The sequence below is a fragment of the Rhodococcus sp. RS1C4 genome (assembly GCF_002258225.1).
GTDB lineage: Bacteria > Actinomycetota > Actinomycetes > Mycobacteriales > Mycobacteriaceae > Rhodococcoides > Rhodococcoides fascians_E.
Genome location: NZ_NOXZ01000021.1, coordinates 115,344 through 230,686 on the forward strand (window position 1 = coordinate 115,344; position 115,343 = coordinate 230,686).

General features: G+C 65.2%; 107 protein-coding genes and 1 tRNA gene (2 of these 108 cut by a window edge). 52 read left to right on the forward strand and 56 right to left on the reverse strand.

The features are described from left to right. A protein-coding gene (locus CH289_RS09190) for an alpha/beta hydrolase (protein WP_094727805.1) crosses the window boundary here: on the forward strand, positions 1-1,052 show its 3' portion. Its footprint begins 568 nt before the window's first position; the window shows 1,052 of its 1,620 coding nt (coding positions 569-1,620); the start codon falls outside the window, past its left edge; the stop codon is at positions 1,050-1,052. Positions 1,053-1,055: 3 nt separating this feature from the next. On the opposite strand, the gene CH289_RS09195 is transcribed toward CH289_RS09190, so the two are convergent. After that, on the reverse strand, positions 1,056-1,508 hold the full coding sequence (locus CH289_RS09195; protein ID WP_037160634.1) for a hypothetical protein: 453 nt from the start codon (positions 1,506-1,508) through the stop codon (positions 1,056-1,058). 81 nt (positions 1,509-1,589) lie between these two features. Between CH289_RS09195 and CH289_RS09200 the strand changes: the two genes are divergently transcribed. Both CH289_RS09200 and CH289_RS09205 read left to right on the forward strand, forming a co-directional pair. Next, positions 1,590-2,117: a peptidylprolyl isomerase gene (locus CH289_RS09200; protein ID WP_019665041.1), complete on the forward strand. Its 528-nt coding sequence runs from the start codon at positions 1,590-1,592 to the stop codon at positions 2,115-2,117. Positions 2,118-2,161: 44 nt separating this feature from the next. After that, positions 2,162-3,073 carry a rhomboid family intramembrane serine protease gene (locus tag CH289_RS09205; RefSeq protein ID WP_094628015.1) on the forward strand — a complete coding sequence of 304 codons (912 nt, stop codon included), beginning with the start codon at positions 2,162-2,164 and terminating at the stop codon, positions 3,071-3,073. Positions 3,074-3,113: 40 nt separating this feature from the next. On the opposite strand, the gene CH289_RS09210 is transcribed toward CH289_RS09205, so the two are convergent. After that, positions 3,114-3,596 (reverse strand): PH domain-containing protein, encoded by a 483-nt coding sequence (locus CH289_RS09210; RefSeq protein WP_179276778.1) that lies wholly within the window; start codon positions 3,594-3,596, stop codon positions 3,114-3,116. Positions 3,597-3,653: 57 nt separating this feature from the next. Beyond that, a complete protein-coding gene (crgA, locus tag CH289_RS09215) occupies positions 3,654-3,917 on the reverse strand; it encodes a cell division protein CrgA (RefSeq protein ID WP_019665038.1) in 264 nt (87 codons plus the stop codon). A 275-nt stretch (positions 3,918-4,192) separates the two neighbouring features. On the opposite strand from crgA, the gene CH289_RS09220 reads away from it, so the two are divergent. The 4 genes from CH289_RS09220 to CH289_RS09235 all read left to right on the forward strand — a co-directional run bounded on the left by CH289_RS09220 (position 4,193) and on the right by CH289_RS09235 (position 6,814). Next, positions 4,193-4,948, forward strand: a complete 756-nt coding sequence (locus CH289_RS09220) for a DUF881 domain-containing protein (protein ID WP_094727807.1) — start codon at positions 4,193-4,195, stop codon at positions 4,946-4,948. 29 nt (positions 4,949-4,977) lie between these two features. Next, a complete protein-coding gene (locus tag CH289_RS09225; RefSeq protein ID WP_019665036.1) occupies positions 4,978-5,619 on the forward strand; it encodes an aminodeoxychorismate/anthranilate synthase component II in 642 nt (213 codons plus the stop codon). 92 nt (positions 5,620-5,711) lie between these two features. Continuing rightward, positions 5,712-6,335: a DinB family protein gene (locus tag CH289_RS09230; protein WP_094727808.1), complete on the forward strand. Its 624-nt coding sequence runs from the start codon at positions 5,712-5,714 to the stop codon at positions 6,333-6,335. Between the two features lie 59 nt (positions 6,336-6,394). Continuing rightward, positions 6,395-6,814, forward strand: a complete 420-nt coding sequence (locus CH289_RS09235) for an SgcJ/EcaC family oxidoreductase (protein ID WP_094727809.1) — start codon at positions 6,395-6,397, stop codon at positions 6,812-6,814. Positions 6,815-6,954: 140 nt separating this feature from the next. On the opposite strand, the gene pknB is transcribed toward CH289_RS09235, so the two are convergent. The 7 genes from pknB to CH289_RS09270 all read right to left on the reverse strand — a co-directional run bounded on the left by pknB (position 6,955) and on the right by CH289_RS09270 (position 16,816). Further along, positions 6,955-8,889, reverse strand: coding sequence for a Stk1 family PASTA domain-containing Ser/Thr kinase (gene pknB, locus CH289_RS09240; RefSeq protein ID WP_019665035.1), 1,935 nt, complete (start codon positions 8,887-8,889; stop codon positions 6,955-6,957). Beyond that, complete coding sequence (locus CH289_RS09245) at positions 8,886-10,358, reverse strand: serine/threonine-protein kinase (protein WP_179276779.1); 1,473 nt, start codon at positions 10,356-10,358, stop codon at positions 8,886-8,888. Before CH289_RS09245 ends, pknB begins: the two co-directional genes overlap by 4 nt. Positions 10,359-10,365: 7 nt before the next feature. Beyond that, on the reverse strand, positions 10,366-11,853 hold the full coding sequence (locus CH289_RS09250; RefSeq protein ID WP_094727810.1) for a peptidoglycan D,D-transpeptidase FtsI family protein: 1,488 nt from the start codon (positions 11,851-11,853) through the stop codon (positions 10,366-10,368). Further along, positions 11,850-13,307 carry an FtsW/RodA/SpoVE family cell cycle protein gene (locus tag CH289_RS09255; protein ID WP_026347777.1) on the reverse strand — a complete coding sequence of 486 codons (1,458 nt, stop codon included), beginning with the start codon at positions 13,305-13,307 and terminating at the stop codon, positions 11,850-11,852. Before CH289_RS09255 ends, CH289_RS09250 begins: the two co-directional genes overlap by 4 nt. Next, the gene (locus CH289_RS09260) at positions 13,307-14,761 is read right to left on the reverse strand and encodes a PP2C family protein-serine/threonine phosphatase (RefSeq protein WP_094727811.1); all 1,455 of its coding nucleotides are present in this window, start codon (positions 14,759-14,761) and stop codon (positions 13,307-13,309) included. Before CH289_RS09260 ends, CH289_RS09255 begins: the two co-directional genes overlap by 1 nt. Further along, positions 14,758-15,222, reverse strand: coding sequence for an FHA domain-containing protein FhaB/FipA (locus tag CH289_RS09265; RefSeq protein ID WP_020112263.1), 465 nt, complete (start codon positions 15,220-15,222; stop codon positions 14,758-14,760). The genes CH289_RS09260 and CH289_RS09265 overlap by 4 nt, the downstream gene beginning before the upstream one ends. Before the next feature lie 154 nt (positions 15,223-15,376). Next, entirely contained in the window at positions 15,377-16,816 is a 1,440-nt protein-coding gene (locus tag CH289_RS09270; protein ID WP_094727812.1) for a DUF3662 and FHA domain-containing protein, read from the reverse strand. A gap of 179 nt (positions 16,817-16,995) precedes the next feature. On the opposite strand from CH289_RS09270, the gene CH289_RS09275 reads away from it, so the two are divergent. The 4 genes from CH289_RS09275 to CH289_RS09290 all read left to right on the forward strand — a co-directional run bounded on the left by CH289_RS09275 (position 16,996) and on the right by CH289_RS09290 (position 24,785). After that, positions 16,996-17,078, forward strand: a tRNA-Leu gene (locus tag CH289_RS09275). Between the two features lie 503 nt (positions 17,079-17,581). Continuing rightward, entirely contained in the window at positions 17,582-22,171 is a 4,590-nt protein-coding gene (gltB, locus tag CH289_RS09280) for a glutamate synthase large subunit (RefSeq protein WP_037140843.1), read from the forward strand. Further along, positions 22,164-23,615, forward strand: a complete 1,452-nt coding sequence (locus tag CH289_RS09285) for a glutamate synthase subunit beta (RefSeq protein ID WP_019665027.1) — start codon at positions 22,164-22,166, stop codon at positions 23,613-23,615. Before gltB ends, CH289_RS09285 begins: the two co-directional genes overlap by 8 nt. A 243-nt stretch (positions 23,616-23,858) precedes the next feature. Continuing rightward, positions 23,859-24,785, forward strand: a complete 927-nt coding sequence (locus CH289_RS09290) for a cutinase family protein (protein WP_020112266.1) — start codon at positions 23,859-23,861, stop codon at positions 24,783-24,785. On the opposite strand, the gene CH289_RS09295 is transcribed toward CH289_RS09290, so the two are convergent. Continuing rightward, positions 24,758-25,450 carry a TetR/AcrR family transcriptional regulator gene (locus tag CH289_RS09295; RefSeq protein ID WP_019665025.1) on the reverse strand — a complete coding sequence of 231 codons (693 nt, stop codon included), beginning with the start codon at positions 25,448-25,450 and terminating at the stop codon, positions 24,758-24,760. The two genes, CH289_RS09290 and CH289_RS09295, sit on opposite strands and share 28 nt — an antisense overlap. A gap of 201 nt (positions 25,451-25,651) precedes the next feature. On the opposite strand from CH289_RS09295, the gene CH289_RS09300 reads away from it, so the two are divergent. The 5 genes from CH289_RS09300 to atzF are packed head-to-tail and all read left to right on the forward strand — an operon-like array spanning position 25,652 to position 32,387. Further along, positions 25,652-27,193 (forward strand): amino acid permease, encoded by a 1,542-nt coding sequence (locus tag CH289_RS09300; RefSeq protein WP_020112267.1) that lies wholly within the window; start codon positions 25,652-25,654, stop codon positions 27,191-27,193. 5 nt (positions 27,194-27,198) lie between these two features. Beyond that, positions 27,199-27,990, forward strand: a complete 792-nt coding sequence (locus CH289_RS09305) for an urea amidolyase associated protein UAAP1 (RefSeq protein WP_094727813.1) — start codon at positions 27,199-27,201, stop codon at positions 27,988-27,990. Next, positions 27,990-28,610, forward strand: coding sequence for an urea amidolyase associated protein UAAP2 (locus CH289_RS09310; protein ID WP_027498899.1), 621 nt, complete (start codon positions 27,990-27,992; stop codon positions 28,608-28,610). Before CH289_RS09305 ends, CH289_RS09310 begins: the two co-directional genes overlap by 1 nt. Further along, the gene (locus tag CH289_RS09315; protein WP_094727814.1) at positions 28,607-30,715 is read left to right on the forward strand and encodes a 5-oxoprolinase/urea amidolyase family protein; all 2,109 of its coding nucleotides are present in this window, start codon (positions 28,607-28,609) and stop codon (positions 30,713-30,715) included. The genes CH289_RS09310 and CH289_RS09315 overlap by 4 nt, the downstream gene beginning before the upstream one ends. Next, the gene (gene atzF / locus CH289_RS09320; RefSeq protein ID WP_256977096.1) at positions 30,702-32,387 is read left to right on the forward strand and encodes an allophanate hydrolase; all 1,686 of its coding nucleotides are present in this window, start codon (positions 30,702-30,704) and stop codon (positions 32,385-32,387) included. Before CH289_RS09315 ends, atzF begins: the two co-directional genes overlap by 14 nt. Before the next feature lies 1 nt (position 32,388). Here the strand turns inward: atzF and CH289_RS09325 are convergent, their stop codons facing one another. Continuing rightward, a complete protein-coding gene (locus CH289_RS09325) occupies positions 32,389-33,894 on the reverse strand; it encodes an MFS transporter (RefSeq protein ID WP_019665019.1) in 1,506 nt (501 codons plus the stop codon). 101 nt (positions 33,895-33,995) lie between these two features. On the opposite strand from CH289_RS09325, the gene CH289_RS09330 reads away from it, so the two are divergent. Continuing rightward, entirely contained in the window at positions 33,996-34,292 is a 297-nt protein-coding gene (locus tag CH289_RS09330; protein ID WP_019665018.1) for a putative quinol monooxygenase, read from the forward strand. Here the strand turns inward: CH289_RS09330 and CH289_RS09335 are convergent. The 3 genes from CH289_RS09335 to CH289_RS09345 form a co-directional block, all read right to left on the reverse strand. Then, positions 34,275-35,789 carry a phage infection protein gene (locus tag CH289_RS09335; protein WP_094727816.1) on the reverse strand — a complete coding sequence of 505 codons (1,515 nt, stop codon included), beginning with the start codon at positions 35,787-35,789 and terminating at the stop codon, positions 34,275-34,277. The genes CH289_RS09330 and CH289_RS09335 overlap by 18 nt on opposite strands. 115 nt (positions 35,790-35,904) lie before the next feature. Further along, complete coding sequence (locus CH289_RS09340; protein WP_037140827.1) at positions 35,905-36,501, reverse strand: histidine phosphatase family protein; 597 nt, start codon at positions 36,499-36,501, stop codon at positions 35,905-35,907. Between the two features lie 4 nt (positions 36,502-36,505). Next, the gene (locus CH289_RS09345) at positions 36,506-37,408 is read right to left on the reverse strand and encodes a LysR family transcriptional regulator (RefSeq protein WP_230595594.1); all 903 of its coding nucleotides are present in this window, start codon (positions 37,406-37,408) and stop codon (positions 36,506-36,508) included. A gap of 82 nt (positions 37,409-37,490) precedes the next feature. Between CH289_RS09345 and CH289_RS09350 the strand changes: the two genes are divergently transcribed. After that, positions 37,491-38,759 (forward strand): MFS transporter, encoded by a 1,269-nt coding sequence (locus CH289_RS09350; RefSeq protein ID WP_094727817.1) that lies wholly within the window; start codon positions 37,491-37,493, stop codon positions 38,757-38,759. Here CH289_RS09350 and CH289_RS09355 read toward each other — a convergent pair. The 6 genes from CH289_RS09355 to CH289_RS09380 form a co-directional block, all read right to left on the reverse strand. Beyond that, positions 38,684-38,983, reverse strand: coding sequence for a DUF4190 domain-containing protein (locus CH289_RS09355; protein ID WP_019665013.1), 300 nt, complete (start codon positions 38,981-38,983; stop codon positions 38,684-38,686). The genes CH289_RS09350 and CH289_RS09355 overlap by 76 nt on opposite strands. Before the next feature lie 47 nt (positions 38,984-39,030). Next, positions 39,031-39,432 carry a PPOX class F420-dependent oxidoreductase gene (locus CH289_RS09360; RefSeq protein WP_019665012.1) on the reverse strand — a complete coding sequence of 134 codons (402 nt, stop codon included), beginning with the start codon at positions 39,430-39,432 and terminating at the stop codon, positions 39,031-39,033. Between the two features lie 97 nt (positions 39,433-39,529). Beyond that, positions 39,530-40,534: a beta-ketoacyl-ACP synthase III gene (locus CH289_RS09365; RefSeq protein WP_026347775.1), complete on the reverse strand. Its 1,005-nt coding sequence runs from the start codon at positions 40,532-40,534 to the stop codon at positions 39,530-39,532. A 78-nt stretch (positions 40,535-40,612) separates the two neighbouring features. Next, positions 40,613-41,527 (reverse strand): alpha/beta fold hydrolase, encoded by a 915-nt coding sequence (locus CH289_RS09370; protein WP_094709408.1) that lies wholly within the window; start codon positions 41,525-41,527, stop codon positions 40,613-40,615. Further along, a complete protein-coding gene (gene lysX / locus CH289_RS09375; RefSeq protein ID WP_462052399.1) occupies positions 41,528-44,767 on the reverse strand; it encodes a bifunctional lysylphosphatidylglycerol synthetase/lysine--tRNA ligase LysX in 3,240 nt (1,079 codons plus the stop codon). It abuts the gene before it with no gap. A gap of 221 nt (positions 44,768-44,988) precedes the next feature. Beyond that, positions 44,989-46,230, reverse strand: coding sequence for a fatty acid desaturase family protein (locus tag CH289_RS09380; protein WP_037141007.1), 1,242 nt, complete (start codon positions 46,228-46,230; stop codon positions 44,989-44,991). A 308-nt stretch (positions 46,231-46,538) separates the two neighbouring features. Here CH289_RS09380 and CH289_RS09385 point away from each other — a divergent pair, with 308 nt between their 5' ends. The 3 genes from CH289_RS09385 to CH289_RS09395 all read left to right on the forward strand — a co-directional run bounded on the left by CH289_RS09385 (position 46,539) and on the right by CH289_RS09395 (position 50,426). Beyond that, positions 46,539-47,225 carry an ATP-binding cassette domain-containing protein gene (locus CH289_RS09385; protein WP_020112275.1) on the forward strand — a complete coding sequence of 229 codons (687 nt, stop codon included), beginning with the start codon at positions 46,539-46,541 and terminating at the stop codon, positions 47,223-47,225. A gap of 4 nt (positions 47,226-47,229) precedes the next feature. Then, complete coding sequence (locus CH289_RS09390; protein WP_027498901.1) at positions 47,230-49,236, forward strand: YhgE/Pip domain-containing protein; 2,007 nt, start codon at positions 47,230-47,232, stop codon at positions 49,234-49,236. A gap of 212 nt (positions 49,237-49,448) precedes the next feature. Next, complete coding sequence (locus CH289_RS09395; protein WP_020112278.1) at positions 49,449-50,426, forward strand: hypothetical protein; 978 nt, start codon at positions 49,449-49,451, stop codon at positions 50,424-50,426. On the opposite strand, the gene CH289_RS09400 is transcribed toward CH289_RS09395, so the two are convergent. From CH289_RS09400 to CH289_RS09415, 4 genes are all read right to left on the reverse strand, one after another. Beyond that, on the reverse strand, positions 50,411-50,947 hold the full coding sequence (locus tag CH289_RS09400; RefSeq protein ID WP_020112279.1) for a GNAT family N-acetyltransferase: 537 nt from the start codon (positions 50,945-50,947) through the stop codon (positions 50,411-50,413). The genes CH289_RS09395 and CH289_RS09400 overlap by 16 nt on opposite strands. A gap of 200 nt (positions 50,948-51,147) precedes the next feature. Then, a complete protein-coding gene (locus CH289_RS09405; protein ID WP_019665002.1) occupies positions 51,148-51,561 on the reverse strand; it encodes a TIGR03668 family PPOX class F420-dependent oxidoreductase in 414 nt (137 codons plus the stop codon). Positions 51,562-51,580: 19 nt separating this feature from the next. Beyond that, entirely contained in the window at positions 51,581-53,632 is a 2,052-nt protein-coding gene (locus tag CH289_RS09410) for a putative bifunctional diguanylate cyclase/phosphodiesterase (RefSeq protein ID WP_020112280.1), read from the reverse strand. A 112-nt stretch (positions 53,633-53,744) separates the two neighbouring features. Next, positions 53,745-54,794 (reverse strand): LacI family DNA-binding transcriptional regulator, encoded by a 1,050-nt coding sequence (locus CH289_RS09415; RefSeq protein ID WP_094727819.1) that lies wholly within the window; start codon positions 54,792-54,794, stop codon positions 53,745-53,747. Positions 54,795-54,840: 46 nt separating this feature from the next. On the opposite strand from CH289_RS09415, the gene CH289_RS09420 reads away from it, so the two are divergent. The 4 genes from CH289_RS09420 (at position 54,841) to CH289_RS09435 (ending at position 59,198) form a co-directional block, all read left to right on the forward strand. Continuing rightward, the gene (locus CH289_RS09420; protein ID WP_094727820.1) at positions 54,841-56,052 is read left to right on the forward strand and encodes an MFS transporter; all 1,212 of its coding nucleotides are present in this window, start codon (positions 54,841-54,843) and stop codon (positions 56,050-56,052) included. A 277-nt stretch (positions 56,053-56,329) separates the two neighbouring features. Beyond that, positions 56,330-57,361: an ABC transporter substrate-binding protein gene (locus CH289_RS09425; protein ID WP_179276780.1), complete on the forward strand. Its 1,032-nt coding sequence runs from the start codon at positions 56,330-56,332 to the stop codon at positions 57,359-57,361. A 23-nt stretch (positions 57,362-57,384) separates the two neighbouring features. After that, the gene (locus tag CH289_RS09430) at positions 57,385-58,419 is read left to right on the forward strand and encodes a FecCD family ABC transporter permease (protein WP_094727844.1); all 1,035 of its coding nucleotides are present in this window, start codon (positions 57,385-57,387) and stop codon (positions 58,417-58,419) included. Further along, entirely contained in the window at positions 58,416-59,198 is a 783-nt protein-coding gene (locus tag CH289_RS09435; RefSeq protein WP_020112286.1) for an ABC transporter ATP-binding protein, read from the forward strand. Before CH289_RS09430 ends, CH289_RS09435 begins: the two co-directional genes overlap by 4 nt. Before the next feature lie 9 nt (positions 59,199-59,207). Here the strand turns inward: CH289_RS09435 and CH289_RS09440 are convergent, their stop codons facing one another. Genes CH289_RS09440 through CH289_RS09455 form a run of 4 tightly spaced genes read right to left on the reverse strand, consistent with a single transcriptional unit; the run spans position 59,208 to position 63,707 of the window. Next, complete coding sequence (locus tag CH289_RS09440; RefSeq protein ID WP_019664995.1) at positions 59,208-59,567, reverse strand: PLD nuclease N-terminal domain-containing protein; 360 nt, start codon at positions 59,565-59,567, stop codon at positions 59,208-59,210. Between the two features lie 59 nt (positions 59,568-59,626). Then, on the reverse strand, positions 59,627-60,880 hold the full coding sequence (locus CH289_RS09445; RefSeq protein WP_094725493.1) for a lipase family protein: 1,254 nt from the start codon (positions 60,878-60,880) through the stop codon (positions 59,627-59,629). An 8-nt stretch (positions 60,881-60,888) separates the two neighbouring features. Further along, entirely contained in the window at positions 60,889-62,346 is a 1,458-nt protein-coding gene (locus CH289_RS09450) for a pyridoxal phosphate-dependent decarboxylase family protein (RefSeq protein ID WP_037183466.1), read from the reverse strand. Next, complete coding sequence (locus CH289_RS09455) at positions 62,343-63,707, reverse strand: MFS transporter (RefSeq protein WP_037183465.1); 1,365 nt, start codon at positions 63,705-63,707, stop codon at positions 62,343-62,345. Before CH289_RS09455 ends, CH289_RS09450 begins: the two co-directional genes overlap by 4 nt. Before the next feature lie 167 nt (positions 63,708-63,874). Between CH289_RS09455 and CH289_RS09460 the strand changes: the two genes are divergently transcribed. Further along, on the forward strand, positions 63,875-64,525 hold the full coding sequence (locus tag CH289_RS09460; protein ID WP_019664991.1) for a class I SAM-dependent methyltransferase: 651 nt from the start codon (positions 63,875-63,877) through the stop codon (positions 64,523-64,525). Here the strand turns inward: CH289_RS09460 and lat are convergent. Beyond that, positions 64,522-65,910 carry an L-lysine 6-transaminase gene (gene lat, locus CH289_RS09465; RefSeq protein ID WP_179276781.1) on the reverse strand — a complete coding sequence of 463 codons (1,389 nt, stop codon included), beginning with the start codon at positions 65,908-65,910 and terminating at the stop codon, positions 64,522-64,524. The genes CH289_RS09460 and lat overlap by 4 nt on opposite strands. Before the next feature lie 121 nt (positions 65,911-66,031). Here lat and amaB point away from each other — a divergent pair, with 121 nt between their 5' ends. Further along, the gene (gene amaB, locus CH289_RS09470; protein WP_094727823.1) at positions 66,032-67,567 is read left to right on the forward strand and encodes an L-piperidine-6-carboxylate dehydrogenase; all 1,536 of its coding nucleotides are present in this window, start codon (positions 66,032-66,034) and stop codon (positions 67,565-67,567) included. Here amaB and CH289_RS09475 read toward each other — a convergent pair. Next, a complete protein-coding gene (locus tag CH289_RS09475) occupies positions 67,560-68,126 on the reverse strand; it encodes a TetR/AcrR family transcriptional regulator (protein WP_019664988.1) in 567 nt (188 codons plus the stop codon). The two genes, amaB and CH289_RS09475, sit on opposite strands and share 8 nt — an antisense overlap. A gap of 79 nt (positions 68,127-68,205) precedes the next feature. Here CH289_RS09475 and CH289_RS09480 point away from each other — a divergent pair, with 79 nt between their 5' ends. After that, on the forward strand, positions 68,206-68,790 hold the full coding sequence (locus tag CH289_RS09480) for a dihydrofolate reductase family protein (protein WP_037185217.1): 585 nt from the start codon (positions 68,206-68,208) through the stop codon (positions 68,788-68,790). Position 68,791: 1 nt separating this feature from the next. Here CH289_RS09480 and CH289_RS09485 read toward each other — a convergent pair whose 3' ends face one another. The 6 genes from CH289_RS09485 to CH289_RS09510 all read right to left on the reverse strand — a co-directional run bounded on the left by CH289_RS09485 (position 68,792) and on the right by CH289_RS09510 (position 77,206). After that, positions 68,792-69,949: a DUF1444 domain-containing protein gene (locus CH289_RS09485; RefSeq protein WP_037183462.1), complete on the reverse strand. Its 1,158-nt coding sequence runs from the start codon at positions 69,947-69,949 to the stop codon at positions 68,792-68,794. A gap of 199 nt (positions 69,950-70,148) precedes the next feature. Continuing rightward, positions 70,149-71,936, reverse strand: a complete 1,788-nt coding sequence (locus CH289_RS09490; protein WP_179276782.1) for an HNH endonuclease signature motif containing protein — start codon at positions 71,934-71,936, stop codon at positions 70,149-70,151. 48 nt (positions 71,937-71,984) lie between these two features. Further along, entirely contained in the window at positions 71,985-72,476 is a 492-nt protein-coding gene (locus tag CH289_RS09495; protein WP_094727824.1) for an alpha/beta fold hydrolase, read from the reverse strand. Positions 72,477-72,509: 33 nt separating this feature from the next. Beyond that, complete coding sequence (locus CH289_RS09500; protein ID WP_037160579.1) at positions 72,510-74,888, reverse strand: ATP-binding cassette domain-containing protein; 2,379 nt, start codon at positions 74,886-74,888, stop codon at positions 72,510-72,512. 60 nt (positions 74,889-74,948) lie between these two features. Beyond that, on the reverse strand, positions 74,949-75,362 hold the full coding sequence (locus CH289_RS09505; RefSeq protein WP_019667013.1) for a VOC family protein: 414 nt from the start codon (positions 75,360-75,362) through the stop codon (positions 74,949-74,951). 155 nt (positions 75,363-75,517) lie between these two features. Continuing rightward, entirely contained in the window at positions 75,518-77,206 is a 1,689-nt protein-coding gene (locus CH289_RS09510; protein WP_020112298.1) for a cutinase family protein, read from the reverse strand. A 168-nt stretch (positions 77,207-77,374) separates the two neighbouring features. Between CH289_RS09510 and CH289_RS28280 the strand changes: the two genes are divergently transcribed. From CH289_RS28280 to CH289_RS09530, 5 genes are read left to right on the forward strand one after another with little or no spacing between them, the layout of a single operon-like run. Further along, positions 77,375-77,515, forward strand: a complete 141-nt coding sequence (locus tag CH289_RS28280) for a hypothetical protein (protein WP_167336905.1) — start codon at positions 77,375-77,377, stop codon at positions 77,513-77,515. Then, complete coding sequence (locus CH289_RS09515; protein ID WP_094727825.1) at positions 77,508-79,688, forward strand: heavy metal translocating P-type ATPase; 2,181 nt, start codon at positions 77,508-77,510, stop codon at positions 79,686-79,688. The genes CH289_RS28280 and CH289_RS09515 overlap by 8 nt, the downstream gene beginning before the upstream one ends. A 14-nt stretch (positions 79,689-79,702) precedes the next feature. Continuing rightward, on the forward strand, positions 79,703-79,936 hold the full coding sequence (locus CH289_RS09520; RefSeq protein ID WP_019667017.1) for an RNA-binding S4 domain-containing protein: 234 nt from the start codon (positions 79,703-79,705) through the stop codon (positions 79,934-79,936). Then, entirely contained in the window at positions 79,933-80,661 is a 729-nt protein-coding gene (locus tag CH289_RS09525) for a class I SAM-dependent methyltransferase (protein WP_019667018.1), read from the forward strand. The genes CH289_RS09520 and CH289_RS09525 overlap by 4 nt, the downstream gene beginning before the upstream one ends. Beyond that, positions 80,654-82,135, forward strand: a complete 1,482-nt coding sequence (locus tag CH289_RS09530; RefSeq protein ID WP_094727826.1) for a hydroxysqualene dehydroxylase — start codon at positions 80,654-80,656, stop codon at positions 82,133-82,135. The genes CH289_RS09525 and CH289_RS09530 overlap by 8 nt, the downstream gene beginning before the upstream one ends. 7 nt (positions 82,136-82,142) lie before the next feature. Here the strand turns inward: CH289_RS09530 and CH289_RS09535 are convergent, their stop codons facing one another. Continuing rightward, positions 82,143-82,655, reverse strand: a complete 513-nt coding sequence (locus CH289_RS09535) for a DUF1990 family protein (RefSeq protein ID WP_179276784.1) — start codon at positions 82,653-82,655, stop codon at positions 82,143-82,145. Beyond that, positions 82,612-83,616, reverse strand: a complete 1,005-nt coding sequence (locus CH289_RS09540; RefSeq protein WP_019667021.1) for a DUF5914 domain-containing protein — start codon at positions 83,614-83,616, stop codon at positions 82,612-82,614. The genes CH289_RS09535 and CH289_RS09540 overlap by 44 nt, the downstream gene beginning before the upstream one ends. 118 nt (positions 83,617-83,734) lie before the next feature. Between CH289_RS09540 and CH289_RS09545 the strand changes: the two genes are divergently transcribed. Together CH289_RS09545 and CH289_RS09550 are read left to right on the forward strand one after the other, a co-directional pair. Further along, positions 83,735-84,343, forward strand: a complete 609-nt coding sequence (locus tag CH289_RS09545) for a DJ-1/PfpI family protein (RefSeq protein ID WP_019667022.1) — start codon at positions 83,735-83,737, stop codon at positions 84,341-84,343. Further along, complete coding sequence (locus CH289_RS09550; protein ID WP_033189393.1) at positions 84,340-84,804, forward strand: MarR family winged helix-turn-helix transcriptional regulator; 465 nt, start codon at positions 84,340-84,342, stop codon at positions 84,802-84,804. The genes CH289_RS09545 and CH289_RS09550 overlap by 4 nt, the downstream gene beginning before the upstream one ends. Here CH289_RS09550 and CH289_RS09555 read toward each other — a convergent pair. Genes CH289_RS09555 through CH289_RS09565 form a run of 3 tightly spaced genes read right to left on the reverse strand, consistent with a single transcriptional unit; the run spans position 84,780 to position 86,250 of the window. After that, complete coding sequence (locus tag CH289_RS09555) at positions 84,780-85,262, reverse strand: SRPBCC domain-containing protein (protein ID WP_306427519.1); 483 nt, start codon at positions 85,260-85,262, stop codon at positions 84,780-84,782. The two genes, CH289_RS09550 and CH289_RS09555, sit on opposite strands and share 25 nt — an antisense overlap. Positions 85,263-85,273: 11 nt before the next feature. Beyond that, a complete protein-coding gene (locus CH289_RS09560) occupies positions 85,274-85,585 on the reverse strand; it encodes an AzlD domain-containing protein (protein ID WP_019667025.1) in 312 nt (103 codons plus the stop codon). Then, positions 85,582-86,250, reverse strand: a complete 669-nt coding sequence (locus CH289_RS09565) for an AzlC family ABC transporter permease (protein WP_020112304.1) — start codon at positions 86,248-86,250, stop codon at positions 85,582-85,584. Before CH289_RS09565 ends, CH289_RS09560 begins: the two co-directional genes overlap by 4 nt. 69 nt (positions 86,251-86,319) lie before the next feature. Between CH289_RS09565 and CH289_RS09570 the strand changes: the two genes are divergently transcribed. Next, positions 86,320-86,868: a helix-turn-helix domain-containing protein gene (locus tag CH289_RS09570; protein ID WP_094727827.1), complete on the forward strand. Its 549-nt coding sequence runs from the start codon at positions 86,320-86,322 to the stop codon at positions 86,866-86,868. Between the two features lie 54 nt (positions 86,869-86,922). Here CH289_RS09570 and CH289_RS09575 read toward each other — a convergent pair whose 3' ends face one another. Continuing rightward, entirely contained in the window at positions 86,923-88,293 is a 1,371-nt protein-coding gene (locus tag CH289_RS09575) for an MFS transporter (protein ID WP_019667028.1), read from the reverse strand. A gap of 178 nt (positions 88,294-88,471) precedes the next feature. On the opposite strand from CH289_RS09575, the gene CH289_RS09580 reads away from it, so the two are divergent. After that, the gene (locus CH289_RS09580) at positions 88,472-89,683 is read left to right on the forward strand and encodes a PucR family transcriptional regulator (protein ID WP_019667029.1); all 1,212 of its coding nucleotides are present in this window, start codon (positions 88,472-88,474) and stop codon (positions 89,681-89,683) included. Here CH289_RS09580 and CH289_RS09585 read toward each other — a convergent pair. After that, positions 89,670-90,752 carry a zinc-dependent alcohol dehydrogenase gene (locus CH289_RS09585; RefSeq protein WP_020112305.1) on the reverse strand — a complete coding sequence of 361 codons (1,083 nt, stop codon included), beginning with the start codon at positions 90,750-90,752 and terminating at the stop codon, positions 89,670-89,672. The two genes, CH289_RS09580 and CH289_RS09585, sit on opposite strands and share 14 nt — an antisense overlap. Before the next feature lie 257 nt (positions 90,753-91,009). Here CH289_RS09585 and CH289_RS09595 point away from each other — a divergent pair, with 257 nt between their 5' ends. From CH289_RS09595 to CH289_RS09620, 6 genes are all read left to right on the forward strand, one after another. Then, complete coding sequence (locus CH289_RS09595) at positions 91,010-92,179, forward strand: thiolase domain-containing protein (RefSeq protein WP_019667031.1); 1,170 nt, start codon at positions 91,010-91,012, stop codon at positions 92,177-92,179. Next, on the forward strand, positions 92,176-93,765 hold the full coding sequence (locus CH289_RS09600) for an acyl-CoA synthetase (protein WP_081631876.1): 1,590 nt from the start codon (positions 92,176-92,178) through the stop codon (positions 93,763-93,765). Before CH289_RS09595 ends, CH289_RS09600 begins: the two co-directional genes overlap by 4 nt. After that, positions 93,762-94,643 (forward strand): PCC domain-containing protein, encoded by an 882-nt coding sequence (locus CH289_RS09605; RefSeq protein WP_020112307.1) that lies wholly within the window; start codon positions 93,762-93,764, stop codon positions 94,641-94,643. Before CH289_RS09600 ends, CH289_RS09605 begins: the two co-directional genes overlap by 4 nt. After that, a complete protein-coding gene (locus tag CH289_RS09610; RefSeq protein WP_020112308.1) occupies positions 94,640-95,422 on the forward strand; it encodes an SDR family NAD(P)-dependent oxidoreductase in 783 nt (260 codons plus the stop codon). The genes CH289_RS09605 and CH289_RS09610 overlap by 4 nt, the downstream gene beginning before the upstream one ends. Before the next feature lie 2 nt (positions 95,423-95,424). Further along, entirely contained in the window at positions 95,425-96,786 is a 1,362-nt protein-coding gene (locus tag CH289_RS09615; protein ID WP_212669384.1) for an FAD-binding oxidoreductase, read from the forward strand. A 204-nt stretch (positions 96,787-96,990) separates the two neighbouring features. Continuing rightward, the gene (locus CH289_RS09620; RefSeq protein ID WP_255182904.1) at positions 96,991-98,238 is read left to right on the forward strand and encodes a reverse transcriptase family protein; all 1,248 of its coding nucleotides are present in this window, start codon (positions 96,991-96,993) and stop codon (positions 98,236-98,238) included. 19 nt (positions 98,239-98,257) lie between these two features. Here CH289_RS09620 and CH289_RS09625 read toward each other — a convergent pair whose 3' ends face one another. From CH289_RS09625 to CH289_RS09635, 3 genes are all read right to left on the reverse strand, one after another. Continuing rightward, positions 98,258-99,634 (reverse strand): serine hydrolase domain-containing protein, encoded by a 1,377-nt coding sequence (locus tag CH289_RS09625; RefSeq protein WP_020112311.1) that lies wholly within the window; start codon positions 99,632-99,634, stop codon positions 98,258-98,260. Between the two features lie 74 nt (positions 99,635-99,708). Beyond that, positions 99,709-99,891, reverse strand: a complete 183-nt coding sequence (locus CH289_RS09630; RefSeq protein WP_051104983.1) for a hypothetical protein — start codon at positions 99,889-99,891, stop codon at positions 99,709-99,711. 101 nt (positions 99,892-99,992) lie between these two features. Further along, entirely contained in the window at positions 99,993-100,955 is a 963-nt protein-coding gene (locus tag CH289_RS09635) for an aldo/keto reductase (RefSeq protein ID WP_094727828.1), read from the reverse strand. A 64-nt stretch (positions 100,956-101,019) separates the two neighbouring features. On the opposite strand from CH289_RS09635, the gene CH289_RS09640 reads away from it, so the two are divergent. Next, positions 101,020-101,934: an aminotransferase class IV gene (locus CH289_RS09640; protein WP_179276783.1), complete on the forward strand. Its 915-nt coding sequence runs from the start codon at positions 101,020-101,022 to the stop codon at positions 101,932-101,934. 3 nt (positions 101,935-101,937) lie between these two features. Here the strand turns inward: CH289_RS09640 and CH289_RS09645 are convergent, their stop codons facing one another. The 3 genes from CH289_RS09645 to CH289_RS09655 all read right to left on the reverse strand — a co-directional run bounded on the left by CH289_RS09645 (position 101,938) and on the right by CH289_RS09655 (position 104,428). Next, a complete protein-coding gene (locus CH289_RS09645; RefSeq protein WP_230594118.1) occupies positions 101,938-103,068 on the reverse strand; it encodes a serine hydrolase domain-containing protein in 1,131 nt (376 codons plus the stop codon). A gap of 26 nt (positions 103,069-103,094) precedes the next feature. After that, positions 103,095-103,793 carry a 3-keto-5-aminohexanoate cleavage protein gene (locus CH289_RS09650; protein WP_037183427.1) on the reverse strand — a complete coding sequence of 233 codons (699 nt, stop codon included), beginning with the start codon at positions 103,791-103,793 and terminating at the stop codon, positions 103,095-103,097. 68 nt (positions 103,794-103,861) lie between these two features. Next, complete coding sequence (locus tag CH289_RS09655; RefSeq protein WP_019667043.1) at positions 103,862-104,428, reverse strand: TetR/AcrR family transcriptional regulator; 567 nt, start codon at positions 104,426-104,428, stop codon at positions 103,862-103,864. A 93-nt stretch (positions 104,429-104,521) separates the two neighbouring features. Here CH289_RS09655 and CH289_RS09660 point away from each other — a divergent pair, with 93 nt between their 5' ends. From CH289_RS09660 to CH289_RS09675, 4 genes are all read left to right on the forward strand, one after another. After that, positions 104,522-105,361 carry an alpha/beta fold hydrolase gene (locus CH289_RS09660; RefSeq protein WP_026348123.1) on the forward strand — a complete coding sequence of 280 codons (840 nt, stop codon included), beginning with the start codon at positions 104,522-104,524 and terminating at the stop codon, positions 105,359-105,361. 66 nt (positions 105,362-105,427) lie between these two features. Next, positions 105,428-106,126, forward strand: a complete 699-nt coding sequence (locus tag CH289_RS09665; protein ID WP_020112316.1) for a YoaK family protein — start codon at positions 105,428-105,430, stop codon at positions 106,124-106,126. Between the two features lie 36 nt (positions 106,127-106,162). After that, a complete protein-coding gene (locus CH289_RS09670) occupies positions 106,163-106,759 on the forward strand; it encodes a TetR/AcrR family transcriptional regulator (protein ID WP_094727830.1) in 597 nt (198 codons plus the stop codon). Then, positions 106,756-107,103: a DoxX family protein gene (locus CH289_RS09675; protein WP_094727831.1), complete on the forward strand. Its 348-nt coding sequence runs from the start codon at positions 106,756-106,758 to the stop codon at positions 107,101-107,103. The genes CH289_RS09670 and CH289_RS09675 overlap by 4 nt, the downstream gene beginning before the upstream one ends. An 82-nt stretch (positions 107,104-107,185) precedes the next feature. On the opposite strand, the gene rraA is transcribed toward CH289_RS09675, so the two are convergent. From rraA to CH289_RS09690, 3 genes are all read right to left on the reverse strand, one after another. Beyond that, positions 107,186-107,662 carry a ribonuclease E activity regulator RraA gene (rraA, locus tag CH289_RS09680; protein WP_026348124.1) on the reverse strand — a complete coding sequence of 159 codons (477 nt, stop codon included), beginning with the start codon at positions 107,660-107,662 and terminating at the stop codon, positions 107,186-107,188. Between the two features lie 112 nt (positions 107,663-107,774). Continuing rightward, positions 107,775-108,146 (reverse strand): DUF5313 family protein, encoded by a 372-nt coding sequence (locus CH289_RS09685; RefSeq protein WP_033189378.1) that lies wholly within the window; start codon positions 108,144-108,146, stop codon positions 107,775-107,777. A gap of 10 nt (positions 108,147-108,156) precedes the next feature. Next, complete coding sequence (locus tag CH289_RS09690) at positions 108,157-108,606, reverse strand: hypothetical protein (RefSeq protein ID WP_231383869.1); 450 nt, start codon at positions 108,604-108,606, stop codon at positions 108,157-108,159. Between the two features lie 69 nt (positions 108,607-108,675). Between CH289_RS09690 and CH289_RS28710 the strand changes: the two genes are divergently transcribed. From CH289_RS28710 to CH289_RS09710, 3 genes are read left to right on the forward strand one after another with little or no spacing between them, the layout of a single operon-like run. Continuing rightward, complete coding sequence (locus tag CH289_RS28710) at positions 108,676-109,449, forward strand: hypothetical protein (protein WP_256977099.1); 774 nt, start codon at positions 108,676-108,678, stop codon at positions 109,447-109,449. Positions 109,450-109,464: 15 nt separating this feature from the next. Continuing rightward, positions 109,465-110,673 carry a hypothetical protein gene (locus tag CH289_RS09705; RefSeq protein WP_019667053.1) on the forward strand — a complete coding sequence of 403 codons (1,209 nt, stop codon included), beginning with the start codon at positions 109,465-109,467 and terminating at the stop codon, positions 110,671-110,673. Further along, complete coding sequence (locus CH289_RS09710) at positions 110,670-111,035, forward strand: hypothetical protein (protein ID WP_019667054.1); 366 nt, start codon at positions 110,670-110,672, stop codon at positions 111,033-111,035. The genes CH289_RS09705 and CH289_RS09710 overlap by 4 nt, the downstream gene beginning before the upstream one ends. Positions 111,036-111,101: 66 nt before the next feature. On the opposite strand, the gene CH289_RS09715 is transcribed toward CH289_RS09710, so the two are convergent. Both CH289_RS09715 and CH289_RS09720 read right to left on the reverse strand, forming a co-directional pair. Continuing rightward, a complete protein-coding gene (locus CH289_RS09715; protein WP_019667055.1) occupies positions 111,102-111,851 on the reverse strand; it encodes a MerR family transcriptional regulator in 750 nt (249 codons plus the stop codon). Between the two features lie 59 nt (positions 111,852-111,910). After that, positions 111,911-113,128: a lipase family protein gene (locus tag CH289_RS09720; protein ID WP_019667056.1), complete on the reverse strand. Its 1,218-nt coding sequence runs from the start codon at positions 113,126-113,128 to the stop codon at positions 111,911-111,913. A 179-nt stretch (positions 113,129-113,307) separates the two neighbouring features. Between CH289_RS09720 and CH289_RS09725 the strand changes: the two genes are divergently transcribed. Continuing rightward, the gene (locus tag CH289_RS09725) at positions 113,308-114,861 is read left to right on the forward strand and encodes a succinic semialdehyde dehydrogenase (RefSeq protein WP_019667057.1); all 1,554 of its coding nucleotides are present in this window, start codon (positions 113,308-113,310) and stop codon (positions 114,859-114,861) included. A gap of 143 nt (positions 114,862-115,004) precedes the next feature. Here CH289_RS09725 and CH289_RS09730 read toward each other — a convergent pair whose 3' ends face one another. Continuing rightward, positions 115,005-115,343: the final stretch of an MDR family MFS transporter gene (locus tag CH289_RS09730; protein ID WP_019667058.1), read on the reverse strand. 1,620 nt of this gene lie beyond the right edge of the window; only the last 339 of its 1,959 coding nucleotides appear in the window; its start codon lies beyond the right edge, outside the window; it ends in the stop codon at positions 115,005-115,007.

A 115,343-nucleotide genomic window follows, 5' to 3' on the forward strand; every position in this document is an offset into this window, starting at 1 on the left:
ACGTCTTACCCACGCCGACAGCGGCAGCAGCGGCGAACAACGTGTCCTGGCAGATGGCGAGTCCGGCGGAGCGAACGGCACTGCTCGTCCGTGATCCCGGCGCTGTCGGGAATCTCGACGGCGTTCCGGCCGAGGTACGCGACGCCGCGAATCGGAGGCTCCTGATCTCCGAGCGAGCGCGTCTGGAATCGGTTGCCGACGACCTCGCTCGGACGTTGGACGGCAACGTCTTCGGCGGGCTGTTCGACGACGCGGACGCCGGTCTCGCTCAGACCGAGAAGCGGTTGAAAGCACTCGACGAGATCGAAGCCGTTCTGGCACAGGGTAATCGCCAATTGCTGGTGCTGGACAACACCAGCGGTGAGGACACGTTGGCGGCTGTTTCGGTGGGTAACGTGTCGACAGCCACTCACGTCGCCGTGTTCGTCCCTGGACTGGATTCCGATATCGGCGGCGATGTCGGGCGCTACGACTCCGACATGGACGCGCTGGCTGCGACTGTGCGAAGCGCGCTGCCCCCGGACGAATCGGTGGCGTGCGTGACGTGGATGAACTACGAGGCGCCGCATCTCGGCTGGAACCTGCTCGATCCGACGCGCACAGTCGTCTCGCCGATGGCGGCCGCGGTCGGCGCTCCCCGCTTGGCTGCGTTCCTGGATGGTCTCGACGCCTCACGCACCGACGATCCGCATCTGACGCTGCTGGGGCACTCGTACGGCTCTCTCACTGCCGCGCTCGCCCTACGAGGGGTGTCCGGCGTGGACGATCTCGTGGCGCTGGGCTCACCCGGTCTCGGCTTCGACGACATCTCGGCACTCTCGGTACCGCCGGGACACACGTTCGTGGCGGAGGCGCGCGAGGACATCGTCGCCGATACGGGGTTCTTCGGATCGGATCCGAGTGAGCTCGACGGTGTCAGGCCACTGGCGACGCGGTCCGACGGAGGTCTCTCGGACAGCCGAGGCCACAGTGAGTATCTGACGGACGGCACCGTCACACAGCGAAACGTCGGCCTGGTGATCGCGGGTCGAGCCGGTGAGGTGAGCGGCTAGACGCTACGTCTGCTGCGGGGTGTCCGCGCGCGTTGCGGCCTGTGCGGAGGATCCGTTCACCGGGGACTCGCTGCTGTAGTCCTCGAGGCTCGGCGGAGCGTCCGCCGGCGGGTCGAACGCGTTTCGCCGCTTGGACACGAGCACCGCAATGCCTCCGGCCGCACCCAGAACTGCGCCGACCGCGACGATCTTGCGTGTCGGAGTACCGAGCAGCGACGGGCCCGAGGAGGTCTTCGACGCACGGGTCTTCACCGTCTGGATCTTCGACGATGCCGAGGTCACTCGACGGACTCGGCGACGGGCGGCTTCGCGTCGGGCCAGCGCGTACGCCCGGTTCGCCAGCTGTAGTCCGACGCCTGCGGATCCGGTTCCGAAAATTTTCGCTGCCTTGACGAGGGTGCCCCCGGTGCTCACGGCGACATCCCGGAACTGCGCAGACTTCGTTGTGCTCGTCATGCCCCCACTGTTCCACATCCTGTGTGGCCACATCCGACCGTCCGCGACCGGCCGACGAGCGCGGGGTGGCACGATGGTGGGGTGAGCACACCAAACAAGACATCAACGGCAACGCTGCACACCAACCGCGGCGACATCGTCATCGAGCTGTTCGGCAACCACGCGCCGAAGACCGTCGAGAACTTCACCGGCCTCGCGGACGGTTCCAAGGAGTACACGACGTCCAACGCGTCGGGCTCCGATTCCGGTCCGTTCTACGACGGCGCGATCTTCCACCGCGTCATCGACGGCTTCATGATCCAGGGCGGAGACCCCACCGGCACCGGTGCAGGTGGCCCCGGCTACAAGTTCGCCGACGAGTTCCACCCGGAACTCCAGTTCGACCGCCCCTACCTGCTGGCCATGGCGAACGCCGGACCGGGAACCAACGGATCGCAGTTCTTCATCACCACGACGAAGACGCCGCACCTCAACCGCAAGCACACCATCTTCGGTGAGGTCACCGACGAGGCGTCGAAGAAGGTCGTCGACGCCATCTCCGGCACTCCCGTCGGACGCGGTGACCGTCCCGTCGACGAGGTCGTCATCACCAGCGTCACGCTGGCCTGATACCTCGAGTTTCAACTCTCTTTCTCGAAGAGGAGCATCGATAGATGACGAACCCCGGCTGGGGTGGCGCGTACGGCGATCAGCCCACTCCACCTCAGTCGAGGTGCGTCCGACACCCGGACCGACCCACGGGCCTTGCGTGCTCGCGGTGCGGTCGTCCCGCGTGTCCACAGTGCCTGCAGGCAGCGGCCGTCGGGCAGCACTGCGTCGACTGCGTACGTGCAGGCAACGCGCAGGTCCGTCGTGCGCGCACCGTCGCCGGCGGGTCTGCGGACTCGTCGTACGGTCTGGTCACGTACGTCATCATGGCGCTGAACGTTCTGGCGTTCGCGGCGACGGCCCTGCAGTCCCGCAGTGTCATGGACAACACCGGCGCGTCGTCGCTGTACGAGTCCTGGGCCTTGTTTCCGCCTGCCGTCGCGCTCGGAGACTACGAGCGGCTGATCGGTAGCGGATTTCTCCACTACGGCTTGATTCACCTGCTCGTCAACATGTTCGCGCTGTACATCATCGGTCGCGACGTGGAAGCGATCCTCGGAAAGACCCGCTACATCGCGGTGTACGTGGTTTCTCTCGTCGGCGGTAGTGCGTCGGTGATGCTGCTCGAGGACCCGTTCACCGCGACGGTCGGCGCATCCGGTGCCATCTTCGGCCTACTGGGCGCACAGGCGATCATCCTGCTCAAACTCCGCCGGAGCCCGACGCCTGCGCTGGTCGTGATCGGCCTCAACATCGTCATCAGCATCACCATCCCCGGCATCTCACTGTGGGGACACATGGGTGGCCTGGTCGCCGGTGCGCTCGCGACGGCGGGCATTCTGTTCGTTCCCGCGCGGGTGCAGAACCGTCGGACCCGCAGCTACCTTGGATGGGCGGCCGTAGCCGCGGTCGCAGTGGTGGCGCTCGCGGTCATCGCCTTCCGGGTGCTCGACCTCCGGTCCCGAATGGGCCTCTGACGCTCTGCCTGTCTCCGGGGGCCGGTGTCCGGAGTAGCTGTCAGCGCTCCTCGACGAATCCGCGTTGCTCGAGGGCGTCGTACACGTTCTGGGGGCTCGTCCCCAGATCCCACCGGCCGAAGATCACGAGTCGATCGTCGCCCTCGCCCGGGTGGCGGACGTTCAGCTCCAGCATCGGAACACGACGTCCCAGCCGGGGGTACGGCACCAGCGTGATCCGGGAGATCTCGTCGCGCGTGTACGTGTGAATGCCGGACAACCGCTTCACGGACAGCCGTCCCGCCGAATCTATCCACAGGCGCGGTCGCTGATACGCAGCGAGGCCGGCGATTATCCACAGGCCCAGGGCGCCGATCGAGATCAGCACGCGGCCCGCTGGATCGTTGTCGGTGAGAAATGCGGCCACGAGCAGGGCGAACCCTCCGACGGTCAGTGCGATCACCGCAGGCAGGGGCGTCGCCCACGACAAGTTGTCCACATTCTGTGGATGGCCGCCCGATTCATCCACAGGCTTTATCCACATTGGGGATGAATAACATGTGTGTAAGTAGATCGGCCGGACGACGGTAGGGCGACGCCGTCATCGCCACTTCATCGTCATGACGAGACCGACCACCATGAACCCGAAGCCGATCAGGAAGTTCCATGCTCCGAGGCTGTTCATCCACGAGATGTCCTCGGCGGCCAAGTAGTAGACGAGCAGCCACAGGAGCCCGACCAGCATGAATCCGAGCATCACGGCAACGTAGAACGGGCTGGACGGGCCCGACGCCACCGAACCGGGCGTACGCGTCCCGGGAGCGATCACATAGTCCTTCTTCTTGCGTACCTTCGATTTCGGCATTCCTCGCCCTTTCGTCGTCGCGGTCTTCGTCTGGGTGTGCACGGAAGCGGTGCCTGTGGATACCGGACTGTGAACAGCTGTGGACAATCGCGGACCGGCCTGTGGATGAACACGGCCGAGCCGTCACTGCGTGACCTTGCGGCCCGCGGAGATCCCCCGAGCAGGTAGCGTTCGGTGCTGTCACATGATCACGGCAGCCTGAAGGCCCAACTGCGTGCACATGTCCTGTACACGCTAGCTCAGCGGAAACGCTGGGGAGAGCACCGGAGGATTTCATGGCTTCGGACAACGACCGCTCGGGCGTGCTCGCGTCGCGCGCGTGGCAGGTGATGGTGGTCGTCGTGTGCCTTCTCGTCGGTGTGCTGTTGTCCACCACGCGGCAGTTCTCCAGCGGTGACGAGATCCGTCGGACCGACACCACACGCCTGTCGACGCTGGTCAGATCAGCTCAGGATGATGCGGACCAGGCCGAGAACACGCGGGACGAGCTGGCGGCGCAGGTCGAGCAACTCCAGCGGGAAGCCGGTGCTGGAGACTCCGACGTCGCCGACGCGCTCGCCGGCGTCGGCCCACTGTTGGCGCCTGCCGGGCTCGAGGCGGAGTCGGGCCCGGGAGTCGTGGTGACACTGACCGATGCACCGAGGGGAAGCGACGGGCGGTACGCCTCGGACGCATCCCCGGACGATCTCGTGGTCCATCAACAGGATGTGCAGAGCGTTCTCAACGCGTTGTGGTCCGGCGGCGCTACCGCGATCGCGATGCAGGACCAGCGGGTCGCCAGCAATGTCGCACCCCGGTGCATCGGAAACACGCTGCTGTTGGGCGGGCGGACGTACAGCCCGCCGTACATCGTCACCGCGCTGGGCGACGCGGCCGCACTGAACGCCGCTCTCGACGCCGAGCCGGGTGTGCAACTCTTTCGCCAGTACTCGGTCCGATACGGCCTGGGTCTCACCGTCGGAGCCTCCGACGATCTGACGGTGCCCGCATACCAGGGGTCTCTCCGGCTGCAGTTCGCCCAGCCAGGATGACCGACAGGCCGTGACCTATTCTGGGGCGCATGCGCATCCTCGTCGTCGACAACTACGACAGCTTCGTCTTCAACCTCGTCCAGTACCTGGGCCAGCTCGGAGTCGACGCAACGGTGTGGCGCAACGACGATCCGCGCTTGGACGACCGCGATGCCGTGGCCCGCGACTTCGACGGCATTCTGCTCAGCCCGGGACCAGGCACTCCTCAGCGTGCGGGAGCGACGATGGATCTCGTCACCGCCGCCGCGAAGGAAAGGACCCCTCTGTTGGGGGTGTGCCTCGGGCACCAGGCGATCGGGGCCGCGTTCGGTGCGACGGTCGACCGCGCGCCGGAACTACTGCACGGCAAGACCAGCTCGGTGAATCACGATGGCATCGGAGTCCTCGAAGGGCTGCCGCAACCGTTCACCGCTACTCGGTACCACTCGCTGACGGTGCTTGCCGACACCATTCCCGACGAGCTCGAGGTGACGGGCCGAACCGACTCGGGTCTCGTGATGGCCATGCGGCACAAAGACTTTCCGATCCACGGTGTCCAGTTCCACCCGGAATCGATCATGACCGAGGGCGGGCACCGAATGTTGGCGAACTGGTTGAAGGTATGCGGGGCGGAAGCCGACGACGCGTTGGTGGATCGGCTCGAGGCCGAGGTAGCGCTGGCGTTTCGGTAGCAGCGTCGCAAGAACTGCAGCGTCTCGAGCAGGAGAATTCGATCGCGACCCGATTCTGAACCACGGGAGCCACTGTTGACAGCATCCGGAACATGACGGAACGAGGACAGTCGTTTGCCGGTGACGTCCGACTACTCGTATCGAGCCTGCTCGACGGAATCGCCGCCTTGGAACCGGGGCTGTGGGACCAGCCGGCTGGTTCGCTGTCGTGGACGCGCTGGGAGACAGCAGAGCACTTTGCCGACGATTTGATGGTGTACGCGGCAACCGTGGCCGCGCCGACCTTCATTGGCGATATCCCGTTCGAGACCACGCAGCGTCGCCCCGGATCGCCCGACGAGTTGATCCACTGCGACCGCGAAGCCGGCCCCGGTGGCCTGGCTGCAATGATCGAGGCCGCCTCGAATATTCTGCTCGCGGTGGTGGCGGTGAGCCCGCCGGATATCAGCGTTGCTCATGTGTTCGGCCAGACCAACGGCGAAGGGTTCGCGGCGATGGCCGCCGTCGAATTGATCGTGCATGGTCACGACCTGTTCGACGGTACCGACATCGGGTGGAATCCGGACGGCCTGCTGTGCCGACGGGTGCTGGTCAGACTGTTCCCCGATGTCGACGCCCCATCGAATGTGGATCCGTTTACGCGACTCCTGTGGGCGACGGGCCGTAGCGAGCTGCCGGACCGGGCAATGCGCAGCGAATGGCGTTGGTACAACTAGCACCGGCTCGGACGTGCGGCGCTTGACCCGAAGTCAACTCGAGGTTTTAGCCTCCACCCATGAATTCTTCAACTGGCTTCGGAACCGTGAACGGCCTTGACCGTAGGGCTATTCGAACAATCATCGACGACGTCGAGCTCGGCTTCAACAACAAAGATTCTTCGCTCATGAATGCGCACCTAGCCGACGATGCCGTGGTGGTGACCGCCCGTGGCGCGGTATTGGAAGGTCGACTCGCGATCGAGAACGCCACGCGGGAAGCTCTTGCCTCGGACTTTCTGCGGGACGCCACCGCCTACTATCAGCTGACTGACGTTGTGGCATTGTCCAAGGACGCCATTTCCGCCCGGAAAGATGCTTGGTCGACCCCCGAGAGCGCCGAGGACGGCCGAGCGCCGGAGATGAACGCTCTCTACATCTTCGTTCGCCGTTCTGGTCGCTGGCTCATTTGGCGTCGGCAGAACACCATGATTGCGTAACGATTTTTTGTGCCGACCCAGCTGACCTCGACGGCCGGCCGAACTTCCGTGCCCCGTCGTGCCTGATCGGGATACGTCCGCGGCATCCGTGGATACACGATGCGAGTATGTAAGCGCGCGATACGGACAGAAAGCGGACGTCAGCGCCCCGGAATTCCCAGGGCGCCGACCGTGACGTTGACGGTCTGGGTCTTGGTGATCTCCGACCCGGCTGGTTCGGCCTGATTGACGATGCGGTTCACGACGGTCGGGTCGAGCTGGACCTCGGTCGTGGTGCTGATGTTGGACGTCGTGCCCGTCCAGCCTGCGGACTCGAGGGCGGACAGTGCCTGGGACACCGTCAGACCGAGCAGGTCCGGCATCGGGATCTTGTCGCCGTTGGACACTCGCAGGGTGACGGTGTCACCTTCGACTGCGTTGGACCCACCTGCCGGGCTGGTCGAGACGACCTCTCCCACGGGTTGGCTCGAGTCGATGTTCTCGACCTGAACTCTGAATCCGGCGCCTTCGACGTTCGGCTGCGCCACGGCGACCTGCTGGCCGACGACGTCCGGCACACGGATCTGCGCAGGACCGGAGCCGAGGGTGATCTTCACGGACGATCCGACGGTGATGCCGACCCCCGACGACGGATTCTGCTCGACGACCTTGTCGAGGTTCTCCGGCGTCGACGGTGCACGTGCGCGGGTGCCGTCGAGTTCGAGGCCCAGCGCGGACAGGGCCTGTGCGGCCTGCTGTTCGGTCTTGCCGGTCAACTGCGGCACCTGAACCTGCTCGGGTCCGGTCGACACCTCGAGGTTGACGGTGCTCTTGGAGTCCACTTCGGCGCCTGCGCCCGGTCTGGTGGTGATGACGTCGCCGGATGCGACGGTGGCGTCGGGCTTCTCCTGGATCGCGACCCGCAGGTCGGCCTCCTGGAGGCGTGCTTCGGCGTCGGACGCGGACAGGTTGGACACGTCGGGGATCGCGACGCGGTCCGGTGAGGAGCCGGGGCCCAGAGACCACAGGAACGCACCCACGATCCCCACGATCACCAGTGCCGCGACGGACAGAAGGGCGATCCTGACGCCGCGGTGCCGCGGCTCGGAGTCATCGGAGTCCGCGTGGCGCCCGGTGCTCGTGCTGTCGGCGGAGTCGGCGGTCGCTTTCGCTCGTGGTTGCGGTGCGCGTGCGTCCATGGCGCCGAGGATCGTGGTGCGATCCTCGTCGTTCATGACGGTCGGTGCGCTGGGGCGTTGCCCACCGAGGACGCGGACCAGATCGGTACGCATCTCCGCGGCGGACTGGTAGCGGTTGGCGGGGTTCTTGGCCATCGCCTTGAGGATGATCGAGTCGAGTTCGCGCGGAACGTCGGGGTTGACGCGTGACGGTAGCTCGGGATCCTCACGGACGTGCTGGTAGGCGACGGCGACGGGCGAGTCACCCTTGAACGGCGGTTCCCCGGTGAGGATCTCGAACAGGACGCAGCCCAGCGAGTACACGTCCGACCGTGCGTCGACCTGCTCGCCCCTGGCCTGTTCCGGCGACAGGTACTGCGCGGTTCCGATGACGGCGGCGGTCTGCGTCATCGGGCTCGAGCTGTCGGCGATGGCGCGGGCGATGCCGAAGTCCATGACCTTGACGGCGCCGGCGTTGTTGATCATCACGTTCGCCGGTTTGACGTCGCGGTGGACGATTCCGTTGCGGTGCGAGAAATCCAGCGCAGCGCAGACGTCGGCGATGACTTCCATCGCGCGCCTGGCGGGCATCGGACCTTCGGCGCGCACGATGTCCCGCAGTGTGCTGCCGTCGACGTACTCCATGACGATGAACGGAAGCGGTCCTGCTTCCGTCTCGGCTTCACCGGTGTCGTAGACCGCGACGATCGCGGGATGGTTGAGTGCGGCCGCGTTCTGGGCTTCGCGACGGAAACGCAGGTAGAACGTGGGGTCGCGGGCGAGGTCGGCACGCAGGACCTTGATGGCGACGTCGCGGTCGAGGCGGTTGTCGCGCGCGAGATGAACCTCGGACATGCCACCGAATCCGAGAATCTCGCCCAGCTCGTAGCGGGACGAGAGGTTGCGGGGAGTCGTCATGGCTGTCCTAGTCGATCAAAGAAGGGTCGATCGGTGGGGGGTCGATCCGAGAATTCGTCCGCTGCGGCGGCGCCGTCCGTGGTGCCCGACGCCTGAGGTTCTTCCTCCTGGCCGCCGCCGATTCCGGGGATGGACGGCAACGTGAACGACGGGATGGTGATCCCGCCGCGGCTCGTCGTCGTGGTCTCCGAGGTGGTGGTCGGTTCGGTCGTCGTCGGTTCCGTCGTGGTCGTCGTGGTGGTGGTGGTCGTCGGTTCCGTGGTGGTCGTCGTCGGCTCGGTCGTGGTGGTGGACGGCTCCGTGGTGGTCGTCGTGGTCGTGACCGGCTGCTGAGACGTCGTCGGCGGAACGAACGGCGCGGGAGTTTCGTCCTCCCGATTCAGCAGCACGAACCCTCCGATGACGATCGCGAGGAGCAGCAGACCTCCGCCGCCCCAGGCGAGGGCCTTCTGCGCCGAGGACATGCCGGTCTGTTCGGGTACCGCAGGCGCAGCGGCACCTGTTGGTGGGCCGGTGTAGCGGTTCTGCGACGTCGGCATCATCTGCGTGCTGGTCGGCGTCGGCGCCGGTACGACGCCCGGCATCATCACTCGACCCGTGCCGGGTCCCCGGCTGGTACCGGGAGCGGGCGGCCTTCGGCCCGCGCGGACAGCGGCGACGGCGTCGGCGAATTCACCGCCGTTGGCGTAACGCTGTGCCGGGTCCTTCGCCATCGTGATCTCGATGAGCTCTCGGACGCCTGCAGGGAGGTCGGCGGGCAGCGGGGCAGGTGTCTCGCGCACGTGCTTCATCGCGACCGTCAAAGCCCCGTCGCCGACGAACGGGCGTGTCCCCGACAACGCCTCGTACCCGACGACTCCGAGCGAGTAGACGTCGGATGCCGAGGTGGCTTCCTCACCCAGGGCCTGTTCCGGCGCGATGTACTGCGCGGTGCCCATCACCATGCCGGTCTTGGTGACCGGGGAGGCGTCGACGGCCTTCGCGATTCCGAAGTCGGTGATCTTCACCTGGCCGGCCGGGGTGATCAGGATGTTTCCCGGCTTGACGTCGCGGTGTACCACTCCCGCGGTGTGGGCGACCTGCAGTGAACGCCCGGTCTGCTCGAGCATGTCGAGGGCATGACCGAGGGGGAGCCGGCCGATGCGTCCGAGGACGGCGTTGAGGGGCTCGCCGTTGACGAGTTCCATCACCAGGTACGCGAGGGACTCGCCTGCTTCGTCGCGGGTCTCGCCGTAGTCGTAGACACCCGCGATGCCGGGGTGGTTGAGCTGGGCGGTGGTCCGGGCTTCGAAACGGAAGCGCTGCAGGAACTCCGGGTCCTCGGAGAACTCGGCCTTGAGCACCTTGACGGCGACCTTGCGATCGAGGCGGTTGTCCATCGCCTCCCACACCTGGCCCATTCCGCCTGTCGCGATCAGTCGTAGCAGGCGGTAGCGCTGTGCAATGACTGCACCGTTCTTCAGTGGCACGAGATGGTCACCTCCCCTGCAATCCGGCAGCGATGACGGCGCGACCGACCGGAGCTGCGACCGACCCACCGGTTGCGGCGAGGGCGCGGTCGCCGCCGTCCTCGACGATTACTGCGATTGCGATCTTCGGATTGTCGGCGGGCGCGAACCCGATGTACCAGGCGTGCGGCGGTGTGTTCCGCGGATCGGTGCCGTGCTCGGCGGTTCCGGTCTTCGACGCGATCTGCACGCCCGGGATCTTGCCTTCGCCGCCGGTGTTGTTCTCCGACCCGATCATCAGGTCGGTGAGCGTCTTCGCGGTTTCGGGACTGATCGCCTCGCCTGCGGACTGCGGGACCGTAGTCGACAGGTTGGACAGGTCAGGGGACTGCAGCTGGCTGACCAGGTGCGGGTCCATCCGTACACCGGAGTTGGCGACGGTCGCCGCGATTACCGCGTCCTGCAACGGCGTCAGCGCGACGTCGCGCTGTCCGATGCTGGACTGACCCAGGGCGGCATCGTCGGGGATCTGGCCGATGGTGCTGTCCGCGACGGGCAGCGGCAGCGACGTCGTCTCGCTGCCGATTCCGAATGCGCTCGCCGTGTCCTTCAGTGCGTCGGCGCCGGTTGCGATACCGAGCTCGACGAAGGCGGTGTTGCACGAGCGCGCGAAAGCCTCGCGCAGCGTCGCCGTCGGGCCGCCGCCGCAGGTGCTGCCGTTGTAGTTCTCGAGGGTGGTCTCGGTGCCGGGCAGCGTGATGGTCGGGGCCGCCGTCAACTGGTCGTCGGGTGTTACGCCGTTCTCGAGGGCCGCGGCGGTGACGAGCACCTTGAACGTCGACCCGGGCGGGTACGTCGCCGAGATGGCGCGGTTCAGAAGCGGTTTCGCGGGGTCGGCGTTCAGTGCGTCCCAGGCCTCGGTGGTCTGCGCGCCGTCGTGGCTGGCCAGCAGGTTCGGGTCGTAGCTCGGCGAGCTGGCCATCGCGAGGATGTTGCCGGTCGACGGTTCGATCGCCACGACCGATCCGGTGTATCCCCGGGAGAACAGCTGATCGTAGGCGACCTGCTGGACAACGGGATCGATTGTCGTGACGACGTTGCCGCCGCGTGGGTCGCGTCCGGAGATCAGGTCGAACAGGCGGCGACCGAACAGGCGGTCGTCGGAGCCGTTGAGTACTTGATCCTCGGTCCGCTCGAGGCCGGTGCTCGAGTACAGCATCGAGTAGAACCCGGTGATCGGGGCGTTGGCCATCGGGCTGTTGGGCGCCAACTGGTTCGGTGGATAAGTACGCAGGTACTTGTACCGATCGTCGGTGGCGATCGACGCGGCGAGGACCTGGCCGCCGGCCGAGATCTGACCGCGCTGGCGGGAGTACTCGTCGAGCAGGACTCGGGAGTTGCGCGGATCGGACCGTAGGTCGTCGGCCTTGATGACCTGCAGATATGTGGCGTTGAGGAGCAACGCGACGACCATCACCATGACGGCGACGGAGACGCGACGGAGCGGAGTGTTCATGAGCGCTTCACCATCTCGGTCGGTGCCTCGGCGATGGGGGCGGCCGGTGCCGGCTTCTTCTTCGGCGTCGCGGGTTCACGTGCGGCGTCGGAGATCTTGATCAGCAGGGCGACGAGCAGGTAGTTGGCTAGAAGCGACGATCCTCCGTAGGACAGGTACGGCGTGGTGAGGCCGGTGAGCGGGATGAGCTTGGTGACGCCGCCGACGACGACGAACAACTGGATCGCGACGGTGAAGGACAGGCCTGCGGCGAGGAGTTTGCCGAAGCTGTCACGCACCGCCAACGCCGTCCGCAGACCACGGATGATGAAGACCAGGTACAGGACCAGCACCGCGGTGAGTCCGATGAGGCCGAGTTCCTCACCGATGGCCGCGATGATGAAGTCGGTCTTCGCGAACGGCACCTGCGACGGACGTCCGCTGCCGAGGCCCGTTCCTGCGAGACCACCGGTGGCGAAACTGAACATCGACTGGACGATCTGGTAGCCGGTGTCGTTGTAGTCGTCGAACGGGTGCAGCCACGTGTCGGTACGGATCTTGACGTGGCCGAACACCTGGTATGCGAACAGGAACCCGACGAGCAGCAGGCCGAAACCGATGATGAGCCATCCGACGCGTTCGGTCGCGATGTAGATCATGACCAGCACGGTGCCGAAGATCAGCAGCGACGAACCGAGGTCCTTCTCGAACACGAGAACACCGACGGAGACGATCCACACCAGAAGGATGGGCCCCAGGTCGCGGGCGCGGGGGAAGTCCATGCCGAGGAAGTGCTTACCGGCGGTGGTGAACAGTTCACGCTTGGCGACCAGCAGCGACGCGAAGAAGATGAGCAGCAGGATCTTCGCGAACTCGCCCGGCTGAATGCTGAACCCCGGCAGCCGGATCCAGATCTTGGAACCGTTGACCTCGGAGAACGCCGATGGCAGGACTGCGGGGATGGCGAGCAGCACCAAACCGCACAATCCGACGGTGTAGCTGTACCGAGCGAGGGTGCGGTAGTCGCGGAGGAGAACGAGGAGCGCGATGAAACCGGCGATGGCCAGGGTTGTCCACAGGACTTGCTGGTTGGCGTCGGGAGACGGAATCTCCTGTCCCAGATACGCAGCCGACTGCTGGTCCGCGAGATCCAGTCGATGGATCAACACCAATCCGAGCCCGTTGAGCAGCGCCACGATCGGCAGCAGCAGCGGGTCGGCGTACGGAGCGAACCGACGTACGGCCAGATGAGCGACTGTGACCAGCGCGAGGTACGCCAGACCGTACTTCGCCAGATCCCACGTGATCGCCTGTTCCTGGCTCGCTTCCACCAGAACGAGCGACAGCGTCGTGATGAGCACTGCGATACCGAGCAGAAGCAACTCGATGTTGCGGCGATTGGACTGGACCGGAGCAGGCGCGAATCCGCCCGGTGGGCTCGGAAAGGACGCCCCCACAGATGGATTGGAGCTCATCAAGTACCGGTCCTGCAGTTCTGACCCGGCAACTGGGTGACCGTGGGTGCCGGAGTGGTCGTGGTCGGCGGCGCAGCAGGATCGGCAGGCGGCGCGGCCGGGTCGGCGGGCGGTGCGGGAGGTGCCGCCGGATCCGCGGGCGGCGCGGCGGGCGTCGGCGACGGAGTGGTCTGGCTCGTCGTCGAGGCGACCTCGTCGCACGGCGGGAGAAGATCTCCCGAGGCGAGGCGGTTCATCTGACTGTCGACGTCGTCCAGCTTGCCCGACGGCAGCCCCGCGCGCACCTGCTCACGGGCGGCAGGAGCGAGGTCGTCGACCTGGAAGACGGTGCAGTCGGCGGGAACGGTGTCGGGTGCGCTCAACGTGAGTGCCCCCTCGTTGCCGAGGCATCCGATGCTGTGCACGGATTGCAAGGAGTATCCGAGGATCGAACCGGGCACACCGCGCATCACGGCGACGCGGCCGTTGTCCTCGCCTACGTAGTAGTTGCCACGGATGGCCGCATTGGCGACGAAGGCGCCACCGACGAGCAAAGCGACGACGGCGAGAGCAACGAGCGTCCACCGCAGCTTGTGCGACTTCTTCTCCGGCACCGGTGCAGGCGTCGTCACCCGCTTCGGTGTGGTCCGGGGTGGGCGCATGGCCGCGGCGCGTCCGGCTGCCGTGTTCGGCGGCGGAGCGTCTTCCTCGTCCTCGGTGCTGGCTGCGCCGCCGAGAATGGGCGAGCTCTGCCCGTAGTCGATGTCCACGACGTCGGCGACGACGACGGTCACGTTGTCCGGACCGCCACTGCGCAGCGCCAATTCGATGAGGCGGTCCGCGCACGACGCGCAATCGCCCTCGTTCATCGTGTTCTCGATGGTCTCGTCGCTCACGACGTCGGACAATCCGTCGGAGCACAGGAGATAACGGTCTCCGGCTTTCGCTTCCCGCACGGTCAGCGTCGGCTCGATCTCGTTGCCGGTCAACGCGCGCATGATCAACGAACGCTGCGGGTGCGTATGTGCCTGTTCGGCGGTGATCCTGCCCTCGTCGACGAGGGACTGGACGAACGTGTCGTCGCGGGTGATCTGGGTCAGCTTGGTGTCGCGGAGCATGTAGGCGCGGGAGTCGCCGATGTGGCAGAGCCCGATCTTCCTGCCTGCGAACAGAATTGCGGTCAGGGTTGTGCCCATGCCGTCGAGCTCGGGCTCGTCCTCGACCTGATCGGCGATGGACGCGTTGCCTTCGCGCGTCGCGGCTTCGAGCTTGCCGAGGAGGTCGTCACCCGGTTCGTCGTCGTCGAGGTGCGCGAGCGCGGCGATCATCAACTGCGACGCCACCTCGCCTGCCGCGTGGCCGCCCATGCCGTCGGCGAGGGCGAGAAGACGCGCACCGGCGTAGACGGAATCCTCGTTGTTCGAGCGCACCAAGCCGCGATCACTGCGGGCGGCGTATCGCAGTACCAGTGTCACGGGCGCAGCTCGATCACGGTCTTACCGACACGCACCGGCGTGCCGAGCGGAACTCGAACTGCCGTCGTCACCTTCGCGCGATCGAGGTAGGTCCCGTTGGTCGAACCCAGATCCTCGACGTACCAATCGCCGCCGCGTGGCGAGATTCGAGCGTGGCGAGTGGACGCGTAATCGTCGGTCAGCACGAGCGTGGAGTCGTCCGCGCGGCCGATGAGAACAGGCTGGGTACCGAGTGAAATTCGTGTTCCGGCGAGACCGCCCTGTGTCACCACTAGATTCTTGGCAACCTTCTGTTTGTTGAACGACGGGAGAACTTTCGACCCGCCCGAGTACCGCGCAGGCATCCGCATTCCCGACGCCGCGTAGATGTCGCTGCGAAGCGTGCGAAGTACGGCCCAGACGAAGAACCACAACAACAGCAGAAAGCCTGCCCTGGTCAACTGCAGAATCAAGCCCTGCACAGCCGTCCACCTCCTTCGCAGGTCGTACTTGGTCGGCGTCGCGGGCGCACGCCGGGATCTCCCCCCGAGCCGCCAGCGATCGTAATGACACGACGTCTCACGCAGCATCCTAAGGGGAAGCTGCGCGTGTCGATCACCATACGGGTGAGGTGCGTCAGACGATGCGGACGAGGATCTCCGAGTGACCAGCGCGAATGACGTCGCCGTCGGCGAGTTGCCAATCCTGGACCGGTGATCCGTTGACCGTCGTTCCGTTGGTGGATCCGAGGTCGGAGAGCATCGCCACCCGGCCGTCCCAGCGGATCTCGACGTGCCGGCGGGACACGCCGGTGTCCGGGAGACGGAACTGAGCGTCCTGGCCACGGCCGATGATGTTCTGGCCGTCGCGGAGCTGGAAGTACCGTCCGCTGCCGTCCTCGAGTTGCAGCGTTGCCGTCAGGCCCTGGCTGTCGGAGTACGCGGGCTCGTCGTAACCGTAGGCAGGCTGCTGATACCCCGCGGTGGGGTACTGGCCCTGGGGGTACCCGTTCTGCTGCGGCGGGTAGTCGTACGCGGGCTGCTGGTAGCCGGCGGGTTCGGCGTACGCCTGCTGGTCGTAGCCCTGGTCCGCGTATGCCTGCTGGCCGTAGTTCTGCTGGCCGTATGCCTGCTGGTCGTAACCCTGGCGTCCGTACGACGGATCGGAGTAGGCCTGGCCGCCCTGATCACGTGCAGCCTGCTCATGCCCTGCCTGCTCGTACCCGTTCTGATCCGAGTACGCCTGCTGGCCGTATGCCTGCTGGTCGTATCCCTGATCCGGATACTGCTGGTCGTAGCCCTGATCTGCGTACTGCTGGTCGCCGTACGCCTGGTCGTCGTGGCCCTGGCCGTAGGACTGAGGGTCGTACTGACCCTCCTGGACGGGTGCCTGTGCTGCCGGGGCGCCGTAGCCGCCTCCGTACGGCGCACCATTGCGGTAGCCCTGGTCTGCTGCTGCGCGCGGATCGCGTCCGTTCTGCTGTGCGTACCGAGGATCCTGACCCGGCGCCGGGTATCCGCCGCGTGCGCGAGGGTCGGGGCGAGAGCCGTCGGCCGGGTCGCGTTGCGGGTCGTAACCTGGGTTCTGCGTCATGTGGCCGGCTCCTGATGTCGACTTAGGTGGGGCGGACGGGCGCGGGGGTCGCGGACCGGGTGCTGCAGGTTTCTGTAGCGCGGCACCGGCTGCAGTCGGTGATCGTCCCACATCGGGGTCGACCGAACCACTGGCCCGGAACTGGCCGGTGTGCAAAGTAGGGGACGGCTCGAAGCGAACCACGATCTCTCCGTACGTCTGCCAGCCCTGATCGCGTATGTAGTCGCCCAGGTGGCGGGAGAATGCCTTCATGGTCAGGTCCTGGTCCGCGGCCAGTTCCTCGTGATCGGAGCTGTTGATGGTGATCACATAGCTGTTGGGGGCGAGATAATGACCACCGTCGAGTGGTCGGACTCTGTCCGACGCCTCCTGCTGAAGTGCCGCCTCGACCTCTTGGGGAACGACACCGCCGCCGAACACTCGGGCGAAGACGTCGCCCACTGCGCCCTGGAGCTTTCGCTCGAAACGCTGGACAATGCCCATGGTGACCTCACTTCCCGGTCGTGCTTCGTTGGATTGCGCCTCAGGCGCGTGTCGCCTACAGGTCGTCGTCTCAGCATGATATACGTTGCCGCTCGGAGCCTGTCGGTGCTGCAGTCGGCCGACGAACGGGCACGATTTTCATGCAGCGATATCTGCGTGTTAATGTTCACCGGTCGCCCGGGCGGGTGGCGGAATGGCAGACGCGCTGGCTTCAGGTGCCAGTGTCCTTCGGGACGTGGGGGTTCAAGTCCCCCTCCGCCCACAACACTGGCTGCAGCTGATTCACTCGCTGCGGCCAGTAGTCATTTTCGGGGTAGTGCGTCCAGGACGCGTCCGGTCGGATCGAAATTTCCTCCGTGTAATTACCGGATCCTCTTCCAGTACCGCAGAACTCGCCGCGAACGCGGGCCGATGAGGGTATTTTTCGAGTTCGAACGATCATCGAGCGAGCCAGGGGGGCGCAATGCGGGGGTCAGGGAATTGTAAAAGCCCAGGTAGAGAGCCTGAATAGGCTTACCTTATTTGCAGGTTGGCCTAGGTGCTGACTTATCGTTTGTTGTTGGACCGACGTACCCAATTGTCGATCCGCCCGAAAGGCACCTTCGTTTCACCGTTTCGAGCGCACCCGCTCGACGTTATCCGAAGATCGCCTCCGGTGGTGCTGCTTCAACGGCGAACGGCACCGAATAGCCGTCCGCGACGGCCGGTTATCTGTGCCGCGCCGATCCGACGTACTTGAAGGCTGGACTTATCCGAAGGCTAGGTATGAAGCACACTCCGGGCCCCCAAGGCCTCTACGACCCCCGCAACGAACACGACTCCTGTGGTGTCGCGTTCGTGGTGGACATGCATGGTCGTCGTAGTCGAGACATCGTCGAGAAGGCCATCACCGCGCTGGTCAACCTCGAGCACCGGGGCGCCGCCGGCTCCGAACCCAACACCGGTGACGGCGCCGGAATCCTGATCCAGGTACCGGACGCGTTCTTCCGTGCCGTGGTCGATTTCGAGCTGCCCGCCGCTGGTTCGTACGCCACCGGAATCGCATTCCTGCCGCAGGGCAAGAAGGACGCCGCCCGCGCGAGCGACGACGTCGTCCGCATCGTCGAAGAAGAGGGCATGAAGGTCCTCGGATGGCGTGAAGTTCCCACCGACGACTCCTCCCTCGGGGCGCTCGCGCGTGACGCGATGCCGACGTTCCGTCAATTGTTCTTCGCCTCGCCGGCCGGCTCCGTTACCGATCTGGCTCTCGAGCGCGCCGCGTTCGTCATCCGTAAGCGCGTCGAGCACGAGCTCGGCGAAGAGGGTGCAGGCAAGGACGGGCCCGGCCGCGAGACCGTGTACTTCCCGTCGCTGTCCTCGCAGACCTTCGTCTACAAGGGCATGCTGACGACGCCTCAGCTCAAGGGCTTCTACCTCGACCTGCAGGACGAGCGCGTGGAAAGCGCTCTTGGCCTTGTGCATTCGCGCTTCTCCACGAACACGTTCCCGTCGTGGCCGCTGGCGCACCCGTTCCGCCGCGTCGCGCACAACGGTGAGATCAACACCGCCACCGGTAACGAGAACTGGATGCGCGCCCGCGAGGCACTGATCACCTCCGACGTGTTCGGTGGATCCGAGGCCCTCGAGAAGATCTTCCCGGTCGTTACCGAAGGCGCAAGCGACACTGCACGTTTCGACGAGGTGCTCGAGCTTCTGCACCTCGGCGGCCGCAGCCTTCCGCACGCCGTCCTCATGATGATCCCCGAAGCCTGGGAGCGTCACGAGTCGATGGACCCCGCTCGCCGGGCGTTCTACAAGTACCACTCCTCGCTGATGGAGCCGTGGGATGGACCGGCGTCGGTGTGCTTCACCGACGGCACCGTCATCGGCGCGGTCCTGGACCGAAACGGTCTGCGCCCCAGCCGACTCTGGGTCACCGACGACGGATTGGTCGTCATGGCCTCCGAGGTCGGCGTCCTGGACATCGATCCGGCGAAGGTGGTCCGCAAGGTTCGTCTGCAGCCCGGCCGTATGTTCCTGGTGGACACCGCGCAGGGCCGCATCGTCTCCGACGACGAGATCAAGGACGAGCTCGCCGCCGAGCACCCGTACCAGCAGTGGCTCGACGAAGGTCTGACCTCGATCGACGACCTGCCGGACCGCCCGCACGTGCACATGCCGCACGACCGCGTTCTCATCCGTCAGCAGATCTTCGGCTACACCACCGAGGAGCTGAACGTTCTGGTCTCGCCGATGGCGAAGACCGGCGCCGAGGCCATCGGTTCGATGGGTACCGACACTCCGATCGCCGTGCTGTCGGTTCGTCCTCGGATGCTGTTCGACTACTTCTCGCAGCTGTTCGCCCAGGTCACCAACCCGCCGCTCGACGCGATCCGCGAGGAGATCGTCACCAGCCTCGGCGGAACGATCGGACCCGAGGGCGACCTGCTCAACCCCGGCCCCGACGCGTGCAAGCAGATCGTGCTCCCGCAGCCGATCCTGCACAACGACGACCTGGCCAAGCTCGTCCACATCAACGACGAGGGCACGCAGGAAGGCCTGCGCTCGGTCGTCGTGCGCGGCCTCTACCCCGTCGCCGAAGGTGGCGAAGGTCTGCAGAAGTCGTTGGAGGCCATCCGCGCTCAGGTGTCCGCCGCCATCTCCGGTGGCGCACGGATCATCGTGCTGTCGGACCGTGAGTCGAGCGAGAAGCTGGCCCCGATCCCGTCGCTGCTGCTGACCTCGGCGGTGCACCACCACCTCGTTCGCGAGAAGACGCGTACCAAGGTCGGCCTGATCGTGGAGTCCGGTGACGCCCGCGAGGTGCACCACATGGCTCTGCTCATCGGCTTCGGTGCCGCTGCGGTCAACCCGTACATGGCGTTCGAGTCCATCGAGGACATGATCGAGCGCGGCGCACTGACGGGCATCGAGTTCGACAAGGCCGTCTCCAATTACATCAAGGCCGCAGGCAAGGGCGTGCTGAAGGTGATGTCCAAGATGGGCATCTCCACCCTCGCCTCGTACACCGGCGCACAGCTGTTCCAGGTCATCGGCCTGTCGCAGGGCCTCGTCGACGAGTACTTCACCGGTTTGAACAGTCACCTCGGCGGTATCGAGCTCGAGCAGATCGCACAGGATGTGGCCACCCGCCACGGCATGGCGTACCTCGAGAACCGTCAGGAACGTGCACATCGTGAACTCGAGGTCGGCGGTGAGTACCAGTGGCGTCGTGAAGGGGAGTACCACCTCTTCAACCCCGACACCGTGTTCAAGCTGCAGCACTCGACTCGCACCGGTCAGTACGACATCTTCAAGGAATACACGAAGATGGTCGACGATCAGTCCGAGCGCCTCGCGTCGCTTCGCGGTCTGTTCCGCTTCAAGACCGAAGAGCGCCAAGCGATTTCCATCGACGAGGTGGAGCCCGCATCGGAGATCGTCAAGCGATTCTCGACGGGTGCGATGAGCTACGGATCCATCTCCGCCGAGGCTCACGAGACTCTCGCGATCGCCATGAACCGCCTCGGCGGACGCTCCAACTCCGGTGAGGGCGGCGAGAGCGTCGACCGCTTCGAGCCCGACGAGAACGGCGACTGGCGTCGTAGCGCGATCAAGCAGGTGGCGTCGGGACGTTTCGGCGTCACCTCGCACTACCTGACCAACTGCACCGACATCCAGATCAAGATGGCGCAGGGCGCCAAGCCCGGTGAGGGCGGCCAGCTTCCGGCGCACAAGGTGTACCCGTGGGTCGCCGAGGTTCGCCACTCGACGCCCGGTGTCGGCCTCATCTCGCCGCCGCCGCACCACGACATCTACTCGATCGAGGATCTCGCTCAGCTGATCCACGACCTGAAGAACGCCAACCCGCAGGCACGCATCCACGTGAAGCTGGTCTCCGAGGTCGGTGTCGGCACGGTCGCGGCCGGTGTCTCGAAGGCACACGCCGACGTGGTGCTCATCTCCGGCCACGACGGCGGTACCGGCGCAACGCCGCTGACGTCGGTCAAGCACGCAGGTGGACCGTGGGAGCTCGGCCTCGCCGAGACCCAGCAGACGTTGCTGCTCAACGGTCTTCGTGACCGCATCGTCGTGCAGGTCGACGGCCAGCTCAAGACCGGCCGCGACGTCATGGTCGCCGCACTGCTCGGCGGCGAGGAGTTCGGTTTCGCGACCGCGCCTCTCGTCGTGTCGGGCTGCATCATGATGCGCGTCTGCCACCTCGACACCTGCCCCGTCGGTGTCGCGACGCAGAACCCGGTGCTGCGCAAGCGTTTCGCAGGCAAGCCCGAGTTCGTCGAGAACTTCTTCATGTTCATCGCAGAAGAGGTTCGCGAGCTTCTGGCCGAGCTGGGCTTCCGCACGCTCAACGAAGCCGTCGGCCAGGTCGCTCTGTTGGACACCACCGCTGCGAAGGAAGCGTGGAAGGCGTCCAAGCTGGATCTGTCGCCCATCCTCGACGAGGTCGAGTCGGCGTTCATGAACCAGGACCTCTACAACACGGGCGTCCAGGATCACGGACTCGACAAGGCGCTGGACCAGCAGCTCATCGTGCAGAGCCGCAATGCTCTGGACAGGGGCGAGAAGGTCACGTTCGAGTCCAAGATCACCAACGTCAACCGCACCGTCGGCACCATGCTCGGACACGAGTTGACCAAGGCGTACGGCGGAGTCGGCTTGCCGGACAACACCATCGACATCACGTTCACCGGTTCGGCCGGTAACAGCTTCGGCGCGTTCGTGCCGTCGGGCATGACCCTGCGCCTCAACGGCGACGCCAACGACTTCGTCGGTAAGGGCCTGTCCGGCGGACGCATCATCGTGCGGCCGTCGCTGAACGCTCCTGCAGGATTCGTCGCCGAGGACAACATCATCGGTGGCAACGTCTTCCTGTTCGGCGCGACGCAGGGTGAGGCTCTCATCCGCGGTGTAGTCGGCGAGCGTTTCGCGGTCCGTAACTCCGGTGCCGTAGCCGTCGTCGAAGGCGTCGGTGACCACGGCTGCGAGTACATGACCGGTGGAAAGGTCGTCATCCTCGGCGAGACCGGCCGCAACTTCGGTGCCGGTATGTCCGGCGGCGTGGCGTTCGTCTTCGATCCGAACAAGACGTTCGAGGCGAACCTCAACACCGAGCTGGTCGACATCGAGAGCATCGAGGGCGACGAGTTCACCTGGCTCAAGGAAATCGTCACTCGTCACCACGAGGAAACGGGATCCGATGTCGCGGAGCGCATCCTGGCGGACTGGTCACAGCAGGTGAACCACTTCGTGAAGGTCATGCCTCGCGATTACAAGAAGGTACTGCTTGCCATCTCCGAGGCCGAGAAGAACGGCGCGGACGTGGACGAGGCGATCATGGAGGCAGCTCGTGGGTGACCCACAGGGATTTCTGAAGAACACCGTCCGCGAACTGCCGAAGCGTCGGCCGGTCGACCTGCGACTGATGGACTGGAAAGAGGTCTACGAAGACTTCCCGAAGGACACTCTGCAGACCCAGGCCAGCCGGTGCATGGACTGCGGAATTCCGTTCTGCCACAACGGCTGCCCGCTCGGGAACCTGATTCCCGAGTGGAACGACCTGGTCTTCAAGGACCGCTGGCGTGAGGGAATCGACCGTCTGCACGCCACCAACAACTTCCCGGAGTTCACCGGGCGGCTGTGCCCGGCGCCGTGCGAGGCGTCGTGCGTTCTGGGCATCAACCAGGATCCGGTGACGATCAAGCAGGTCGAGGTCGAGATCATCGACAAGGCCTTCGAGGAAGGCTGGGTCACCCCGGTCTACCCGACGCACCTGACCGGCAAGACGGTCGCCGTCGTCGGCTCCGGTCCTGCGGGTCTCGCTGCAGCGCAGCAGCTGACGCGTGCCGGCCACACCGTGACGGTGTTCGAGCGTGCCGACCGCATCGGCGGACTGCTGCGCTACGGCATCCCCGAGTTCAAGATGGAGAAGCGCCACATCGACCGCCGTCTGGCGCAGATGGAGGCCGAGGGCACGGTGTTCCGCACCGGCGTCAACGTCGGCGTCGACATCACGGCCGACGAACTGCGCGCGGAATTCGACGCTGTCGTTCTCTCCGGTGGCGCCACCGCGTGGCGCGACCTGCCGATCGAAGGCCGCGAGAACGAGGGCATCTACCAGGCCATGGAGTTCCTGCCCCACGCCAACCGCGTGCAGCAGGGAGACTTCGCCGAGCCTCCGGTCAGCGCCGAGGGCAAGAAGGTCGTCATCATCGGCGGCGGCGACACCGGTGCGGACTGCCTCGGTACCTCGCACCGTCAGGGCGCGGCAAGCGTTCACCAGTTCGAGATCATGGCGCGTCCGCCGGAAGAGCGTGCAACGTCCACTCCGTGGCCGCTGTACCCGCTGATGTTCCGCGTGGCGTCGGCGCACGAAGAGGGCGGCGAGCGCGTGTTCTCCGTCAACACCGAGCGTTTCCTCGGCAAGGACGGCAAGGTCACCGGACTCGAAGCTCACGAGGTCGAGTTCAAGGCAGGCAAGTTCGAGAAGGTCGAGGGCAGCGAGTTCACCCTCGAGGCCGATCTCGTCCTCCTCGCCATGGGCTTCGTCGGGCCGGAGAAGCCAGGCCTGCTCACCGATCTCGGCGTGGACCTGAACGAGCGCGGCAACGTCAAGCGCTCGAACGAGTGGGTCACCAACGTTCCCGGCGTCTTCGTCGCCGGTGACATGGGCCGCGGCCAGTCGCTCATCGTGTGGGCCATCGCCGAGGGTCGCTCCTGCGCAGCCGCTGTCGACACCTTCCTGCAGGGTGCCACCGCACTGCCCGCGCCGATCGTCCCGACCCAGGCGCCGCAGAGGTAGTTTCTTCTCGCTTCGGCATGAATGCGCCACCGCAACCGTCAGACGGCTGCGGTGGCGCATTCATGCGTTTGGGGGCCGGTCGAAAAGCACGTTTCACGCGCTGAAACCTCGTTTTCGTTCCCGTATGTGAACCTTCATGAATTTAGGTAACCTGCGTTTACCGATTGGGCATCGATTCGACATCAGGCACTGGAATTCTCACAGTGAGTAGTCGAATGTCCGCTGACGCAGTGAGGCCGCACCATGCGCGTGAAGAAGCTTGTCGCCACCATCGGATCCGTGTTGACGATCGCTGCCGGGTCGGCGGCGATGTCCACCGTCACTGCCAGCACGGCGTCGGCGGATCCGGCATCGTGCCCCAGCATGTACGTAGTCGCGATTCCGGGCACGTGGGAGACCAGTTCGGGCGCTGCGCCGCGGCCGGGGATGCTCACTGCCGTCACCGACCGCATCGCGAGCAGCGATATCCGAACCGACTACGTGTCCTACCCGGCGACGGCGTTTCCGTGGGAAGGCGGCATCTACGGCGAGTCGCGTGCAATCGCCACCGCCAACGCGGGCGGCATGCTGAAGTCCGTGGCCGACCGTTGTGGCGCAACGAAATTCGGCATCATCGGATACAGCCAGGGCGCGGATGCCGCAGGCGACCTCGCGGCGTCGATCGGTACCGGCCTCGGCGTGGTTCCGGCGGACAAGGTCGTCGCGGTGGGGCTGATCTCCGATCCCAAGCGGTCCGACGCCGATGCGCTGGTCGGGCCCGAGGTCGTCGGCACCGGTGTCGGTGGGCCTCGGGTGGGCGGGTTCGGATACGTCAGCCCGGTCGTCCGAACGTTCTGTGCGGTCGGTGACCTGTACTGCTCGACACCGAAGGACGACTACGTGGCGCGGCTCGCGGGTTTCCTTGCGGTGTCGTCGGATCCGAGCCCGGACGTCGCAGCGAAGGCACAGCAGGATGCACAGATCCTGCTCGGTGACATCGCGTCGGCCGGCGGGCTCCCGGTTCTGCAGGGGCAATTGTCGGACCAGGCGAACGAGCAGCGGCGCCGTGAGATCGAGGCGTTCTACCGCTCCGGAATTCACCAGGAATACGCGTCGTACGCGGTGGATTCGAGCGGTGTGAGCGTGACGACGTGGCTGGCGAACTACCTCGTGGGTGCGTCGGGCACGTGATCGGCCGCATACTCCAGTAGCGGCCTGGCCTGGGTGTGCAGCTCGTCCACCGAGCCGGTCCAGCCGAGTACCCGGACCGCTGCTTCCGCGACGACGCGGGCGTAGTCCTCTCCTGACGCGTCGCGGCCACTCTCGGCGTCGGCGCGACCGTTGACGACGGTCTCGACGAGCCGGAACGGCAACTCCTCGGTGCCGGGCAGTGCAGCCGTCGTTCCGTGGAGAACCTCGGCTGCTATCGAGGCGTAGCGGTCCATCAGTGCGTGCCGGTGTGCACGGAAGGTATCGAAGCGAGGTTCGCGGATCTCCGGGAGTAGATACAGCGCACCGAGGTTCCACCGGGATCGGCAGAGCTGGTCGGCGTCGAACAGTGCGAGCGCGTACATCTTGACCGCAGCGGCCGCGTCGGAATCGGCGATGCGCTGTGCGACGGCCAGTGGACCGTCGACGGTTCCGCTCAGCAACAGACTCAGCAACTCGTCCTTGTTGGCGAAGTGGTGGTACAGCGACGCCTGACGCATGCCCACGGCGTCGGCGATCATGCGCGTGGACGTGTTGGTGAAGCCGCGGGTGGTGAACAGCTCCGCCGCGGCGTCGAGGATTTCTTCGAGAGCCGTGTCTCCTGGCCGCTTCTTGGTACTGAGCCTCGGTCGGCCTGCGGTGGTCATGGGTCCATCCTGGCATCGACGACGCGGCAGTGAAGTTTCTGTCATTCGATAGAAACCTGCGAAACGTAGTTGTTTCATCGCTGTCACTCGTGGGGCACCTCGGGCCGGAAAACTATCGACTGACAGAAAAGCCCGCACCGGCAGCGCAGACGGGCGGTCAGGCACCTTCCCGCAGTCACTCTTTCTCTCGAGGAGACATCCATGAGCTCGACTACTCTGCCCGCACCCGAAGGGTCCTCGCCACCGCGCAGTGACCACTCCGATCTCGCGGAGCTCGGATACGAACAGCAACTGCACCGTTCGCTCGGTAAATTCGCCTCGTTCGCGGCGGGGTTCTCGTTCGTCTCGATTCTCACCACGATCTTCCAGCTGTTCGCACTCGGCTTCAGTTTCGGCGGCCCCGCGTTCTTCTTCACCTGGCCGCTGGTGTTCCTCGGCCAGTTCATGGTTGCGCTGAACTTCGCGGAACTTGCTGCCCGGTATCCCATTTCAGGCGCCATCTACCAGTGGGCGCGCAGGATGGGCGGTGAGATCGTCGGCTGGTTCGCCGGCTGGTTCATGATCATCGCGCAGATCGTCACGGCGTCGGCCGCGGCGATCGCGCTGCAGGTGGTTCTGCCGAGCATATGGAGCGGGTTCCAGATCGTCGGCGACGATCCGGCACTGACGTCCCCCAGCGGTGCCACCAACGCAGTGGTCCTCGGGTCCGTGTTGCTCGTCCTGACGACGACCATCAACTCGATCGGCGTGAACTGGATGTCACGCATCAACTCGATCGGTGTGACGTGCGAGATCGTCGGAGTCATCGCCCTGGTACTCGTGTTCTTCACCCACGCACAGCGCGGACCCCAGGTCGTCCTCGACACCGGTGCCGCGGGAGCCGAACCCGGTTACATCTGGGCGTGGATCGTCTCGGGACTCATGGCCGCCTACGTGATGGTCGGATTCGGTTCTGCCGGTGAGCTTGCCGAGGAAACCCACAACCCGCGTCGGGTCGCGCCGCGTACGATCAGGCTTGCGTTGTCCGCGTCGGCCCTCGGCGGTGGGCTGATGATCGTCGGCGCACTGATGGCGGCACCGTCGCTCACCGACGGCAATCTCGCGACGCTCGGCCTGCCTTACGTCATCGACTCCATCCTGACGTCGCCGTGGGGCACGGTCCTCCTGATCGACGTCGCCATCGCGGTGTTCATCTGCACGTTGGCCATCCAGACCGCTGCCTCGCGACTGATGTTCTCCATGGCCCGTGACGGACGACTGCCCGCGTCGGACATCCTGTCCAAGGTGAACTCCAAGACCGGAACGCCCATTGCCCCTTCGGTTCTCATCGGACTGGCCTGTGTCGCGGTCCTCGCGGTCAACGTCGGCAACGCCGCCCTGTTCACGACCCTCACCAGTGTCTGCATCGTCCTGATCTACCTCGCCTACATGATGGTCACCGTCCCACTGCTGGTCCAGCGACTGAAAGGCTGGCCCCGCGGCGGAGTGCAGGTGGATGCCGAAGGAAAGAAACTCTTCACCCTCGGCTGGCTCGGTATCCCTGTGAACATCGCAGCAGTTCTGTACGGCGGGCTGATGGTGGTCAACCTGTCCTGGCCGCGTGCCGAAATCTTCAATCCCACCGGGGAATACCCGATTCTGCAGTGGGCCGCCCCGCTGACCGTCCTGGCCGTCGTGGTGGTGGGCATCGCCTGCTTTCCCCGCGCCAAAGCACACCCACGACCCGTCACGATCGGAGCGTAGAACACATGAGCACAGCAACCACCCACGCCGCCAAGGAACACGCTCGCTCGCAGGCCGCTGAGGTCGACGCCCCCACCGGCCCCGACGGTGTGGCGCTCACCTGGGCCGAGACGATTCCCGGCGGCCGGTATTCCACCAAGGTCCTGGCCCGCGGTACACGGCTGCGTTTGCGCGACGTCGACGGCGCCGCCTGCGCCCACCTGCTGCTCTACCGCGCCGATGCTCCGTGGGAGAGACTCAATGCGGCCGACACGGTCAAGGTCCCGTGGCAGGCATACGTCACGACGGGACATCCGCTGCTGTCGGACCAGGGCAGAGTCCTCGCCACCGTCGTCGCGGACAGTTCGGGTCGTCACGACGCGCTGTGCGGAACCACCTCGGCGGCAACGAATGCGGCGAAGTACGGGACCGGGGCGCTGCATTCCTCGTCGCCGGCGGGCCGCGAGATATTCACCGTCGGCGCTGCCAAGAACGGTCTGGAGCCGCGCGATCTGCCCCCGTCGATCTCGTTCTTCCACGGGGTACGTGTCGAGGCCGACGGCGCACTCACCAGCACCGGCTCGGCCGGCCCCGGCACCGAAGTCGATCTGCTGATGCACCTGCCGGTCGTCGTGCTCCTCGCGAACACCGCGCACCCACTCGACCCCGCGGACACGTTCGGTACGACGGCGCTCGACGTCACCGCCTGGGATGCGTCGGAGGAGTTGCTCGCACTGGCGAACACCGAACCGGAGTACGAACGCGCGGTATGTAACACCGACAGCGCCTGGAACGCGCTGAACCCGAAAGGTGCATGATGACAACGACACTCGGATCAGTGGTACTGGACCAGGTCGCCGACGCCCGGGGCCCCTGGTCGGCCGTCGTGAAGGCAGGCGATGTCCTGACGATGATCGACCTGCACGGCAACCAGGCCGTAGACACGTTGCTCTATGCCGCCGACGATCACGCCGTCCGGTACTCCGCCGCGGCGACGGTCACCTCCCAGCGCAACCTGTTCCTCACCACCGGAACCGTGCTGCGCAGCGATGATTCGACACCGCTGATGACGATCGTCGCCGACGAGGTCGGTAACCACGACACCGTCGGCGGCGCCTGCTCGCAGGAGTCGAACACCCTGCGGTACGGCCACCACACTCGGCACCAGCACGCGTGCGTGGAGAATTTCCTGATCGAGGGCGCCAAGTGGGGACTCGGCAAGCGAGACATGGTGTCCAACATCAACTTCTTCATGAACGTTCCCGTCGACGCGGACGGCACGCTCGGCATCGTCGACGGTTTGTCTGCGCCCGGAAAGTCACTGTCCTTGCGCGCCGAGGTGGACACCCTGGTTCTGGTCTCGAACTGCCCGCAGATCAACAACCCGTGCAACGGGTTCGACCCGACGTCGGTTCGTCTGGTGGTGACCAGGCCATGAGCACCACCAAGATGACCGTCGTGCGGCCGGGCATGCTGACGACGGTGCAGGACTGGCCGGGACGCGTCGGCTACTGGAAGGTGGGGGTTCCTCCGTCCGGACCGATGGACGATCTGTCGTTCCGACTGGGCAATGTGGCCCTGGGCAATCCCGAGGGCGCCCCGGGTCTCGAGTCCGCGATGGCCGGCCCGGCGCTGACGTTCGACGCCGATACCTACGTGTGCGTCACCGGCGCGGACGCTCGTGTGCGGATCGACGGGACCGACGTGCCTCAGTGGCGGCCCGTCCTGGTCTCGGCCGGTGCGGTGCTGGACGTCGGACCCACCACCGGCGCAGGCCTGCGTGTGTACGTGACGGTGCAGGGAAGGATCGAGGTGGACGACTACCTCGGCAGCGTAGCCACATTCACGCTCGGCAAATTCGGGGGCCACCGCGGCGGCACTCTTGCCGAAGGAGATGTCCTCGAGGTCGCCGGGGGCGCCGGTCGAGACGGCATTCGATCCGTTCCGATGGAACATCGTCCAGTCCTGACGACGACGTGGGACATCGCGGTGACCGAGGGGCCGCACGGCGCGCCCGAGTTCTTCACCCGCGCGGACATGGACACCCTGTACGCGACGCGGTACGAGGTCCACTTCAACTCCGACCGCACCGGTGTGCGCCTCATCGGTCCCAAACCGGAATGGGCGCGCGAGGACGGCGGTGAGGCCGGGCTTCACCCGTCGAACATCCATGACAACGCGTACTCGGTAGGAGCGCTCGATTTCACCGGTGACACCCCGATCCTCCTGGGGCCCGACGGCCCGAGCCTCGGCGGCTTCGTCTGCCCGGTCACCGTGGTGGCTGCCGAGCGCTGGAAGCTCGGGCAGTTGAAGCCGGGGGACACCATCAGGTTCGTACCGGTGAAGGCAGCGCATGCCGCCGCGCTCGGCGCACTGGGACTCGAACGCAGGGCATCGCTTCCGGTTGTCTTCTCCGCCGGCGGAGACGGGGACGACGGCGTCATCGCGCGCCGCGACGGTGAGACCGCGGTGACGTATCGGCGCTCCGGCGACGACAACGTGCTCGTCGAGTACGGCGACATGAAGCTGGACCTGGCACTGCGCGCACGGGCACATGCGCTGCACCAGCGCATCGAGGCGATCGCCCCGAAGGGACTGCTGGACCTGACACCCGGAATCCGGTCGCTGCAGGTCAAGGTCGACCCGGACGTACTGCCGATCACGACGCTGATGGGGTTGCTCGACGAGGTCGAATCCGACCTCCCCGCCGCATCGGAGCTCGTCGTTCCGTCCCGGAAGGTCCGCATGCCCTTGTCCTGGGACGACCCGTCGACCCGCGAAGCCATCGCCCGCTACATGCACGGCGTCCGGTCCGATGCACCGTGGTGCCCGTGGAACATCGAATTCATCCGGCGCATGAATGGATTGGATTCCGTCGCAGACGTGTTCGACACCGTCTTCGCAGCCGACTACATGGTCCTCGGCCTCGGTGACGTCTACCTCGGCGCACCCGTCGCCACCCCACTCGACCCGCGGCACAGGCTGGTCACCACCAAATACAATCCCGCACGTACCTGGACCCCGGAGAACGCTGTCGGAATCGGCGGGGCATACCTCTGCATCTACGGAATGGAAGGCCCCGGTGGTTACCAGTTCGTCGGCCGCACAACTCAGGTCTGGAACCACCGCTATTCTGCCGAAACAAAGTCCACAGGCTCCGGTCCTGCCCAACCGGGTCACTCCGCAGGCTCCGCTCCTGCCCAACCGGGTCACTCCGCAGGCTCCGCTCCTGCCTCCTCGAGCCAGTTCCAACCCGAAAGCCCCTGGCTTCTCAGGTTTTTCGACCGGATTTCGTGGTATCCGGTCGAGCCCGAGGAACTGATGGATCTGCGCGCGGACACGGCGGCCGGGAGGGGCAACGGCGGAGTGGAGATCACCGACGGTGAATTCTCGCTGGCGGAGCACGACGAGTTCCTCGCCGCCGAACACGAGTCGATCGAGCAGTTCCGCACGATTCAGGCGGCAGCGTTCGATGCCGAGCGTGCTGCATGGTCGGCAGCGGGCGAGTTCAGCAAGAAGGAGGGGTCCGATGCAGCTGCATGACAGGATTCGGCAGGCGTACGCGCGAATTGCCGAGGTCGATCGTCCCGAGGTGTGGATCACGCTGCGCAGTGAGGCCGACGTGCTTGCCGATGCGGACCTCGTCGACGCGTCGTTGCCCCTCGCGGGGATGCTCGTCGCGGTGAAGGACAACGTCGACGTAGCCGGGCTGCCGACGACGGCTGCGTGCCCCGAGTTCTCGTACGTGCCCGAGGTGTCCGCGACGGCGGTGGCCCGGCTCGTCGAGCAGGGTGCACTGATTCTCGGCAAGACCAACCTCGACCAGTTCGCCACCGGTCTCGTCGGGACGCGAAGCCCGTACGGGGCAGTGCGATGTGCGTGGGATCCCGAGCGAGTGTCGGGCGGTTCCAGTTCCGGATCGGCCGTGGCGGTCGCGCTGGGAATCGCGGATATCGGAATCGGCACGGACACTGCAGGTTCGGGACGCGTGCCGGCGTCGTTCCACGGTCTCGTCGGGATCAAGACGACTCTCGGGGTCGTTCCGACGACCGGTGTGGTGCCGGCGTGCGTCGACTACGACTGCGTGACGGTGATGGCCGCCGACCTCGACACGGCGACCCTCGCCACCCGCGTCATGGCCGGGTTCGACGAGGGCGATCCACGCAGCCGGTCGTGGCCGGTGGACGTGAGGCTCGCTGCGTTGCCGACGCCGAGGGTGGCGGTGCCCCGAGCCGAGGACCTCGCCGCACTGAGTCCCGAGTACCGCGATGCGTTCGACAGAACGGTGGCCGGCCTGCGGGTACGGGGGATCGAGTACGACACGGTGGACATCTCGCCACTTCTGGACATCGCGACGTTGCTGTACGACGGAGCGATTGTCGCGCAGAGGTATTCGGCGGTGGGAGAGTTCCTGGCCTCGAGTCCTGCGTCAGCGGACCCTACGGTGGCGCGCATCGTCTCCGGGGCCGCCGAGCCGTCGGCGCACCGGTACGTCGACGATCTGTCGACGATTGCCGCAGGCAAGCGCATTGCCGTGGCCCTGCTGGACGGGTACGACGCGCTAGTGCTTCCGACGACGACCGAGCACCCGACGATCGCTGCGGTACAGGCGGATCCGCTTGCCGTCAATCGGCGAATGGGGACGTTCACCAACTTCTGCAACCTACTGGACATGGCGGCCGTCGCGGTTCCGGGAGAGCCGACCGGTGCCGGTGACCCGTTCGGTGTCATGGTCGTCGTACCGGGCTTCCACGATCAGGTCGCCGTGGACATCGCTGCTGCGCTCACCTCGGCCCCGGCACCTGTCCTCGTCGCCGACGGCATCGATGTTCTCGTCGTGGGAGCGCATCTGAAGGGCTTTCCGGTGCACCACCAGCTGACCGATCGAGGTGCACGTTTCCTCGGCGACGTCCTGACGTCCGACGCATATCGCCTGGTCGATCTGGGGACGACGCCGCCGAAACCCGGTCTGGTGCGGCACGCGTCCGGCACCGGGGCTGCGATTGCCGGGGAGCTGTATCGGATGTCCGCGGCGGGTGTGGGCACGTTCCTGGCCGGTCTTCCGGTGCCGATGGGTCTGACGTCGGTGGAACTGTCCGACGCCCGGTGGGTCACGGGTTTCTGCTGCTCGTACGAGGCGGCCGACGCGGCTGTGGACATCACGAAGTTCGGTGGCTGGCGCGCGTACCGCGAGCGCACCCCCGCACCGGTATGAATCAGGTACGACGCAGGAGGCCGTAGACCACGACGGCGGAGACGGCCATGAGCCCTGCGCTCCACACGGCAGCCAGGTTCAAGCCGTCGACGAAGCTCTGTGCGGCGAGTTCGCGCAGCATGTCGTTCAGTGGGGGTGGCAGTAGCTCGGCCACTGCCATTCCGCCGCCGACGGTTTCGGTGGCGGGTCCGGCGATGTCCGCGGGGGTGTTCGGCGGTACCTGGGCGGAGACGCCGTTGCGGTAGACGGTGGATCCGATGGTGCCGAGGATGGCGATGCCGACGGCACCGCCGAGCTCGGCGCCGGTCTCGGAGAGTGCCGATGCGGCACCGGCCTTTTCGGGTGCGGCGGCGGTCAGGACGATGTCGGAGTTGAGGGTGGACGCGGCACCGACGCCGAGGGTGATCAGGGACATTCCGGTGATCAGAAGCGGGATGCCGGAGTTCGAGCCGACGAAGTGCAGCGCCAGCGAACCCACGGCGATGAGCACCAGTCCGCCGGCGATGATGGTGCCCGTCGGGACGATCTTGCTCAGCGTCGGGGAGAAGACGGCACCGACTGCCGCTGCCGCAGCGGGGATCAGCAACCACAGTCCGGCAGCCAACGGGCCGAGGCCGACGAGGAGTTGGAGGTACTGCGAGGCGAACAGGCTGAAGCCGGTCAGTGCGAAGATCACCAGGAACTGGACCAGGACGGCTGCGCTGAATGCGCGTTCGCCGAAGAGTGTCACGTCGATCAGCGGGTCCTTGGCCTTGCGTTGCCGGAGGACGAACAGGAATCCGAGTACCAGCCCGCCTGCCGCGGTGGAGACGGTGGCGACGTCGAAACCTTCCTGTGCACCGTGTTTGATCGCGTAGACGATGCCGAGCATCGCGACGATGGACAGGGCGACGCTGATGGGGTCGAACTTGCCGGGCTCGGGGTCCTTGAACTCGGGAACCAGCAGGGGCGCCGCGACCAGGATCACGATCATCACCGGAATGTTGACGAGGAAGACCGATCCCCACCAGAAATGCTCCAGCAGGAAACCGCCGATGACGGGTCCGATCGCCCCGCCGCCGGCGAAACCTGCCGTCCACAACCCGATTGCTTCCTTGCGTTGCGCGGGGTCGCGAAACATGTTGCGAATCAGAGACAGTGTGCTCGGCGCGATGGTGGCACCGCCGACACCGAGAAGAGCGCGGGCGATCAGGAGCATCTCCGGCGAGGTGGAGAACGCGGCCAGTACCGAGGCGGCACCGAACACGAGGGCGCCGACCATCAGCAGTCGCCGTCGGCCGATCCGGTCACCTACCGACCCCATCGTGATCAGAAGTCCGGCGAGGAAGAACCCGTAGAGGTCCAGAATCCAGAGGGTCTGGTTGCTGCTCGGCTCGAGGTCGGCGGTCACCGCGGGCAACGCGAGGTAGAGCACCGAGATGTCCATCGAGACGAGCAGAATGGGTACGACGAGGACAGCGAGCCCCAGCCAGTCCTTCCGCGTCGCCTTCTCGTGCACGTCGCTCACGATTCCCCTTTGATCTGTTTCAGCCGATGCGGATGCGCTCATGACGGTACCGTCGGACTCGGTGGTTGCCGTACACCCCACCACTGGCGAAAGGGAGAATTGTGCTCAGTGATCTGAAGGTCGTCGCAACGATCACCGCGAAACCCGAATCGGTGGACGTCGTTCGCGCAGGCTTGGCCGAACTCGCGGCGGAGTCACTGCACGAGGACGGCAACGTGTCCTACGAACTGTTCGAATCCGCCGCCGAACGGGGAACGTTCGTGACCATCGAAGTATGGCGGTCCGAGGACGATCTGGACGCGCACATGAAGACCCCGCACCTACAGAAGGCGCTGAGCGAATTCGGCGAGCACTTGGCAGCCCCGCCTGCCATTCACCCGCTACGCGTGGTTCGGTAGCTCCGCGGCTCTTCCCTCGGTTCGCGAGGACGTCCGGTACACGACTCCGGAGACGACGAGCAGAGCGGCGGTCAGCACCAACGCCAGCCAACCGGTCGACGTCATCGACGAGTAGCCGATCTCGCGAGCACCCGCCGCGGTGTACGCCATCGGCATGAAGGCCGACAGGTGTCCCCAGATGGCCGCGCTACTGGCCGAGGCGGCGCCGCAGACGACGACCTGGACCACGAGAAGCACCACGTTCACCGCCTGTCCGACGGTCGATCCCAGTACCCGTTGGATGGCACCCGCGGCTGCGAGGTAGGCGCCTGCCGAGACGACGAGGAACGCTCCTGCTCCGATCAGGGCACCGATCGAGGCGTCGGGTGCGGTGAAGGCGAACGCGAGAGCTGCGCACGCTCCGACGGCTGCCACTGCGACGGCGGCGGCAACCCACCGCAGACGGGAGTCACGGCTCAGGACTCGTACGAGGCTGACGGCACCGACCGCGCCGACGGCGACGAGTGCTGCGATGAGGTACGGGGCGACCGAGGTCGTGGAGCCGGATGTGCCGGAGGCTGCTGCCACGTCGGTCGAATCGTCGGAGGCGGCAGCGTTCCCGCTGTTCAGTTCCCCGCTGTTCAGTTGCCCGCTGTTCAGTTCCTTGGCCGTTGGGAGGCCGGCTGTTGCTTCCTGGACGTTGGTCTGGATGCCGCTGACGATGCCGGAGACCGGTTCCACCGCGGTCACGAGTTGGTCGGTGCCGGCACGCAGCTGGCCACCGCCGTCGTCGAGCTGTCCCAGCCCGTCCCGGAGCTGAACGGTGGCGTCGCCGATTTGGCTTGTGGCCGAGAGGAATTGGCTCGACGGGTCGTTGAGTTCCCCGGAGAGCTGGCGGGCTCCCGCCTTGAGTGTCTGCAACTGATCCAGAGTGTCGGGGCCGAAGCCCTGGGTGTTCAGAGTGTCGATGACCCCGCGAATCTGGCCGGAGATACCGTCGGATCCGGGGTGGGGGAACGCGTCGACCTGCTGCGCCGCGGCTTCGAGCGACGCGGTGAACTGAGCCTGCTGGGCACCGAATCCGGCGAGGGTGTCCACGACCTCGTCGACGCCTCCGCTGATCTGCGAGGCGCCGTCACCGAGTTGGCCGATGCCTGCGCGGTACTCCACGAACCCGTCGGCGAGTTGGACGGTGCCGTCGTGTGCCTGGGTGATGCCGTCGGTGAGCTGCACGACTCCGTCGTTGAGCTGGTTGCCGCCGTCGGTGAGTTGGCTGACGCCTGCAGACAGGAAGCTCACGGGCAGTCCGGCTTCCTGCAGGTTCTTCCGCGAGGTGGCCAGCGGATCACCGGTGGGGGTTTCGGTCGGAGCCTCGGCCGTGGACGCGACCGTGGTCGGCTGGGTGTCCGCAGTCAGGTCGACGCCGGCGCCGAGCGCGAACGAACCAGCAGCCACCAGCGGAAAAGCGATGGCGAGAAGTGCGACGGACGGCCGACGAGTGAGACTGAATTTACCCATAGTGATCCTGAGGCTAACTGCCTCTCGCGAGCCGGTTGACCAGCCGATGAGCGGAAACGGCGTCGAAACCGTCTCTGAACTGCCTGTTTAAGAGGTCTATGAGGATTCCAGCTCGCTACCGGTTGCGTGGAAGCAGGTCCCAGACGTGATGGGTTTCGTTGACCGACGACACGGATCTGGTGCCGTTGCGCGAGAACAGCACTCGGGTGATGGAGCAGTAGTCGATGGGGAAACCGAGAGCTTTCGGAGTGCCGAGGATGTCCTGGAGGAAGATGTTGATGACCCCGCCGTGCGCGAACAGGGCGACGGTGTCGGTGTGTTCGATTCCGTCGACCGCGGCCGCAATACCGCCGAGGACTCGGGCGCGGAAGGCGGCCTCGTCGACCTGCTCGGGCAGATGGCCAGCCTTGATGCGGTCGAACGCGTCGCGGAGTTCGGTGCGTGCATCTTCGATGGGGATGTAGCCGCCGAAGTCGCGGTCGTATTCGGTGATTCTGTCGTCGGTGCCCAGGTCGAGTCCCAGTTGGGCCGCCACCGGGGTGCCGGTCTGCACTGCCCGGAGCTGAGTGCTCGCGATCGTCCGGGTGATGGGGAAGCGGGACAGTGCGTCGGGGAGGCGACCGGCCTGCTCGTGTCCGAGTTCGGCGAGGGGCGGATCGGCGGATTCGTCGGATCGCAGGGGGAGCGCATGTCGAATCAGGATCAGCTGCACACGATCACCTAACCACGAGCGATCTGCCGCTGCGGATCACCATCGTCCGGAAAGCGTGCACCTGCCCGGCTGCCGTCCTGCCGGACCACACCATGCCGATTCTTCGTCGAGCCGCGGGATCGGAGATCTTCACCTCGACGACCTCGGGACCCAGGCCACGGGATCGAGGCAGGATCGAGATGCCCAGGCCCGCGCCGACCAGGCCCCGCACGGTGTGAATGTCTCGGCCTTCGAATTCGATGTCCGGTGCTATCCCGGCGTCGGCCCACAGGTCTTCGCAGATCGACCGCATCCCGTAACCGTGACCCATCGCGATGTAGCTGTCGCCTGCGGTGTCCCGGACGTGGACCGAACGCGCACGCGCCAGACGGTGGTCGGCGGGTACGACGAGGACGAGCCGCTCGTCGTAGAGCTGGAACGAGTTGGCCTCGGTGTGTTCGGCGCTGAGCGAGACGAAGGCGAGATCGGCCAGCCCGTCGTCGAGACGGTCCAGGCACCGTGCCCGCGCGCCTTGATCCAGGTCGAACGTCACCGCCGGGTGGTCCCCGCGAAATTGCCGGATCAACGCCGGAACGATGTCCTCACCGAGGGTGTTCTGGAAGCTGATGGCGATGCGGCCCCGAGCGTTCGCGTCGTGTTCCCCCGCGGCGTCGAGGCCGGCTTCGAGGTCGACGGCGACGCGTTGCAGGTACGGGACGAGTATTCGGCCCGCGGTGGTGAGCGCGATACCGCGTCCGCTGCGTTCGACGAGCTGTACCCCGAGGATGCTCGACGCCCGGGCGATCTGCCGGCTGACGGTCGGTTGGGGGACGCCGAGAAGCTCGGATGCTTCGGTCATGTGCTCGGTCTCCGCGACCGCGAGGATCGCCGGTATCAGAGGAAGTAGGTGACGGGCCTCGTCGCGCATGAGCAAATCATAACGCTGATGCATGAATTCGAACCCGATCATGCATTGGACCGTGATAGTTTCCCGGCCTAACGTTGTCGTCATGACTGCGACGACCGACGTGACACTGGAGTGGGAAGGCCACCCTCGTGGATCGCGCGAGTACAAGCGCCTGGTGGCGGCCCTGCTGTTCGCGGGTATCGCCACGTTTGCTCAGCTCTACTCGGTCCAGGGCATCCTGCCTCTGATCGCCTCCGGCCTCGAGATCACACCGTCCCAGTCCTCCCTGGCTGTGGGGTTCGCCACCGTCGGTGTCGCGGTGTCGGTGCTGCCGTGGTCCGTCGTGGCCGACCGCATCGGTCGCGTCAAGGCCATGAGCATCTCGATCGTCGTCGCTACGATCCTCGGCCTGGTGGTGCCGTTGTCGTCGTCGCTGCCGGTGCTGCTGTCCGTACGATTCTTCGAAGGTGCAGCGCTCGGCGGACTCCCGGCCATCGCGATCGCCTACTTGAGCGAGGAAGTCCATCGCAACCACACGGCACTCGCCGCTGCCACCTACGTCTCGGGCACGACACTCGGGGGTCTGCTCGGTCGCATCGTCGCCGGACCGGTCGCGGAGGTGACCAACTGGCGCATCGGCACCCTCACGGTGTCGATCCTCGCCGCCGTCGCCGCGACGTTGTTCCTGGTTCTCGCACCGGCGCCACGACGCTTTCGAGCCGGTGACTCGGCCGGTCCGTCGCTCGGCACCCGCCTGTGGGCCAACCTGAAAGAACCGGGAATGCTGGTGCTGTACGCGCAGGCGTTTCTGTTGATGGGCGGATTCGTCGCGATCTACAACTTCCTCGGATTCCGCCTCGAAGGATCCGGGTTCGGTCTGCCGCAGTCGCTGATCAGCCTGATCTTCCTCGCCTACCTCAGCGGCACGGTGTCCTCACGTGTCGCCGGTCAGCTTGCCGTCCGACACGGTCGAGCCGGCGTTCTGGCCGGGTCCACGCTGCTGATGATCGCGGGCGTCGGCCTGACGATCAGCAGCAACCTGATCGTCATCCTCGTCGGCCTGGTGATCCTGACCGTCGGGTTCTTCGCGGCCCACGCCATCGCGTCGGGCTGGACCGGTCAACGCGCAACCGTCGGGCGTGCGCAGGCGACGTCGTTGTACAACCTCTTCTACTACGGCGGCTCGTCCGTCGTCGGATGGCTCGGCGGCGTGGTGTACCAGCAGTTCGGGTGGACCGCGATGGCACTGTTCGTCATGGGCCTCGCGCTACTGGCCCTGATTGCGGCAGCCTCGCATCATGCGTTGACGAACAGGACCGCGATCCAGAAGAAGACGGCGATCACGACGAACAGAAGCACCACGCTGACGTAACCGAGGATCAGCCCGGCGAGCGCGATTCCGGCGCCGTCCTCGCCCGTCCGCTTGATCTGACTCCGAGCGATGTGGCCGAGAACGATGGCGACGAAGCCGACGAGCCCGGTGAACAACCCCACCACGCCGCAGATCAGTGCCGCGACAGCGGTGGAGTTGGTCCGGGGCGGGCCGGGGACAGGCCCTGCGTAGTGCCCGTACGGGGTGCCCTGCGGATAGGTCATGCCCGAGTGTTGCACTCTCGGACAAATCGGGCAATCGGCACCGGAAGCTAGGAACCGATCTTGCCCCAGCCGACGTAGGCGTCGACCTCGAGCAGCCCGGTGACGCGCTCCTTGTCCCGCACGGGGTACGGCTCACCGGTGTAATGCGTGGAGATCCGGTCGATGTCGACCTGACCCGGATCGTCCTGCAGCGTGATGGTGCCGTGAATGGTGACGTGGGTGTACCAACTCGCCTCGTCGAGCACCGAGATCGACACCTTCGGGTTCGCCCGAATGTGCTCGAGACGCTTGCGATCGGCCTGGAAGTTCAGAACGATCTTGTCGTCCTCCCAGAGGTACCACGTCGGCGCCGTGATGGGCGTTCCGTCGGCACGAACAACCGCCATGACAGCGGGATTGGGCTTCTTCAGAAGTTCGATGGCATCTGCAGGCAACGGTGGCTTCGGCATGACGCCCAGCCTAACCGCCGACGAGTCCGAGGTTGTGGACGAAAATCATCGGATTGTCGTCCACAACCTCGACCAGATCAGATCAAGTCAGAACCGGTTACAGCTTGGGGAGTTTGACGACCTGCCCGGCGTAGGAGAGGCCTGCACCGAATGCGAGCAGCAGCGCGGTGTCGCCTTCCTTGGCCTTGCCGGTGCGGAGTAGTTCCTCCATGGCCAGTGGGATCGACGCGGCCGACGTGTTGCCGGTCTCGGCGATGTCGTTGGCGACCGGGGTCTCCTCGTTCAGGTTCAGGCTCTTGGCGAGGAGTTCGGTGATGCGGCTGTTGGCCTGGTGCGGGACGAAGGCATGCAGTTCGTCGGCTTTGATGCCGGCGACGTCGAGGACCTTCTGTGCTGCCTTGCCCATCTCGAACGCGGCCCAACGGAACACGGAGATGCCGTTCATCTTGATCCACGGACGTTCGGCGTCCTCGCCGGTGATGTAGTCGTACCAGTCGATGGTCTGGACGATGGCGTCGGACTGCGATCCGTCCGATCCCCAGACGACGGGGCCGATCTCGGTCTCGTCGCTCTGTCCGACGACTACTGCGCCTGCGCCGTCGGCGAAGATGAAGCGAGTGGTGCGGTCGTACGGGTCGGTGGTCAGGCTGAGCTGCTCGGCACCGATGACGAGGACGTACTGTGCCGTTCCGGCCTTCACCAGGTCCGATGCGACAGCGAGCGCGTAGCAGAAGCCGGCGCAGCCTGCGCAGATGTCGAACGCGGCGGGGCCCTTGGTGCCGAGGCCGTGTGCGACCTTCGCGGCAGCCTGGGGCGTCAACTCGAGGTGCGTCGACGTCGCGACGATGACGGTGTCGATCTGCTCGGCGGCGATGCCGCTGGCTTCGAGCGCCTTCTTGCCTGCGGAGATCGACATCTGGACGACGTTCTCTTCGGGTTCTGCGAACCGGCGGTTCTTGATGCCCGATCGAGTCTGGATCCACTCGTCGCTCGAGTCGATGAACTCGCAGATCTCGTCGTTGGTCACCACCCGCTCGGGTCGGTGGACTCCCAAGCCGAGGAGCTTGGTCTGCCGGCCTTGCGTTGTGCTGATCGCACCCATCTTCAGTTCCTCTCGGTGGCTACCGTGCCATCGCCGGGCTTCGGCTCGGGTCTTGGGCAACGGGCTCGACAGAACACGTTACGTGTCGATGCTCCTGTGATGTGACACCAACCTCACGATGAGAGCGGAGACGTCCGCGGGTTGATCGATCATCGCGTGATGATGGGCGTGGTCCACCACGGCGAACTCGGCTCCCAGGTATCCGGCGAGCCGCGCCTGCTTGCGCAGCCACCAGCGACCCCACGGCGTTTGCCTGCCGGTGTGCGCGGCCGCGACGATCGCCGCGGACTCGAATCGTGTTCGGCGCCGGATCTCGTTCAACTCCGCGGCCATGTCCGGGTAGACGAAGTCCTCGATCAGGGCGGCTTTCAGATACGACCGTCTCCGGTAGATCCGCCGGGTCCAGTCCAGCGTCTCGAGCGGAATGCCGTCGGGTGGGATGGAGTGGTTCAGAATCCTGCGGACCGTCGGTCCCAGAACGAACTGAAGACCGCTGCCCGACGCCACCGCCGCGAGCAGGTGGGCCCCGGCAACTCGCCACGGTTTCGGAAGAACGACCCACGGGTCGCGTTCGGCACTGGAGTCGAGCAGCAGCACACCGGCGGTCCGCTGCGGATACAGCCTCGCGAAGGCCTCGGCGTAGAAACCGGCGATCGAGTGCCCGACGATCACCGCCGGGCTCGTCAGCTCCAAGGAGTCGAGGACGGCGAGAATGCGGGCGGCCTCGTCGGCAACCGTCGGGACCCGGTCGTCGGGAAGCGGTTCGCTCAGCCCGAAGCCCGGCCGATCGAACACCACGACGGTGTGGAACGGGGACAGAATTCGTACGCAGTCGTCCCAGTCGAACCAATTGCTCGCGAGGCCGCCGCACAGCACCACCGTCGGCGCGGCACCGAATCCGTCCTCACCCTGCGCATGAGACAGGACGACGTGAGTTGTCAGGTCGTCGACGGTCACGAACTGCCCGGGCGCAAATTGTTTCACGTTGAACAATTACTGCCGGGGTTTGGCGAGCGGGAACGCGAGGGTCTCGCGGATGGAGCCACCGGTGATGAGCATGACGACACGGTCGACGCCCATGCCGAGTCCACCGGTGGGCGGCATGCCGTACTCGAGGGCCTGCAGGAAGTCCTCGTCGAGACTCATCGCCTCCTCGTCGCCGCCTGCTGCAAGCAACGACTGCTCGGTCAGACGCTGACGTTGATCGACCGGGTCGGTCAGTTCGCTGTACGCCGTACCCAACTCCACGCCCCAGGCGACGAGGTCCCACTTCTCCGCGACGCCCGGTATGGACCGGTGCGGCCGAGTCAGCGGCGACATCGACGTCGGGAAGTCCTTGTAGAACGTCGGGAACTCGGTGTAGTCCTCGACCAGGTGCTCGTACATTCCCTGCGCGACGGCCCCTGCGTCCCATTCCTTCTCGTAGGGAATGTCGTTCTCGTCGCAGAGTCGCTGCAGTTCCGCGAGCGGTGTACTGGGCGCGACGTCGACGCCGAGTTTCTCCGCGACGGCTCCGTGCAGTGTCTTGACGGGCCACTCCCCGGAGATGTCGATCTCGATCATCTCGCCGTTCGGTCCGTCGGGACGCAGGATGATCTCGCGCCCGTGTGCCGCGACGGCTGCTTTCTGAATCAGTTCGCGGCACAGCACCATTGCGCGCTCGTAGTCGCTGTGTGCCTCGTACGCCTCGAGGATCGTGAACTCCGGATTGTGCTTGAAGTCCGCGCCTTCGTTGCGGAAGACCCGACCGATTTCGAACACCTTGTCCATGCCGCCGACGCACAGACGCTTCAGGTACAGCTCCGGAGCGATACGGAGATAGAGGTCGAGGTTGTACGCGTTGATGTGAGTGATGAACGGCGCTGCGTTGGCACCTCCGTGCACCTGCTGCAGGATCGGCGTCTCGACTTCCATGTAGCCGCGGTCGGACAGTGAATCACGCAGAGACTTCACGACGTTGCTGCGCGCGATCATCAGGTCACGGGCACTGCGGTTGATCGCGAGGTCGACGTAGCGCTGACGCACGCGGGACTCCGGGTCCTGCAGTCCTTTCCACTTGTCCGGCAGCGGGTGCAGGCACTTGGCGTTCATCCGCCACTCCGCGGCCAGCAGCGAGAGCTCACCCTTCTTGCTGCGGCCGATGGTGCCACTGACCTCGATGAGGTCGCCGAGGTCGAAGTCGGAGTCGAAACTGTCCAACCTGTCGCCGACGCGTTCCCGGTCGAACAGCACCTGGATGTCGTCCGTCCAGTCCCGCACGACCGCGAACGCGACGCCGCCGTAATCGCGGTTGCGCAGGATACGGCCGGCGATGCGGACCGTCGTTCCCTGCGGGGCGGCCAGTGCTTCGGCGACGGAATGCGTCGGGGGATAGGCGACGGGATAACCCTCGGTGCCCTCGTCGTTCAACCGCTGGAGCTTCGCGAGCCGCACCCGCACCTGGTCGGGACGCTTGGGGCCCCGCTGGGGCTCGTCGTCCTCGTCGATCTGATCGGGGCCGCTGCCGTCGGCGTGGATGTCGGCGGTGTCCGCCAGGGCCGCCGGGACCGCCGTGTGAGAACCGGTGTGCTTGTGGGCGCGCCGGAAGCTCGGAAGCGTCAGGAACCCTTCGGCGATGGCCGACGCGATGCCGACCTTGGGAAGCTCACGGTTGTCCGCGAAGCACAGGTACCGGGGCTCCCAGTCCGGCAGGTACTTCAGGTTGGAGCGATACAGAGCCTCCAGCTGCCACCATCGGGAGAAGAACACCAGCACCGACCGCCAGATCCGCAGGACAGGGCCTGCGCCGATGCGGCTGCCCTCCTCGAAGACCGCACGGAACACCGCGAAGTTCAACGAGATCCTACTGATTCCGAATTGATCTCCGCCGGTTGCCAATTCGGTGACCAGAAGCTCGATCACACCGTTCGGTGCCTGCGGGTCGCGGCGCATCAGATCGAGCGACACTCCGGTGCGGCCCCACGGAGCGAGCGAGAGCACCGCGACGGTCTTCTCGCCCTCGCGGGCCTGAACCAGTAGGCAGTCACCGTCGAGAGGATCGCCGAGGCGGCCCAACGCCATCGAGAACCCACGCTCGGTCTCGGTGTCACGCCACTCGTCGGCGCATCGGATGATGTCGGCCATCTCCTGAGCCGGAATGTCGCGGTGGCGTCGTATCTGCACTGTGACGCCTGCCTTGCGGGCGCGGTTGACCGCCTGTCTGACCGGCCTCATCTCCCGGCCGGCGAGGTTGAACTTCTTGGTGTCGAGGATGGCCTCGTCGCCGAGTTCGAGAACGTTCAACCCCGCCCGCTTGAACGCCGTGGCGCCCGTCTCGCTCGCGCCCATGACCGCGGGCGTCCACCCGTACTTCTCCGCCAGGTCCAGCCAGGCATCGATTGCGTGCGGCCATGCCTCCGGGTTGCCGATGGGATCGCCGCTGGCGAGACACACCCCGATTTCGACACGGTAGGTGACGGCGGCTTTGCCACTCGGTGCGAACACGACGGCCTTGTCGCGGCGGGTCGCGAAGTATCCGAGCGAGTCGTCGGCGCCCCACTTGTCCAGCAGGCCGCGAAGCGCGGACTCGTCGCTACCGGTCAGTGCGTTGGACGAGCGCTGCGACCGGAACAACGTGACGACGGCCGCCAACAGTGCGAGCGCCCCGAACAAGCCCAAGAGCGTGTTGACGAAAACGTGTGTGCGGCCGTCGAACTGCTCGTTGTCGACGGTTGCGAGGGCGGTGACTCGGTTGAATGCCCACAGGAACGTCTGGTTCTCCGGGAGTGTGCCGGGGAACAGAGCGACCAGCGCCCAGCCGACCAGCGTTCCGACGACCGCGCCGAGGATCAGTACACCCAGAGCCTTCCACGCCGCACCGCGTCGAACACGGGTGTAGAACTCCTTGCGAGCGGCGATGAGCACACCGACGATCACGATGTGCACGCCCAGCGCGATCCACGCACTGATGTTGTTGCCGTCGATCGCATCCGCCAGGTTGCTGACCGCGACGAGCACGAGATACAGCGTCAGAAACCACCAGGCGATGCGTTTGCGGCTCGCGAGGGCGGCTGCGGTGAGCCCGAGCACCAGAGCCCACGCGAGCGAAGTGTCCGGTGCGTCGATGTAGTAGTTGTCGATGTACTCGCGTGGCACACGGATGACGGCGCGCAGCGCCGGAGACAGGCTCCAGAGAAACACCAGTACCGCGAACACCCCGAGGACGAGCCCGGAGATGTGCGGCACCTCGCGCAGACGCCCGTGCTCCGGCGGCGTGAATGCCCGCGGAGTGCGGTGTTCTGGATTCTTCGTCGACTCCGATGTCACCGGTGTGCTCGTCACGATCCGCTCCTGCCCTCGGCGCTTGCCGTTCCCTTCGTCGGCTGCTTCAAAAACAGCCGAGGTAACGGTAGCGCCGAGGACCGACTTCGAGTGATCATTCGGCGCCTCGCGGCGCGGTAATCACCCGCCGCGGATCAGGCGGGATGGACCGGTGTGTGCTGCTTCAGCATTCCCAATGCAGTTTTCAGGCCGCGGCGCCGGCCCGTCGCCGGATCCACACCGAACACTTCCTTGATTCCACCGCGAATGCGGAACTTCAGCTCGGACGACGTTTCCGGCGCATTGTCCGAGGTCGCGGAGAGCAGTCGATTCGGCAAGGACAGTTTCAGAATGGTGCGCAGCGTCTGTCCGTACTGGTGCGCAAGCGAACCCGTCGTGTACGGAAGGTCGTACTTGTCGCACAACTGCCGAATTCTGGGAGCGATCTCCGCGTAGCGATTGCTCGGTAGGTCCGGAAACAGGTGATGCTCGATCTGATAGCAGAGGTTGCCGCTCATGAACGCCAACGTGTTGCCTGCCTCGAAATTGGCGCTCCCCAGCATCTGTCGCAGATACCATTCCGGCTGCGTCTCGGTCTCGTATTCCTCGAGCGTGAACTTCTCCGCGCCGTCGGGAAAATGACCGCAGAAAATGACCGCGTACGACCAGTAATTCCGAATGAGATTGGCGACGACATTCGCCGTGAGCGTCGACTTCCACGCAGGGCCGGTCAGCAACGGGAAAAGAACGTAATCCTTGCCCACCTGCTTTCCGATCTTGCGGACGACGTCGACCGCCATCTCCTTCTTGTCCTCCCACTTCACCTCGCCGGTCTTAAGCTTGTCGGTCTCGAGGTGATGCAGCGCCACGCCCCACTCGAAGAACGTCGCCAGCAACGCGTTCACCAGCGGCTGCGCGACATACTTCGGATGCCACTCCTGATCGCGCGTGATGCGCAGAATGCCGTAACCGACATCGTTGTCCAAACCGACGATATTGGTGTACTTGTGATGCGTGAAGTTGTGCGAATGCTTCCACCCCGACGACGGGCACGTGTTGTCCCACTCCCAGTTACTGGAATGGATCTCAGGATCGTTCATCCAATCCCACTGACCGTGAATGACGTTGTGCCCCAACTCCATGTTCTCGATGATCTTCCCCGCACCGAGCAACGCAGTACCGAGCAACCACGCAGGCCTCTTCTTGCTCGCGAACAACACCGCCCGGCCCGCAACCATCAACGACCGCTGAAACGTGATGGTTCGCTGGACATACCTGGCATCCCGCTCACCACGAGAATCCTCGACATCACGCCGGATCGCATCCAACTCCGCACCGAGCGCCTCGATATCCGCCTCGGTCAAATGGGCATATTCCTGAATATCCGATATCGCCATGATTCCCCTCCACATGCGAACCCGAGTGTCCCCGGTCACCACCTCGACCCTACGTACCCCCGGCCCCGCCGTCGACCGGTGTCCGCTACCCCCTAGTTTTTGCGGACCGAACGTGACGTTCGGTCACTCCAAGTGACCGAACGCCACGTTCGGTCCGAGGTAGGGGCGAAAGACGTGCGCGGAACGGGCGACATCGGGGGTGCAACGGCACGTCGGAACCCAAGACCGGTCGACGGTTCACATGGTTAGCTGGCCGCAAGAACCAGCCAGCCGACCTGTGAGGCCGGCTCGTCCGATGGAGAGTGCCGGTGACGGAGCAATCGGTAGCGGTCAGTGCACGAGGTATCGCCGTCCGGCGCTCGCCGGGGATGGCCTACGGCCCACTCGACCTGGAGGTGGAGGCCGGCGGGGTGACGGTGCTCGTCGGGCCTGCGGGGGAGGGTCGTACCGCGTTGTTGCTGACGCTGGCGGGCCGGATGTCACCGTCGGAGGGAACCCTGACGGTGTTCGGTCGAGGACGCACCCGTGACATCTTCGCCGACGCGGCCGTCGCCGGCATCGACGAGCTCGATTCCCCACCGGACGGGGTGACGGTGGGCGATCTGGTCACCGAACGGATTCGCTGGGATGCGCCCTGGTATCGACTCGTCCGCAAGGCCGGGTCGTCGGAGTTGGATCGAGTGTGTGCGCCGGTGTTCGGGCCGCGCACCCCGCCGTCGGCGACGGATGTCGTCGGCGAACTCGGTGAACTCGACGAATTGCTGCTTCGCATCGCGCTGGCTGATTCCTCGGCGCCGCGTGTGCTCGTCGTGGGCGATCTCGATCGATTGGGGAGCGCCTACGACCGGGACGTGCTCCTCGACAGACTCGTCGCGCTCGGCGAGCAACGCACGGTGATCACGGCCAGTTCGGACGCCGTCGACCCGTCGTCGGGCATCGTCGCGCAGATCTCCGTAGTGCCATCAGGCCGTCACGAGCAGAAAGACGTGGGGTGAGACGGTGCTCGCTGGACTGTCCTTCGGGACCGATATCAAGCGTTACGGACGCGGAACCCTCCCACGGGTGGCGCTCCTGACCATCGTCGTCCTTCCCCTGTTGTACGGAGCGATGTATCTGTGGGCGTTCTGGAATCCGTTCGCCGCTGTCGACAAGGTGCCTGCTGCGCTCGTCAACTCCGATCGAGGGGCTGTTGTCTCCGGCGAGGAGCTCGATGCAGGCCAGCAGGTGGCGTCGGCCCTGATGGACTCGGGTGAACTGGACCTGACCCTGGTATCGGAAGAAGAAGCCGCGCAGGGTGTCTCGGACGGAGACTACTACTTCTCGATCACGCTTCCCGAGAACTTCAGTGCCGCAGTCGGATCCCCGACGGGTTCGGACCCGCAGAAGGCCGAGCTGGCCTTCGCGTTCAACGACGCGAACAACTATCTCGCGACGGTCATCGGCCAGAACGCTGCGCAGCAGGTACTGAATCAGGTCGGCTCGACCATCGGCGAGCAGGCGGTCGACAAGGTTCTCGTCGGTCTCACCGATGCAGGAGCCGGACTGTCGAAGGCCGCCGACGGCGCCGAACAGCTGTCCGACGGCCTCGTGACCGCCGACGCGGGGGCTGCGCGTCTGGCAGAAGGGTCGAAGACTCTGGCGGACAACATGGTCACCGCACAGGACGGCTCGGCGCAGCTGGCGGCAGGAGCAAGCGAGCTGTCGACGGGCATCACCACGGCCACCGATCCGTTGCTCGCGATCATCGGTGACGTCGGTCGGATCGGCGTCGACCCCGCCCAGCTCGGAGCGGGCGCCACACAACTGAGCACCGGAATCGACGCCGTCGTGTCCCGGCTGGGCGAGGTCGGTGCAGTGCAGTCCCAGGCGGCGGTGGCCGTCGAGCAGGCGGTGACGATGTTGCGGGCCAATCCGGATCCGTTGTCCGGGCAGGTCGCGTCGGCGTTGACACCAGTGCTGGACACACTGCGCACGCAGGGGATCGACCCCGGTACCACCGCGGAATTGAACAGGTTGTCCTCCGACGCGCAGCAACTGTCCTACCAACTCGACGACCCGAGCAGTCCGCTGCGCACCGGTTTCACACTGCTCCAGGACGGTGGGCTGCAATCCGACGTCCTGCGGCTTCGAGACGGTGCCCAGCAGCTCGCGACGGGATCGGCAACCCTCGCCGACGGGCTGGTTCAGCTGACCGACGGAAGCAACAAACTCGCCTCGGGCGCAGGTGAGCTGGCCGACGGGACCACGAGGCTCGACGCAGGCGCGAAGGAACTGTCCACAGCCCTGCGCGACGGCGTGTCCCAGGTGCCGAGTTGGACCGAGAACCAGAGAACGTCGGTGGCACAGACATTGTCGGCGCCGGTTGCGTTGTCCCTCGAGTACGAGAATCGTGCGGCGACATTCGGCACCGGATTCGCACCGTTCTTCCTCCCGCTCGCGCTGTTCATCGGTGCTCTCATCATCTGGATGTTGTTGACGCCGTTGCAGTCCCGCGCCGTCGCAGCCGGTCTCGGTTCGATCCGAGTAGTTCTCGCATCGTACTGGCCCGCCTTGGTGGTCGCAGTGTGCCAGGTCCTGGTGATGTACACGGTGGTTCACTTCGGGGTCGGGCTGCACGCGCGGTACGTTGCAGGAACGATCGCGTTCCTCGTGCTTGCGTCCGCGGCGTTCCTCGCACTGATCCAAGCATTCAACTCGGTGTTCGGAGTGGCCGTCGGCCGCGTTGTGACCTTGGCATTCCTGATGTTGCAACTGGTCTCGGCCGGTGGCATCTACCCCGTCGAGACCACCGCCAAGCCGTTCCAGATCCTGCATCCCTTCGACCCGATGACCTACGCCGTCAACGGACTGAGACAGCTGACCGTCGGCGGCATCGACTCACGATTGTGGAGCGCCATCGCCGTGCTCTCCGGCGTACTCGTCGCCTCCCTGGCCGCAAGCTCCCTGGCAGCACGACGAAACCGGCAATACACCATGCAACGCCTATACCCACCCATCGAAGTCTGAGCGGTCGTCTGCCCCCTTTTTTCCGGACCGAACGTGACGTTCGGTCACTTCAAGTGACCGAACGCCACGTTCGCTCCGACGGAATGGGGTCCGGAAGCCGATGTGCCGTTCGGTCTCGACCGAAACGGACGTTGTCCACAGGGTGAGAGTTATCCACAGGCGGGTCGAGCCGAGGGCCGAAATTGTCGGTCCGGTGGTATTCGATGCGCAGCATGAAACGGGGCGACTGGGCACAAGACCGAGAACTGCTGATGAGGCATGCGAGAAACGGTGTGATCGGATCCGCGAAGCTGCGCAGGTTGGGGGTGGGGGCCAAGACGATCGTCGACAGAACTGCCGGTGGACCGTGGCAGCGAATCCTGCCTGGGCTGGTTTTGCTGCACAATGGCCAGCCGACCAGGCACGAACGCAACACCGCGGCGGTGATGTACGGCGGAACCGATGTGATGTTGTCGGGTCGCGCGGGGCTGGCACTGCACGGCTTCGGAGCGTCGACGCAGACAACGGACACGCTGCTTCTGATTCCGGACGAACGAAATCGGAAGGATTCGAAATTCGTGGTGGTCGAGCGTACGACGAGGTTGCCGGAGGCGACGACGAAGCGGGGGTTGCCTGTCGCGCCAATCGATCGATGCCTGCTCGACGCGTCCCGTCGGATATCCGATCTGCGACAGTGCACGGCGTTGATTGCCGAAGTGGTGCAGCGAGGCGGCGCCGAGATCAGGGCATTGATGAGGGAACTCGACGAGGGTTCCTCGCGCGGAAGTGCGGTACCGCGGCGTGCGCTGCACGACCTCGGCGACGGCGCCCACTCGGTCGCCGAGGTGGATGCGCGGGCGTTGTGCGCAAGGAGCGGCCTGCCCCCATCGATGGCCAACTGCGTCATTCTGAGTGAAGCCGGTGAGTTCATCGCGATCATGGACAACTGGTGGGACGACGTCGCCATGGGCGAAGAAATCGAATCCTTCCAGCACCATGCGTCGCCTGCAGCGTTCGAGAAGACGTACGAACGACGCACGGGTATTCAGAATCACGGCATCGTCCTGACCGCGCACACTCCGAAAGCCATCAGAACGCAACCGAATTCGGTCATCGCGGATCTACGTCGTGCCTACGATGAAGCGAGTGCCCGCCCGCGACCGAACGTACGGGCGATACCGTTGTCGGAGTGGCGTCAGGACGCGTCGTAGATCCAGATCATCTGGCGGCCGGTCTGATGCGACGTCGTGATCGGGTGATCGATCACGCGGTCGAGGCGGTATCCGAGGCGCTCGGGTACCGCCCGACTGCGGTCGTTCGCAGCATCGCAATGGATTTCGACTCGAACGATGCCGTCGAGCTCCGCGGCGAGGGCCGTCAGAGCTCGCGCGACACGAGTGACGATTCCTCGTCCCTCCGCATCTTCGGTGACCCAATAACCGATCGTCGCGTGATCCGGTCCCGCTAATCGAATCCCCGCTTTGCCGAGGAATTCATCGCCCGAACCGTCGGCGATCATGTAGTCGAACATCGAACCCGAATCCCATTGTGCAAGAGAGTCGGCAATTCGACTTTCCTGGGTTGCGACGGGTGTGGCGTCCTCGACGGCCCACTCCATCCACGGCGCAAGCCGCGGGATGTTCGACGCTATCGCCTCGGCGACGACAGGTGCATCGGCCAAGTTCTCCCGGCGAAGAACAATTTCGTCCAGGTCGATCCGAAGTGGGGGCATGCAGTGCAGTGTGCATCGATCATGGTTCGCAATGCGAGCGATTTTCGTCGCACCCACGTGGAGCGAACGTGGCGTTCAGTCACTTGGAGTGACCGAACGTCACGTTCGGTCCCGAAGTGGGGAACTGAAAGTGGGGAACTGAAAGTGGGGAACTGAAGCGGGGGCTGACGGTGGAGTATCGAGAAACGAGCCGCTGAATTCTAGGACGCTTGCCAGGATCGCCAGGTGAGCTTGCTGATGACGATCACGGGGCCGTCGGGGGGTGTGGGGGTGTAGTGCTCGTATTTCTTCACCAGCGCGGCGATGGCGGTGCGGCCGCGGTCGGTGTCGGCGTCGATGACTTCGGCCGAGCCGCCGGCGCGGATCCACCAGAGGTCTTTCCAGTTCTCGGAGTAGTTGTCGACGATGAGGCTGACGGCCGGGTCGGCGCGGATGTTCTCGAGTCGCTTGAGTTTCTGGGTGCTTTTGGGTTTCCAGTCGATGGCGGTGACGAGGGTGTCGTCCACGCGGGCGAAGACGATCGGCACGAGGTGCGGGGTGCCGTCGGCGTTGACGCTGGAGAGGATGGCGCGTCGGGCTTCGCTGAAGCGTCCTATTTCGTCGTCGATCTTCACGGTGCGTCGTGTCCTCGTGTCAGGCCGACGCGCTGTGTGCGTCGTTCGGCAGCAGGATCGTTTCGAGCTGTGGTGCGGTCATGGGCTTGCCCAGTAGATGACCTTGCCCGAATGTGACGCCCATGTCGACGCAGCTGGCGAGTTGGTCTTTGGTTTCGATGCCTTCGACGACGGTGTCGCGTCCGAGATCGTGCGTGACGTCGACGACGGCTTTGCAGAGCGAGGTCATGGCTCGTCTGCGCTGTAGGTCGCGACTGTCGAGGTGTTGGGTGAGTGATTTGTCGATTTTGAGGATGTCGACGGGCAGGGTGGCGAGGCGTTCGAGGGAGGAGAAGCCGGAGCCGAAATCGTCGATGGCGATGAGGGATCCGTGGCGTCGGACATCCATGAGTTGGTAGTGCACTGCGTCGATGTCGTGCAGCGATTTCGACTCGGCGAGTTCGAGGACCAGCCGGCCCGGTTCGATTCCGAGGGAGTCGATGATGCTGTTGACGTCGGTGGCGAGTGTGCCTGCGGCGAAGTGGAGTGGGCTGACGTTGACGCCGACCTGAATGTTCAGGTCTTTGCACTGCCAGGCGGCGAGGGTGCGGCAGACCTGCGAGAGGATCCAGTTGCTGAGCGGAATGATCAGGTCTGCGTCTTCGGCGAGACCGATGAAGCTGTCCGGCATCAGCAGGCCCAGTTCAGGGTGGTCCCACCGGATCAGTGCTTCGGCGCCGATGACTGCGCCGGACGCGAGTTCGACGATGGGTTGGTAGACCATCTGCAGCTCGTGTTCGGCCATCGCGACTCCGCGGAGGCGTTCGACGAGTTCGAGGCGTGTGCGGTTGCTGTCGCGCAGATCCGCCGAGAACACCTGGTGGCTGCTGCGGCCGAGGTTCTTGGCTGCGTGCATGGCGGTGGTGGCGTCGTGGATGAGCTGGACCGGGTCGTCGGAATCCGGTCCCGAGGTGGCGACGCCGACGCTCGCGGTCACCGTCAGCTGACGGTCGTCGACGGTGAAGGACGGTTCGAGGACACTGGAGAAGCCGGCGGCGAGGGCTCGAGCAGCGATCGACTGGCAGCCTCGGGCGATGACGACGAACTCGTCGCCGGTGAGCCTGCCGAGGGTGTCGTTGGGCCGGGTGGAGGCGGCGATTCTTTCCGCGACCTGCTGGAGAAGTTCGTCGCCGTGTACGGGGCCGAGTGCGTCGTTGAATTCACGGAAGCCGTCGATGTCGACGAGCAGGATGCTCACTTCGTTCTCGTCGGAGCGCACCGCGAGTTCGGTGGCGAGGAGCGCTTCGATCTCGTCGCGGTTCGGCAGACCGGTCAGGGGATCCTGGCGGACGGGCGCCTCCGCGGCCTGCGCGGTGATGTCGGTGTGGGTGAGGTAGATGCCGCCGTCGGCGAGGCGGGTGGCTCGGATTCGGTAGACCACGGACCCGAATCTGTGGTTGGAGGAGAAGACCTGCCCGGATCCGGAGATCAGGGCGCGCAGGCCGTCGACCAGTGAGATTGCGGTGTCGTTCCCTCGGGCGATCGCCGGTGCCCACAGGTCGAAGTAATTGGTTCCGGGGAGGCACCCGTCGGTCTGTGGTCGATCCGCCCAGAACGTGGACCACACGCTGTTGACCAGGACGACCACCCCGTCGACGTCCAGGACGACGACGCCGGACGGAACGGCGTCGAGCATGGTGCGCGCGAGGTCGTCGGTCCATTCGACGCGGGTGTCTCCGAGCCGCTCGCTGGTGATGTCCGTTGCCCAGATCGCGTGCCCGGAACTGCCCTTGACGGTGCGGTAGGACAGCCATTTCTGCAGGGTGTACGAGAAGTCCTCGTACACTCCTGGGCCGTTGCAGGAGGAGACGAACGCGGTCCAGGCGGGATCGGTGAACCAGGCGTCGATGCATCGTCCGACAAGGGTGTCGATCGGCGCCGTGAGCAGCGCCGCGGCAGCGGGATTTGCGTAGGTGACGACGAAATCTCGATCGACCAGCACGAGGGGGTCGGACAGCAGGTCCAGCTCGGCCTGAGGAACGGCAAATGGATTCTCGACGGCAGGGCGGGGCATGGGTGTCTCTCGGTTCATACTTCCCCCCCGTGGCCGGTCGGCCGCGTTCACCATAACCCGAAGTTTGCTTATGCGCTACAAACAGGTCGCCTTCCCCGTTTTGAGGCGACTTCGAGTGTGAATTACCCGGTTACTGGGGGCGCGCGGGTCTCGTCGAATTCCGGACCTGCACCGACCATGGGCTCTCAGGGATGCGGTCGAGGGAGCCGAGCACCCAGCGCGCTGCGTCGCAGCCCTGATCGAACAGTGATTGCGCGACGGTGGTCAGACCGGCGGCTCGGGCCGCATCGGAATCGTCCCAGCCGGTGATCGCAACGCCGTCGCAGCCGTCGAGCGGGCCGACGACATCGAGTGCCCCGAGCGCGAGGTCGTCACTGCAACACAGAAGTGCGTCGGCGCCGACTAGTCGCCGTGCCGCGTCGGCGCCGTCGGGGGACGCGTTCGTCCCGGCGAAGGCGACGGGAGTGGACTCCCACTTGAAACCCGCGTCGACGACGGCTCGGCGGAAGCCGGCGAGGCGTGCGGCGGTGACCGGGAAGGTGGCGTCGGCCGGGTCGGGGCCGTGCACGATTTCGACGACGCGGTCGCGATTGCGCGGAAAGCTGATCACTGCAGGCTTTGTCGACTGTCGCAGTCCTACTTGCCCGACTGCGAGTGCTGCTGCCGAATCGTCGATCCCGATCATTGCTGCGCCCGGGACGACGGGTCCGCCCTGGATGCAGACCGGCTTGCCGGTGCCGATCACGACGTCCAGCATCGGGTCGTCGGACACCGTGGTCCACAACACGTACCCGTCGACCTGAGCGCCGCGAATGCGCTCCAGATCGGCCTTCGCCGGCGAATTCGGCTGAGACTGGCCTCCATTGGGCAGCAGGACGAGTCCGGAGTCGGTGTCGAGGCAGGCCTCGGCGATTCCGGTCAGGAACACGCGGGCCTGGGGGTTCTCGAACGAATACGTCAGTTTCTCGCTGAGGACGACGCCCACGTTGTTGGTCTTGCCGCTGCGCAGCGATCGTGCGCCCGTGTGCGGGCCGGTGTATCCGAGGCGCTCCGCTGCAGCGAGGACTCGCGTCCTGGTGGCGTCGGAGACGCGTGTCGGTTGGTTGTAGGTGTAGGAGACGCTCATCGTGGACACGCCCGCGGCGGCGGCGACGTCGGCCATGGTCGGGCGGGGGTGCATGCGTTCACACTAGCGTTCCTCGTCGACATGTGTAACGATACACAACATGGGTGACGGTAGATCTCTCGCCAAGCTTCTCGTTCTTGCGGCCGCGGCCTTCGTCTACGTGACCGCCGAGACGCTGCCCGTCGGGCTGCTGCCGGAGATCTCGTCGGACATGGGGGTCAGTGAATCGAGCGTCGGCCTGCTGTTGACGTTCTATGCCTACGGAGTCGCGGTGATGACGATGCCGCTCATGACGTTCGTGCGCAGGTGGCCGCGTCGAACAGTGGTCGTGGTGACCGTGGGCGCACTCGCGGTGTCGCAATTGCTGTCCGCGGTAGCTATCGGATATCCGATGCTGGTCGTCGCTCGAATGATCTGTGCTGCAACGCACGGCGTGTTCTGGGCAGTGGTCGCACCGGTCGCAGCATCGCTCGTCGCCCCGGAACGCAAAGGCAAGGCCATCGCGACGGTCTACGCCGGAACGTCGTTGGCGCTGGTGGCAGGCAATCCGTTGACCGCTGCCCTCGGCCAGTGGCTCGGCTGGCGCACAGCGGCCGTGTGCATCGGTGCCGTCGCGGGGATCATCGCGGTGACGCTGTTCGCGGTGCTGCCGACGATGAAGGTCGCCGACGCCGGCTCGGGCCCCGGATCACGGGTTCGCGTCCTCGACCGATCGCTGGTGATGATCTGTGTTGCAACGTTTCTCGCAGTGCTCGGCCACTTCGTCGCGTACACGTACTTCTCGTTGATCGTGGACCGCGGCCTCGGGTCCGTCGGAACGACCCTGACCGCGATGCTGCTGCTGTACGGGCTGTGCGGAGTCGTCGGTATCTGGATCGTCGGCAGGACCTTCGATCGCTGGCCGAGGCGATCCACCATCGGTGCACTGTCCGTCGTTGTCGCCGCACTCACCCTGCTGTGGACGACCATGCTCTCCGCCCCGGGTTCCCTTGCAGCACTGAGTGTCCTGGGCATCGGACTGTGGGGTCTGGCCTTCACCACCGTCCCGGTATGCCTGCAGTCGACCGTCCTGAACACCGCGCGCTCCGACCCTGACCGCGCCTCGGCCGTCTACGTCGTCGCATTCCAGCTCGCCATCGCCTCGGGCGCCCTCGTGGGCGGAATCGTCGTCGACAGGGCATCCATCGCCGACGTCATCGCCCTCGCCGGCCTACTCGTCATCGGAGCCCTCGTCACCGTCACCGCCGGGCGCAACACCTTCCCGGGCGAGCGTCCCACCGAACCGAACGTGACGTTCAGTCACTCCAAGTGACCGAACGCCACGTTCGGTTCACGAACAGGGGCCACGTTCGGTCCGTGAACAGGGGCGAGAGCTGAACGACCGGGTCGAGGGGAAACGTCAAGAGGGGTTAAAGTAAGCCCAGGATTACCGGTGTGGTGGTCTGTGTGATGGGCGAGGGAATCCGGTGTGAATCCGGGACTGACGCGCAACGGTGACCACGAGTGTGGGAGTCCGATCGCTTGCCTGTTGCAGCGTATGTCCCGCGGCTCCGCGAACAGGGCCCCTAGTAGGAAGTTTGCGCCACCTCATGGCTATTCGTGTCCCCTTCGGTGTTGCTGTGCTGTCAGTAGCTCTTGTTCTGTCTGCCTGTTCTTCCGGTTCCGAGTCGGAGGCGGTGCAGGAATCGTCCGGCAATTTTCCGTTGACTATCTTCAACTGTGGTCAGGAGGTGGTGATCGATGCGCCTCCGCAGCGAGCGGTGTCGCTGAATCAGGGGTCGACGGAGATTCTGTTGAGTCTCGGTTTGGCGGATCGGATGGTCGGGTCGGCGACGTGGACGGATCCGGTGCGGGAGAACCTGGCGGCGGACAACGAGCGTGTTCCGCGTTTGGCGGACAACAAGCCGTCGTTGGAGGTGGTGCTCGACGCCGACCCGGATTTCGTGTCGGCGTCGTTCGGCGGGACCCTCGGGCCTGGCGGGGTGGCGGAGCGTGGTCAGCTCGAGCAGCTCGGTGTGCCCAACTACCTGTCGCCGACGGACTGCAACGGCAAGACCGACGAGAGCGTCAATTCGGACGGTGCTCGTACTCAGCCGTTGGAGATCGAGTCCGTCTACCAGGAGGTTCGTGATCTTGCGGCCATCTTCGACGTGTCCGAGCGCGGTGAGGAGTTCGTCGCCGAACTGCAGGAGCGGTTCGACAAGGCGTCGGGCACGGTGAATGCGTCGGGCACCTCATTGGTCTACTGGTTCGCCGATACTGCGACGCCGTACATGGCGGGGTGCTGCGGGTCGTCGGGCATCATCACCAATTCGGTGGGCGCGGAGAACATCTACTCGGACACCACCGACGAGTGGCCGCAGGTCAGCTGGGAGTCGGTGGCGGACCGCAACCCGACGGCGTTCGTGCTGGCCGATCTGAGCCGCCGGTCGCTGGCCGGTGACGCGTTGGATTCCAAGATCGAGTTCCTGGAGAGCAATCCGGTGACTCAGCGCCTTCCTGCGGTGACCGACAAGCGCTACATCGTCGTGAACGGGGCGGATCTGAATCCGTCGATCAGGACCGTCGACGGCGTCGAGAAGGTCGCTGCTGCACTGCAGGGCTGGGGCCTGGCGAATTGACCGTGCCCCAGGCGGAGCCATCGGTGCGGAAGGCGGAGCCGTCGGTACGGAGCTTTCTGCTTCCGCTGCTGCTGATCGGCTCCGTCGTTCTGGTGCTGTCGATCGCAGTTGCGATCACGATCGGGCCGGCGGATCTGTCGGTGGCCGATGTCTACCGAATCACGTTCGAGCACATGGGGTTCGGAAGCTCCGGCGTGAGCCGGATCAAGGATGGGATCGTGTGGGAGCTTCGGCTTCCGCGAACGTTGCTGGCAGCGGTGTGCGGTGCCGGTCTGGCTCTGTGCGGCGCGATCATGCAGTCCCTGCTGCGTAACCCGTTGGCCGATCCGTTCGTGCTCGGCATCTCGTCCGGTGCGTCGACGGGCGCGGTGCTGGTCGCGGTCCTCGGGATCGGCAGCGGTATGTACTCGCTGTCGACGGGCGCGTTCGTCGGAGCGGTGTTCTCGTTTCTGCTGGTGATGTTGCTCGCCGCCGGTGCCGGGGGAGGCACCGATCGGGTAGTGCTCGCCGGAGTGGCTGGGACGCAGTTGTTCTCGGCGTTGACGTCGTTCATCGTCATCTCGTCGGCCGACGCAGAACAGACACGAGGGGTTCTGTTCTGGCTGCTCGGATCTCTCGGTGGCGCCGACTGGGGCGATGTGATGATGTGCGGAATCGTCTGTGCCGTCGGCATCGTCGTGTGTCTGCTGTATTCGTCGGCGCTCGACGCGTTCACCTTCGGTAACGACGCCGCGGCATCGCTGGGAGTGTCCGTCAAGTGGATTCGGATCGTGCTGTTGGTCATCACCGCGTTGATCACCGCGACGTTGGTCAGTGCTGCCGGAGCGATCGGATTCGTCGGGTTGGTTCTGCCGCACGCGGCGCGGTTCCTGGTCGGCGCCCGGCATCATCGCCTGTTGCCGACGACGGTGCTCGTCGGCGCGATCTTCATGGTGTGGGTCGACGCGATCGCCCGCACGGTGTTCCAGCCACAGGAAATTCCGGTGGGCGTGGTGACCGCGCTGATCGGCGTGCCTGCGTTCGCGGTGATTCTCTTCAGAATGCGGAGGACGAGATGACTATCGAGGCCGCATCCGTGCGGTGGTCTCGCGGCCACAACCAGATCCTCGACGGAGTGGATTTCGATCCGCATCCGGGGGAGACCGTCGGGCTGATCGGACCGAACGGGTCCGGTAAGTCGTCGCTGCTGCGGATTCTGGCGGGAATCGTCTCACCCGATTCCGGTGACGTCACGCTCGACGGCGCGCCGATGGCGTCGATGCGGCGCAAGCAGATCGCTCGACGCGTGGCGATGGTGGATCAGCATTCGGACACCGAGGTGGACATCGCGGTGCGCGACGTGGTTCGACTCGGTCGGATCCCGCACCACGGTTTGCTGGGCGGAGATTCGGCGGCCGACGACGTCGCCGTGGACAAGGCCCTGACGGACACGGGAATGACGTCGAAGGCGAATCGGCTGTGGCACACCCTGTCCGGCGGTGAGCGTCAGCGCACGCAGATCGCCCGTGCGTTGGCGCAGGAACCGACGGAACTGCTCCTCGACGAGCCCACCAATCACCTCGACATCCAGCACCAACTCGACATCCTGGCGTTGATTTCGGGCCTGCCGTTGACCAGTTTCATCGCATTGCACGATTTGAATCTGGCGTCGATGTTCTGCGATCGCATCGTGGTGTTGCAAGCGGGAAAAGTCGTGGCCGTGGGCAGGCCGTCGGACGTCATCACCCAGGATTTGGTGCAGGAGGTCTACCACGTGCGAGCGTCGGTGGAACTGGACGAGACGGGCACGTATCCGCAGGTCACCTACAAACCGTTGGTCTCGAGAGCTGTTCGCTGATCCCCGCCGTCAGGCGCCGTCGCCGCGAGCTTTACGACGCTGTTCCTCGGCGCGGGCACGGCACTGACGCAGAAATTCCTCGTCGGCCTCGGCCGTGGTTCCGGTTGCCCGGCCGGGCCGCGTGTCGTATTCCGGATACGCCGAGTTGCTGCGGCGGGCTGAACTTCCGCCGCCCGCTCCGCCCCAGATTCCGCCGTCGACGGGCCGTCCCACGAGGAGCCACACGATCGATCCGGCGAGCGGGATGAAGATGACCAACAGCAGCCACATCATCTTGGGAAGGTGCCGTACACCGCCTTCGTCGGCGGTGATGACGTCGATCAGGCAGAACACCCACAGGATCATGATGATCAGGCCGAGGTACGGCATCGAACTTCCCTCCAAGTAGAGACCGGTCGGTCTTTCGCGAAGGGAACTTTACTATCGGCTCAGATTTCTGCACAGCGGGAAGTGGTCGGTACTCCTGCGAACCGATCCTTGATCCAGCCGAGCCCGACGCCGAAGTCCGTCGCCGCGGGTGCGAGGTGGTTGACCCCGAGGCCTCCTGGGACGGGCGGGAGCTCGTTGACGTACAGCGATGCGTCGGCGCCGCGAGAGCACCATTCGGTGACGAGTCGGCGTGCTTGGTCCGTCGGGATGAAGTCGTCGGCCTGCGCGGTGTTGACCAGAACCGGAGCGCTCGGGGTTCCGTTTCCGATGCGCTGGTCGTCGAAGACCCGCTGCACGACGGGGTTGCCGCCGATCGAGTCCGCCAGTGTCTTTCCGTCCTTGGTCCATTGCGCCGTGGAGGTGCCACCGAACTCGCGCCGAGCTTCGATGAGGCATTGCGTCGACACGCGCCTCAGTACTTCCTTGCCTCGATCGTTCGACGCCTCGTCGACGACGGACTGCAGTTCCGGATAGCGGGCGACGAAACCGTTGATCGCAAAGCCGATTGCCGCAGTCAGTCCCGTCCCGTCGATGTGCCGCAGTACGGCGTCGAGGTCGGCGGGAGGCGCACTCGCGTAGGTGCCGGCCACGTTCAGTTCCGGCGCGTAGTCACCAACCAGTTCGGCCGCCGATGCCGCGGCACCGCCGCCCTGGGAGTGCCCCCAGAATGCGACGGGTCCCGCATGGTCATCGTCGCCCAGTGTCGTGGCGGCGCGGGCGGCGTCGATCATGGCGTGCCCTTCCTCGACGCGGTTGACGTAGGTGTGGATGCCCGGTGTGCCGAGGCCGATGTAGTCGGTGACGAACACGCGGATGCCCTGCGTCAAGAATGCGACGGCGAAGGCGCCTTCGTAGTTGATGGAGGTGCTCCCGGTCTTCGGGTCGTATTGGCCGCCGGTCGGGAATTGCCGCGACGGCGCACACTGGTCACCTTGGCCCTGCGTGCCCGGCCCGATGACGACGGTCGGCGTCGGGCCGGCCGGGTAGGGGGCCGACGGTTCGAGGTACGTGCCCGTCACCGCGACGGGCGTGCCGTCGGCGAGGGTGGAGGTGTACTTCACGCGCTGGGCGGGCGCACCTGTCTGCCCGACGAACGGGATCGGCTCGGTAGCGACAACGGTCCCCGGTTCCGAGGGGATCTCCGCCGGTTCGGCGTAGAAGTCCGGTGCAGCCTGGGCCGGTACAGCACCGGCTGCCAGTACAAGTCCCGCTGCCACTATCAACCGCGCTGCCAGTGCAAGCCGAATACGCATGTCCACCCCTACTTTTCGATCACTCGTGCCAGAAATTCGATCAGCATCGCGGCGCTCACGTCGCGGGGCAACTGTTCGACGCCTGCAAGTACCGACGCCATGTCCAGGTCCCCGCTCCCGGTCACGCCTGCCGCTTGGAGTGCGCCGTACACCTCGTCGGACGACAGTGCCGATGCCTGTTCGGAGGTGAGCACGCCGTCGCGGAACAGTCGGGCGAGCTCGGCCAGTGCGGGCGGCGGCTCCGCTGCGGCCTGACCACGCACGTCGTCGGCGGCAGCTACGAGAGCTGCGACCAACTCGCCCTGCACGGACACTGTCGCGGGTGTGACGGTCAGATGAGTGGTGCGCGGCAGCACCGTTCCGTCGGATTGCGTCAACGAGGGCTGTGCCTGCAGCGAGAAACCACGCTTGCCGACGGCGCCGAGCCACACATGCGGATCGACGGCAGCCTGCGGCCCGTCTGCGGAATCCTTGGCCACTGCGAACAGCGGCCCGACGGGGTCGCCGACGACGCGTAGGCCGTCGATGGCGCGGATCGCGGCGACGAGTGCCGTTGTGGAATCGTGCATTCGGTCGGTGAGGTCGGCGAATCCGTCGACGCCGAGTGCGGTGACTATCGCCCATGCCGCCGTCATCGCCCCGACCGATCTGGAACCGAGCAACGTCGGGTTGACGACGGGATATCCTGGCCAGTCCGTGAGTCCGAAGTACTGGTGGCGGTGGCGATCTCGGCCGCGCACCAGCAACAGCGATGCGCCTTTGGGGGAGTAGCCGTACTTGTGCAGGTCCGCCGAGATGCTCGTGACGCCGGGCACTCCGAAGTCCCAGGCAGGCACGTCGCCCCACCAGGGCAGTGCCAGACCGCCGATACAGGCGTCGACGTGAACGGCCACCCCGCGCGTTGCCGCGACGGCAGCGATGTCCGCGACGGGGTCCATCGTCGCGAACGGGTAACTGGGAGCCGATGCGACGACGAGAATCGTGTCGTCGCGGATGGCGTCGGCGATGCGTCCTGGATCCGGCACGCCCGAGACCGGATCGACCGGTACGACAATGGATTCCACACCGAGTAGGTGCGCGGCCTTGCGGAAGGCGGCATGTGCCGTCGTCGGGTGGACGATGGAGCCGCCGTGCTTACCTGCCGCATCACGTGCTCCGAGGACCGCCAGGATGCAGCTTTCGGTGCCGCCGGTCGTGACGTTGCCGACGACGTCCTCGCCTCCGTGGAAGATCGAACGCCCGAAATCGACGAGTTCCCGCTCGATCGTGGCAACCGAGGGAAACACCGTCGGATCGAGGCCGTTGACGGATTGGACCTCACGCATGGCCGCAGCGGCGAGCTCGTCGAGTTCGGCGACACCACTGTCGTAGACGTAGGACAGGACACGGCCGCCGTGGGTAGGTGCGTCGGCGGTGCGCAGCTCCCGCAGGCGCGCCAGCACGGCCTTCATGTTCGACGCTCTCATGTGGTCCTTTCGTCGATTCGGCCACGACGCCGGCTCGGCTCGGATATTCGAAACTGCTTCAGCAGAACGACACTCAGTATCACCAACGTGGCAGGAACCATCGAGCATCCCACGACGATGCCGGGAACCACCGAATCCGGTTGGGACACGATGTCGTCCGTCGTGCTGGACCGGAACCCGACCGAGGCGAGGATCAGCAGGAACACCGCAGGACCGACGGCTCCCGCCCCTGTCTCGCAGGCAGTCCACACGCCGCTGAGTGCGCCTGCTCGTGATCGGCCGAAGCGGGCGGCGTCGTCCTCGATGGTGTCCGGCAGCAGGGAAAGTGGAAAGGCCTGCATCCCTGCGTATCCGATGCCGCAGGCGGCTGCCGACGCGAACACCCACGGGCCGGGCGTCCACAACGCGATGACGAACGACACGCTGCCGAGCGCGAAGAGGATCGACGCCGCAACGAATCCGACCGTCCTGCTGTACTTCAGACCGAAGCGATACCACACCGGCATCACCAGAAGAGCGGGTCCGACGACGGCAGCGAACAGCAGCGTCAGCGCGGCTTCGTCGCCCAGGACGTAGGTGGCGAGATACTGCACACCTGCGAGCAGGATTGCGACCGCAAGTGCCTGAACGACGAAGGTGATCAGCAAGATCCGAAACGACCGTGTGGAACGCACTGCGCCGAGGCCTTCGCGGTACTGCGCCCACACCGTCCCGTCCGACGGATCGGCCCGACTCACCGATTTCCCTCTCGTGCCCCACACCGTCAGCAGCATGCCGACGCCCATGACCGTCGCCGCCGCGATCGCCATGACGAGGTATCCGGTGGGACCGCCGCCCGCAGCATCGCGAACCGCTGGTCCTCCTCCGCCGACCAGAAGGATCGCGGCGGCGAGCACCGCGATGCGCACGGTGACGAGGCGGGTCCGATCTTTCGCGTCGGTGTACAGCTCGGTGGGCAGCGCAATGTACGGCACTTGGAAGAAGCTGTATGCCGTTGCGGCGAGCAGGAAGAACACGAACACCCACAGCGCAGCAGGGCCGATCGGAGGCGCGAACGTCAGCACGAACAGCACGGGCATGGCCAGCGCGCCGACAACCATTTCCGGCGTTCGAGACCCGGTGCGCGCCGAGCGTGTATCGCTGAGCGCTCCGACGAGTGGGCCGAGCAGCACATCCCAGATCTTCGGAATCAGGATGACGAGCGACGCGAGCCCGGCAGCCACGCCGAGGGTGTCCGTCAGGTAGTACGCCAACACGAGGCCCGGAAGAGCAGCGAACCCACCGGTGCCGATACTGCCTGCGCCGTACCCTGCAACAACACCCGCAGCAGCGCTGCCTGCAGGTACCGCACGATCGGTCACCCGGTCAGACTAGAGGTAGATCCGATGAATGCGAACGGTTTCGATCACCCTGACGTCAGGAGTGGAGCCGGCGGAATGACCCAGGTGTTCAGGAGTGGAGCGGGGGGTTCGGTTGGCGGTGATGGGGGTAGTGAAGTGGCGAGAAATGAATCGAGACGGAGGTCCTCGTGGGGTTGAGTGAGCTCGAGGCGATGGTGAGACGCACCGTCACTGCAGGCCAGCCGTTCGAGTACGGCGCCGATGAGGCGGAGCTTGCCTATCTGAGTTCATTGGCGGCCGACGACGGCGTGGAGTTGATCTGCGAGATCGGCTTCAACGCAGGCTTTTCGACGTGGGCCTTTCTGTCCGCGTCGCCGACGGTCACGGTCGTGTCGTTCGATCTGGCCGAATACGAGTACAGCGATGCCGCCAAAGCTCACATCGACGAACTGTTCCCGGGCCGACACACCTTGATCCGGGGAGATTCGCATTCCACCGTCACCGAGTACGCCCGCACGAATCCCGACGTGCGCTTCGACGTCGTGTTCGTCGACGGTGACCATTCGCTGGACGGAGCGCGTGCGGACCTGGCGGACGCGCGCGCGTTCAGCACCACGGACACCGTCGTCGTCATGGACGACATCACCCCGTGGCTCTGGTTCGGTGAAGGCCCGACCGCTGCATGGCAGGATGCCGTCGACTCCGGCTTGATCGACCACCGGAGCTACTACCAGGACGGCAGGATCGTGGACGCCGTCGTACCCCCGGCCGACCGAGCCTGGGCCGTCGGCCGCTACGTGACCACCGGAACCTCGGCTGAAAGTACCGCTCCCATCTAGTTTCCGCGTTCCTGAAGCCGTGCCACACAACGCTCCACCGCGTCGAGTCCTCGGTCCAGGTCCGCTTCGCTGATCGTCAGCGCCGGCCGGAACCGAACCGAGCTTCCGCCACATCCGAGAGCAAGGACGTGCTCGGTCTCGCGGAGGTCGTCGATCAGACGATCCCGGGTGGTGGCGTCGGGGAGGGTGAAGGCGCACATCAGACCGCGGCCGCGGACCTCGGTCACCATGGCGTGCCGCGACGCGATGTCCCGCATCCGTCCCAGCACGCGTTCACCGAGCGCACCGGCGCGCTCGATCAGGTTCTCGGATTCGATCACTTCGAGAATGCGACGAGCCCGCACCATGTCGGTGAGATTGCCACCCCACGTGGAGTTGATGCGCGACGAGACCTCGAAGACGTTGTTCGGGACATCGTCGACGCGGCCGCCTGCCATGACTCCGCACACCTGGACCTTCTTCCCGAAGGCCACCACGTCGGGTACGACGCCGAGCTGCTGGAAAGCCCAGGCGGTTCCCGTCATTCCAGCACCTGTTTGCACTTCGTCGACGACGAACAGTGCGTCGTGTTCGTGGCACAGCTGCCGCAGCTTCTGCAGGAACCGTGGCCGGAAGTGGTTGTCGCCGCCCTCGCCTTGAATGGGTTCGACGATGGCACAGGCAATATCGTGCGGGTTGGCTTCGAACGCGAGGCGTGCCGCGGCCAGGGCGTCGTCCTCCAGTGCGTCCATGTCCGCGCCGGTCCGGATGTACGGCGACGGGATGCGGGGCCAGTCGAACTTGGGGAAGCGGGACACCTTGTTGGGGTCGGTGTTCGTCAGCGACATCGTGTAGCCGGATCGTCCGTGGAATGCGTGCTCGAGGTGCAGTACCTGCGTACCCAGCGCGGGAGCGGAGCCTGCGGAGCGACTGTTGGGGTTGAGGCCGGCGTCCAACCCGTGCGCTTCGTTCCAGCGGCTCTTCCAGTCGAACGCGACCTTCAGCGCGTTCTCGACGGCGAGTGCACCACCTTCGACGAAGAACAGATGAGGTAGCCGCGGATCGCCCAGCACCCGTGCGAACGTGTCGACGAACCGAGCCATCGGAATCGAGTAGATGTCGGAGTTGCTCGGCTTGTTCATCGCGGCCTCGAGCAAATCGGCTCGGAACTGCGCATCGCCTGTCAGCCTGGCGTGATTCATGCCGAGAGCATTGGATGCGAAGAAGGTGAACAGATCCAGGTACTCGGTGCCGTCCCGCGCGTCGACGAGGGTGGATCCGCGGGAAGCCGTCAGGTCAAGCACCATCGCGAAGCCGTCGGCGAGCATGTGGCGGCCGATCGTGTCGTGAACGTCCGATGCGTCGAAGGAACCGGAGGCATGTGGGGTGTGCAATACCTGCGTCATGATCGCCAACGTACCCGACAATATTCCGTAAGGAAACGGCCACGACCGTAAATTTTACGGTGTTGTGACCCGTCGGCTAGATTGAATGTTGCTGCCACGGCGACGAAAGGTGATTTTCGCGATGACTTCCCCGGTCAAGCACGACGAGCTGAGCGTCCGTACCCGCGGAATCCTGGGACGCCTGGGGGTGACCGCCGACCTCGACGTGCCCAGGTCGGAACTGCCGGTCGTCGCACGTTCACCGATCACCGGGGGCAATCTCGCGTCCCTCGCCGCGGCCACCGCTGCGGATGTCGACGCCGTCGTCACCGTGGCGAAATCTTCGTTCGCCGAGTGGTCCGCCGTTCCCGCTCCGGTTCGAGGTGGACTGATCCGCGAACTCGGCGAATTACTGCGTGAGTACAAGGCCGATCTGGGCGAGTTGGTCTCCATCGAAGCGGGCAAGATTCTGTCCGAGGGCCTGGGCGAGGTCCAGGAGATGATCGACATCTGCGACTTCGGCGTCGGGCTGTCCCGTCAGCTCTACGGCAACACCATCGCAACCGAGCGCCCGGGCCATCGCATGATGGAGCAGTGGCATCCGCTCGGCGTCGTCGGAGTCGTCACTGCCTTCAACTTTCCTGTCGCAGTCTGGTCGTGGAACACCGTCCTCGCCTTGGTCGCCGGCGACACCGTCGTGTGGAAGCCGTCGGAGAAGACGCCCCTGACCGCGCTCGCTGTTCAAGCGCTGTTCGAGCGTGCCGCCGCCAACGCGGACGTCGATCCCCTCGTTGCGCAGTTGGTCATCGGCGACCGAGTGGCCGGTGAGGCGCTCGTCGACGATTCCCGCGTGGCTCTCCTGTCCGCGACCGGGTCCACGCGCATGGGCCGAGCCGTGGCGCCCCGCGTCGCGGAGAGGTTCGGACGCGTACTGCTCGAACTCGGTGGCAACAACGCCGCCATCGTGACCCCGTCCGCCGATCTGGACCTGACGACCCGCGGGATCGTGTTCTCCGCGGCGGGTACTGCAGGGCAACGGTGTACGTCTCTGCGACGACTGATCGTGCATTCCTCCATCGCCGACGAGCTGGTCGGGCGGATTGCGAAGGCGTACGAATCGCTGGCCATCGGGTCGCCCCTGGACGCCGACACGCTCGTCGGGCCGCTGATCGACGCGCCGGCCTTCGCCGGCTTCCAGAAAGCGCTCGACGCTGCCGTCGGCGCTGGTGGTGTCGTGAAGGCAGGCGGTTCGCGCGTCGACATCTTCGGCGAGTACGCCTACTACGTCCAGCCGACGGTGGTGACGATGCCTGCGCAGACGGACATCGTGCGTCACGAGACGTTCGCGCCGATTCTGTACGTTCTCACCTACGAGACGCTCGACGAGGCCATCGCGCTGCACAACGATGTGCCACAGGGTCTTTCGTCGTCGATCTTCACGACGGATCTGCGTGAGGCCGAGCGGTTCCTGTCCGCCGCCGGATCCGACTGCGGCATCGCCAACGTCAACATCGGACCGTCGGGAGCGGAGATCGGCGGCGCGTTCGGCGGCGAGAAGGAAACCGGTGGCGGACGCGAATCCGGTTCGGACGCCTGGAAGTCCTACATGCGACGGGCAACCAACACCGTGAACTACTCCAACGAGCTGCCTCTCGCGCAGGGAGTCGAGTTCACCTGAGCAGGCCGTTCACCAAATCGTCGACGATGTCGTCGGTCGAGGTCTCCGGGTCGATCGGGTAGGTCAGTCGGTCGAACAGGAGACCGTCTATCGCGTAGTGGAACAACGCGATCTCCTTGGCGCCGCCGGGAAGTCCCGCGGCAAGGTTGAATTCGACGTCGCCGCGGAAGTTCGACCGTTGCCACGTGCCGAGAACGGCGCCGATCTCCGGCCGTCTCGACGCCTCGAGTCGCAGTTCGAACAACGCCAGCGTCACTTCTCGGTTGGTCAGGAGCCGCGCGACGATGTCGCGGGTGTACTCAGCGAACAGTTCCGCGCTCGGAGCTTTGGCGGCGAGCGGGGCATGCACGTCGGGATCCGGGGCGAGCCGTTCGCCGATGCGCTCGATCAATCCGGCGATGACATCTTCGCGCGTCTTGAAATAGTTCGACGTGGTGCCTTTCGGTACTCCTGCCTGCACATCGATGGCACGGTGGGTGAGTCCGCGTGCGCCTTCGGCGGCCAGGATCGAAATGCCGGCGTCGGCGAGATCGGATCTGCGTTGCGAATTGCGAGCCATGGAAAAAGACTAGCGCAACCACGACAGGTGTCGTACTCTCTGATTCGAACCACTACATCCGTCGTGATTGGAGATTCTCATGCGTGAACTGGTCTATTACGTAGCCGCCAGCCTCGACGGCTTCATCGCCGCCCCGGACGACACGTTCGATGCTTTCCCCCAGACGGGCGATCACATCGACATGATCCTGCGCGAGTACACCGACACGATCCCGACGCTCGGCCTTCGCGCCACCGGACTGACGCCGCCTCTGACGAGGTTCGACACGGTGATGATGGGATGGGGAACCTATGCGGCCGAGGGTGCACACCGGCGCGGCGGACCGTACGAGCATCTGAAGCAGTACGTGTTCTCTCGCAACCACACCGCCGACGATGCGGTGCCGGAGGTGACCGTGACGGACGAGGATCCGGTTGCCCTTGCGCGGGAGCTGAAGCAGCAGAGCGGATCGGACATCTGGTTGGCCGGTGGAGGGGTCTTCGCGTCCGCACTCGTCGACGAGATCGACCGGATCATCCTCAAGATCAACCCGATTCTGCTGGGATCGGGCAAGCGGCTCTTCGCCGACCGCGACTATTCGGTTGCGGACTTGAATCTCGTCGCCAGCACGCCGTATCGATCCGGGGTGGTCATCAACGAGTACACGCTCGACCGATCCTCGTAGGTCACACCAGGATGCTGTGCGCGCGCAGCCGTTCGACGATGTCCGGCGGTGGCCAGGCGGGAACGCGATAGCGAGCCGGGTCCAGGCCTGCCATCGGTTGGACACCACTGATGGACGCCACGTCGGCGAACTGGACGAAGAACGGCTCGACGCCCTCGCGGCAGAACGCCACGAGGTCGGTCTCCGGCAACGTGCAGTCCACCTCGTCGGCCCAGATGGTGACCGTACGGGGACCGAACGGAGTCGACTTGACGGTGACCGTGCCGATCTCGGAGTGCACACGATCCAGCTCGTACTGACGCTGTAGCCAGTCCGACTGTGCTGCGTATTCTTTCGAGATGTGCACGCAACGGGCCCGTGCGCTGCCGGGATTGTCCGGCGCCGTGACGTCGAGCGTCACCACAGCACCCGAGTCGTCGACGGTGTACGCCTGCGGAGACAGGAACCGCGACGTGTGCAGATACTGCTCCTCGGCCAGACGGAAATGCTTGGCCAGCAGGTCATCGTCGTCGCTGGGCACGACGTAGAGCGTGTCCACCGTGGGGACGAACGCCACTGGTGCACAACCGAACCGCGACCTGTGCGACTCGAGCCACCCCGAATCCAACAGCCACGACGTGTAGTACTGCCCGCCGCGGTCGACCAACCTTTGAGTGGCGCGGCCCTTCGTGGGGTCGGCATACCGGGTGACGGTGGCCAGATTCGACCGGGCCGCAGCGAACACCGTCGACGGATCCACACCCCATGTCTCGATCGACTCCCACGACACGATCGAGCTGTGGAAGGGCATGTCCACCGCCACGAGCTCGTCGACCAACGGGAACACGCGCCGCGACAACAGCAAACCCGACGGTGCGCCCAACGTGTACGTCGACGGTTTCAACACCGGACGCAGCCTCGGCAGCGCCTCGTGCCAGTCACCGGGCCAGAAGTTCGAAGACATCTTCGTCGATACGAAATGCGCGACATGCGACTCCAGCGCCAGATCCGACGCTCCCGCCGTGTCGTGGAACAGATGATCGAGCGGAAGGACCGACGACTCGTCGTACCTCACCGCGAACGCCGACGAATCCAGCCGAGCCCCAGCTCCACCCTCGACCGTGACACGTTCGATCACCAGACGCGCCAAACGCTGCCTCGGATCCTCGATCTCCCCCATCCCCGGAATGGTAACGCGGCATCGTCGTATTGGGGACACTCATCCGTCTGCGGGGGATTCGCCCGGGGGCCCGATGGTCGTGGCGCGGCGCTCTCGACGCTCAGGCACGGGTTGTTGCAGGCATGGGTGTGAGCGGCACAGGTGGTGGTTGTGCCGCTCACGGGTGGGTGTTCGATTCGATGGTGCCGGGGGTCCGGGGCTATCCGGTCCGGGTCTCGGGGTCGGGATCGTCTGATGGGTAGAGGTATTCCTGCGGGTGGTGGTAGTGGTTGACGAGCCCGTTGCGTCGGGGGTCGACGGATTCTGGTGGATGCCAGGCGGTGCGGCCGGGTTGGGGATGATCGGGTCCGGTGGTGGTGGTCGCCCACTGATTCGGTCCGTCGCCGACGAGGGGGTGATGGCAGTCGCACCCGAAGGTCAGGTCGTCGATGTCGGTGTTGCCGCCATCGGCCCATTCGTCGATGTGGTGGACCTGGCTCCAGGTGGCGGGGCGCGTGCAATTGGGGAAACTGCAGCCGCGGTCGCGTGCGATGAGGACGATGCGTTGATCGGCCGAGGCGAGCCGTTTCCCGCGCCCGAGGTAGAGGGCGCGTCCGTCGTCGTCGAAGACAGCGAGGTAATGGTGGGCGTGGGCGGCCATGCGGATGGCATCGCGAATCGAGACCAGCGATCCGGTGCCGGTGACGGCATGCCCGGACGCGGTGGCCAGATCGGAGGCGGACATCGAAATCACCGCGGTGACCGGAAGTCCGCGATGAGTTCCGAGGGTGCCGGCTGCGAGGGTCTGACGGAACACCGCTTTGACGGCATCGTGGTTGCGTTGGCCCTGGGTGCGCAGGTCCCGGCCGGCGCGTGCCTCCAACTCCGCGCCAGCAGCAGTCTCCTCGGGACCGAACAGCGTCAGCGGACCCGGCGACCCCGTAGAAGCAGTACCCGACCCAGCAGAAGCCGTACCCGACCCGGCAGCAGCAGTACCCGACCCAGCAGAAGCCGTACCCGACCCGGCAGCAGCAGTACCCGCCCCAGGATCGCCTGATCCCGCCGTACCGAAACTCGTGGCGTCGCACTCCTGATCGTCCGCGCCGTCACCGTCCGGGGTCGGTTCGTTCTGCCCATCATCGTCGGTGCTGTCGGTGCTGTCGGGAATGCTCCCGGGGTAGGCGGTACTCAGGTCGGTGTCGTGCACGGGCTTCGGCTCGTCGGGGTTCAGCACTCCCTTGCGGGCGAGTTTGGCGAGAACCGGCTCCAGATAGGCACGGAACTCAGCGTCGATGACACCGGCCATCTTCGAGGTCCCGTCGACCTCCTGCGGCCCGAGCCGAACAAAGCATTTCCTCGCGATGTCCTTCGTGTCCCGCAGTTCCCCATCCGGATCCAACAACGCCGTCAACCGGTGCGCCGCGACCGTCAACTGCTCCGGCGAGACCTGTTTCGCCAAGTCCACCAACAAGATCTCCGACTGCACCAACGACTCGTGATCGATCCCGGCGGGCAGGGTGTCGAAGAACTTCTCGATCACCCGCACATGCGCAGCATCGAGATGACCCTCGCACTGCGCTCGCGCAGTCACCGGCAACAACGCATCGAGCTGCTCCCCGGTCAACGACCGCCGCCGCGCCAATTTCCCCGCGATCTTGATGCGTCTACCCGCGACTGCGGAATCGATCCGCAACAAACACGCCAACCGCGACGGATTCGACCGCTCCGGCAGCACCGCCAACCCGTCACCGTCCACCAACTCCGTCAACCATGTGTGCGACGTCCCGTACATCGCCCGCGACACCGACTCCATCCGCACCAACACCGCACGCCGATCCGCATCACCGACAACCCGACCATCCAACGACGCCTCCGCAACCGCACCCCACGCGGACTCCATCTCCTCCACCGCAGCACGCAACGCAGGGTCCTCGATCGGCAACACACCACGCGCAGTGTCGACCCGAAGGTCCCCGGCTACATCGTCGACGCTCTCCCCCAAAAGCATGACTCCACCATAACCCGAAAACCGCCGATTGTCGAACATATGTTCGAACTACATCGTCTGCCAATTCGCTCCGTGGAACTGGTGACCGCCCGACGGGTGCTCCACGATGCGAGCGGACGGCAACAACGCCGCGTTCGACGCCAGGTGCTCGAACGGGACCACCTCGTCGTCGCGGCAATGATGAAGCGCCAGAGAGGTAGTGGGCTCGGGTCCGTCGAACGCGTATTCGGGAACGTCCCACCCGCCGACCCCCCAATCCGGCATGGCCAGAAGGGTGGCCGGCTCACGGAAGCCCCACTCCCGCTCCGCGAGGACGCGTAGTAATACGGACGCACCGAACGAGTGCGCCACGAGGATGTCGGACGGGTCCAGCGATTCCAATCGAGCTCGCAGTGGACGCGCCCATGCTTCGAAAGACATGTCCTCGTCGGAGAACTCGGGCATGTCCACGTCGACACCCGACGCCCCCGCAAGGGCGTCGGCCATCGATCTGTCCTCCAGGAAACCACCGGCGCCGTGTACGAACAACAGTGTCGTCATGCGCTCGATTCTGCCCCGAAACCGGGCGTGCCGTCAGCTCCCCACGTAGGCAGCCAGGTGCTGGCCGGTGAGCGTCGAACCGTCGGCGACGAGATCAGCAGGCGTTCCCTCGAACACGACGCGACCGCCGTCGTGGCCTGCACCGGGGCCGAGGTCGATGATCCAGTCGGCGTGGGCCATCACGGCCTGGTGATGTTCGATGACGATGACGGATTTACCGGACTCGACCAGGCGATCGAGCAGTCCGAGCAATTGCTCGACGTCGGCGAGGTGTAGTCCCGTGGTCGGCTCGTCGAGGACGTAGATTCCGCCCTTGTCGGCCATGTGGACGGCCAGCTTGAGGCGTTGGCGTTCACCGCCGGACAGGGTCGTCAGGGGCTGGCCGAGCTTGATGTAGCCCAGGCCGACGTCGGCGAGCCGGACCAGAATCTTGTGAGCAGCAAGCAGTTTCACCTCGTTGCCGAAGAAGTCCTCGGCCTGCGCCACGGACATGGCGAGCACTTCGCTGATGTTCTTACCGCCGAGGTGATATTCGAGCACCGACGCCTGGAACCGCTTTCCTTCGCACTCCTCGCACATCGTGGCGACGCCCGCCATCATCGCGAGATCCGAGTAGATGACGCCGTTACCGTTGCAGACCTGGCACGCACCCTCCGAATTGGCCGAGAACAGAGCAGGTTTGACGCCGTTCTCCTTCGCGAACGCTTTGCGGATCGGCTCGAGCAGGCCGGTGTACGTCGCAGGATTGCTGCGACGGGACCCGCGGATGGCACCTTGGTCGACCGCGACGACGTCGTCGAGTTCGCCGAGCGAGCCGTGTATCAGTGAACTCTTGCCGGAGCCGGCTACGCCGGTCACGACGACGAGGATGCCCAGGGGCACGTCGACGTCGACGCTCTGCAAGTTGTGCGAGTCCGCACCGCGGATCTCGATGACCTCGGAGTACTCGCGTACCGAATCTTTCACCGCCGCACGGTCGTCGAAGTGGTGGCCGGTGACGGTGTCGCTCGTGCGGAGGTCGTCGACGGACCCCTCGAAGCAGATCTGACCGCCGTTGGTCCCGGCGCCGGGGCCGATGTCGACGATGTGGTCCGCAATGACGATGGTTTCCGGCTTGTGCTCGACGACCAGAACCGTGTTCCCCTTGTCTCGCAACTGCAGAAGGAGCTGGTTCATGTTCTCGATGTCGTGGGGGTGTAGGCCTGTCGTCGGTTCGTCGAACACGTAGGTGACGTCGGTGAGCGACGATCCGAGATGGCGAATCATCTTGGTGCGTTGGGCCTCGCCGCCGGACAGGGTTCCGGCGGGCCGTTCCAGGGACAGGTAGCCCAGCCCGATCTGCACGAACGACTCCAACGTTTCCCGCAGAGATTCGAGCAGCGGCGCCACCGACGGCTCCTTCAGACTGCTGACCCAGGCGGCGAGGTCGCTGATCTGCATGGAACAGGCGTCGGCGATGGAGATTCCCTTGATCTTCGAGGAGCGAGCGCCCTCGTTGAGGCGGGTGCCGTCGCATTCGGGACACGTCTGGAATGTCACGGCGCGTTCGACGAAGGCACGAATGTGCGGCTGCATCGCGTCGACGTCCTTGGACAGCATGGATTTCTGCATTTGCGGGACCAGCCCGAGGTAGGTGATGTTGATGCCCTCGACCTTGATCTTCGTCGGCTCGCGGTACAGAAGGTCGTTCAGTTCCTTCTTGTTGTACTTGGCAATCGGCTTGTCCGGGTCGAAGTATCCACTGCCACGAAAGATCCGGCCGTACCAGCCGTCCATGCTGTAGCCGGGGATGGTGATGGCGGACTCGTTGAGAGACTTGCTGTCGTCGTACAGAGCGGTCAGGTCGATGTCGCTGACCGATCCGCGCCCCTCGCAGCGCAGGCACATGCCGCCGGTGATCGAGAAGGTCCGTTTCTCGGTGGTCTGACGCCCGCCCTTCTCGACCTTCACCGCGCCCGCCCCGGACGCCGATGCGACGTTGAACGAAAATGCCTGAGCCGAACCGATGTAGGGCTTTCCGACGCGGCTGAACAGGATTCGCAGCATCGCATTCGCATCGGTGGCGGTGCCGACGGTCGAGTGCGGATTGGCACCCATTCGCTGCTGGTCGACGATGATGGCCGTTGTCAACCCGTCGAGCAGGTCCACGTCCGGCCGCGCGAGCGACGGCATGAACCCCTGCACGAACGCGCTGTACGTCTCGTTGATCATCCGCTGGGATTCCGCGGCGATCGTGGAGAACACCAACGACGACTTGCCGGACCCCGAAACGCCGGTGAACACCGTCAACCGGCGCTTGGGGATCTCGACGCTGATGTCACGGAGGTTGTTCACCCTCGCGCCCTGCACACGGATCAGATCGTGGCTGTCGGCCTTGTGGACCTCGGTCGTCGAACTGGCGCGTCGGGCCATCAGGACATCTCCGTTTCTCGGGGGGACTGGCATCCAATCATGCGAATTCAAGCATGTTCGTCAGCTGCGGGCCTGTTGGATACGCAGCAGATTCCCTGCAGGGTCGCGGACGGCGCAATCGCGAAGACCGTACGGCTGATCGATGGGCTCCTGCACGATGTCGGCGCCCCCGGCCTGCAACGCGTCGAACGTGGCATCCAGGTCGGGCGTCGCCAACTGCAGGCCCGCGTACGTGCCCTTCGCCATCATCTCCAGGATGGTTTTCTTCTCGTCGTCGGTGATACCGGGATCGACCGCAGGTGGCGTCAGGACGATCGCCGTGTCCGGCTGTCCGACAGGCCCGACGGTGAGCCAGCGCATGCCGTCGTACCCGACATCCAGGCGCACCTCGAAACCGAGGAGATCGCGATAGAACCCCAGCGCCGCATCGGCATCGTCATGGGGAAGGAACGAGGAATGAATGGTGATGTTCATGTGGAAAGACGCTAGTAGGCCTCGGCGTCGGACACTTCTCGATTCCTGATCGGTCCGGACCTTTCCGGACAGTTCCCTTGGAAGACCGAAAGCGCCGTTCGGTCAGTCAGACTGACCGAACGGCGCTTTCGCTCCGAATGGGAAAGGGAGTACGACTACCCAGCCGGTACGACGGTGGTCGTGGGGACGGCTGTGGTGGTCGGGGCTGCTGAGGTGGCAGCGGGTGGGGTGGTGACGACCGAGCCGTCGACGACTGCGCCTGCGGCGTCGGGAGCGGGTACGAGAGGTACTGCGGTCAGGTTCGGATCGACGGGAGCGGCCGGGTCGACGATCGGGGCGGGAACGCCAACCTCCGGGACCACAGGTGCGACGTAGGGGGCGACGACGGGAGCAGCTGTGGAGGTGCTCGTCGGCGCGGTCGTGGTGGGGGTCGCGGTGGCGGACAGAACGGTCAGGCGGGCCTGCTCCTGAACTTCCTTGGACTTGATGGGCTTGCCGGCCTGGGCGTCCTTGGCGAGCTGGGTCAGCCATGCGGCTGCGTATTCGGCCGAGGTCAGCGGCTTGCCGTTGGCGTTGTCGGCGTCACGCCAGTAGTCGAAGTGGTGTCCCGAGCCCGGTCCGAGGGTCTGACCGTACGGATCGTTCATCGCCACGGGGATGGTGTCGGTGTTGGATCCGATGAAGCCGATGATTTCCTTGGCGATCTTCGACGGCAGGTAGGCGAGGTTGACTGCGCTCTCGGCGGGCAGCGGTTCGCCGTTCTCGTCCGTTTCGGGCTTCGCGGCGACCTTGGTGGTCGGGTCGGCCGGCTTGTAGCCGGGCTCGGAGACCTTGATGAGCACGTCGAGGAATGTCTCGTCGCCGGCGAGCCAGTTGTCCTGGCTGGTGATGTCGGCGAAGGCGGCGACGGCGATCTTGCCGAGGACCATGGCGAGGTCGGCGCCGGTGGCGGGGGTCAGGGTGTTGTCGCGCTGGATGGCATCGACGTCGAGTTGGCGTCCGACGTTGGCGGCCAGGTGCAGCAGCGAGGTGTTCTTGGGCATCGCGCACGTCAGGTCGCCCTGCGAGCAGAACGAGGCGACGCGGCCCTCGAGTACACCGAAGCTGCCCTGCGTGGACGGTAGAGCGCCGGCGCCGGCGGGGCCGGAGCCGTTCTGGTACTTGGTGTCGAAGCCGTCGGGGTTGGTGCCCGACGCGGAACCGGGGAATGCGGTCTCGCCGTCCTTGCGGCCTGCATCGGCGAGAATGACGACACCGACCACGTTGCCCGGGTCGACAATGCCGAACTTGCCGTTGGTGTCGGCCTGCTGGTTGCCGATCTCCATCGCTGCGCGACGCGTGACGTCGGCGCCTTCGCTGTAGCCGACGATGGCGAAGCGGGTCTTGGGGCACGACGCGGCGATGGCGTTCATGACCGTCTTGGTGTTCGCGACGCCGGTCTCGACCGAGGATTCGTAGGTGGCCATGTTGGCCGGGTACTCGATGTAGACGGCTGCGTAGGAGCCGTCCTTCACCTGGCCGTTGGGAGCGCCGACCATCTGGTCGATCCAGTCGCTCTCGAAGTCACCGGCGAGCGCTGCGGGCAGTCGCGTTCCGGTGGGGGTTTCGAGCATCTTGGTCTTGCCGGCCTCGGGCGAGTCGCCTCGGCCACCGACGGCGATGCTGACCATGTCGTAGCAGGTGGCGGTCGATGCGAGCTCGACCTCGGCGTCCGACGACGTCAGCTTGTCGGTGGTGAGGACGGCGGCACCGACGGCCAGGGCGCCCAGAGATACGAACGCAACGGCGCTGGTGACGAGCCGTCGACGATTCGCAGGTCTGCGATTCGAAACGCGTAGAGACATGGCTTCCCAATCAGTTGTTCCCCGAACCGATTACACCGCCGCTGCACTACGCGGTGGCTACACGGAAGTCGCCGCGGAGGTACCCCGCGTTACACCGTGACCGGATCGAGACCTCCTCATACCCTAGGGGGGTATGGTAGAACGGGTGAGACGAAAGAGGTGCTTCGCGTGAACACGACGATCAAACTGGCAGGCTTCGTACTCGGAATCACATTGGTGTTCTTTGCCGCATTCCTGATCGGCGGAGCGGTCGGCCCTGTCGGTGAGGCACCTACGAGTCACGAACACGCGCAGGTGGACCATGAGTGAGACGGAGTTGATTCTGGGCGGCATGACGTGCGCGTCGTGTGCCAACAGAATCGAGCGAAAACTCAACAAGCTCGACGGCGTGACCGCGACGGTGAACTACGCGACCGAGAAAGCGCGTGTTCGGTCCGACGGCGTGCCCGTCGAGGATCTGATCGGCGCTGTCGAGGCCGCGGGGTACACCGCGACACTCCCCGCTGCCGACCCGGACTCCACGCCCGAGACGGATCCGCTGAAGCAGCGTCTGATCGTCTCGGCGGTTCTGTCGGTGCCGGTGATCGCGATGGCGATGATTCCGGCTCTGCAGTTCACCAACTGGCAATGGTTGTCGCTGACGCTGGCGGCACCGGTCGTCGTGTGGGGTGCCTATCCCTTCCACAAGTCCGCGTGGACGAACCTGCGGCACGGCACATCGACCATGGACACCCTCGTGTCCATGGGAACGCTGGCTGCGCTGGGATGGTCGCTGTACGCACTGTTCTTCGGCGCCGCGGGCGTTCCCGGCATGAAGCACCCGTTCGAGCTCACCATCGACCGGATGGACGGCTCGGCCAACATCTATCTCGAGGTCGCAGCAGGCGTCACCACGTTCATTCTGGCTGGCCGGTACTTCGAGTCTCGGTCCAAGCGCCGGTCAGGTGCAGCGTTGCGCGCCCTGCTCGATCTCGGTGCCAAGGACGTGACGGTGCTGCGCGACGGCGTCGAGAAGCAGTTTCCCATCGACGATCTCGCGGTGGGCGACACGTTCGTGGTCCGGCCGGGCGAGAAGATCGCGACGGACGGAACCGTCGAATCCGGATCCTCCGCCGTCGACGCATCGATGGTGACCGGTGAGTCGGTTCCGGTGGAGGTGTCGCCGGGCGACACGGTCGTCGGTGCGACGGTGAACGTCGGCGGCCGGTTGGTCGTGACGGCCACCCGCGTCGGCTCGGACACCCAGCTGGCCCAGATGGCCAAGCTCGTCGAAGACGCGCAGACCGGGAAAGCGCAGGCGCAGAAGCTCGCCGACCGGATCTCGGGAATCTTCGTTCCGATCGTCATCGCGATCGCCGCCGGCACACTCGGATTCTGGCTCGGCACCGGCGGATCCGTCGCCGCGGCCTTCACGGCTACCGTCGCCGTTCTGATCATCGCGTGCCCGTGCGCGCTCGGCCTCGCGACGCCGACGGCACTGATGGTCGGGACCGGCCGCGCCGCACAGCTGGGCATCTTGATCAAGGGACCGGAAATCCTGGAGTCCACCAAACGCATCGACACCGTCGTACTCGACAAGACCGGCACCGTCACCACCGGCCAGATGTCCTTGCTCTCGGTGACTCCCGAGAACGACGAGCTGCTTCTCGTGGCCGGGGCTCTGGAGGCAGGCTCGGAGCATCCCATCGGCAAAGCCATCGCCGACGCCGCCCGCCGCAGCGGCTCGGTGCCGGACGTCGAGAACTTTGCGGCCGTGCCCGGCCTCGGCGTGACGGGAATCGTCGACGGTCGGGCCGTGGTTCTGGGGCGTGCCTCGTTGCTGGCGGAGTGGTCCATGACCCTTCCCGCGGACCTTGCCGCGGCCTTCGCCGACGCCGAACGCGACGGCCGCACCGCTGTCGCGGTCGGGTGGGACGGACAGGCGTGCGGAGTGCTCGTCGTCGCCGACTCGGTGAAGCCCACGTCGAAGCAGGCGGTCGCGGAACTGCGTGAACTCGGACTGACCCCGGTGATGCTGACCGGTGACAACGAGGCGGCCGCGAGGAAGATCGCGGCCGACGTCGGGATCGAGGAAGTCTTCGCCGGAGTGCTCCCGCAGGGAAAGGTCGACGTCGTCGCGCAGCTGCAGTCCGAGGGCCGGGTCGTGGCGATGGTCGGTGACGGCATCAACGACGCCGCCGCGTTGGCCACCGCCGACCTGGGGCTGTCCTTGGGTACCGGCACCGACGTCGCCATCGAGGCAAGCGACCTGACGCTGGTGCGCGGGGACCTCCGAGCCGTCGGCGACGCCATCAGGTTGTCGCGAAAGACTCTCGCGACGATCAAGGGCAACCTGTTCTGGGCGTTCGCCTATAACGTCGCGGCCATTCCGCTGGCGGCTGCGGGCCTGCTCAACCCCATGCTTGCGGGTGCGGCAATGGCCTTCTCTTCGGTGTTCGTGGTGACCAACAGTCTGCGATTGCGGCGCTTCGCTCCCGCATGAGTCAAGATGGGGGCATGGCTGATGCAGTGGACGTACCGATCAGAGACGAGTCGATTCGGCTCGGGCAATTCCTGAAGCTCGCGAACCTGATCGAATCCGGCGCCGAAGCGAAGAGCTTCATCGCCGACGGGGTGGTCAGCGTCAACGGTGAGGTGGATCTTCGTCGCGGCCGGCAGCTGCATCAGGGCGACATCGTCTCGATCGAGGGAGGCCCGTCTGCTCGGGTCGTCAACGGTGGTGGCTGGTGAGCGTAGGCCGACGGGGTCTGCCCCGTGACCAGGTACCCAGCGCGTTCGATCAGGACGCGAAATCGTACGACCGGCTCGTCGGAGCCAACCCCGGTTACCACGCGCATCTCGCGAAGTCGGCCGAGCGGCTGCGGCTTCCCGGGCTCGGCGCCGGTCTGCGTCTGCTCGACATAGGCTGCGGCACCGGTGCTTCCACAGCTGCGCTGCTGAAGGCCGCGCCTCATGCGGAGATCATCGCGGCCGATGCGTCGTCGGAGATGCTCGAGGTGGCTCGGAGCAAGCAGTGGCCATCGAACGTCACATTCGTTCACTCGCGGGTCGAGGACCTTGCTTCCCACGGCGTCGAAGGGCCCTTCGACGGGATTCTGGCGGCGTATCTGGTTCGGAACGTGGGTGATCCGGACGCCGTTCTCGGGTCGTTGCTGTCCCTGCTGAAGCCAGGATCGTCCATTGCGTTCCACGAGTACTCGGTCAAGGAGTCGCTGCGCGCGAAGATCGTCTGGACGCTGGTCTGCTGGGCCATCATCATCCCGCTCGGGTACGCCGCGACCCGCGACTTCACGCTCTACCGCCACCTGTGGCGCAGTGTCACCAGTTTCGACGGTGTCTCGGAATTCGCTCGACGCATGCAGCACGCAGGGTTCACCTCGCTCGACACCGAAACGATGACGGGGTGGCAGAACGGCATCGTGCACACCTTCCTGGGGGCGCGGCCACGTGATTGACAAGAAGAGCGTTCTGCATCCAGCGGCGCCGGGGTACGCGTCGGCGTCGTCGTTGGCGTCGGTTCCGCGCGTCGCGGTGGTCGGCGGCGGTATCGCCGGACTGTCGACGGCAGCTGCTCTGGCGGAACGTGGTGTGTCCGTCGAGGTCTTCGAGAAGGAGAACTTCCTCGGCGGCCGCGTCGGCGGATGGTCCACCACGTTGGACGACGGGTCGACGGCCACCATGAGCAGAGGCTTCCACGCGTTCTTCCGGCAGTACTACAACCTCCGCAATGTGTTGAAGCGCACCGATCCGGGTCTGCAGCGCCTGCACGCTGTCGAGGACTACCCGCTGATCGACGCGGACGGCCGAATCGACGGATTCAAAGGCCTGCCGTCGACGCCGGGGTTGAACGCCGTCGCCTTCGTCGGGAAGAGTCCGACGTTCCGGTGGCGGGACCTCAAGGCGCTGAACGGTATTGCCGCGCTGCCGCTCATGACCGTGAGCGTTCCCGAGACGTACGAGCAGCTCGACGAGGTCCCGGCAGCAGAATTTCTGCGACGCATCAACTTCCCCGAGGCTGCACGGCACCTGGCCTTCGGAGTGTTCTCGCGGAGCTTCTTCGCCGATCCCGAGGAGATGTCGGCCGCCGAGCTGGCGATGATGTTCCACCTGTACTTCCTCGGCTCGTCCGAGGGGCTCGTGTTCGACGTGCCTACCGGCCCGTACCCGCAGACTCTGTGGGAACCGTTGGGCGAGTACCTGCGTGGGCTCGGAGTCGGTTTCCGGATGGGCACGTCGGTGTCGTCGATCGAACGCGGATTCTCCGTCGACGGCGAGAAGTTCGACGGTGTCGTCCTGGCTGCCGACATCAAGGGGCTGCAGAGTCTCGTCGGCTCACTCGGCACCGACGAATGGCGCGAGGATGTCGCAGCGTTGCAGAACACTCCGCCCTTCCTCGTACACCGAGTCTGGCTCGACAAGCCGGTCGACGCAGACCGTCCACCGTTCATCGGCACCGGTGGAATGCCGCCCATCGACAACATCAGCGTCCTCGAACGATTCGAGGACGAAGCAGCGGAGTGGGCCTCCCGCACCGGCGGATCCGTCGTCGAGTTGCACGCCTACGCAGCAACCGAATCCGAGGACGTCACGCGCGAACAGTTGATGGCGCGGATGCACGAGATCTATCCGGAAACCCGGGATGCCACCGTGATCGCGGCTCGGTCGGAATGGCGCAACGACTGTCCGTTGTTCGGCCTGGGTGATTTCGCCCGGAGGCCGACGGTACGTACGCCCGAACCTGGACTCGTGCTGGCCGGCGACGGAATCCGCATCGACCTGCCGGTCGCCCTCATGGAACGCGCCGCAACCACCGGTCTGCACGCCGCCAACACCCTGCTGCAGAGCTGGGGCCTCGCCGGGCACGACATCTGGACCGTCCCGACCCGCGGGCGGTACCGAGTCTTCGACAAAATCGCGCGCGTCGTCTGAGCGACGCTCAACGGCGAAGCGCCGCGACGTAGCGATCGGTGATCCGCTGCTGCGCCCAACGACCCACCGGACCGGCCAGCTGCGCGTACCAGGTCCCGGGCCGGGAGAAGGCTGTGATCACGACGTAGACATCGCCGGCGTCGAACTCGACCAGGAAAGACTCTTCGCCGCATTCAGGGTGGCCGCCCAAGGTTCCGTAGGCGAAGCCGATGCGGTCGGGCTCGTCCACAACGTAGACGACCTCACACCTGAACCCCGTGACCATCGACACCGTCGACCCGACTTCCACCCGACCACGAGACGGCCGCACCCGAGGCAACGACTGCCGGTGCATCTCCCAGGTCATCAGCGTGTCAGCTGCAGCGTCGAAGGCGGTGCGTCCCGAGCCGATCAGTTCACGTCGACGGACGTGGTGATAGCCGTCGGGCAAGATCCCGGAACGCGTGGCGCCGACCTCGTCGTAGTTCAGTCTTCCGTCAGAGCCCCTTCGACCGGAGCATGTAGCGACGCTCCGCGTAATCGAGGTCGTCTTTCCACAGCCTGGCGGCTGTCCAGCCCATCGGCGGACGCAACAACGGCGCCACGCGTCGGGCAATCCGGAAGCCCTTGCGGTCGGAACTGGCGACGGTGGCTTCGATGACGGCGGTGCGGGGCTTGCCGTCGGGGCCGGGGCCAATCGGGGTCGCGTGGGTTTCGACGACGCTGCCCGCGCCCTCGCCGTCGACGATGCGCATGACGATGGTGCGTGGGCCCGGGCAGACGAATTCGGCTGTCACCGGGACGCCGACGCCGCGGCTGACGCGGAAGGTGACGTCGACGAGGAAGCGGTCGTCCTCGTCGGGGACGTCGATGTCGGTGGGGGCGTCGAGTACGCGGAGCCGGGCGAACGAGTACGGGTGGAACCACGCACCGTGCCACGGGTCGAGTCGGTTGGCGACGACGTCGTCGGGCTCGCAGATGCCGGTCAGGGTGATCACGGCGTCGACGCTCGTGGCGGCGGGCGGCCGGACGGGTACGAGGGGCGCATCCGTGGGTTCTTCACCGCCGAGGTCGTCGAGGCGAACCCAGACGAGGATGCCGTCGTCGAAGGCAGGGAAGGGGCGCCAGCCGGGGCGTCCCTTCGGTCCGAGTGGCATGCCGTGCCAGAGGCAGATGAGGGTGTCGCACTCGATCTTCGCCTTGTCGAGCGGCGCACCGAGGTGCGGGCAGGATCCGGGTGCGATGTGGATGCCGCGGTTCTCGTCGCGCCAGGCCACCAGCTCCATTCCGCCGACTGTCCTGCCGAAAGGTTCCTTGGTCCCGACATCGCGGCTCGCGGCGAAGACGAACCAGTTACCCGACGGCCGGGTCTTGGCTCGCTTCAACGCCGATTCGATGACTTGGGGATTGGCACCCTTCCACGTGGGCTCTTGTTTTGCCCATGATTCGGAGGGAAGCGGCTGCAGCGGGAGGCTCTTGGGCCAGCGAGCGCGGACGACCATGACTCCAGTATGCCCGTGTGTAGTTGCGTGTACCTGGAGACGGCGTCCCGCGTCCGCCGTTGACAGTGTCCTGTCATGGCCGTAGGTTGACAGGACACTGTCAATCACGGAGGTAGTTATGCCGAAGAACATCGTTCTCTACGCGACCGACACGATGGCGGACTGGGAGTATTCGTATCTCGTCGCCGGCATTGCCATGGCCAACGAGCAGGGCGACGAGCGCTACCGCCTGCGGGTCCTGTCCGACGGTGGCGGACAGGTCACCAGCCTCGGCGGAATCAGGATCCTGCCCGACGGCGACCTCGCGGATCTCGACACGGCGGATGTCGCGGCGTTGATTCTTCCCGGCGGTGCCACGTGGGGTGAAGGACACGACAAGGTTCTGGGCCTGGCCGTGGACTTGCTGGACCGCGGCGTCACCGTCGGCGGCATCTGCGGTGCGACGCTGGGGCTCGCACGGTTCGGCGTGTTGAACTCCCGGCCGCACACGAGCAATGCTCCGGAATTCCTCACGGCAGCACAGCAGTACACCGGCACCGATCGGTACCGCGACGAGCGCACCGTCGCCGACGGCACTCTGATCACTGCTCCGGGAACGGCGCCGCTCGAGTTCGCCAAGGCTGTGTTCGAAGCGTTGGAACTGTTCCCGCAGAGCATCATCGACGCCTGGTACGGGCTCTACACGACCGGCGAGAAGAGGTACTACGAGCAGTTGGCCGGGGCATGACCAGAACTCCCGCCGGTGATGCGTTGACGTCCATCGTGCTTCCCGCCTTCGAGCTGAACGGTGAATTCCTCGCTGCTGCACAGGACATCGCAGCACCCGCAGGTCTGACGCCTGCCTGGTGGCAGGTACTGGGCGCGACCCTCGACGAACCTCTCGCCGTAGCCGAGATCGCCCGTCGCGTCGGCCTGGGGTTGGCACGCCAGAGTGTGCAACGCACCGCGGACATCCTCGTCGACAAGGGATGGGCGGAATACGTCGACAATCCCCGGCATCGACGGGCGAAGCTGCTGCAGCCGACCGAGCGCGGGCGCGAGACGGTGGCCACGTTGCGAGACGATCAGCATGCCTGGGCGGACGCCGTCGGCGAGGAGGTCGGCGCCGACGAGATCGCACGCGTCGCCGACGGCATCGCCAGGATCATCGCTGCCTCGCGGCGCTACCGGGGAGTGAGCGACTCGTAGTACCCCTTCTGGGCGGGGTAGTACTCCTCGAATGTCGGTAGCTCGGCGCCTGTCCGTGATGCGATCAGCAGGTCGAGGTAGTACTCCCAGCCGGGCCCGATCTCACCGACTCCGTCGGTGCTCTCGCGATGGTGAATCAGGGTGACGGTGGTGATCGGACCATCCCCGGTCAGCACGAGTTCGAGCGTCCATCCGTCGGTGGTGGAGACCGCAAGTCGCCGCGGTGGCTCGCAGGCGTCGATGTTCATCTCCATCCACGGCTCGCCGTCTTCGAACACCATCTGGACGCGGATTCGATTGTCCGCGAGCCGCTCCCACGGTCCGAACCACAGGGCCGTCCGATCGGAAACGGTGGCGCTGCTCCACACGTCGTCGCGGCTGGACGTGATCTCGCGGATGATCTCCACGTCGACGCCCGATGCGGTGGCGCGGAGGAGGCCGGTGGGGGTGGGATTCATGGCGCCCATTATCACGCAACTCCGAACCATCGGAGCGTTGCTGTCGTCGCGGCAGCAGCCACGACGATCGTCACGAACGATGCTGTGCGCCAAGCAAGGACCGCGGCGACAAGCACTCCGGCCGGGCAGGCGAACCCGGCGAACCCGTAGTCCACGATCAGTGCGGACGTCGCGATCAACGCCACGAAGATGACGGCCACCGCGATGGACACCAGTCGCTCGACGCGGGGCGAGATCGTCGTTCGGCTGCGGAGGTACGGTCCGACGAGCCGAAACGCCAGGGTTCCCGCCGCGAGCCCGACCATGGGAAGCACGTAATTCATGCCGTTGCCTTCGTTGCGACGAACGCGGGCACCACCGCTGCCAGCGCGAGCAACACCGGCAGGCCCGGCGGCAGAATCAACGCCGCGGCTACGGCGATCACCGCGCCGAGCAGAGCGGTGTTCCTCGTGAGTGGATCGCGGAGTGCTGGAGCAACGAGTGCGATGAGCACCGCCGGAAACGCTGCGTCCAGTCCGAGAGCAGCGGTGTCGGTGATCCTGCCACCGAGAAATGCCCCACCCAGCACCCCGATGTTCCACGCGACGAACAGGCCGACGCCACACAACCAGAACGTGGATCGTCGACGCTGGGGGTCGGGCTCGGCGGCCGCGAACGCCACGCTTTCGTCGGTCACGAGGTGCGCCCCCAGGATCTTGCGAGGCCAGGACACTCCACCCAACGAATCTCCGACGGAGTACCCGAGCGGAATCAGCCGTGCGTTCACCAGTAGTGCGCCGGCCATCGCGGCGAGCGGATTTCCCCCTGCTGCGAGCACTCCGACGACGATGAACTGGGCCGCACCGGCGAAGACCAGTACCGACATCGCCAGGGGAACCCACATCGGAAGGCCTGCGCCGACGGCGATGGCCCCGAACGACGCACCGACGAGGCCGTCGGCGAGGCAGACGAGACCGATGTCGCGGCGGGTTCGCCAGATCGAACGCATGGACAGAATAATGAACCCCGTGTGCTGTGTTCGTCAAGATGGACGCTTGTACCGATAGAGTGAACAACTATGTCCGCCCCGATCGCCGCCATCGCCGCGTCACTGCACCGCGAACGAACGAGGATGGGACTGTCGCTGGCCGAGCTCGCCCGACGCGCAGGAGTAGCCAAGTCGACCTTGTCCCAGCTCGAATCGGGAACAGGCAACCCCAGCGTGGAAACGCTGTGGGCGCTGAGCGTGGCAATGAACGTCCCGTTCGCTCGGCTGGTCGAGCCGGTGAAGCCACGCGTGCAGCTGATCCGAGCAGGTGACGGGCCGAAGTTCTCCTCCGACACAGCCGACTACGTAGCGACGCTGCTCGCCTCCTGCCCACCGAACGCACGCCGCGACATCTATTTCGTCAGCGCACAGATCGGCGAGCCTCGAAGGTCCGACCCACATTCACCCGGCGTCGTCGAGCACGTGATCCTGTCCGCCGGCCGAGCACTCGTGGGGCCCACCGACGAGCCCGTCGAGCTCCACCCGGGCGACTACATCAGCTACCCCGGCGACGCGCCCCACATCTTCGAAGCCATGAACGCCGACACCACAGCAGTTCTGGTGTCCGAGCACGTGTGAACAAAGAGCCGGCCGTCACAGCGTCTGCGACGGCCGGCTCATGGGGGCGCGGGATCAGACGACGGCCGTCTCCGATTCGTCGTGCTTCTGCATCGTGCTGTCCACCAGACGCCTACGTACGACGAACAGCAGGGCGACGGACATCGCCATGAAGCCGCCGACGACCCACAGTCCCGCCTTCGAACTTCCGGTCGTGTCGAGGAGCCAACCGGTCATGTACGGGGCGGCCAGCCCTGCGGAAGCGCCGATGGTGTTCACCAGAGCGATGCCCGCGGCAGCTCCGGCGCCGGTCAGGAAGGTGGTCGGCAGGTACCAGAAGATCGGGAGGGCAGAGAAGATACCGACAGCGGTGATCGTGATGACGACCATCGTCAGGAACGGCGAATTCATGTACATGGCTACCGGAACGCTGACTGTCGCAAGCGCGGTCGGTGCGATGAGGTGCCACATACGTTCGCGCAGACGGTCGGAGCGACGAGTCCACAGAATCATCGATACCGAGGCAATCAGGAACGGCACGGCGACGATCAAGCCGTTCTCGGCGATGGAGAACGTCGTGTCGAACTGCTGCGCGAATCCAGCCACGATCGTGGGCAGGAAGAAGCTGATGGCGAACAGACCGTAGCCGATGCCGAAGTACGTCAGTCCGAGAAGCCAGACTGTCGAGTTGCGCAGAGATTCGCGTACCGAGACGTGGCCGGTGGTTGCGGTCTGCGACTGTTCCGTCTCGATACGGCGGTCCAGCCAGTTGCGCTCGTCCGCGGTCAACCATTTGGCGTCCCGCGGGCGATCGGTGAGGTAGAACCACGCGGCGATGCCGAGCAGCACCGTCGGGATTCCCTCGACGAGGAACATCACCCGCCAACCCTCCAGTCCGAACAGACCGTGCCAGTACTGGATGATCGCGCCGGAAATCGGAGCGCCCAGCGCGCTCGACAGCGGCAGGGCGACCATGAACACACCGACCAGTCGAACTCGAACTGCACGCGGGAACCAGAACGTCAGGTAGAGCATGATGCCGGGGAAGAAGCCGGCCTCGGCGATACCGAGGGCGACGCGAGCGATGTTGAGCCAGGTCGCATTGGGAACGAACGCCATGAGGGCCGCGATCAGACCCCACGAGACGAGGATGCGAGCGATCCAACGCCTGGCGCCGAACTTGTGCAGTGCCAAGTTGCTCGGAACCTCGAGGAGTATGTAGCCGACGAAGAATAGACCGCTGGCCAAGCCGTACATCGTCTCGGTAAGGCCGAGGTCCTCGCTCATCGTCAGCTTCGCGAACGAGATGTTCGTACGGTCGATGTAGTTGAGGAAGTACGCGAGTCCGAGGAACGGGATCAGCCGCAGCGCAACCTTGCGCATGACGCGGTTGGCCATCTGATTCTCCGGCACCGACTCGTCGGGTAGGTGGGTGCGTGACGCCATTGCATCGCTCCAGTCTCGTTCTACGAAGCCCGTCGAATTGTGGCGGGCTCACACACCTTGCTCCCATAGTGACCTGTGTCACGACCGTTGCGTGACGAAGCTCGAGGGATCAGTTTCCTCTATTTGTCGAACCCTGGCACTCGGGGTTCGACGAAGTCGTGAGGGCTACGCTTTGCCCATGTCGCGAGACGCCGTTCAAGCAGTCGTCGACCGGTTCGCCGACGAGCTCGGCAGGTCGGTCGTGGTGAACGACCCGGAAGTCCGGATGCTGTTCGCGAGCCGCCACTTCGGCGACGAGGACCCGGTCCGAATCCGCGCGATGCTCAATCGGGACGCCGGGAGCGAGGCCATCGGGTTTCTACTGTCCAGCGGGATTGCCCAGTGGACTCGGCCAGGCCACGTCCCAGGGTCGGAGGCGCTCGGTCTGCACGCCCGTGTGGGAGTTCCGATTCGCTGGCGGGGTGAGATGCTCGGAATGATTCTGGTGATGGACGCCGGCAGCACCATCACCGACGAGGACCTCGGGCGCATTGCTGAGGTGGCTGCTGAAATCGCACCGCTGATGGTCGGTGATCGCACGCCCGAGGACTCGGCGCGCTCGGAAGCTCTCGTTGCTGATCTGCTCGGAACGGACGAGGCAGCCAGGGATGTGGCACTCGCCGAATCGACCGTCGCGGCCGGGTCTGTGCGGGTCGTCGCAATTTCGCTACGCAACGTCAAAGATGCCGAGCTGACGGCGATCGCCCTTCGTCACGCCCTGGTAGCCGCGCGTTCTCGAAGCCGTGGTGACGCGCTGCACAGCGTTGTCGGTGAGGTCGGTTACTTGGTGTACCTCTCGACGGCCGCGCGAGATCTGGAGACCGTTCTCGCCGAGACCAGGACGATGGCGCGCGACGCCGGGGACGTGGCGGGCAAGGGGGCGACAGTCCACGCTGGGGTCGGGGCTCCCGCTTCAGGACTGTCCGAAGCCTGGATTTCGGCGCGTCAGGCCGGACTGGCGGCGACGGTCGCGCGCCGCATCGGTGACGATCACGTCGTTGCATGGGAACGTGCAGGGGTCCTGGGAGTGCTCGCGAGGATTCCGTTCCCCGAACTCGACATCACAGCTGTACCGGACGAGCTGCGCCGTCTCGCAGAGGTCGATCGCTCGGGCCGGCTGATCGAGACGCTGCGCGCGTTTCTCGATCATGCGGGGTCCGGTCCGGGTGCGGCGGAGGCGCTGTTCATCCACCGCACGACGTTGTACTACCGTCTCGACCGGATCCGCGAGGCAGTCGGTGTCGACTTGGACGACGGAACGGTCAGGTTGCACCTACACCTCGGGTTGCGGGTGGCGGATTTGATGCGAGCCGAGGGAATCGACCCGTTCCCGGCGCTCACCGCGCGCTGAGTGCTCCTTCTGACAAGTGGCGGTGTGCCGGTACACCTTGCGGATAGAGAACCACCTTGCACGCGTTGCCAGTGAGCAATTCGATTGCGGTGTCCACCTTTTCGAGTTCCAGGCGGTGCGAGATCAGCGAGTCCAGATCGACTCCGCCAGAGGCGACCAAAGCGGTCAGCTCGGTCCAGGAATCCCAGATACGGCGCCCGAAACTGCCTTTGAGAGTGAGGCCGCGGCTGATGAGATGGCGAGTGGCGCTGACCTCCAGCGCCCGGTTCGTCAACCCGATGCTCATCACGGTGCCTTCTCGACGAGTCACCTCCAGTGCGGTCTCCAAGGCAGGCATTGCTCCTGAGCACTCGAGGACGAGGTCGACGCCCCCTGCCGCCCCGGTCAGATCCCGCACCCGATCGACGAGACCTTCGCCCGAGTTCACGAGTGTTGCGCCCAAGGACTCGGCCATCGCACCGCGGTGAGGATTGGGCTCGACCACCAACACCTCGGCGCCCTTCGCTCGCGCGATCTGAAGTGCGGCGAGCCCGATCGGCCCGGCTCCGCTGACCAGTACGTGCGCGCCGTCGAGGCTCATCCCACTGCGTTGGACGGCATGCATGGCACTGCCCGCGGGCTCGAGAAGTGCCGCCGCTTCGAGGCTCAGCTCGTCCGGTAGACGAAAGCAGGTCGACGCGGGCAGCACGACCTGTTCAGCGAACGCACCGTCGATCGTCAGACCCAGAAGGTCCATGCGGAGGCAGTTGTGCGCGTTTCCGCGAACACACTGGAAGCACTCCAAACACGCGACGTGAGTTTCGACGGCCACTCGGTCGCCGACCCTGAAACGTTGGACATCGGGAGCAACCTCGACGACGGTGCCTGCGCATTCGTGACCGGTGACGACGGGTAGACGAAGACCGAGATCTCTGACGGCTGGACCGTAGTCGAATGTTTCTCGGTCGGTACCGCATACCGATACCGCCCCCACCTCGATCCGTACCTGCCCTCGGCCGAGTTCGGGCTCGGGGTGGTCGGTCACCAGGTCGAAGCCTGGTGCAGGTTCGGTCTTGAGCACTGCGCGCACGTCATACCCCTCGTCGTGAATCGGTGTGGGCTCAGTGTGGGCGTGACGCCGATCACGGGGCATCGAGCGCGGAGTGAGGAATCGGGGCGCCGTTTCCTCCCGCTGTAGAAACGGCGAAATTCGACAACGGGAGGAATTCGGTGCTCGGCCTCTCGTCCGGCGGCGGTGCACCTGGCTCCGATTCGCGACGAACATGACAGGCATCGAGGACGTGACCTGCCTCACGCTCCGTACGCACCGCAACGAGAGGTTCCACCGTGACTGCACCGCACATCATCGGTTGGGCGCATACGCGCTTCGGAAAGAGTGAAAGTCCGGACGTCGAATCGCTGATCGCCGAGGTGTCCCTAGCCGCCATCCAGGACGCCGGTCTCGACGACGCGGATGTGGACATCGTCACGGTCGGAGTCTTCAACAACGGCTTCTCGCGTCAGGGATTCGAAGGCGCACTGGTCGGGGCAGGCCAACCCCGTCTCGCTCTCGTGCCGTCCACCCATGTCGAAAATGCTTGTGCAACGGGGTCTTCGGCGCTGTACACGGCACTCGACAGCCTCCAGGCCGGTCGCGGACGGGTGGCACTCGTCGTCGGCGCGGAGAAGATGACCGCCACCGCGAACGACACCGTCAACGACATCCTGCTGTCCGGTTCGCACCGGGCCACCGAGGAGCAAGCGGGCAGCTTCGCCGGAGTGTTCGCGGGCCTGGCCGACCAGTACGCCGACCGCTACGACGATCCGCGTGATGCAATGGCGCGGATCGCGGCCAAGAACCACCGCAACGGCGTCGACAACCCGTATGCGCACCTGCGACGCGACCTGGGATACGAGTTCTGCTCCACCGAGTCGTCCAAGAACCCAGCCGTGGTCGGACGACTACGACGCACCGACTGCTCGCTCGTCAGCGACGGCGCAGCGGCAATGATCGTGGCACTGCCAGAGGTGGCTTCCGCTGCCCGGCGGTCGGTGCGCATCATCGGCCGTGCGCATGCCAACGATCATCTGGCCATCGCACGGCGAGCGGATGCGCTGGCATTCGACGGCGCGGCGCGGGCGTTTCGCGGTGCACTGCTCGACGCGGGTGTCACTCTCGACGACCTGGATCTGTTGGAGACGCACGACTGCTTCACCATCGCCGAGCTTCTCCAATACGAGGCGTTCGGGTTAGCTGCACCGGGCAAGGGCGCCGAGGTGTTGGCCGAGGGCCGTACCGAACGCGACGGGATACTGCCGGTCAATCGATCCGGCGGGCTGAAGGCGAAAGGCCACCCGCTCGGCGCCACCGGCGTGTCGCAGCACGTCATGGCAGCGATGCAATTGGTCGGAGAAGCAGGCGACATGCAGTTGCCGTCACCGCAGCGCGCAGCGGTCTTCAACATGGGCGGCGCAGCCGTCGCCAACTACGCAACAGTATTGGAGACGGTCGGATGAGATCCCTACGTAGAGCAGCGAACCTGGCCGAAGTACTCCGTCAGACCGCGCGACGGTTGCCGGACGGCATCGCCCTTGTCCACGGAGACGTCCGCTGGACGTGGCACGACCTGGACCGGCGTGTCGACTCATTGGCCGCTGAACTGGAGCGCCGAGGCGTCGGCAAGGGCGACGTCGTCATGCTCGACAGCCCGAACCATCCCGAGTTCGTCCAAGCGATGTATGCGACGTGGCGAATCGGAGCTGTTCTCGCGCCGGTCAATTCGCGCCTACACGACGACGATGTCGCGGTCATCGCCGGGGTCTGTCGTCCCAGTGCAATCGTCGCCCACAGCTCGACAGCATCACATGTCGACGCCGTGCGTGCGTGTGGTGGGCTGAGCGCGGGTGTGTTGTGGATCGAGGGTAGCGACGCCGATGCGGTTGCAGCCGTCGACGAATCGACGCCAGCCGCGCCAGTGGCAACCTACGAGGGCGAACCGGCTTGGTACTTCTTCACTTCGGGTACCAGCGGGACACCGAAGGCCGCGATCCTCACGCATGATCAGCTGGGCTTCGTCGTCAACAATCATCTGGCCGACTTGATGCCCACCACAGATCGTCACTGCGTCTCCCTGGTCGTGGCACCGCTCTCCCACGGTGCGGGTGTACACATGCTGCCGCAGGTGGCCCGCGGTGCGGCGACGGTGCTACCTCCGTCGGGGAGTCTCGTGCCCGCGGAGGTGTGGGGCCTCGTCGAGTCCGAACGAGTGACCAACATGTTCACCGTGCCGACGATCCTGAAGGTGCTCGTCGATCATCCGTCGGTGCACCAGCACGATCACTCGTCGTTGCGACACGTCATCTACGCGGGCGCGCCGATGTACGCACCCGATCAGAAGAAAGCTCGGGAGACCCTGGGAGAGGTTCTCGTGCAGTACTACGGGCTCGCCGAGGTGACGGGGAACATCACCGTGCTGCCCAGTGCCGAACACGGTCGCCCAGTGCCGGAGGGGCTTTCGGCAGGAACGTGCGGCTATCCACGGACGGGGATGCTGGTGAGTGTGCAGGACGAGACGGGCTCAGAACTTGGACCAGGAGAAATCGGCGAGCTGTGCGTCGCCGGGCCCGCAGTGTTCGCCGGCTACCTCGACAACGACAACGCGAACGCAGAGGCGTTCCGCGACGGATGGTTCCGCACGGGCGATCTGGGTGTCGTCGACGAAGACGGTTTCGTGTACGTCACCGGCCGATCCTCCGACATGTACATCTCGGGCGGTTCCAATATCCACCCGCGGGATATCGAGGAGAAGATCCTGACGCACGACGCGGTCGACGAAGTTGCAGTCCTCGGTGTGCCGGACCCCAAATGGGGTGAAGTCGGCGTCGCGATCTGCGTGCTGCGAGAGGGTGCAGATCTCACCGCCGACCAGCTCTCCGACTGGCTCGGCGAGCGTATGGCCCGGTACAAACTCCCACGTCACATCTTGTTCCGTGATTCTCTCCCGAAGTCGGGTTACGGCAAGATCGTCAAGCGCACCATTCGAGACGAGCTCGCCGCGCAGGGGTGGGGGCCGTACTCGCAGACGTTGGTGAGCGCGTCGTGACCACCTCGACTGTCCTTGCAGCCCTGGTCCACCCAGGTCCCGTTGCCGACCACCGGCTCGAATCCGTGTCCAGCGCAGTACTCGTGAAGCGGGCATCGCTTCCGCCGGGAAGCAGGCTCGTCGACGCCATCGACGGCGAACTGGCCGAACTCGGTGTCGATTCTGCGCAGGTGGAGATACTCGGTGGACCGCTCGCACGGGTGTCCTACTGCGTCCCTGCTCTGTGTACCGACGGCTCTCGCGCGGCGTGGTACAGCGACACGATCGAGGCGACTGCGCCTGCCACCATCGTCGCAGGAAGCGCAACCGTCGGTCGCCGCGAGGGCGAGCGTTTCATGCACTGCCACGCCGCCTGGTACGACGCTCACGGTTCGCTGCGAGGTGGCCACTTGTGGCCGGACACGGTTGTAGGTGCGACTTCTGTCGAGGTGGTGATACGCGGATTCGCCTCCTGCGAGCTACGCAGCAAGCAAGACGACGAAACACTCATGCCGGTGTTCACGCCGTCAGCTGGTGACGGTTCGAGTACCGGGTCGGCGCGAGCGGTGATGACCCGCGTCCGCCCGGGAGTCGAGATTCACGATGCTGTACGAGAAGTGATGTCTCGAAACGGGTTCCGCCGTGCATCGGTCCGCGGCAGCCTCGGAAGTCTGGTCGGTGCGACCCTGCGGCGCGATGACGACATCGCCGTGGCGCCCGGCCCGGCCACCGAGGTGACGATGTCGGGTCATGTCGTCTGCGAGGGTGGCCGGCTCGTGGAGGTTCACCTCCCCACCTTCGTCGTCGACCGCTACGGGAAGGTTCACATGGGCGAGCTTGTCGAGGACGGAAATCTTGTCGCCGTGACGTTCGAGCTGTTGTTGGAAGAGCTCTTGTGAGCGGGCGGTTGGAAGGCAAGATCGCGCTGGTGTTCGGCGCAGGATCCAGTGGTGCCGCGGTCAGCAACGGTCGCGCCGCCGCGCTGACCTACGCGCGCGAAGGGGCCCTGGTGGCGGCGATCGATCGCAATGGCGACGAGGCCGAGCTGACAGCCGAGGAGATCGTCGGCGAGGGCGGAATCGCGGTCGCCTTGGTCGCTGACGTCACCGACGAAGAGCAGGTCCAAGAGGCAGTCGCACTGGCCACCGACAGATTCGGGCCGCCGGATGTGCTGCACAACAACGTCGGAGCGGCCACCGTCGGCGATATCACCGAGATGGACCGAGGCAGCTGGGACACGGCGATGGCGGTGAACGCGACGGGTGTTTTCCTCACCTGCAAACACACGCTTCCCGCGATGCTCGCGCGCAGGAGCGGATCTGTCGTGAACGTCTCGTCCACCGCGGGCATGCGGTACACCGGTTTCGACTACCCGAGCTACAGTGCGTCGAAGGGCGCGGTGAATCAGTTGACGGTTGCGCTGGCGCTGCAGTACGCGGCGCAAGGAATCCGGGTCAACGCGGTAGTGCCGGGACTGATCGACACCCCGCTCGTGTCGAGTCAGTTGGTCACCGATCCCGAGGTGTTGGCGGCGCGCCACGCGAGTAGTCCCACCGGACGCATGGGAACTCCGTGGGACGTCGCGAACGCTGCGGCGTTCCTCGCATCGGACGATGCGGCGTACATCAACGGGGTGTGCTTGCCCGTCGACGGTGGATTGGCGATGAGGGTTCTGTGACCATGCTCGTGCAGTCGATGATCGACACGTTGCCCGCGGACATCGTCGTCGACGACCCGGACATCGTCGCGGCGTACGCCCGTGATCAATCCAAGTTCACCGACGGCGGAATGCCCTTCGCCGTTCTGGTTCCGCGTACCACCGCCGAAGTCTCGGTGTGCATGGCCGCCGCGCATCGACACCGTGTCGCAGTGGTCCCACGTGGAGCAGGAAGCGGCCTGAGCGGGGCAGCGAACGCCACTGCGGGATCGGTAGTGCTGAGTCTGCATCGGATGAACACCATCCGTGAGATCGACGTAGCCAATCGACTGGCAGTGATCGAACCGGGAGTGATCACAGCAGACCTCCGTGCACGTGTCTCCGAAGCCGGATTGTTCTATCCCCCCGACCCCGGCAGCGTGGAGTTCAGCACGGTGGGGGGAAACGTCGCTACGAACGCCGGCGGAATGTGCTGCGTCAAATACGGAGTGACGGGTGACTTCGTACTGGGTCTCGAGGTGGTGCTGGCGGACGGCCGTGTGTTGCGCACAGGAAGAAGGACCGTGAAAGGTGTTGCCGGGTACGACCTCACGCATCTCCTGGTCGGGTCGGAAGGCACCCTCGGTGTCATCACCGAGATCACCGTCGAACTACTTGCTGCACCTCGCCCGGCGCAGACTCTGGTGGCATCGTTCCCGACGCTGGACGGCGCAGGTCGTGCGGTCGCGGAGATCACGTCGTCGGATCGCACGCCGTCGATGCTCGAAATCCTGGATCGCACCACTGTTCTCGCGGTGGACCGAATGTCGAAGATGGGTATCGAGCCGGGAACGGCTGCATTGTTGCTTGTCCAAAGCGACGACGTCGACGCCGAGGTTGTGCTCGCCTCGATCGAGACGATGTGCTCGCAGCACGGTGCGGTGGACGTGGTGGTCAGTGCGGACCAGGGGGAGGCCGCTTTGTTGTTGGAGGCGCGCAGGTTGGCGCTTCCAGCGCTCGAGCTCCTCGGCGACTGGCTCCTCGACGATGTGGCAGTTCCGCGTTCACGTGTCACCGATCTGATTGCCTCCATCGAGACGATCGCAGAGGAGGCCGGTCTGACGATCGGTGTTTTCGGCCACGCAGGTGACGGCAACCTGCATCCGACGATCATCTACGACGATGCCGACGCCGACAGCCGCGCGGCGGCGATGTCGGCGTTCGACGCGATCACGCGACGCGCGCTCGAGCTGGGTGGCACTATCACCGGTGAACACGGTGTCGGGAGGCTCAAGACCGGGTGGCTGACAATCGAGCACGACGAGACGTCGATGGCAGTGCAGCGGTCGGTGAAGGACGCCCTGGATCCTTCCGGAATTCTCAATCCCGGAGCGGTATTGCGATAGCTCTTCATCTGGCACAGTGGAGATCATGCAGCGGTGCACGGGCGAGAGTCGGTCCGCTGGGCCGATCTCAGGGGTAACCCCTGGGCGAGACAGAAGAACTGGTCACTGCGTCCGACGCCGGTCCGCACGCTCCGCGTGCTCGGCGGCGCCGAGTACACAAGATTCAGGTCGCCCGGCGCCGCTGCATGTACACCGGGTGCCTCGATGAGCCGTCAATTCAGCCCGCAGATGGCGGCGTGGCTCGCGTCGCTCGCTGCGGATGCTCTGTGGACGCGTAGTGGTCTGGAAGAGGCGTTCCTGCCGATTCTGGGTGAGAAGGCGCCGCGTCTGGCGGATCGTCTGATCGACCTGTCGCCGGTCGCGCCGTACGATCCGGAATCGCTCCGCGGACTCATCGCCGGACTCCCACTGCTACCCGAGCCTGCCACCGTCGAACCATCGCGTCGCACAGATGGTTTCAAGCCGTGGTTGTTCGAAGTCCCCCGGTACGCGAGTACCGGAGACCTGGCAGAATCGCTCGATCTGACGATCAGCGAAATCGAGTGGTTCACCGACGCACAGTCCCGGCTCCGGACGGCCGCGACGCCGCTTCGGCATTACCGCGTCACGCCCGTACCCAAGCGAGTCGGATTCCGAATTCTCGAAATACCCAAACCGCGGTTGCGTGAAATCCAGCGAAAGATACTGCGACGCATACTCGACAACGTTCCAGCTCACAGTGCAGCGCACGGATTCGTCACAGGTCGAAGCCCACGCACGTTCGGAATTCCACATGCGGGGCACACCGTCGTGGTCTCGGTGGATCTGAAGGACTACTTTCCCTCGATCGGAATCGAGCGTGTCGTCGCGGTGTTCGATGCGCTCGGCTACCCGAAATCCGTGGCATGGAGCCTCGCCTACCTCTGTACGACGGCAACGCCCGCGGAACAGCTCGGCGGATTCCCCTACGCCACTGCATCGTTGCTGCGCACACGCCACCTGCCGCAAGGCGCGCCGACGTCCCCTGCGCTTGCCAACCTCGTCTCGCGGCGGCTCGACATTCGGCTGACCGCGCTGGCGAAGTCCCTGGGCGCGAGGTACACCCGGTACGCCGACGACCTGGCATTCTCCGGTGACATCGACGCGGACAAGATCATCTGGAGCGCGAGCAAGATCATCGCCGACGAAGGATTCGCGGTCCATCCGTACAAGACCCGCGTGCGTCGTGCACACAAGCGCCAGCAGCTCACCGGCCTGGTGGTGAACAACTGGCCGTCGGTGCCGCGGAAAGAGTACGACGCACTGCGCGCAATCCTGCACAACTGCGCCGTCACGGGGCCGGATCCGCAGAACCTGTCCGCGATCCCCGATTTCCGTGCGCACCTCTACGGGCGGATCGCACGAATCGGCGCGACGAGCGGAGTGAGGCGTCGGAAACTGCTCGAGTTGGCGGAACGAATCGACTGGGAGTGACCGCTGCGCTCTCGTCCCGTCAACCGCCGGTGCGTCGAGGCGTCTCCGGCGACACGGGCAGGCATGCGAACACCAGGCAACCAGGTGGGGCGTCGGACAGTGGCGGCGCTACCGGCCCGGTCGGAACGGCGGCGTCAGGGCCGAGCCCGAGAGTGCCGAGGAGGATGTCGGGGTCGAAGAAGCTGCTGACGTCGATGTCGCGGTTGAACGTCGGCTCGTAGGGGATCGACGGAAGGTCCTCGTCGGGCAGCGCTTCCCCGAGTGCACGAAAGAAGTTGGTGTAGAGCTCGCTGTTGGTGCTGGCGCTCAGAATGGTCGACAGGTCCGGAGAGACGTCACCGAGGACCCCGTTCCAGGTCACCTGGATGCCCAGGCTCGGAATGATGAAGTTGTTCTGCTGCAGGAAGCCCACCATGGCATAGGCGTCGTCGGGCATGCCTGCGAGCATCGGTGTGTTCAGCGTCTGTTGCGACGGGAAACTCGGACCGATGCACGGAGTGTTGTTCAGCCAGAACAAGTATCCGTAACACTGGTTGGCTTCTGACGGAGTCCGCAACTGCCGGATGTACTCACTGCCGATGATGCGCCGTCCGTTCCACGCGCCGTCGTTCGCCATGAGCATGCCCAGCCGTGCGAAATCGTTGGGCGGCAGGAACATCAGTGCAAAACCGTACGTGTGGCCCGTGCGATCGCGAGCCCAGTAGTAATCCTGCGGAGCAATGCCGATGGGATCGAACAGCTCTCGCTGCGCGAACGCCTGAAGATCCTCACCGACGGCATTCTCGACCACGTAGGCGAGCAGGTCAGGGCCTAGCTGTGAGTACTGGAACCGGCCCGGCTGCGAGATCGGCAGTGTCAGCGCCTGCGCTGGTGCGTCGACGCCGAATCCGAGGCCAGGAACGATGCCCTCGGCGACTATCCCTTGATCCATACCCGAACTCTGGGTGAGCAGCGCACGTACGGTGATCGCGCGGTGTGCGTCGTCGCCCTCGCCGGCGGGGAGGTACCGACCGATGGGTGAGTCCACGTCCAGCCGCCCCTGAGTGACAGCGACGCCGGCGAGCATCGAGACGATGCTCTTGGTCGAGCTCCACAGATGCCAGGGGGTGTTGCCGGTGACGTCGTTGAGCGGACCCGATCCGACGAGGCAGTTGTTTCTGAAGATCTGGATGTTCGTTCGCAACCTCGACGACGCGAAGTCGACCGCCCGCTGCACCGCGGCCGCATCCATGCCGACCTCCGCTGCCGAGGCACGCTCGAAACCATCGGCCGCGGCCTCGGGCGCAGAGCACGACCGTTTATCCGGCGGCGCTGCCTGACCCGGAACGGTCGTGCCGATTGCAAGCAGTGCCGTCGACACCGTCGTGACCAGTAGAAGTCGGAAGGCACGTCGCACCGAAACCCCCTGTGAGCCGAATCACTGTCGATCAGGTCTAGCACACAGCGCACGCGCGTACGGGCAGGATCGGCTTACGACGCCTCGGCCAGTTCGATCACGCCGACGCACTGGCATCCGCCGGTGATCTCCTCGCAGTCCAGCACCAGGAAATGACGGACGTACTCCATGTCCACGCAGTCCGGCTCCGTGCACTCGGCGTCGCCGACTGCGTGGATGACGAGCGTTCCTTCACAACGATCTTCGACGGTTCGCATCGACACTCCCTTCTCTTGCACGTCTTGGCCTGTAGCTCCATTGGTATCACCGGAGTCCGACAAGTTCGGGAGAAGGAAGGCGTGTTCGACGCCCGGAGCGATCAGTAACGCGCCCCCGCCGGGTCCGGGAGGTCGTCGAGAGTCTGCAGCTGAGAGGGGGTCAGGCGTACCGACGCGGCGCCTGCGTTCTCGTCCAGGCGTGACGAGCGCCGCGTACCGGGAATGGGGACGACGTGCTCACCCTGCGCCAGTACCCACGCCAGAGCAACCTGCGCAGGGGTGGCTCCCACCTCGTGACCGACGGCTGCGACGGCGTCGACGATGACGAGGTTCGCATCCAGGTTCTCCTGCTTGAACCTGGGTAGTTGTGCACGGAAGTCGTCTGCGGCAGGGGCCGTTCCACGGAAATTTCCGGTGAGAAAACCGCGACCGAGGGGTGAGAACGGGACGAAGGCGGCGCCGTTTCGTTCGGTCCACGCCAGCGACGTCGCGAGATGATCCCGCGTCCACAACGACAGTTCCGACTGCACCGCTGAAATGGGATGTACCGACTGCGCCCGATCCAGCTGTTCGACGGTGAACTCCGAAACGCCCAGTGCGCGAACCTTGCCGGCCTGCACCATTTCCGACATCGCGCCGATGCTGTCCTCGACGGGCACCGCCGGATCGGGGCGATGCAGGTAATAGAGGTCCACGTGGTCAACCCCGAGTCGCCTGAGCGAGTCGTCGATGGCCGAACGGAGGTGGTCCGGGTGACCGTTGGGGCCCGAAATGACCGGTTCCCCAGCGTCGCCGACGTGTGATTCGAGCCCGCCTTTGGTTGCCAGGGTCACCTCGTCGCGACGGGAGCCGATGGCTGCACCCACTACTTCCTCGTTGGTGAACGGTCCGTAGACGTCGGCGGTGTCGATTAAGTTCACCCCGAGATCGAGTGCGTGGCCGATGACGCGGTCGGGACTCTCGGAGTGCTCGTCCGCTTTGTATGCCCAGGTCATGCCCATGCAGCCGAGGCCGATTGCGCCGACGGTCGGGCCGTTCTTCCACAGTGTTCGGGTGGGGACCATGACTACAGACCCTACGCCCGATATTCGCTGTCGCCCGTGCTGCAGCTGCCGATACCATCGCCGCATGGCTACTCCTCACGGCAAAGTGTTCTTCGGAAACGGCATCGTCGATGCCCACGACGCGAAGCTGGGGGTCGCCACTTCCGCAGTCCTGTACGGGCTCAGCGTGTACACGGTGTTCCCGGTGCACGTATCGGCGCAGACGCGCACGGCGTTCAGGCTGCAGGACCACTTTCAGCGACTTCTGGAGTCCTGCAGAATAATCGGGATCGACACGTTTGCGCAGCAGTGGACGTACGAGCGGTTCACCCAGGTCGTGCGTGAGGTCGTTCAGGCCAACGACCCTCAGCGCGAGGTGTACGTCAGAGCGACCGTCCACGTGGACGAGTCCATTCCGGGGACACGAGTCCGTGGTTTGAGCACCACGGTGTCCATCTTCCTGTACGACGCGGTGCCCATCGTCCCGCAAGACGGAATGCGCCTCAAAACCAGTGTGTGGCGCCGAATCCCGGACAACGCCATCCCATCGAGAGCCAAGGTCAACGGCGCGTACGTCAACTCCGTGCTCGCCAAGCAGGACGCCATCGACAGCGGGTTCGACGACTGCATCTTCCTCGATATCAACGGCCACGTCTGCGAGCTCAGCGCCGCGAACATCTTCCTGGTCAGAAACGGTGTCCTGATTACTCCCGACGTCACGAGCGACATCCTCGACGGCATCAACCGCCGGACCATCCTCACGCTGGCCCGCGAGGAAGGACTCGAAGTGCGGGAACGCGTCGTCGACCTCACCGAGCTGTACATCGCCGACGAGGTGTTCGTGTGCGGCACGTCAGCAGGAGTGGCGCCCGTCTTCCAGATCGACGGCCGAGCCGTCGGATCCGCTCCCGTGCTCGGCCCGGTCTCGGCGACACTGCGCAAGCGACATCAGGACGCGTTGACCGGAGACCAGGCGCACGGCTGGGTCACCGTCCTCTGACGTTCACGACGGGCAGGTGGCGGCGAGCCCGGCCACGAGACCGTTCAGGGCGGGTTGCTCCAACGGATCCGTCGCCGGGTCGATGGCCGACGCCGTCCATCCGAGAGTGACCTGCCTGCTGCCGTCGGGACTCGAGAACGACAGTGTGCGGTACCCGAAACCGTTACCGCGCTGACCGAACACCACCTCGGCCGCCCCCGGATTGCACGCGTCACCGCCGACGAGCAACCCCAGGCCGTACCCCGACGGGGTCACCTGCTGCATCTGGTCGACGAGCGTTCGCGGTAGCAGGGTCTCGTCGAAGAGAGCGCGAAAGAACGTGTTGACGTCGCCGACGGTGGAGACGACAGCTGCGCTTGCCGACCAGATCGACGGATCGACATCGCTGATGTCGACGAGGGTGTCACCTTCGAGGATGTACCCGTGCAGTCCGTCCTCCGGAATGGCGGCGACGCTCGGATAGGACGTCGACGTCATCTGTAGGGGTTCGAACACCCGCTCGTGCAACGAATCTGCGATGCTCCTGCCGTCGAGCTGAGCAACGATCTTGCCGAGTACGACGTAGTTGGTGTTGGAGTAGGAGAATTGGGCACCGGGAGCCGCGGGCCACGGCTGTGCCAGCGCGAGCGCGATCAGTTCGTCGTCGGAATAGGTATCGTCGGCGGCCGCGACGAGCCCCGCCACGTCGGACGGCACGAGAGTCTCGAGATAGTTCGGCAGACCGCTGGTGTGATCGAGCAGCTGACGGACGGTCACCGGCTTGGGCAGAAGACCGGGAAGCACGTCGTCGACGGTTGTCTCCAGGGTCAATTTCCCCTCGTCGACCAACTGCAGAACAACGGCCGCCACCATGGATTTGGTGATACTGGCGATTCTCAGAGGATCCGCGGCGGACGCGGCCTCGTCGGACCCGCGTTCGACGACGCCTGCCGCGCCTTCCCATTCACTGTCGCCGTCCCGAAGGGCGATGACCGCGGCCGGCGCTCCAGCGCTCACCAACTGGTCGACGACGGCCTGGGCGTCGGCAGTGCGAATGGTTCCTGGATCGGTGGGTGCAGGCGAGCTCTGCTCAGCAGAACACGAGACAAGCACAAGGGCAGCTGCAAGGGGGAGTACTGCCGAGCGAAGGTTCACACTTCGGACATTACCGGCGGACTTCGTCAGACACGGAAAAATGCGAGCGCAGAGGTCACCAGGTCGGAGTTTCCGGTGGCAGGAGAGCCGTCGGGCATGGTCAGGGTGTCTTCCAGGCCGATGCGAGTGGCCAATCCCTGTGCGACGGCCGATCGTAGTGTGGCCCAACATGTGTCGTCCTGGCCGTGCAGCAGCAGCGGGACTCCGCTCGTGTCGGTGAGTGTGATCAGTTCGTCGGCGACGTCCGGGCTATCTCCCGGCTGGACTTCCAGTAAGGCCCGTATGCAGTCTCCGGTGAGGCCGGAGGCCAGCCATGCGCGTGCGGATGCGGCGGTCCACAGACCCGCCTCGACGCCGACGCCTCGGCGCATCAGCAGTCTTGCCAGATCCGCTGCGCCCTCCTCGTGCCAGTTGACCGACGCGAAATCGGGCAGGGTGGTCCAGGATTCGACTGCGGCCAGCCGGGATACGGCGTCGGGTGTGCTCCACGCTCCAGTAGTCACGCCGACCGGAACTCCGGCTGCGCGGGCAGCGCGAACTGCGGCGGCCACGTGTTCTGCGGCAAGCGAATCGGTGCCGTCCGGAGTCTTCGGATGTACGTGAATTGCCTCGGCGCCTGCGTTCACTGCGGCGATGGATTCTGCCCTGATCTGGTCCGGGGTGATCGGAATTGCGCTGTGCTCGGCCGGTGTTCGAGGGCCGTTGATGCACGCCTTCAGTCTCATCGGCCCAGACGCGCTCATTGGCCCAGACGCGCTCATTGGCCCAGACGCGCTCATCGGCCCAGACGCGCTCATCGGCTGGCCGCGTCGAGGAGGACCGTCGCGGCTCGCTTTGCCGCGACGGCGGACTCGGGAGATTCCGAGATGGCTGCGGTGGTCTGCGCGCCCTCGGCAAGTAATGCGATCTGAAGGCCGAGATCCTGCGGGCATCCTGCCTCGACGGCCAGATCGGTCACGTACTCGACGAATTCGCGTTTGTGCTGGTGTGCAGCGTCGGCGACAGCCGGCATGGTTGCACCGAGCTCGCCGAACGAGTTGATGAAAGCGCAGCCGCGGAAGTTGTCTTCACGAAACCAGGCGTCCAGGAAGTCGAAGATGGAGAGGACCTTGTCTCGCGGCGAATCGTGCTTGGAGGCCTCCATCAGGATGCGCTCGTTCCACACCGCGGTCCGGCCGGCAAGTACCGCGGCGACGATGTCCGACTTGGACGGGAACAGCGAGTACATGCGTTTGAGCGAGATCCCGGCGGCGGTCCGCAGTTCGTCCATGCCCACTGCTTGAACGCCACGTGTGTAGAAGAGCTCGTCAGCGGCTACCAAGACGGCCGATCGTGCGTCGCTCGTTTCCACTGCCACCACCTCCTTGCGCAGAGAACCATCGTTCTCTACCGTAGTCCATGACGGGAGAACGACCGTTCTCCCACCGGAAGATCCCGAGGGAAAGGCAACAACATGGCTTTCGTCAATGTGGGCACGGAAAACAGCACACCTGTGGACGTCTACTACGAGGATCACGGCAGCGGGCAGGCAGTGGTGCTCATTCACGGCTACCCGCTCGACGGCAACTCCTGGGAGCGCCAGAGCCGGGAGCTTCTGAAAGCCGGCTACCGGGTCATCACGTACGACCGTCGCGGATTCGGCAAGTCCAGCAAGCCCGTGACCGGCTACGACTACGACACCTTCGCCGCCGACCTGAACGCGGTCCTCACCGAACTCGACCTGACCGACGTCATCCTCGTCGGCTTCTCGATGGGTACCGGGGAACTGGCACGCTACGCCGCCAAGTACGGCACGGACCGCGTCGCGAAGTTCGCGTTCCTCGCATCGCTCGAGCCGTTCCTGCTGCAGACCGACGACAACCCGGCAGGCGTCCCGCAGTCCGTGTTCGACGGAATCGACGCAGCCGCTCGCGAAGACCGCTTCGCGTGGTTCGACAACTTCTACAAGGACTTCTACAACCTCGATGAGAACCTGGGCAGCCGCATCAGCGAAGCAACCGTGCGCGCCAACTTCGCCACCGCGGCAGGAAGCGCACCGGTAGCGGCCTACGCCGTGGTCCCGACGTGGCTCGAGGACTTCCGCGCAGACGTGCAGAAGGTGCGCGAATCCGGCAAGCCCACTCTGATCCTGCACGGCACCAAGGACAACATTCTTCCCATCGACTCGACGGGACGCGAATTCACCAAGGCATTCCCCGAGGCTCGGTACGTCGAGGTCGACGGTGCCCCGCACGGACTTCTGTGGACCCACTACCAGGAAGTCAACGAGGCTCTGCTGAACTTCGTCAAGTAACCAATATGAGTGGAAATGTAGGCCAGAGCCTACATTTCCACTCTCGAAGCGGGGTAGCATCCGGCCGTGCCGGAAGACACTCCACAGCCGGTCGTGACGTCGGAGTCCGTGCGACTCGGCGTCCTTCTGGCGGCAGTCGGCGGGTTCGTCGACGTCTACACCTTCATGACGCGCGACGGCGTGTTCGCGAACGCTCAGACCGCCAACGTGGTCCTCTTCGGTATCGATGCCGCAGGGGGCCATTGGCGGTCCGCGGCGGGATACCTCCCGCCCTTGGTGGCATTCGTTTTCGGTGTCTTCGTCGCCGAGTCCATGTCCAGCCCCGGCTTGACGCGGGTCGTTCGTCGGCCGATCCGTGCCGTCCTCGTGATCGAGATCCTGGTGCTGTTCGTCGTGGGCTTCGTCCCGGAGTCGGCACCGAATGCCGTTGTCACGGTGTCTATTTCCTTCGTTGCCGCTCTGCAGGTGACGACATTCAGGGTGCTCGTCGACCAGGCCTTCAGCACGACGATGACCACCGGCAACCTTCGTAGCTTCTCTCAGGCGATCTACCACCGACTGTCCGACGGTGACACCGCCGCCGGACTGCGTGCCGTCAACTTCGGATCGGTCATCGCGGGGTTCCTCGCCGGTGCCGTGCTCGGCGCCTTCGCGGTACGAGTCCTCGGCGTGGGCGCGGCCTGGGTCGCGTCGGGAATGCTCGTCGTCGCGCTCGCCCTGTTCCTGTTCGACGAATGGCGTGGGGTTCCGCGGGTGCGCCGCTGATTGACGCCGTCCACACGTCGGTCTACTCTACTGAACATGTTCACTGAACGTGTTCAGTCACGGAATAATCAGAAGGAAGCGACACGTCAGAGGGTTCTGACCGCGGCGGACGCGCTGTTTCGGGAGATCGGTTTCGACGCAACCACCATCCGGTCCATCGCCGCATCCGCGCAGGTCAGTGTCGGCACCGTGATGGCCGTTGGCGACAAGAACGCCATTTTGGTCGCTGTCTACGACGAATGGATTGCCGACGTCCACCGACAACGCAGCGTCGCCGGACGGGCCGATGTCTCTGCTCAGGACAATGCTCCCGCCGAGGTGCTGGGGCTGTTCCTGCCGTTCCTGGAACACTTCGCGCGCGACACCGCCCTCTCTCGGGTGTACGCGTCGATCATCGTCGGAGGGCGCGTCGACTCAGAAATCTTCAGATCGTTGGGCCTCGCTCTGACCGACGAAATCGAGCAGACGCTTCGGCGTGCGGGTCACGATTCCACCCGTGCAGTCCAGGGCGCCCAGGTCATCTATTTCGCGTACCTCGGAATGCTTATGTCCGTCGGAGTAGGCGACGACCTGAATCGACTCGAGGGAGTCATCGACTTCGTGACCAACCAATCCGATGGGGGAGAAAGATGATCGACTACTGGTGGCTCACAGCGCTTCTCGCGATGGTACTGCTGATCGACGCGCTGATGTCCATACGACCGCCGATGTTCATCGTGAAATGCCTCGACGGGGTCGGGTTTCCGCGTGACTGGTGGTGGACGCTGATAGTAGTCAAGCTCGCCGCAGCCGCCGGCCTCGCCGTCGGACTCGCATACCCCGGTGCCGCGTCGGCCGCGAACGCCGGAGTGATCGTCTATTTCCTCTGTGCAGCCTACGCACACTACCGCGCACGGTTCATGACACAAGAGTTCTGGATCAATTGCCTTGGCATGCTGGGGTTCTCGATCGTCGTTCTGGTTCTGTCCAACGTATGACCGATCCGAAGCGGAATCCACCCACCTGTTGTGCGTTCCGAGGGCTGACGGACGCACAACAGGAGGGTGAATGTTCGGCAAATTACACGACGACCACGCCGTCGGAGTCGCTGTAGACGATCTCGCCCGGATTGAACGTGACACCGCCGATTTCGACCGGAACGTTCTTCTCCCCGGAGCCCGTCTGGGTGCTCTTGCGGGGATTGGTGCCGAGTGCCTTCACACCGATGTCGAGAGTCCGCAGAATCGCCGAGTCCCGGATGGCACCGTTGACGATGACCCCGGCCCAGCCGTTGGAGACTCCCTTGCCTGCGATGATGTCGCCGACGAGCGCGGTGTGAACGCTCGCATCGCCATCCACCACCAGGACTCCACCGTTACCCGGCTCACCGAGAGTCTGCTTGACGAGCAGGTTGTCCTGGAAGCACTTGATCGTCGTGATCGGTCCGGCGAACTCGGTGTTCTTGCCGAACTGAATGAATTGTGCATCGCAGCTGCGGATTTCAGGCCCGATCTCGTCGGCCAGGTCAGCAGTTGCCTTGAATTCGACGGAAGTCATACCGGACAGCATAAGTGCGTCGTTCCTCCGGGCTCCACTGCTGCCCATCGGAGTCGTTCCTGCGGGCTCCACTCCTGCTCATCGGAGTCGTTCCTGCGGGCTCCACTCCTGGCTAGTCCAGCCTTCCGTGACGCCTCTCGTAGTCGTCCCGGGTGCGATCCAACTTCGCCTGGGTGCTGGCACCCAGCAGCTGCGGATCCAGGTCGTGCACCAGCAGCCGGTGGCGTCGGTACACGTTCATGAGCGCGATCGCGAAGTAGACCAGCGGAATGAACAGCAGCGCCATCATCGCCAACCCGATCCACAACGGTCCGGGAACCAACAGGAACAGGCACAGGAATGGGATCACCGGCAGCGTGAAGCGGATCAGGTAGCGAGCCTGGGCACCGTGACCGACCAGATCCTCGCGAACCCAATCCTGCATCGACGGCGGCAGCACTCGGCCGAACTGGTAGCCCAGGTACTGCCAGAAGTTCGGTTTCACCTCACGGACCTTACGCTCCGATTTCCTTCAGAACGACCGCACCGATCGACAGCGCGACGACGTCCTCCACCAGCGCGGCGGCGACAGGCGGAACCCGCTTCGACGCCCATGCGCGGTATGCGTGGCCGGCGTAGGAACCGGCGACGGCCGACACGCCCCCGACTACGGCCGCCGGGATCGGATGGTCGCCCGAGCGTCGGGCAATCGCGTAGGCCGCCCCGGCGCCGGCCACGATACGGCCACCCAGGGGCGCCGGATCGAGACGTGACGGCGTCGACGGCAACTTGTCCCCGACGAGTTCTCCCGCCGTGGCCACGGCTGATCCACCGATCGCCCAACGCTCGTACTTCGACCCTCGGAACCAGGTCAGCAGCCCGACGCTGATTCCCACGGAACTGCGAAACCCACTTGCCTTACCGACAGCGGCGGACAGAACGGCCGAGCGAATCGTCAGGTTCATGTCCACGAGTATCCACCCAGGGTTGTCGCTCCGGCGTGTTAGCGTGTGCCGACTTCGGGGGGAGTGAACATGGGGCTGAAGAAGCAGCTGCTGCGCACGGCGCTGGTTCTGGCGTTGCTGTATGCCGCTGTCGCGCTGCTGCCCAGATTGGGGCCGCAGGCACCGGGCAGGTTCGAAGGCGTCGCGGCACCGCCTACCTCCCGTCCTTCGTCGACGGCGGCACCGGCACCGGCACCTACCGCGACCCTGCCACCGGGCTTCCCGTCGATGGAATTCGCGCCGCCGGAAATCGAGGTGCCCGAGGGTGACCCGATCCCCATCGACACCAAATACGGACTCAGCTACACAGTGCCGGGGGATTGGAGGAATGCCTCAGGTGGAGTAGCGGGCTGGGAGGGAACACGAGGGTCGGTTACATACGGCGCGGTCGCAATGTACGGGTACGACTACTGTCCGGAACATCGAGACGGGGCGCGGAAAGCTGTTTCAGGAATGACGGGCCGCAACGGTGTCGACGTTCCCACAGCAGCCTTCGAGGCAAGCCGCCAGGCCGAGATCATCTTTCGGGATGCTCCCGATGACGCCGTGACACTCGACTACTCGGAGCCGATCCAATTCGACATTGGTGGAGCTCCCGCCGTCAGATACTCGGTGAAAGCATCGAATCTCGCCCAGGATTTCGATTGCGATCCAACGGAAGCAACATTCGACGTGGTTGCGACGGAGGGTTATTCGAATGCGACCGTCGCTGTATTCATGATTCAAACCGACCAGCAGATCGACGAGTCCTTGCCGCCGGATGTCGTAGACCGGATTGTGTCGACGCTCCGCCGAACCGAATAAGACAGGTGCCTGGACATGAGTGAAACATTTTTCGCGGACCCAAGGCAGGTCGCCGGGCTCGGCCGGCTTACGGCCGAGATCGGACAGCAGACGCTGACGTCCTATCGGTATTTCAATGACCACGGACAATTGACAGGGGTCGACAACGGGGAATTGTTCGGTTCGTTGGCCGTCACGTTCGATGCTCTCCGCGATGTGTGGCGTGATCGGCATGTCCATTTGGCAACGAACTGCGCCGGATTGGGTGACGAACTCAATACCGCGGCCTGGCTTTACGCGGATCAGGAAAAGAAGAACTACGAGGCGCTCAACGCACACACGGACCTGGTACCGGTGCCGTACCCGGACCCGGGTGACGCAGATCGACCGGCGCGGGGGAATGCCGAACCTTACAGCGACTGTGCACATTACGGGTCTCCGGAGGGTATGGATTACCCGGCTCCCGCACACTTCCCCGACGACGTAGCCGACGTCATCGCCGATGCAGCAGGGTGGCTGGGGGACCTCGATTACGCGATCGAGGAGCTGATCGGGCACAGTCCGCTTCGCGAACTCATCGATCCAATAGGCGGAAACTGGAACGATCTGAGACGTCTCGGTGCGGCATACCGGATTGCAGGGGAGGCTATGTCCGCCGGCGGTGATTCTCTCGCCGAAGGGACTTCGCGCGTCGACGAGTTCTGGGACGGGTTGGCTGCCGTCGCGTACAAAGACTACGCCGCACGGCAGATCGCAGCGATGCGCTGGGAGGGTTCGTGCGGTCGCGTCATCGAAGCTGTCGCGGACAGAGCCGCCGACGAAATTCGCAAGTCGGTGTTCACACTCGTGACTACGATGAGAGAACGTCTCGAAGCGCAAGTCGATGTGTCCAGCCCCGCCAAGGTTGCCGAGTTCTTGTCGAAAAAGGTATCGCCGCTGGGGAGCCTTTACCAGATATACAAGATCGCCGACATCTTGTACTCGGGATACACCCTCGCCAAGAAGCTGCTCGATGACATTCGGATGGTCACCGACGCGTTCAACGAATTCCTTTCGCTCGTTGCCAGTCCCAGCGGCTACTTGAACGAGCAGTTCCAGCAGAAACTCGAACCGATCACCAAGGGAATCCACAACGCTCGACTGGTGAAGGACGTGTACGACACCGCGTCCGCCGAGCCCGTCTACAACGTTCCGAAGGATTCTTTCTCGGTCGGAACAGGTAGACAACCATGGGAAGATGCATGAACGCACCGGACGACCCGATCCTGCGCCGCGCGGTACAGAAGATGACCGATGCCTTCGACCGTATGGCACAGACGCGGGCCGTGGTCGAACGGACCCCGCTCTCGTCCATCGACGAACCGCGAAACGTCGACAGTGCTCTGATGTTCGCCATCGCGTCGCTGGCGAGTGCGTCACCCGAACTGAGGGCGTACGCCGGGCGCGTAGCGGCTGGAGAGTGCTCATGGGACGAGATCGAAACCCTGTCCAGGCCTGTACCGCCCGAAATCGGCGAGCTGAAACGAGATCCAGCGCTGATTTGGTTCCCGGCCAAGCAGACTCCACCACCGGACGACGAAGAGCCCTACAGGATTCCGTGGCAATGACCGGCGATCTACCCCCCGATTGTGCGTTTCCGAGGCTCGAGAACGCACAACTAGGGGGTAAATTGCCTACTTGCCCGCAGCATTCGCGACGATGGCGTCGCGAATGTACTGCGCAAGCCCGGGCGTGATGTCGTCGTAGTGCTTGGTGAAGCGCTCGTCGGCGATGTACATCTCGCCGATACAGACCTGCATGTCGTATCCGCAGTCGTAGAAATTCTCGATGCCGGCGCGGTGACGTTCGGCCAAAGCCGCCGCCTGTGGTGAGTCGGTAGCCACTCCCGAGGCCAACGCCGTAGCGAAATCTGCTTCCAGCGCATCGGTTTCGGACTTGATGCGCTTCCAGTCGTCCTTCGTGAACGACGCCGTACGCGCCTGGGACTGCTTCCACTCGTCGGTCTGGCCCCAACGCTGTTCTGCCTCATCGGCGTACTGTTCGCCGGTCCAGTTCTCCCCGAACACTTCGCGTTGCTCTTCGGGACTCAACTGAATTCCCATCTTCTTTGCCTCCATCATCTTGTCCACGGCCGCAGCCATCTGATGCAAGCGATCGATCCGTGCGTCGAGTAGCTCCCGCTGACGCTGCAGATGCGCCATCGCGTCGACCGACGGGTCGTCCAGCAGGGCGGCGATGTCGTCCAGCGCGAAACCGAGTTCGCGGTAGGTCAACACCTGATGCAACCGTTCGACGTCTACTGCCGAATAACTGCGGTAGCCCTTCGCCGTGCGTCCGGACGGCACCACCAGCGAAATCTCGTCGTAGTGGTGCAACGTCCGCACGCTGATTCCGACGAGGCGGGCCACTTCGCCCACCAACATCGTTTCCGAATCGCTCACAGAGGACACTGTGCAGCCTCCCGTGGCGTGAGGGTCAAGAGTTACCGGACCACTCTCTCGCATCCTCCGGTGGGAACGCCGGCCAGACGCTGAGAAAGCCACTCGAACGCGCCCGGCCTACCGCCGCCCTCGGCCACCGTGTGGTCTCCGGGGATCTCTTCCAGATGGACCGACGCACCGGCCGCACACCACTGATCCTGGACGGCCTCGGCGCCTTCCTTCGGGATCAGGAAGTCCTGCAGGCCCTGGTAGATGTAGATCGGTGCCTCGGGCGCGATCTGACCCATCCGGTTCTCCTCGACCACCGCGCGGGTGATCGGATGGTTGAACACGTCGGGCACGTTGGACAGGTTCTGCTGGTCGAACAGTGCGAGTCCGCTGTAGGACAAGACGTCCACACACTGATCCTTCTGCACCAGAGCGAGCCGCTTACCGTTGTCGTTGGCCAGCGACCGCATCTCCGGGTACTCGCGGCTCAGACCGATTGTCGCGGCGGTGAACAGCCCGGAGCCGATACCGCCGTTCAGCGAACGCTGCAGGATCTTGTAGTCGGTAGGAGGCCCGCCGAAGGCCACTCCGACGATGTTCAACTCGGGCGCATACGACGGCGCCAACTGCGCCGCCCATCCCGACGCGATCGCACCGCCCGAGTATCCGGTGATCGCGACGGGGGCGTCCGGTGCGATGCCGACTGCCCGGGACGCTCGCAGCCCGTCGAGCACGGTGTGACCGGAGACCAGACCGGCGGAGTACGCCTGGCGGGGACCTTGATAGTCGGTGACGACGACGGCATACCCGCGAGCCAGCAACTCCTGCATCCGGTCGAGTTCCTTGTTGGTGCCGCGCGGCAGCGTCGACGACGGCGCACACGCGTTGCCCAAGGAATCCGTTGCCTCGTTGTAGGCGACGACGGGCCTGGGGCCTCCGCCGGTCCACGGCGCGTCGGGAACCAGGACCGTCGTCGCGGCCGCAATGGGATTGTTCTTCGAGTCCGTCGAACGGAACAGCAACTGCGTCGAGGTAGCGCCGGGTTGTACCGCAACACTTCTCGTGTTCAGAACGGTCCCGGGTTCACTGCTCTCGAAACCCGCCGGAGGGGTGAACCAGGGGTCACCCAACGGAGTGGGTAGGTAGGCGTCGGGATTGGCGGGAGGGGCGACGAGGTCACCCACTGGATCTGCCTGCGCCGACGGTGCCATCGCGAGCGCTACAGCTGCTGCGCAGGCGACGACGAGTCCCCTGCGTGTGGTCGTTCTCATGAGATTGCCCCACCCTGCTTCGTCTCCAGTGCGCCCCGACGCCTAGGAAAGACCACCGCCCATGGTGCCACACGTCGACGGGTGCCGACCAGGGCAGCGGAATCGGCACTGTGATCCCAGCCACCGACGATGTAGGTTATGTGTAACTCCAAGAACTACTCACCAGTAGGGGTACCGAAATGCCAGCTCCGAGCGCTGCGACCTTCTCGCGGCTCGCCGACTTGATCGCCATTCCCGACGCCGACGCGCGGCCGACGAAATCCATCACGGAGGTGTTCACCGGCAAGGAGCTCGCGACCATTCCCGTCGGGACCGCCGAGGACGTCGTCGGTGCCATCGCTCGTGCTCGGGTCGCGCAGAAGGCATGGGCCAAGCGCCCGGTGTCCGAGCGCGCCGAGATCTTCCACCGGTACCGCGACCTGGTGCTCGCTCATCGCGAGGAACTGATGGACATGGCGCAGGCGGAGACCGGCAAGTCCCGCGCCGCCGCGCAGGAAGAAGTGCTCGACATCGCGATGACGTCGCGTCACTACGCCCGCACCGCAGCCAAGCTGCTGTCACCCAAGCGGGTGGCCGGCATGCTCCCCGTGCTGACGAAGACGACGGTGCGGTACCAGCCCAAGGGCGTCGTCGGGGTCATCTCGCCGTGGAACTACCCGATGACTCTCGCGGTGTCCGACGCCATCGCCGCGCTGCTCGCCGGCAACGGAGTGGTGCTCAAGCCGGATTCGCAGACTCCGTACTGTGCGCTGGCCGTCGTAGAACTCCTCTACAAAGCAGGTCTGCCGCGTGATCTGTTCGCCGTGGTGCCCGGCCCCGGCTCGGTCGTCGGCACCGCCATCGTCGAGAACACCGAATACCTCATGTTCACCGGTTCCACCGCAACGGGCCAGCTCCTCGCCGAGCAGGCCGGGCGTCGGCTCATCGGTTTCTCGGCCGAGCTCGGCGGCAAGAACGCGATGATCGTCGCGCGCGGGGCGAACCTCAGGGAAGTGTCCGACGCCGCCGTGCGCGCGTGCTTCTCCAACTCGGGCCAGCTGTGCATTTCCATCGAGCGCATCTACGTCGAACAGTCCATCGCCGACGAGTTCACCGCGAAATTCGGTCAGCGGGTGCGGGACATGACCCTCGGTGCGGACTACGAGTTCGGCATCGAAATGGGCAGCCTCATCTCCGAGGACCAAGTCAAGACGGTCTCCGCGCACGTAGACGACGCAAAGGTCAAGGGCGCCAAGGTCATCGCGGGAGGAAACGCACGCCCCGACATCGGTCCGCTCTTCTACGAGCCGACCGTCCTGACGAACGTGCCCGCCGACGCGGAGTGTGCCGCGAGCGAGACCTTCGGGCCGCTCGTGTCGATCTACCCGGTGGCCGACGTCGACGAAGCCATCGCGAAGGCCAACGACACCGAATACGGACTCAACGCCAGCGTCTGGGCGAAGACTAAGGCTCAGGGCGAAGCCATTGCAGCTCAGCTGCATTCGGGAACGGTCAACGTCGACGAAGGGTACGCACCCGCTTGGGGCACCACCGGCGCACCGATGGGCGGAATGGGCGTTTCGGGAATGGGCCGACGCCACGGACCCGACGGCCTGCTCAAGTACACCGAATCGCAGACCATCGCCACGACGCGTCTGCTGAACCTCGGCGGCCCCCGCGGATTGCCTCCGAAGTTGTGGGCGAAGATCATGCCTCCCTTCGTGAAGGCACTGAAGTACCTTCCGGGGCGGTAGTCCGGCCCTCTTCGCGCACCGAACGTACCGTTCGGTCACTCCAAGTGACCGAACGTCACGTTCGGTCCGGAAAGGCGGGGAGTGCTCCGACACCGAAAGAGCCCGCACACCGGGGGGTGTGCGGGCTCTTTCGTGTTGTCGAACTAGTTGACGCTGTGGCCGTTCAGTCCGGAGTTGACGTAGTGCTGATGAGGATCAGGGACGTGTGCGTCGCCGAGTACTCGGGCTATTTGATCTTCGCTGAGTCCGAGGCGACGGAGTCGCTCGCAGACGGCGTCGAAGTCGAGCATTTTCGCGTCGAGTTCCTGCTGCAGTGCGACGACTTCGGCGCGGATGGCCTCGGCTTCGTCGAGTGCTTCGAGGGTGTCCTTGGGTTCGGGGAGCAGGAGGTTCAGCAGTCGATCACGTGCATCGGTGCTGAGGCCCTCGAACGGTGCCGAACCTGCTGGTGCTTCGTGGCGCCCGGTTCCGTCGAGCTCTGC

Coding starts and splice junctions, on each gene's coding strand:
- CH289_RS09670 (WP_094727830.1), top strand. CDS start 106,163: ATGTTCACTGAACGTGTTCAGTCACGGAATAATCAGAAGGAAGCGACA.
- CH289_RS09545 (WP_019667022.1), top strand. CDS start 83,735: ATGCCGAAGAACATCGTTCTCTACGCGACCGACACGATGGCGGACTGG.
- CH289_RS09415 (WP_094727819.1), bottom strand. CDS start 54,794: ATGCACCCCCGCCCGACCATGGCCGACGTCGCCGCCGCCGCGGGCGTG.
- CH289_RS09450 (WP_037183466.1), bottom strand. CDS start 62,346: ATGAGAGCGTCGAACATGAAGGCCGTGCTGGCGCGCCTGCGGGAGCTG.
- CH289_RS09255 (WP_026347777.1), bottom strand. CDS start 13,307: ATGAGCTCCAATCCATCTGTGGGGGCGTCCTTTCCGAGCCCACCGGGC.
- CH289_RS09250 (WP_094727810.1), bottom strand. CDS start 11,853: ATGAACACTCCGCTCCGTCGCGTCTCCGTCGCCGTCATGGTGATGGTC.
- CH289_RS09300 (WP_020112267.1), top strand. CDS start 25,652: ATGAGCTCGACTACTCTGCCCGCACCCGAAGGGTCCTCGCCACCGCGC.
- CH289_RS09235 (WP_094727809.1), top strand. CDS start 6,395: ATGAATTCTTCAACTGGCTTCGGAACCGTGAACGGCCTTGACCGTAGG.
- CH289_RS09395 (WP_020112278.1), top strand. CDS start 49,449: ATGAAACGGGGCGACTGGGCACAAGACCGAGAACTGCTGATGAGGCAT.
- CH289_RS09710 (WP_019667054.1), top strand. CDS start 110,670: ATGAACGCACCGGACGACCCGATCCTGCGCCGCGCGGTACAGAAGATG.
- CH289_RS09600 (WP_081631876.1), top strand. CDS start 92,176: ATGAGATCCCTACGTAGAGCAGCGAACCTGGCCGAAGTACTCCGTCAG.
- CH289_RS09400 (WP_020112279.1), bottom strand. CDS start 50,947: ATGCCCCCACTTCGGATCGACCTGGACGAAATTGTTCTTCGCCGGGAG.
- CH289_RS09210 (WP_179276778.1), bottom strand. CDS start 3,596: ATGTGGATAAAGCCTGTGGATGAATCGGGCGGCCATCCACAGAATGTG.
- CH289_RS09725 (WP_019667057.1), top strand. CDS start 113,308: ATGCCAGCTCCGAGCGCTGCGACCTTCTCGCGGCTCGCCGACTTGATC.
- CH289_RS09635 (WP_094727828.1), bottom strand. CDS start 100,955: ATGGTCCCCACCCGAACACTGTGGAAGAACGGCCCGACCGTCGGCGCA.
- CH289_RS09690 (WP_231383869.1), bottom strand. CDS start 108,606: ATGAACCTGACGATTCGCTCGGCCGTTCTGTCCGCCGCTGTCGGTAAG.
- CH289_RS09205 (WP_094628015.1), top strand. CDS start 2,162: ATGACGAACCCCGGCTGGGGTGGCGCGTACGGCGATCAGCCCACTCCA.
- crgA (WP_019665038.1), bottom strand. CDS start 3,917: ATGCCGAAATCGAAGGTACGCAAGAAGAAGGACTATGTGATCGCTCCC.
- CH289_RS09410 (WP_020112280.1), bottom strand. CDS start 53,632: ATGAACCGAGAGACACCCATGCCCCGCCCTGCCGTCGAGAATCCATTT.
- CH289_RS09335 (WP_094727816.1), bottom strand. CDS start 35,789: ATGGGTAAATTCAGTCTCACTCGTCGGCCGTCCGTCGCACTTCTCGCC.
- CH289_RS28710 (WP_256977099.1), top strand. CDS start 108,676: ATGGGGCTGAAGAAGCAGCTGCTGCGCACGGCGCTGGTTCTGGCGTTG.
- CH289_RS09480 (WP_037185217.1), top strand. CDS start 68,206: ATGCGTGAACTGGTCTATTACGTAGCCGCCAGCCTCGACGGCTTCATC.
- CH289_RS09490 (WP_179276782.1), bottom strand. CDS start 71,936: ATGCTTTTGGGGGAGAGCGTCGACGATGTAGCCGGGGACCTTCGGGTC.
- CH289_RS09475 (WP_019664988.1), bottom strand. CDS start 68,126: ATGGCTCGCAATTCGCAACGCAGATCCGATCTCGCCGACGCCGGCATT.
- CH289_RS09295 (WP_019665025.1), bottom strand. CDS start 25,450: ATGACCACCGCAGGCCGACCGAGGCTCAGTACCAAGAAGCGGCCAGGA.
- CH289_RS09420 (WP_094727820.1), top strand. CDS start 54,841: ATGGGTGACGGTAGATCTCTCGCCAAGCTTCTCGTTCTTGCGGCCGCG.
- atzF (WP_256977096.1), top strand. CDS start 30,702: ATGCAGCTGCATGACAGGATTCGGCAGGCGTACGCGCGAATTGCCGAG.
- CH289_RS09580 (WP_019667029.1), top strand. CDS start 88,472: ATGTCGCGAGACGCCGTTCAAGCAGTCGTCGACCGGTTCGCCGACGAG.
- CH289_RS09315 (WP_094727814.1), top strand. CDS start 28,607: ATGAGCACCACCAAGATGACCGTCGTGCGGCCGGGCATGCTGACGACG.
- CH289_RS09510 (WP_020112298.1), bottom strand. CDS start 77,206: ATGTCTCTACGCGTTTCGAATCGCAGACCTGCGAATCGTCGACGGCTC.
- CH289_RS09650 (WP_037183427.1), bottom strand. CDS start 103,793: ATGAGACTGAAGGCGTGCATCAACGGCCCTCGAACACCGGCCGAGCAC.
- CH289_RS09720 (WP_019667056.1), bottom strand. CDS start 113,128: ATGAGAACGACCACACGCAGGGGACTCGTCGTCGCCTGCGCAGCAGCT.
- CH289_RS09345 (WP_230595594.1), bottom strand. CDS start 37,408: ATGCGCGACGAGGCCCGTCACCTACTTCCTCTGATACCGGCGATCCTC.
- CH289_RS09630 (WP_051104983.1), bottom strand. CDS start 99,891: ATGCGAACCGTCGAAGATCGTTGTGAAGGAACGCTCGTCATCCACGCA.
- amaB (WP_094727823.1), top strand. CDS start 66,032: ATGACTTCCCCGGTCAAGCACGACGAGCTGAGCGTCCGTACCCGCGGA.
- CH289_RS09270 (WP_094727812.1), bottom strand. CDS start 16,816: ATGGGCATTGTCCAGCGTTTCGAGCGAAAGCTCCAGGGCGCAGTGGGC.
- CH289_RS09380 (WP_037141007.1), bottom strand. CDS start 46,230: ATGGCGATATCGGATATTCAGGAATATGCCCATTTGACCGAGGCGGAT.
- CH289_RS09520 (WP_019667017.1), top strand. CDS start 79,703: ATGGCTGATGCAGTGGACGTACCGATCAGAGACGAGTCGATTCGGCTC.
- CH289_RS09435 (WP_020112286.1), top strand. CDS start 58,416: ATGACTATCGAGGCCGCATCCGTGCGGTGGTCTCGCGGCCACAACCAG.
- CH289_RS09570 (WP_094727827.1), top strand. CDS start 86,320: ATGTCCGCCCCGATCGCCGCCATCGCCGCGTCACTGCACCGCGAACGA.
- CH289_RS09565 (WP_020112304.1), bottom strand. CDS start 86,250: ATGCGTTCGATCTGGCGAACCCGCCGCGACATCGGTCTCGTCTGCCTC.
- CH289_RS09230 (WP_094727808.1), top strand. CDS start 5,712: ATGACGGAACGAGGACAGTCGTTTGCCGGTGACGTCCGACTACTCGTA.
- CH289_RS09540 (WP_019667021.1), bottom strand. CDS start 83,616: ATGGTCGTCCGCGCTCGCTGGCCCAAGAGCCTCCCGCTGCAGCCGCTT.
- CH289_RS09305 (WP_094727813.1), top strand. CDS start 27,199: ATGAGCACAGCAACCACCCACGCCGCCAAGGAACACGCTCGCTCGCAG.
- CH289_RS09350 (WP_094727817.1), top strand. CDS start 37,491: ATGACTGCGACGACCGACGTGACACTGGAGTGGGAAGGCCACCCTCGT.
- CH289_RS09660 (WP_026348123.1), top strand. CDS start 104,522: ATGGCTTTCGTCAATGTGGGCACGGAAAACAGCACACCTGTGGACGTC.
- CH289_RS09675 (WP_094727831.1), top strand. CDS start 106,756: ATGATCGACTACTGGTGGCTCACAGCGCTTCTCGCGATGGTACTGCTG.
- CH289_RS09495 (WP_094727824.1), bottom strand. CDS start 72,476: ATGACGACACTGTTGTTCGTACACGGCGCCGGTGGTTTCCTGGAGGAC.
- CH289_RS09550 (WP_033189393.1), top strand. CDS start 84,340: ATGACCAGAACTCCCGCCGGTGATGCGTTGACGTCCATCGTGCTTCCC.
- CH289_RS09515 (WP_094727825.1), top strand. CDS start 77,508: ATGAGTGAGACGGAGTTGATTCTGGGCGGCATGACGTGCGCGTCGTGT.
- gltB (WP_037140843.1), top strand. CDS start 17,582: ATGAAGCACACTCCGGGCCCCCAAGGCCTCTACGACCCCCGCAACGAA.
- CH289_RS09195 (WP_037160634.1), bottom strand. CDS start 1,508: ATGACGAGCACAACGAAGTCTGCGCAGTTCCGGGATGTCGCCGTGAGC.
- CH289_RS09445 (WP_094725493.1), bottom strand. CDS start 60,880: ATGCGTATTCGGCTTGCACTGGCAGCGCGGTTGATAGTGGCAGCGGGA.
- CH289_RS09640 (WP_179276783.1), top strand. CDS start 101,020: ATGGCTACTCCTCACGGCAAAGTGTTCTTCGGAAACGGCATCGTCGAT.
- CH289_RS09705 (WP_019667053.1), top strand. CDS start 109,465: ATGAGTGAAACATTTTTCGCGGACCCAAGGCAGGTCGCCGGGCTCGGC.
- CH289_RS09555 (WP_306427519.1), bottom strand. CDS start 85,262: ATGAATCCCACCCCCACCGGCCTCCTCCGCGCCACCGCATCGGGCGTC.
- CH289_RS09575 (WP_019667028.1), bottom strand. CDS start 88,293: ATGGCGTCACGCACCCACCTACCCGACGAGTCGGTGCCGGAGAATCAG.
- CH289_RS09360 (WP_019665012.1), bottom strand. CDS start 39,432: ATGCCGAAGCCACCGTTGCCTGCAGATGCCATCGAACTTCTGAAGAAG.
- CH289_RS09485 (WP_037183462.1), bottom strand. CDS start 69,949: ATGGGGGAGATCGAGGATCCGAGGCAGCGTTTGGCGCGTCTGGTGATC.
- CH289_RS09500 (WP_037160579.1), bottom strand. CDS start 74,888: ATGGCCCGACGCGCCAGTTCGACGACCGAGGTCCACAAGGCCGACAGC.
- pknB (WP_019665035.1), bottom strand. CDS start 8,889: ATGACGACTCCCCGCAACCTCTCGTCCCGCTACGAGCTGGGCGAGATT.
- CH289_RS09615 (WP_212669384.1), top strand. CDS start 95,425: ATGCTCGTGCAGTCGATGATCGACACGTTGCCCGCGGACATCGTCGTC.
- CH289_RS09290 (WP_020112266.1), top strand. CDS start 23,859: ATGCGCGTGAAGAAGCTTGTCGCCACCATCGGATCCGTGTTGACGATC.
- lat (WP_179276781.1), bottom strand. CDS start 65,910: ATGACGCAGGTATTGCACACCCCACATGCCTCCGGTTCCTTCGACGCA.
- CH289_RS09620 (WP_255182904.1), top strand. CDS start 96,991: ATGAGCCGTCAATTCAGCCCGCAGATGGCGGCGTGGCTCGCGTCGCTC.
- CH289_RS09560 (WP_019667025.1), bottom strand. CDS start 85,585: ATGAATTACGTGCTTCCCATGGTCGGGCTCGCGGCGGGAACCCTGGCG.
- CH289_RS09715 (WP_019667055.1), bottom strand. CDS start 111,851: ATGTTGGTGGGCGAAGTGGCCCGCCTCGTCGGAATCAGCGTGCGGACG.
- CH289_RS09220 (WP_094727807.1), top strand. CDS start 4,193: ATGGCTTCGGACAACGACCGCTCGGGCGTGCTCGCGTCGCGCGCGTGG.
- CH289_RS09365 (WP_026347775.1), bottom strand. CDS start 40,534: ATGGGTGCGATCAGCACAACGCAAGGCCGGCAGACCAAGCTCCTCGGC.
- rraA (WP_026348124.1), bottom strand. CDS start 107,662: ATGACTTCCGTCGAATTCAAGGCAACTGCTGACCTGGCCGACGAGATC.
- CH289_RS09225 (WP_019665036.1), top strand. CDS start 4,978: ATGCGCATCCTCGTCGTCGACAACTACGACAGCTTCGTCTTCAACCTC.
- CH289_RS09440 (WP_019664995.1), bottom strand. CDS start 59,567: ATGCCGTACCTCGGCCTGATCATCATGATCCTGTGGGTGTTCTGCCTG.
- CH289_RS09425 (WP_179276780.1), top strand. CDS start 56,330: ATGGCTATTCGTGTCCCCTTCGGTGTTGCTGTGCTGTCAGTAGCTCTT.
- CH289_RS09355 (WP_019665013.1), bottom strand. CDS start 38,983: ATGACCTATCCGCAGGGCACCCCGTACGGGCACTACGCAGGGCCTGTC.
- CH289_RS09310 (WP_027498899.1), top strand. CDS start 27,990: ATGACAACGACACTCGGATCAGTGGTACTGGACCAGGTCGCCGACGCC.
- CH289_RS09505 (WP_019667013.1), bottom strand. CDS start 75,362: ATGAACATCACCATTCATTCCTCGTTCCTTCCCCATGACGATGCCGAT.